Annotated in this window: 83 protein-coding genes and 9 pseudogenes (2 of these 92 cut by a window edge); 51 read left to right on the top strand and 41 right to left on the bottom strand. The window is 41.6% G+C overall.

Going from position 1 to position 115,343, the window contains the following annotated elements:
• The 3 genes in view from AAGA51_RS19440 to AAGA51_RS19430 are tightly spaced (each overlapping or abutting the next) and all read right to left on the bottom strand, a layout consistent with a single transcriptional unit that may run on beyond the window.
• Positions 1 to 578: the 5' portion of a TauD/TfdA family dioxygenase gene (locus AAGA51_RS19440; protein WP_042485924.1), read on the bottom strand. It extends 325 nt beyond the left edge of the window; 578 of the gene's 903 nt are visible here — the first part of the coding sequence; the start codon lies at positions 576 to 578; its stop codon lies beyond the left edge, outside the window.
• Positions 575 to 2,125, bottom strand: a complete 1,551-nt coding sequence (locus AAGA51_RS19435) for an AMP-binding protein (RefSeq protein WP_042485927.1) — start codon at positions 2,123 to 2,125, stop codon at positions 575 to 577. The genes AAGA51_RS19440 and AAGA51_RS19435 overlap by 4 nt, the downstream gene beginning before the upstream one ends.
• The gene (locus AAGA51_RS19430) at positions 2,122 to 2,811 is read right to left on the bottom strand and encodes a thermostable hemolysin (RefSeq protein ID WP_052404601.1); all 690 of its coding nucleotides are present in this window, start codon (positions 2,809 to 2,811) and stop codon (positions 2,122 to 2,124) included. The genes AAGA51_RS19435 and AAGA51_RS19430 overlap by 4 nt, the downstream gene beginning before the upstream one ends.
• Before the next feature lie 287 nt (positions 2,812 to 3,098).
• On the opposite strand from AAGA51_RS19430, the gene AAGA51_RS19425 reads away from it, so the two are divergent.
• Complete coding sequence (locus AAGA51_RS19425; RefSeq protein ID WP_156102039.1) at positions 3,099 to 3,263, top strand: hypothetical protein; 165 nt, start codon at positions 3,099 to 3,101, stop codon at positions 3,261 to 3,263.
• A gap of 100 nt (positions 3,264 to 3,363) precedes the next feature.
• Here AAGA51_RS19425 and AAGA51_RS19420 read toward each other — a convergent pair whose 3' ends face one another.
• The gene (locus tag AAGA51_RS19420) at positions 3,364 to 4,074 is read right to left on the bottom strand and encodes a GntR family transcriptional regulator (protein ID WP_042485930.1); all 711 of its coding nucleotides are present in this window, start codon (positions 4,072 to 4,074) and stop codon (positions 3,364 to 3,366) included.
• Between the two features lie 300 nt (positions 4,075 to 4,374).
• On the opposite strand from AAGA51_RS19420, the pseudogene AAGA51_RS19415 reads away from it, so the two are divergent.
• The 3 genes and pseudogenes from AAGA51_RS19415 to AAGA51_RS19405 form a co-directional block, all read left to right on the top strand.
• A pseudogene (locus AAGA51_RS19415) lies at positions 4,375 to 5,397 on the top strand (PTS transporter subunit EIIC); the annotation flags it as partial.
• Between the two features lie 18 nt (positions 5,398 to 5,415).
• Positions 5,416 to 5,979: a glucose PTS transporter subunit EIIB gene (locus AAGA51_RS19410; RefSeq protein ID WP_342291634.1), complete on the top strand. Its 564-nt coding sequence runs from the start codon at positions 5,416 to 5,418 to the stop codon at positions 5,977 to 5,979.
• A gap of 66 nt (positions 5,980 to 6,045) precedes the next feature.
• On the top strand, positions 6,046 to 7,374 hold the full coding sequence (locus tag AAGA51_RS19405; RefSeq protein WP_042485933.1) for a 6-phospho-alpha-glucosidase: 1,329 nt from the start codon (positions 6,046 to 6,048) through the stop codon (positions 7,372 to 7,374).
• A 110-nt stretch (positions 7,375 to 7,484) separates the two neighbouring features.
• Here AAGA51_RS19405 and AAGA51_RS19400 read toward each other — a convergent pair.
• Positions 7,485 to 9,074 (bottom strand): annotated as a pseudogene (locus tag AAGA51_RS19400) (FAD-dependent oxidoreductase); the annotation flags it as partial.
• Positions 9,075 to 9,117: 43 nt separating this feature from the next.
• Here AAGA51_RS19400 and AAGA51_RS19395 point away from each other — a divergent pair.
• Together AAGA51_RS19395 and AAGA51_RS19390 are read left to right on the top strand one after the other, a co-directional pair.
• Entirely contained in the window at positions 9,118 to 10,743 is a 1,626-nt protein-coding gene (locus AAGA51_RS19395) for a recombinase family protein (RefSeq protein WP_042490435.1), read from the top strand.
• A gap of 540 nt (positions 10,744 to 11,283) precedes the next feature.
• Complete coding sequence (locus AAGA51_RS19390) at positions 11,284 to 11,763, top strand: DUF1456 family protein (protein ID WP_020329986.1); 480 nt, start codon at positions 11,284 to 11,286, stop codon at positions 11,761 to 11,763.
• Between the two features lie 483 nt (positions 11,764 to 12,246).
• On the opposite strand, the gene ltrA is transcribed toward AAGA51_RS19390, so the two are convergent.
• Complete coding sequence (gene ltrA, locus AAGA51_RS19385) at positions 12,247 to 13,716, bottom strand: group II intron reverse transcriptase/maturase (protein ID WP_042490453.1); 1,470 nt, start codon at positions 13,714 to 13,716, stop codon at positions 12,247 to 12,249.
• Positions 13,717 to 14,441: 725 nt separating this feature from the next.
• Positions 14,442 to 14,892, bottom strand: a pseudogene (locus AAGA51_RS19380) (helix-turn-helix domain-containing protein); the annotation flags it as partial.
• Between the two features lie 226 nt (positions 14,893 to 15,118).
• On the opposite strand from AAGA51_RS19380, the gene AAGA51_RS19375 reads away from it, so the two are divergent.
• The 5 genes from AAGA51_RS19375 to AAGA51_RS19350 all read left to right on the top strand — a co-directional run bounded on the left by AAGA51_RS19375 (position 15,119) and on the right by AAGA51_RS19350 (position 26,866).
• Positions 15,119 to 16,708, top strand: coding sequence for a sensor domain-containing diguanylate cyclase (locus tag AAGA51_RS19375; RefSeq protein WP_342291575.1), 1,590 nt, complete (start codon positions 15,119 to 15,121; stop codon positions 16,706 to 16,708).
• 874 nt (positions 16,709 to 17,582) lie between these two features.
• A complete protein-coding gene (locus AAGA51_RS19370; protein ID WP_042490427.1) occupies positions 17,583 to 19,529 on the top strand; it encodes an ATP-dependent nuclease in 1,947 nt (648 codons plus the stop codon).
• Entirely contained in the window at positions 19,529 to 21,286 is a 1,758-nt protein-coding gene (locus tag AAGA51_RS19365) for a UvrD-helicase domain-containing protein (RefSeq protein ID WP_042490429.1), read from the top strand. The genes AAGA51_RS19370 and AAGA51_RS19365 overlap by 1 nt, the downstream gene beginning before the upstream one ends.
• 3,262 nt (positions 21,287 to 24,548) lie before the next feature.
• The gene (locus AAGA51_RS19360; protein WP_042490038.1) at positions 24,549 to 25,661 is read left to right on the top strand and encodes a hypothetical protein; all 1,113 of its coding nucleotides are present in this window, start codon (positions 24,549 to 24,551) and stop codon (positions 25,659 to 25,661) included.
• A 575-nt stretch (positions 25,662 to 26,236) separates the two neighbouring features.
• Entirely contained in the window at positions 26,237 to 26,866 is a 630-nt protein-coding gene (locus tag AAGA51_RS19350) for a recombinase family protein (protein ID WP_042490046.1), read from the top strand.
• A 61-nt stretch (positions 26,867 to 26,927) separates the two neighbouring features.
• Here the strand turns inward: AAGA51_RS19350 and AAGA51_RS19345 are convergent.
• A pseudogene (locus tag AAGA51_RS19345) lies at positions 26,928 to 27,093 on the bottom strand (IS66 family transposase); the annotation flags it as partial.
• A 35-nt stretch (positions 27,094 to 27,128) separates the two neighbouring features.
• Here AAGA51_RS19345 and AAGA51_RS19340 point away from each other — a divergent pair.
• Positions 27,129 to 28,102 (top strand): annotated as a pseudogene (locus tag AAGA51_RS19340) (IS110 family transposase); the annotation flags it as partial.
• A 296-nt stretch (positions 28,103 to 28,398) separates the two neighbouring features.
• Here AAGA51_RS19340 and tnpC read toward each other — a convergent pair.
• From tnpC to tnpA, 3 genes and pseudogenes are all read right to left on the bottom strand, one after another.
• Positions 28,399 to 29,274, bottom strand: a pseudogene (tnpC, locus tag AAGA51_RS19335) (IS66 family transposase); the annotation flags it as partial.
• Positions 29,275 to 29,303: 29 nt separating this feature from the next.
• Positions 29,304 to 29,432, bottom strand: a complete 129-nt coding sequence (locus AAGA51_RS19330; RefSeq protein ID WP_167828623.1) for a transposase — start codon at positions 29,430 to 29,432, stop codon at positions 29,304 to 29,306.
• Positions 29,433 to 29,492: 60 nt separating this feature from the next.
• Positions 29,493 to 29,794 (bottom strand): annotated as a pseudogene (gene tnpA, locus AAGA51_RS19325) (IS66 family insertion sequence element accessory protein TnpA).
• Positions 29,795 to 30,872: 1,078 nt separating this feature from the next.
• Here tnpA and AAGA51_RS19320 point away from each other — a divergent pair.
• On the top strand, positions 30,873 to 31,553 hold the full coding sequence (locus tag AAGA51_RS19320; RefSeq protein ID WP_052404641.1) for an oligogalacturonate-specific porin KdgM family protein: 681 nt from the start codon (positions 30,873 to 30,875) through the stop codon (positions 31,551 to 31,553).
• 64 nt (positions 31,554 to 31,617) lie between these two features.
• Here the strand turns inward: AAGA51_RS19320 and AAGA51_RS19315 are convergent, their stop codons facing one another.
• From AAGA51_RS19315 to AAGA51_RS19305, 3 genes are all read right to left on the bottom strand, one after another.
• Positions 31,618 to 32,334 (bottom strand): 3'-5' exonuclease, encoded by a 717-nt coding sequence (locus AAGA51_RS19315; protein ID WP_042490022.1) that lies wholly within the window; start codon positions 32,332 to 32,334, stop codon positions 31,618 to 31,620.
• Positions 32,331 to 34,196, bottom strand: coding sequence for a DUF294 nucleotidyltransferase-like domain-containing protein (locus AAGA51_RS19310; RefSeq protein WP_042490020.1), 1,866 nt, complete (start codon positions 34,194 to 34,196; stop codon positions 32,331 to 32,333). The genes AAGA51_RS19315 and AAGA51_RS19310 overlap by 4 nt, the downstream gene beginning before the upstream one ends.
• A gap of 159 nt (positions 34,197 to 34,355) precedes the next feature.
• A complete protein-coding gene (locus tag AAGA51_RS19305) occupies positions 34,356 to 35,075 on the bottom strand; it encodes a FadR/GntR family transcriptional regulator (RefSeq protein ID WP_042490015.1) in 720 nt (239 codons plus the stop codon).
• Between the two features lie 273 nt (positions 35,076 to 35,348).
• On the opposite strand from AAGA51_RS19305, the gene AAGA51_RS19300 reads away from it, so the two are divergent.
• The 5 genes from AAGA51_RS19300 to AAGA51_RS19280 all read left to right on the top strand — a co-directional run bounded on the left by AAGA51_RS19300 (position 35,349) and on the right by AAGA51_RS19280 (position 42,065).
• On the top strand, positions 35,349 to 36,065 hold the full coding sequence (locus AAGA51_RS19300; protein WP_042490013.1) for a FadR/GntR family transcriptional regulator: 717 nt from the start codon (positions 35,349 to 35,351) through the stop codon (positions 36,063 to 36,065).
• Positions 36,066 to 36,123: 58 nt separating this feature from the next.
• Positions 36,124 to 37,488 (top strand): MATE family efflux transporter, encoded by a 1,365-nt coding sequence (locus AAGA51_RS19295; protein WP_081878781.1) that lies wholly within the window; start codon positions 36,124 to 36,126, stop codon positions 37,486 to 37,488.
• Between the two features lie 320 nt (positions 37,489 to 37,808).
• Positions 37,809 to 39,584 carry a sodium:solute symporter family transporter gene (locus AAGA51_RS19290; RefSeq protein WP_042490012.1) on the top strand — a complete coding sequence of 592 codons (1,776 nt, stop codon included), beginning with the start codon at positions 37,809 to 37,811 and terminating at the stop codon, positions 39,582 to 39,584.
• Positions 39,585 to 39,669: 85 nt separating this feature from the next.
• A complete protein-coding gene (locus AAGA51_RS19285; RefSeq protein ID WP_042490010.1) occupies positions 39,670 to 41,211 on the top strand; it encodes a polysaccharide lyase family 7 protein in 1,542 nt (513 codons plus the stop codon).
• 86 nt (positions 41,212 to 41,297) lie between these two features.
• Complete coding sequence (locus AAGA51_RS19280) at positions 41,298 to 42,065, top strand: hydratase (protein ID WP_042490007.1); 768 nt, start codon at positions 41,298 to 41,300, stop codon at positions 42,063 to 42,065.
• A gap of 74 nt (positions 42,066 to 42,139) precedes the next feature.
• On the opposite strand, the gene AAGA51_RS19275 is transcribed toward AAGA51_RS19280, so the two are convergent.
• The 9 genes from AAGA51_RS19275 to AAGA51_RS19235 form a co-directional block, all read right to left on the bottom strand.
• Positions 42,140 to 43,444: a TRAP transporter large permease gene (locus AAGA51_RS19275; protein WP_042490005.1), complete on the bottom strand. Its 1,305-nt coding sequence runs from the start codon at positions 43,442 to 43,444 to the stop codon at positions 42,140 to 42,142.
• A 5-nt stretch (positions 43,445 to 43,449) separates the two neighbouring features.
• Entirely contained in the window at positions 43,450 to 43,944 is a 495-nt protein-coding gene (locus AAGA51_RS19270; RefSeq protein WP_042490004.1) for a TRAP transporter small permease, read from the bottom strand.
• Between the two features lie 140 nt (positions 43,945 to 44,084).
• Positions 44,085 to 45,044, bottom strand: a complete 960-nt coding sequence (locus AAGA51_RS19265) for a TRAP transporter substrate-binding protein (protein WP_042490002.1) — start codon at positions 45,042 to 45,044, stop codon at positions 44,085 to 44,087.
• 380 nt (positions 45,045 to 45,424) lie between these two features.
• Positions 45,425 to 46,915 carry a tripartite tricarboxylate transporter permease gene (locus tag AAGA51_RS19260; RefSeq protein WP_042490000.1) on the bottom strand — a complete coding sequence of 497 codons (1,491 nt, stop codon included), beginning with the start codon at positions 46,913 to 46,915 and terminating at the stop codon, positions 45,425 to 45,427.
• 9 nt (positions 46,916 to 46,924) lie between these two features.
• Positions 46,925 to 47,368, bottom strand: coding sequence for a tripartite tricarboxylate transporter TctB family protein (locus AAGA51_RS19255; protein WP_042489999.1), 444 nt, complete (start codon positions 47,366 to 47,368; stop codon positions 46,925 to 46,927).
• A gap of 55 nt (positions 47,369 to 47,423) precedes the next feature.
• The gene (locus AAGA51_RS19250; protein ID WP_042489998.1) at positions 47,424 to 48,350 is read right to left on the bottom strand and encodes a tripartite tricarboxylate transporter substrate binding protein; all 927 of its coding nucleotides are present in this window, start codon (positions 48,348 to 48,350) and stop codon (positions 47,424 to 47,426) included.
• A gap of 27 nt (positions 48,351 to 48,377) precedes the next feature.
• Positions 48,378 to 48,851, bottom strand: a complete 474-nt coding sequence (locus tag AAGA51_RS19245) for a hypothetical protein (RefSeq protein ID WP_042489997.1) — start codon at positions 48,849 to 48,851, stop codon at positions 48,378 to 48,380.
• 298 nt (positions 48,852 to 49,149) lie between these two features.
• Positions 49,150 to 51,300 (bottom strand): heparinase II/III domain-containing protein, encoded by a 2,151-nt coding sequence (locus AAGA51_RS19240; protein WP_042489995.1) that lies wholly within the window; start codon positions 51,298 to 51,300, stop codon positions 49,150 to 49,152.
• Between the two features lie 2 nt (positions 51,301 to 51,302).
• The gene (locus tag AAGA51_RS19235; RefSeq protein ID WP_042490041.1) at positions 51,303 to 53,456 is read right to left on the bottom strand and encodes a heparinase II/III domain-containing protein; all 2,154 of its coding nucleotides are present in this window, start codon (positions 53,454 to 53,456) and stop codon (positions 51,303 to 51,305) included.
• A 363-nt stretch (positions 53,457 to 53,819) separates the two neighbouring features.
• Here AAGA51_RS19235 and AAGA51_RS19230 point away from each other — a divergent pair, with 363 nt between their 5' ends.
• The 5 genes from AAGA51_RS19230 (at position 53,820) to AAGA51_RS19210 (ending at position 60,077) form a co-directional block, all read left to right on the top strand.
• Positions 53,820 to 54,155 carry a cupin domain-containing protein gene (locus tag AAGA51_RS19230; protein WP_042489993.1) on the top strand — a complete coding sequence of 112 codons (336 nt, stop codon included), beginning with the start codon at positions 53,820 to 53,822 and terminating at the stop codon, positions 54,153 to 54,155.
• A gap of 38 nt (positions 54,156 to 54,193) precedes the next feature.
• Positions 54,194 to 55,126, top strand: a complete 933-nt coding sequence (locus AAGA51_RS19225) for a sugar kinase (RefSeq protein ID WP_042489991.1) — start codon at positions 54,194 to 54,196, stop codon at positions 55,124 to 55,126.
• Positions 55,127 to 55,196: 70 nt separating this feature from the next.
• On the top strand, positions 55,197 to 55,826 hold the full coding sequence (locus AAGA51_RS19220) for a bifunctional 4-hydroxy-2-oxoglutarate aldolase/2-dehydro-3-deoxy-phosphogluconate aldolase (protein ID WP_042489989.1): 630 nt from the start codon (positions 55,197 to 55,199) through the stop codon (positions 55,824 to 55,826).
• 125 nt (positions 55,827 to 55,951) lie between these two features.
• A complete protein-coding gene (locus tag AAGA51_RS19215; RefSeq protein ID WP_042489987.1) occupies positions 55,952 to 58,033 on the top strand; it encodes a DUF4962 domain-containing protein in 2,082 nt (693 codons plus the stop codon).
• A 115-nt stretch (positions 58,034 to 58,148) separates the two neighbouring features.
• Positions 58,149 to 60,077 (top strand): methyl-accepting chemotaxis protein, encoded by a 1,929-nt coding sequence (locus tag AAGA51_RS19210; protein ID WP_042489985.1) that lies wholly within the window; start codon positions 58,149 to 58,151, stop codon positions 60,075 to 60,077.
• A gap of 516 nt (positions 60,078 to 60,593) precedes the next feature.
• On the opposite strand, the gene AAGA51_RS19205 is transcribed toward AAGA51_RS19210, so the two are convergent.
• Positions 60,594 to 61,472 carry an NAD(P)-dependent oxidoreductase gene (locus tag AAGA51_RS19205; RefSeq protein WP_042489983.1) on the bottom strand — a complete coding sequence of 293 codons (879 nt, stop codon included), beginning with the start codon at positions 61,470 to 61,472 and terminating at the stop codon, positions 60,594 to 60,596.
• Positions 61,473 to 61,924: 452 nt separating this feature from the next.
• Between AAGA51_RS19205 and AAGA51_RS19200 the strand changes: the two genes are divergently transcribed.
• On the top strand, positions 61,925 to 62,965 hold the full coding sequence (locus AAGA51_RS19200; RefSeq protein WP_042489980.1) for a polysaccharide lyase family 7 protein: 1,041 nt from the start codon (positions 61,925 to 61,927) through the stop codon (positions 62,963 to 62,965).
• 104 nt (positions 62,966 to 63,069) lie between these two features.
• Here AAGA51_RS19200 and AAGA51_RS19195 read toward each other — a convergent pair whose 3' ends face one another.
• The gene (locus AAGA51_RS19195) at positions 63,070 to 63,546 is read right to left on the bottom strand and encodes a hypothetical protein (RefSeq protein ID WP_255209417.1); all 477 of its coding nucleotides are present in this window, start codon (positions 63,544 to 63,546) and stop codon (positions 63,070 to 63,072) included.
• Between the two features lie 249 nt (positions 63,547 to 63,795).
• On the opposite strand from AAGA51_RS19195, the gene AAGA51_RS19190 reads away from it, so the two are divergent.
• Positions 63,796 to 64,134, top strand: a complete 339-nt coding sequence (locus AAGA51_RS19190) for a metalloregulator ArsR/SmtB family transcription factor (protein WP_081878783.1) — start codon at positions 63,796 to 63,798, stop codon at positions 64,132 to 64,134.
• A gap of 36 nt (positions 64,135 to 64,170) precedes the next feature.
• A complete protein-coding gene (gene arsB, locus AAGA51_RS19185) occupies positions 64,171 to 65,235 on the top strand; it encodes an ACR3 family arsenite efflux transporter (protein WP_042489975.1) in 1,065 nt (354 codons plus the stop codon).
• 341 nt (positions 65,236 to 65,576) lie between these two features.
• Here arsB and AAGA51_RS19180 read toward each other — a convergent pair whose 3' ends face one another.
• Positions 65,577 to 65,816 (bottom strand): helix-turn-helix domain-containing protein, encoded by a 240-nt coding sequence (locus tag AAGA51_RS19180; protein WP_042489973.1) that lies wholly within the window; start codon positions 65,814 to 65,816, stop codon positions 65,577 to 65,579.
• Positions 65,817 to 66,379: 563 nt separating this feature from the next.
• Here AAGA51_RS19180 and AAGA51_RS19175 point away from each other — a divergent pair.
• Positions 66,380 to 66,937, top strand: coding sequence for a hypothetical protein (locus AAGA51_RS19175; protein ID WP_042489971.1), 558 nt, complete (start codon positions 66,380 to 66,382; stop codon positions 66,935 to 66,937).
• A gap of 346 nt (positions 66,938 to 67,283) precedes the next feature.
• Here AAGA51_RS19175 and AAGA51_RS19170 read toward each other — a convergent pair.
• Positions 67,284 to 67,424, bottom strand: a pseudogene (locus AAGA51_RS19170) (IS110 family transposase); the annotation flags it as partial.
• Between the two features lie 20 nt (positions 67,425 to 67,444).
• On the bottom strand, positions 67,445 to 68,350 hold the full coding sequence (locus tag AAGA51_RS19165; protein WP_042489969.1) for a LysR family transcriptional regulator: 906 nt from the start codon (positions 68,348 to 68,350) through the stop codon (positions 67,445 to 67,447).
• Positions 68,351 to 68,456: 106 nt separating this feature from the next.
• On the opposite strand from AAGA51_RS19165, the gene AAGA51_RS19160 reads away from it, so the two are divergent.
• Positions 68,457 to 69,620: an alanine racemase gene (locus AAGA51_RS19160; RefSeq protein WP_042489967.1), complete on the top strand. Its 1,164-nt coding sequence runs from the start codon at positions 68,457 to 68,459 to the stop codon at positions 69,618 to 69,620.
• Complete coding sequence (locus AAGA51_RS19155; RefSeq protein ID WP_042489966.1) at positions 69,621 to 70,541, top strand: ornithine cyclodeaminase family protein; 921 nt, start codon at positions 69,621 to 69,623, stop codon at positions 70,539 to 70,541.
• A gap of 138 nt (positions 70,542 to 70,679) precedes the next feature.
• On the opposite strand, the gene AAGA51_RS19150 is transcribed toward AAGA51_RS19155, so the two are convergent.
• The 4 genes and pseudogenes from AAGA51_RS19150 to AAGA51_RS19135 form a co-directional block, all read right to left on the bottom strand.
• Positions 70,680 to 71,168 carry a hypothetical protein gene (locus AAGA51_RS19150; RefSeq protein ID WP_042489964.1) on the bottom strand — a complete coding sequence of 163 codons (489 nt, stop codon included), beginning with the start codon at positions 71,166 to 71,168 and terminating at the stop codon, positions 70,680 to 70,682.
• A 160-nt stretch (positions 71,169 to 71,328) separates the two neighbouring features.
• Positions 71,329 to 73,026 carry an FAD-dependent oxidoreductase gene (locus AAGA51_RS19145; protein WP_342291574.1) on the bottom strand — a complete coding sequence of 566 codons (1,698 nt, stop codon included), beginning with the start codon at positions 73,024 to 73,026 and terminating at the stop codon, positions 71,329 to 71,331.
• A 79-nt stretch (positions 73,027 to 73,105) separates the two neighbouring features.
• Positions 73,106 to 73,222: pseudogene (locus AAGA51_RS19140) on the bottom strand (pyridine nucleotide-disulfide oxidoreductase); the annotation flags it as partial.
• A 68-nt stretch (positions 73,223 to 73,290) separates the two neighbouring features.
• Positions 73,291 to 73,476: a YgaP family membrane protein gene (locus AAGA51_RS19135; RefSeq protein ID WP_042482844.1), complete on the bottom strand. Its 186-nt coding sequence runs from the start codon at positions 73,474 to 73,476 to the stop codon at positions 73,291 to 73,293.
• Positions 73,477 to 73,632: 156 nt separating this feature from the next.
• Between AAGA51_RS19135 and AAGA51_RS19130 the strand changes: the two genes are divergently transcribed.
• From AAGA51_RS19130 to AAGA51_RS19110, 5 genes are all read left to right on the top strand, one after another.
• Complete coding sequence (locus AAGA51_RS19130; RefSeq protein ID WP_042482847.1) at positions 73,633 to 73,935, top strand: ArsR/SmtB family transcription factor; 303 nt, start codon at positions 73,633 to 73,635, stop codon at positions 73,933 to 73,935.
• 37 nt (positions 73,936 to 73,972) lie between these two features.
• The gene (locus tag AAGA51_RS19125; RefSeq protein WP_042482851.1) at positions 73,973 to 74,392 is read left to right on the top strand and encodes a YeeE/YedE family protein; all 420 of its coding nucleotides are present in this window, start codon (positions 73,973 to 73,975) and stop codon (positions 74,390 to 74,392) included.
• A gap of 100 nt (positions 74,393 to 74,492) precedes the next feature.
• Positions 74,493 to 74,951 (top strand): YeeE/YedE family protein, encoded by a 459-nt coding sequence (locus AAGA51_RS19120; RefSeq protein ID WP_042482853.1) that lies wholly within the window; start codon positions 74,493 to 74,495, stop codon positions 74,949 to 74,951.
• Positions 74,952 to 75,065: 114 nt separating this feature from the next.
• Positions 75,066 to 76,070, top strand: coding sequence for an efflux RND transporter periplasmic adaptor subunit (locus tag AAGA51_RS19115; RefSeq protein WP_042482857.1), 1,005 nt, complete (start codon positions 75,066 to 75,068; stop codon positions 76,068 to 76,070).
• A 2-nt stretch (positions 76,071 to 76,072) separates the two neighbouring features.
• Entirely contained in the window at positions 76,073 to 79,240 is a 3,168-nt protein-coding gene (locus AAGA51_RS19110; protein ID WP_042482861.1) for an efflux RND transporter permease subunit, read from the top strand.
• A gap of 135 nt (positions 79,241 to 79,375) precedes the next feature.
• Here AAGA51_RS19110 and AAGA51_RS19105 read toward each other — a convergent pair whose 3' ends face one another.
• Complete coding sequence (locus AAGA51_RS19105; RefSeq protein WP_255209371.1) at positions 79,376 to 80,272, bottom strand: endonuclease/exonuclease/phosphatase family protein; 897 nt, start codon at positions 80,270 to 80,272, stop codon at positions 79,376 to 79,378.
• Positions 80,273 to 80,580: 308 nt separating this feature from the next.
• Here AAGA51_RS19105 and nrdD point away from each other — a divergent pair, with 308 nt between their 5' ends.
• The 4 genes from nrdD (at position 80,581) to AAGA51_RS19085 (ending at position 85,223) form a co-directional block, all read left to right on the top strand.
• The gene (gene nrdD / locus AAGA51_RS19100; RefSeq protein WP_042482864.1) at positions 80,581 to 82,701 is read left to right on the top strand and encodes an anaerobic ribonucleoside-triphosphate reductase; all 2,121 of its coding nucleotides are present in this window, start codon (positions 80,581 to 80,583) and stop codon (positions 82,699 to 82,701) included.
• An 18-nt stretch (positions 82,702 to 82,719) separates the two neighbouring features.
• Positions 82,720 to 83,187: an anaerobic ribonucleoside-triphosphate reductase-activating protein gene (nrdG, locus tag AAGA51_RS19095; RefSeq protein ID WP_042482867.1), complete on the top strand. Its 468-nt coding sequence runs from the start codon at positions 82,720 to 82,722 to the stop codon at positions 83,185 to 83,187.
• A gap of 127 nt (positions 83,188 to 83,314) precedes the next feature.
• Entirely contained in the window at positions 83,315 to 84,496 is a 1,182-nt protein-coding gene (locus tag AAGA51_RS19090) for an aromatic amino acid transaminase (RefSeq protein WP_042482870.1), read from the top strand.
• Positions 84,497 to 84,524: 28 nt separating this feature from the next.
• Positions 84,525 to 85,223 (top strand): ATP-dependent zinc protease family protein, encoded by a 699-nt coding sequence (locus tag AAGA51_RS19085; RefSeq protein ID WP_042482873.1) that lies wholly within the window; start codon positions 84,525 to 84,527, stop codon positions 85,221 to 85,223.
• Positions 85,224 to 85,272: 49 nt separating this feature from the next.
• Here the strand turns inward: AAGA51_RS19085 and AAGA51_RS19080 are convergent, their stop codons facing one another.
• The 4 genes from AAGA51_RS19080 to fruB form a co-directional block, all read right to left on the bottom strand.
• Positions 85,273 to 85,740 carry a 2TM domain-containing protein gene (locus AAGA51_RS19080; protein ID WP_042482876.1) on the bottom strand — a complete coding sequence of 156 codons (468 nt, stop codon included), beginning with the start codon at positions 85,738 to 85,740 and terminating at the stop codon, positions 85,273 to 85,275.
• Positions 85,741 to 86,238: 498 nt separating this feature from the next.
• A complete protein-coding gene (gene fruA, locus AAGA51_RS19075; RefSeq protein ID WP_042482879.1) occupies positions 86,239 to 87,981 on the bottom strand; it encodes a PTS fructose transporter subunit IIBC in 1,743 nt (580 codons plus the stop codon).
• A 17-nt stretch (positions 87,982 to 87,998) separates the two neighbouring features.
• Positions 87,999 to 88,958, bottom strand: coding sequence for a 1-phosphofructokinase (gene pfkB, locus AAGA51_RS19070; protein ID WP_042483396.1), 960 nt, complete (start codon positions 88,956 to 88,958; stop codon positions 87,999 to 88,001).
• A gap of 25 nt (positions 88,959 to 88,983) precedes the next feature.
• Positions 88,984 to 90,123, bottom strand: coding sequence for a fused PTS fructose transporter subunit IIA/HPr protein (fruB, locus tag AAGA51_RS19065; RefSeq protein WP_042482880.1), 1,140 nt, complete (start codon positions 90,121 to 90,123; stop codon positions 88,984 to 88,986).
• 325 nt (positions 90,124 to 90,448) lie between these two features.
• Between fruB and cra the strand changes: the two genes are divergently transcribed.
• The 6 genes from cra to AAGA51_RS19035 all read left to right on the top strand — a co-directional run bounded on the left by cra (position 90,449) and on the right by AAGA51_RS19035 (position 99,517).
• Entirely contained in the window at positions 90,449 to 91,429 is a 981-nt protein-coding gene (cra, locus tag AAGA51_RS19060; RefSeq protein ID WP_042482883.1) for a catabolite repressor/activator, read from the top strand.
• 177 nt (positions 91,430 to 91,606) lie between these two features.
• Positions 91,607 to 92,743: an exonuclease SbcCD subunit D gene (locus AAGA51_RS19055; protein ID WP_042482884.1), complete on the top strand. Its 1,137-nt coding sequence runs from the start codon at positions 91,607 to 91,609 to the stop codon at positions 92,741 to 92,743.
• Between the two features lies 1 nt (position 92,744).
• Complete coding sequence (locus tag AAGA51_RS19050; protein WP_042482885.1) at positions 92,745 to 95,786, top strand: AAA family ATPase; 3,042 nt, start codon at positions 92,745 to 92,747, stop codon at positions 95,784 to 95,786.
• Between the two features lie 189 nt (positions 95,787 to 95,975).
• Positions 95,976 to 98,480 carry a bifunctional diguanylate cyclase/phosphodiesterase gene (locus AAGA51_RS19045; RefSeq protein WP_042482888.1) on the top strand — a complete coding sequence of 835 codons (2,505 nt, stop codon included), beginning with the start codon at positions 95,976 to 95,978 and terminating at the stop codon, positions 98,478 to 98,480.
• Between the two features lie 71 nt (positions 98,481 to 98,551).
• Complete coding sequence (gene arfB, locus AAGA51_RS19040) at positions 98,552 to 98,965, top strand: alternative ribosome rescue aminoacyl-tRNA hydrolase ArfB (protein WP_042482891.1); 414 nt, start codon at positions 98,552 to 98,554, stop codon at positions 98,963 to 98,965.
• Between the two features lie 111 nt (positions 98,966 to 99,076).
• Complete coding sequence (locus AAGA51_RS19035; RefSeq protein WP_042482894.1) at positions 99,077 to 99,517, top strand: universal stress protein; 441 nt, start codon at positions 99,077 to 99,079, stop codon at positions 99,515 to 99,517.
• Between the two features lie 125 nt (positions 99,518 to 99,642).
• Here the strand turns inward: AAGA51_RS19035 and AAGA51_RS19030 are convergent, their stop codons facing one another.
• The gene (locus AAGA51_RS19030; protein WP_042482896.1) at positions 99,643 to 101,238 is read right to left on the bottom strand and encodes a DEAD/DEAH box helicase; all 1,596 of its coding nucleotides are present in this window, start codon (positions 101,236 to 101,238) and stop codon (positions 99,643 to 99,645) included.
• A 236-nt stretch (positions 101,239 to 101,474) separates the two neighbouring features.
• Here AAGA51_RS19030 and AAGA51_RS19025 point away from each other — a divergent pair, with 236 nt between their 5' ends.
• A complete protein-coding gene (locus AAGA51_RS19025; RefSeq protein ID WP_042483399.1) occupies positions 101,475 to 102,437 on the top strand; it encodes a sensor domain-containing diguanylate cyclase in 963 nt (320 codons plus the stop codon).
• Here AAGA51_RS19025 and AAGA51_RS19020 read toward each other — a convergent pair.
• Positions 102,434 to 103,399: a TDT family transporter gene (locus AAGA51_RS19020; RefSeq protein ID WP_042482899.1), complete on the bottom strand. Its 966-nt coding sequence runs from the start codon at positions 103,397 to 103,399 to the stop codon at positions 102,434 to 102,436. The genes AAGA51_RS19025 and AAGA51_RS19020 overlap by 4 nt on opposite strands.
• A 203-nt stretch (positions 103,400 to 103,602) precedes the next feature.
• Positions 103,603 to 105,000, bottom strand: a complete 1,398-nt coding sequence (clcA, locus tag AAGA51_RS19015; RefSeq protein ID WP_042482902.1) for a H(+)/Cl(-) exchange transporter ClcA — start codon at positions 104,998 to 105,000, stop codon at positions 103,603 to 103,605.
• A gap of 604 nt (positions 105,001 to 105,604) precedes the next feature.
• Between clcA and AAGA51_RS19010 the strand changes: the two genes are divergently transcribed.
• Positions 105,605 to 106,591: a CobW family GTP-binding protein gene (locus AAGA51_RS19010; RefSeq protein WP_042482905.1), complete on the top strand. Its 987-nt coding sequence runs from the start codon at positions 105,605 to 105,607 to the stop codon at positions 106,589 to 106,591.
• An 86-nt stretch (positions 106,592 to 106,677) separates the two neighbouring features.
• Here AAGA51_RS19010 and ylqF read toward each other — a convergent pair whose 3' ends face one another.
• Entirely contained in the window at positions 106,678 to 107,622 is a 945-nt protein-coding gene (gene ylqF, locus AAGA51_RS19005; RefSeq protein WP_042482908.1) for a ribosome biogenesis GTPase YlqF, read from the bottom strand.
• 321 nt (positions 107,623 to 107,943) lie between these two features.
• On the opposite strand from ylqF, the gene nirB reads away from it, so the two are divergent.
• The 5 genes from nirB to AAGA51_RS18980 form a co-directional block, all read left to right on the top strand.
• A complete protein-coding gene (gene nirB, locus AAGA51_RS19000; protein WP_042482910.1) occupies positions 107,944 to 110,508 on the top strand; it encodes a nitrite reductase large subunit NirB in 2,565 nt (854 codons plus the stop codon).
• 13 nt (positions 110,509 to 110,521) lie between these two features.
• Entirely contained in the window at positions 110,522 to 110,845 is a 324-nt protein-coding gene (nirD, locus tag AAGA51_RS18995; RefSeq protein WP_042482913.1) for a nitrite reductase small subunit NirD, read from the top strand.
• A 134-nt stretch (positions 110,846 to 110,979) separates the two neighbouring features.
• On the top strand, positions 110,980 to 111,825 hold the full coding sequence (locus AAGA51_RS18990; RefSeq protein ID WP_042482916.1) for a formate/nitrite transporter family protein: 846 nt from the start codon (positions 110,980 to 110,982) through the stop codon (positions 111,823 to 111,825).
• A 129-nt stretch (positions 111,826 to 111,954) separates the two neighbouring features.
• Positions 111,955 to 112,725 carry a uroporphyrinogen-III C-methyltransferase gene (cobA, locus tag AAGA51_RS18985; protein ID WP_102954837.1) on the top strand — a complete coding sequence of 257 codons (771 nt, stop codon included), beginning with the start codon at positions 111,955 to 111,957 and terminating at the stop codon, positions 112,723 to 112,725.
• Between the two features lie 623 nt (positions 112,726 to 113,348).
• Positions 113,349 to 115,343, top strand: partial view of a DUF11 domain-containing protein gene (locus AAGA51_RS18980; RefSeq protein ID WP_255209372.1) — the 5' end (the start) only. Its footprint extends 7,932 nt past the window's final position; 1,995 of the gene's 9,927 nt are visible here — the first part of the coding sequence; its start codon is at positions 113,349 to 113,351; its stop codon lies beyond the right edge, outside the window.

Below are 115,343 nucleotides of genomic sequence, written 5' to 3'. Positions count from 1 at the left end.
AAATGTATTTCAGATGAATTTGGGTCATTTACCAGCTCTTTTAAGTCATCAATGGTTATATCATCAATAGATTCAACCTGTTTACCTCTGGCTAAACTGGCATGTAGGGCATAACGTTGCCATTTGGTTTTATCAACTTTACGTGAATATTTGATTTCTTGTTGAAAAGCGGCTTTTAGTTCATCATCCATTTGCTTATAAACAGCCTGCCCATCACATACAGTTGTTTGTGATCCCCGTTGGGGAGCAACATTGCAATAGAACCAACATAAATCAGGCCAGAATGGGCTATTGCCATTTTCACAATGCAATCCTACCTTGTCAGTACCTGCATCAACCTTTTGCGCTGCATCACCATCAAAACTCCGTGCCGGATCCAAGCTTAAAGATGAACTTAGAGATTTCACCAGGTCGGTGAATATCTCGATGCTGTTTGGGAAACCTCGAAAAAGGACATATCCTTTATCCGCAAGCATTTCTAAGATATATCCAGGATCAATTTCTGTCAGAGGTGTTTCTGAATTTGCTTGTATAACCAAACCTGATTCTGGTGAGTGATTGGTACTGCTAATGTTCATATTGTAAATCCTGCATTTTCAATGAATTTGGTAACATGTTCTCTACGAGGTCGGCCTGTTACTGTAAATAATTCAGCCATTACTGCTTCATTACGCTTTATAAAAATAGGAGTTCTAATGTGCTCAATTTGGTTAAGGTTTTTTTCAGCAAACTGACTAATTAGCCATTCGAGATTGCCAAGGTCAGAGGTACCTTCGTAAATAAAGATGCCTTGGAGAAACTCCTTGTTGTCACCAAAAACGATGACATCAGTTATATATGGTAAAGTTCGGTAGCTTGACTCAAGCCATTCAGGTGATACGTTTCTGCCGTTCGACATGATAATCATCGATTTTTTTCTACCTACGATACTGATGTAACCATCATCATCGATAGTGGCTATATCACCAGTATGAAGCCATCCATCTGAGTCTAAACCGCAACAACTTGGGTCACTGGTGTTGGAGTAGCCAGAAAATAAGGAACTACTTTTAATACAGAGTTCGCCATCTTCGGCCAGTTTTACCTGAACATGGGAAAGGGGTTCTCCGACTGTCCCTATTTTATTTCCATCGCGATAGTTCCAACTTACGACCGACGAATTTTCACTTAAGCCATAGCCTTGATAAACATTAATGCCGAGTGAATGAAGTCTATTTAGTACATCAACGGATACAGGTGCGCCACCAGCTGCAATTAGAGGCTGATCTTTTCGACCGAAAATCGAAAGCAACCGGCTTTCAAAATTGGCTGTAGATTCGGCTTTATCCGCAATTGCTTCAACTAAAGCCGGTGAAAGAGTAAGAGCCGTTGGTTTCGATTTTTCAATTAAATCTAACCTTTGATTAGCGGTTACGGATGGATCCCCTAATGGTGGTAATGATGCTGGAGGCTGAATAATGGAGCCACCTGTAGTTAGAGGCATATAGATAGCCGTTACCTGTTCAATTAATAAACTTAACGGCACGAGATTTAAATATCGCGAATAATCATCAGAGTATGTTCTCTCTTCAAGAGATTCGACTAAATGATCGAGGCCATAACTACGGATGCAAACACCTTTTGGGTGAGATGTTGTGCCTGATGTATGTATGATTTTGATAATCTTATCGTCATCATTTTCCGGGTAATAAAAGGACTCGTATCTCGGAGAGAACAATTCACTTGGGTTGACGTCAAAGATTGCACTAGGAAACGTGAAGTACGTTGTTTCCCAATTCCTGAGAGTCTGTAAACCAGTCTGATCTACGAGTAATAATTGACATTTACTTAAGAGATTAGAAGCTTGTTCAGCTGAGAAAGATAAAGGAACTGGGACTTCTATGATGTTTTCATACATCAGAGCAATATCAGCAATTACCCAAGAAGGGGAGTTACCCATAACAATTCCAACATGCTCACCGGAACCAATGTGTTTCAGTGCTCTATGAACTACATTCATTGAACAGGTAAGTAGGTCACTGTAAGAGAGTACAGACTCTTCTTCACCTAATTCACTTAGTGTAATAATTGCCGGTGAATTAGGGTGGTGATTTACATTATTTATGATTTTTTTAATTATACTCATTGTGCATATTCTTCATGTGCAATGTCAGGTTTGTTCATTTTTTCGATTTCAACTGGAATAAGTTTTCCGCAATATCGATTAAATAAATGACCGCAGCTATCCAGAGATATAAACACTAACTGTGGTGAGTTTTCATAATAACTACCCCAGCTTTCACGTTCTGAATCAGTAAGTACGTCTGGGGTTGATTCACAAATGTATTCAAATGGAATCTTGTAATATTTTAATAAGGTTCTCAGCTGCTTTGTCGCTGTGCAAAGAATAACTCTGAACCCCAAAGACCATGAAAGTAGTGGTAATATTTTGATTATTAGAGATGCGTATTTAGGACAGTCAGATGCAAGAGCTCCGATTTCAACTATTTCAGAACGTCTTATATTTTCATGCCTAGTCATTAATATATCGTGCAGTGATTTTCCTTTTAGGTATCTTTCAGAGAACAAGGCCTTGTCATCTTTTCCCATAGTCACGCCTGCACAGGCCAAGATTTCATTGGGATTTCTCGTTGTCGTATACACGAGAAGGTCAGGTGATGGAGACACATTTGCGTTATAGGTTTCCGAATATATTCTAGATATATAGGATAGTAATTCTGTGTTTTCCCCCTGCTTAGTTCTAATATTTACTTCCACAGCAACATTATTACTAGAGTCCGTTGAGGGTTCTATGTAGATATAATTCCTCATTAGCCAATCTCCGTTTTATTTAAAACTTTCGTTTTTCATATTCTTCAATATTCAAAAAAAATTATTAACGGTAAAAACGGACATTTAAATGAACAAATGAGACATGGTTAGTCAGAAAGTGAATAATCCGTAAAGGAAAGGCTTTTTTGTCGATCAGGACATTCACAAAGGACTTATCATGTGGTTCTAAGGAGGTAGGGGTTGATAGGGCTTTGTTACTTAAATCAATGGAGCTAAATCAAGAAGCAACGATCTGATCGGCTACATCCATTAATCGTCGTAGCCTAATGCCTAAACCTCGTTATAAAACAACCAACTGGAAGCAGTACAATAAAGCCTTAATAAATCGTGGTTCACTGACCTTTACTCAGGTTGGCGAGACTTATGCGATGATCAAAGCATTGAACAAGCTCACGGGGCTAGGTATGCCTGAAACTCAGTATATTGTATAAAACTCGCTCAACTTTAGGCGGTTTGGTTTCTCGTATGAATTACGTAACAAAGCCCTGTGTATCTTGAACTCATGTGAAATAGCTCATTAAGCTGAATCAATCATGATGCTCTGTGTCTTCTGAAGTAGTAGGTGGTCTGATGGTAGTGAGTATTCTCAGTGGTAATAGAATAATCCAGTACTTTTCCATTTCGAGATTGACTAATAGAAGTCACTTGCATTGCTAATGTTCCGGGAGCAATTTCCATATGGGTGGCGATCGCCTCTGGTACTTGATATGGCGTAAAGGTGAAATAGTTGCCTTCTATGACTAGCCCCATCTCTTCTTCGATATATTGAAACTTAGAGTTTTCCATATGAGAAACGGACAATGTCGGGTATAGCTTTACGGGTAAAAATGATTCTTCATAATGCACGGGGTGTTTATCGACATAACGGATTCTGATTATGTAATAGATAGATTCTCCGGGATTAATTTTGAGTCTGCGAGCGACACTGGAAGGGCAAGGAATAACTGAAAAACTGATGACTTTACTGGTTAGTTTTTTTGTTGTTTTTGTAATTTGTTCGGTAAGGCTATTCAACCCTTTATTCTCGAAAGTCACATCCTTGTCTATGATGTAACAGCCGCTGCCATGTTTTCTTTCCAACATCCCCTCATCAACGAGCGTATCAATTGCTCTTCTGACGGTCATCCTGGCTACTCCATATTCTTCAGCGAGTTTCTTTTCACTAGGAAGCGGTTGGTTGAGTTGAAATTCCTCTGAATTAATTCGGTTTCTAATCTGATTAGCAAGAAAAATGTAGATCACTTTTATACCTATTTTTTTGATGGTATCTATTAATTTTTGTCCGTTTTTCTCTTGAATTTATTTTTAATTCAATGAGTTATTTTTATTCATTTATTGCTTTTATGTAAGTTGTCTAATTTCTTCACTGTATGTATACAAAATGTTCAGAGATATAAAAGTGATGAGGTTCACGAAGCATATTCCCCGCGATGTTTTGGCAAAACTAAATTGCCTACTGTTTCCCTGCTGGCTGGCAAATCGGATCAATTTGAATCTTAAAAATTGAGTGAAACAAAAACAAAGATAGATAGAGATATAGATATGTTAAAAGCACTGCAAAGATTCGGGGGTGCAATGTTTACTCCCGTGCTTTTGTTCCCATTTGCGGGGATAGTGGCGGGTATATCAATCCTGTTTACCAATCCAAGCCTGATGGGTTCACTAGCGAATCCAGATACTATTTGGTTCAAACTGTGGATGATTGTTCAGGAAGGAGCCTGGACAGTGTTTCGCAATATGCCAATCCTGTTTGCCATTGGTCTGCCAATTGGTTTGGCTAAAAAGGCACAAGCACGAGCCTGTATGGCTGTCATAGTGTCTTATATGACATTTAACTACTACATCGCTGCAATTCTAACTACTTGGGGTGCAGATTTTGGTGTGGACTTTAGCCAACCGATCGGTGGGCTTAGCGGTTTGACCATGATTGCTGGCGTGAAAACTCTTGATACCAGCATTATTGGCTCTATTTTCATAGCTGGCGTTGTAACTTATATCCACAACCGCTTCTTTGACAAGCAACTGCCTGATTATCTAGGGATCTTTCAGGGGGCTGCATTTGTCACTATGATCGGCTTTATTGCTATGCTGCCGTTGGCGTTTCTGACTGCCATGATTTGACCGCAAGTGCAAATTGGCATTGGTTCCCTGCAAGTGTTCCTAAGCCATGCTGGTGCTTTTGGCGTTTGGCTTTATACCTTTTTGGAACGCATTCTAATCCCTACCGGGTTGCATCACTTTATTTATGGCCCTTTCATTTTCGGACCAGCAGCGGTAGAAGGAGGCATTCAGGCCTACTGGCTACAGCATATTGGCGAGTTCGCTCAATCCACCCAACCTCTTATCGAACAATTTCCACAAGGCGGTTTTGCTCTGCATGGTAACTCAAAGATATTTGGTGCCATCGGTATTGCTGCCGCAATGATTGCTACTGCTGCGCCGGAGAACAAACACAAAGTTCAAGGTCTGTTGATCCCAGCAGCTTTAACTGCCGTCTTGGTGGGTATCACCGAACCTCTTGAGTTCACTTTCTTGTTTATCGCTCCATACCTATTTGGTATCCACGCTTTGCTTGCTGCAACGATGGCAGCAGTGATGTTCATGTTCGGTGTGGTTGGCAATATGGGCGGTGGCGTGTTGGAAATCGCAGCGATGAACTGGTTACCAATGTTTGAGAATCACTCAATGATGATGGTAACGCAATTGTTGATTGGTTGCGGTTTCACAGCCATTTACTTCTTCACCTTTAAGTATCTGATTCTACGCTTTGATATTAAAACTCCAGGCCGGAATGCGAAGGAAGATGAGATCAAACTGTTTTCAAAAGCTGAATATCGCAACCGAAGAAATGACCAATCTAACGGAGTTGAAAGTACTGACGACCCGCGTGACCTTCAGGCTCTCCAGTTACTGGAAGCTCTGGGTGGCATGGACAACATTGAAGAGATCAATAACTGCGCGACCCGTTTACGTATCAGCGTTAGAGACCCAAGCCTGCTGATGACTGACTCGGTATTTTGCCAGTCAGGTGCTCACGCAGTAGTGCGGAATAAAGACGCCATCCAGATCGTTATTGGGTTGTCGGTTTCTCAAGTGCGGGATCGTATGGAAAAACTGATGGAAAGCCCTGTCGCTGTTACAGCTTAAATAAAGTTAATCACTAAAGTCACAAATTTAAAAAACTTAGCTACTGATGTTTTAATGGAGATCAATATGAAAAAGCATTCTGTATTAGTTGCCGGTGGTGGCAGCACATTTACCCCTGGCATTGTATTAATGTTATTGGATAATCTTGACCGTTTCCCTATTAGAAGCCTCAAGTTCTATGATAATGACGGCGCAAGACAGGAAATTGTCGCAGAAGCATGTAAAGTTTTACTGAAAGAAAAAGCACCACAAATAGAATTCACTTATACCACAGAGCCTGAAGTGGCGTTTACAGATGTAGACTTTGTCATGGCACATATCCGTGTTGGCAAATATCCGATGCGCGAGTTGGATGAAAAAATCCCACTTAAATATGGTGTCGTCGGTCAGGAAACCTGTGGTCCGGGTGGTATCGCTTATGGCATGCGCTCTATTGGAGGTGTTCTGGAGTTGGTGAAATATATGGAGAAATATTCACCCAACGCTTGGATGCTGAATTACTCTAACCCTGCTGCCATCGTTGCAGAGGCAACACGAGTACTGTGCCCGAACAGTAAAATTCTGAATATTTGTGATATGCCAATAGGTATCGAGAACCGTATGGCAAATATTCTGGGCATGGAATCCCGTAAAGAATTAGAAGTGATGTACTACGGTTTAAACCACTTTGGCTGGTGGAAGAGTATCACCAATAAAAACGGTGAAGATATGATGCCGGCTCTCAAAGATTACGTCAGCAAGCATGGTTATGTGCCACCGACTGCGGAAGGTGGGCAGCACGTAGAAGCCAGTTGGAATGATACTTTTGCTAAGGCTAAAGATGTCTATGCATTGGATCCAGAGACATTACCAAATACCTATCTGAAGTATTATTTGTTCCCTGATTATGTGGTGGAGCATTCAAATCCGGATTACACCCGTGCAAATGAAGTGATGGATAACCGTGAAAAGCTGGTCTTCAGTGAGTGTCGAAAGATCATTCAGCAGGGGAATAGCAAAGGTTGTGAGCTTGAGGTGGATGAGCACGCTTCCTACATTGTGGATTTGGCCAGAGCAATCGCTTTCAATACCAAAGAGCGCATGCTACTGATTGTGGAAAACAAGGGTGCAATTGAAAACTTTGATTCTACTGCTATGGTGGAAATTCCATGTCTTGTCGGTAGCAATGGCCCAGAGCCGTTGAGAGTCGGAAGCATCCCTCAATTCCAGTTTGGTATGATGAGTCAGCAAGTATCCGTAGAAAAACTGGTTGCGGAAGCCTGGACTGAACAATCGTATCAGAAGTTGTGGCAGGCAATCACATTATCTAAGACAGTGCCAAGTGCAACAGTAGCTAAGCTAATATTGGATGACCTTATTGAAGCAAATAAGGCTTACTGGCCCGAACTTCACTAAATGAGCGTAAACAAAAGGAGTGCCTATGTAGGCACTCCTTTTTTGTCATTGATGTTTCCGCTTATTAATCTGTATTTACGAGTCAATATATTTAGCAGAAACAGACTGTATTACGCTTTCGCAAACAGGTAAGTGCGGTAACCACCAAGTAGGTTACGTGCTTTGTAACCGTTGTTTACTAGCTGACGATACGCCATGTTTCCGCGCAGACCTACCTGACAGTAGATCACAATCTCTTTGTCTTTTGGCAGCTCATTCATGCGTTGACGAAGTTGGTCAACAGGAATGTTAACTGCACCTGGTAGATAACCGTTTTGTAGTTCACCTGGGTTGCGAACGTCCAGCAACAATTGGTCTTCTGTAAGGTTATCAATCTCATCAAAGTGAATCGCAGTTGAATCGCCTTTGATTAGGTTGTTTGCCACGAATGCCGCTTGGTTGATGACGTCTTTCGCACTGCCATATGGTGGCGCGTAGGTCAGCTCTAAGTGCTGTAGCTGCCCTACTGTCATACCAGCACGCTGAGCAACAGCCATCACGTCGATACGTTTGTCGATACCATCTTTACCCACCGCTTGCGCACCGAAGATTTTGCCTGATTTAGGATCGAACAACATTTTGAACGAAACCACTTCAGCGCCTGGGTAGTAGCTCGCGTGGCTGGCAGTGTGTACGTACACTTTTTGGTACTCAACGCCTTCACGTTTTAGCTGCTTCTCGTTCTTACCGGTTGAAGCGACTGCCAAATCGAAGATCTTACAAATCGCAGTACCTTGAGTACCTTGGTAAGTTTCACTTCGGCCAAGCATGTTGTCTGCTGCCATACGACCTTGACGGTTTGCAGGGCCTGCAAGAGGAACCATAGTTTGTTTGCCCGTCACGAAGTCTTTCTCTTCGATAGCATCACCCACAGCGTAGATAGATGGGTCGCTGGTTTGCATATACTCATTGGTATAAATACCACCAAGCTCACCAATTTGAAGACCCGCTTCTGACGCCAGTTTGGTTTCAGGACGAACACCAATCGCCATGATCAGAATATCAGTGGTGAGTGTATCGCCATCGCTTAGCGTCAACTCAAGTTCACCATTAATGTGCTGATGTTCTTTCTGACCTGAGTCCATGCTCGCTAGTGAAGTTGTTGGTTTGAATTCAACCGCTTTTAATGCCGTGCCTAAACGTAAATCGATACCCTTAGCGCGGATCTCTGCGTGAGCAAACCCAGCCATTTCGCGGTCTACAGGCGTCATCACCTGATCTGCCATTTCCAACAACGTGGTTTTAATACCAAGCTGATGGAACGCTTCCATCATTTCCAAGCCGATAAAACCGCCACCGACAACTGTTGCGTGGTCAACTTGGTTGGTATTAATCGTTTGGATAATCTTATCCATATCTGGAATATTGCGCAGTGAATGCGTCAATGGGTTGTCTAACCCCGGAATTGGCGGAACAATCGGACCCGCACCTGGGCTTAGAAGCAGAAAATCATAGCTTTCTGTGTATTCAGTTTGATCGAGAAGATTACGCACAGTAATGGTTTTTTCTGCGCGATTAATGCGGAGCACTTCATTCATTACGCGAACATCAACGTTAAAGCGAGCTAAGAAACTCTCTGGCGTTTGAAGCAGAAGATTGCCGCGTTCTTTGATGTCTCCACCGATGTGATATGGCAATCCGCAGTTGGCGAAAGATAAATGTATGATAGGCTACATTTATAGATCTAGATTAAGGAACACCAAATTGAATCGATATCATTTATATCATCGAGTGAGCAAAGAGATTCAAGCCGTTGAAGGGCATGGTATACAGAGACAAGAACAGGGTAGTGAGCTTTGGATTCAACAGTACAATAAGCAACTTATTGCGATGGGGCAAGCTGGATTCGTCAGGGGGCAAGTGTACGAAGACCGAGGTAAAAGTGCTTATACCGCTGCGAATTTTAACAAGGGACAGCTTGGAGTTTTGATGGATGATATAAAAAACGGGGTGATTGCCAAAGGAGATTTAATTGTCATCGAATTGATAGATAGGTTTAGCCGAGCAGATACAGATTTTGTACGCAAAAAATTTCAAACTATTTTGGATGCAGGAGTAAAAATAGCAATTACTAAGTGGAACTTAGTTTTTGAAGAAAAAATGGCAGGTATCGAAGGTGTATCAGCACGAATGCTTTTAGAAATCGGGATGTATTTAGCGAATCAAGAGTCCTCATTAAAGAGTGCTAGGATCAAAGCTAGTCGAAGATTAATGGAAAATACTGGAAAGAAATCAAATGCTAAAGGACCTTTTTGGTTAGCTCGAACGCCTGACTTAAAGTCGTACACTGTAATTGAAGAGAATGCAGAAATTGTAAGAACAATTTTTGACTTAAAGTTAAGGCATAACTTTGGAGCTAAGAAAATTGTAAAGCATTTTCAAAGTAGACAAATCCAGCGATATAAATATGACGATTCAGGTGTGCTTGTTAAGTCTTCACAGAATAGTGAACTCTCAGAGTCTACAGTGAATTTGCTGATTAGAAACCCGAATGTAATCGGTTTGCTAAACGATGAGCAATACTATCCGGCTATTGTAGATGAAAAAATCTACTACGCGGCACAGAAGAGAATTCATGCTAGTACGGGTGGAAGCGGTGATGTATTTAGAAACGTGTTTGTAAATATTGGCAAATGTGGTTGCTTGCTTAGAAGACAAAACAGCGAAGGACACACTGGTCTTGAAAAATGCGGTTATACGATGGCTTATGCGAGTAGAAAAGCGATTTCACCGTCGGCGGGCCAGTATTTAAAGTGTAATAATAAAAGGAAGACCAATAGATGTACTGCGAAAAACATTAATTACTATCTTGCACAAAATAAAGTTTATAACGTTCTACGAGCACTTAAGTATGATGAAGAACGTGCAATTGATACTGCTCATCTTGAAGAAAAGCTTAATCAAGTGCTAAAGAAATTAACAAAAATTCAAGAACTTATAGTTGAATACCCTAAAGATAGAAGCTGGAGGGAACAGTACGACAAACAGTGGCAGGCAAAAGAAAAAATTGAGTTCGAGATAAGAGACAGTAAATCTCGTATTAGCAGTAAGATATCAAGCCTAGATCTAGACTTTGAGATTGAAAAAGACAGAATTTTGTTTAATCAAATTTTGAAAGATAACAAAGTAACAATAGATTTTTGTGAAGATCATATGACGATAATTATTGGTTCATTAAATAATTTTTATATCAAATGTGGATATGAAGAAAATGAGCGAGATATATCGGAGATAGTTGAAAAAACAGCAAGTGGATATAGATTTGAGGGCATTGAACTGTTGAACAACAATGAATATGTAAGGCCGTATTTACCTATATCTAAATCCTGACCACTCTAAAATCTATTAGGGACAGAAGAGAAGTATTTTGAACTCACTTAACGTAGTGTCTAAAGCTGTTGGTTCGGATCAGTAAAACCAGTTAGGAAGAGGCAGTAATCGAGTGAACTTGTTACAGTGACGTACCTGACTTGACTACAACCCGCAGGTACTAGTTCTTGGATTACACTAAGACCCTTCTTAACTTTACCAAATGCCAACCATCACGCTGCTCGCCCCACTGATAATATTCCGCATTTTTTAGATACTATTGTCAAATACCCTCCTAGAACATAACGTCATATTAAAGTGTATAATCAACGCAATACCAAAGCCGCTGAAGAGCACCTTAAACACTAAACGCAACGCATAGTAAATATTGAATAGCCAACTAGTTCGAATAGGCCGTCTTATTTCTATTTTTTAACCTACCGAAGAAACGTGTTCTCTGTTAGAGTCACCGTCAACTACGCTATTGAATAAAGACACTCACAGATCGCATGTCATTGATGGATTTTTATTCACCCTTAGAACTCATTTTAGGAATCCCTAGTGACTAACAACGAAATTTTACGTCGTATCCAACACGCGTTAAACCTTAAAAACGCGCAGATAATGAAAGCTTTCGGGCAGGCCGAAGTCACTGTGGCTCACGATAAAGTGGCAAACTGGTTAAAAGATGAAAGCGACAAATCTTGCGTTAAGATGAAGGATCAAGAGTTAGCGGTATTCTTAAATGGCTTTATTAACCTCAAGCGAGGAAAAAAAGACGGCGAGCAACCTAAGCCAGAAGTCACGTTGACCAACAACATGATTCTCATGAAGCTGCGCATTGCGCTAGACATGAAAGCAGAAGATGTGTTGGACGTATTAGAAGTGGTTGGTACTAGTTTAAGTAAATACGAAATTGGTGCGTATTTCCGCAAGCCAAACAACAAGAACTACAAACAGTGTGAAGACCAACTGCTGTGCGACTTCTTAAATGGTGTGCAGTTTACCAATCGTCCCGATTCTGAAGAGTTTACTGGGTAATTTTTATCTCGAATCGAACGTGGTAATTGATTAAAAAAGCGAGAACCATTTTATTTGGCTACTCGCTTTTATCATGCTAAAGACCGATATTAGAGCTTCACAATCACGTCTACTCTTTGTCTTTCTTCAGTAGATACCTATCAAATCACGCTGAAATCTGGTCGGCTTTTAGAATCAAGACACACACCGCCCCTATGACCCTACCAAGATAAACCCAAGCTAAAACCTTAAGCCAGTTAGGGGCCACTATTCTGGTCAAGATGTTCCAGACATCTTGTAGTGATTAACTAAAACTGGCCACGTATATAGAGTTTCCCATGCTTTTGGTCATGCGTGCAGAGTCACGACTGACGCCATTGGTAACACGAATTTGTCGAGTAGACGACACCTGTTACCAAGTGTCGTCCCTCTAAGAACCCAGCGTGCAACTTTCACCGCACTAGGCTCAAGCCTTCACAAAGGCACCGATTGGCACCCAGCAACTTATAAAGCAGTGAGAGCAGGCTCATGCCAAGAGTTACGGCATTGCTTCTTTGATTTTCTCTTAGCCAAGTATTCTTGGTATTGAGGATCAAAGGGCGTAGCGGCACTCCTGATTTTCACATGTCTCTCTATTGGCACCTTAGCTATTTGAAACAGATTGAACTGACAATCCATATCCATGATCTTCTGCCAACCGTGAAATTGCCATTGACCCTGACGGTTGATGAAGTATTTAAGCGCGATCCAAGTTCTGGATTTTGTTGGATGACGCCTTTTAGCCCAATGCCATAACGTATGGAATAGCTTGTGACCTACATATCCGAATACCTGTTTAGCCACGCAGTGCCGATAGTAATTCGACCAGCCCCTGAGTTTCGGATTTATCAACTTGATTAAATCGTTAACAGGGATGGTTGCGTGCTTCTTGATGAGTTCGCGCAAGTTGCTCAAGAACAATAGTGTGTTGGATTTGCTCGGTTTAATGAGCAATTTCCCTTTGTACTTCCTATGATTAAAACCTAGGAAGTCAAAACCACGGCTGATATGAGTAATGTGCGTTTTCTCTTCGGAGAGTGTTAAGCCTCTTTCTGCCAAGAAATCAGCAATCAACGGCTTGATATCGTTCTCCAGCACTTCCTTTGAAGCACAGGTGACGACGAAATCGTCGGCGTATCCGATAAAGTTGGCTCTGGCACCCTTTTTGAGTGCGGTAGACTTTATGCGTTGCTCAAGTCCTGCAAGAGTCATTAGCATCAAGGTCGGAGATATGACCCCACCTTGTGGTGTGCCCTCGTCAGTATGGTAGAACAGCCCTTTGTCCATAAAACCAGACTTTAACCATTGTTCCAACATGCGTTTATCTACGGCAATGTTATTCATCAGCCATTGATGCCCGATCTTGTCGAAACAGGCTTTGATGTCTCCCTCAAGAACCCATTGAGCTGATTTCTTTAATGCCAGACACTTGAAGCACTGTGCGACCGCATCGGCAGTGCTACGGTTTGGTCTAAATCCATAACTGTTAGGGTCGGCAAGTGTTTCTGATATTGGCTCCAGAGCAAGAAGATGAAGCGCTTGCTGCGCTCTATCGACCATGCAGGGGATACCCAGTGGTCTGAGCTTGCCGTTTTTCTTGGGGATGTAGATACGCTTGAGCGGTTTGGCTTGATAAGCTTTTCTGCTCAATTGGTTGACTGCTTTCATGCGGCGCGTATCTGTATTCCAGATAACGCCGTCAATTCCAGGCGTTTTACTGCCTTTATTTTGTGATACCCGCTTAACAGCAAGAAGTTTTGCTGAGCGTGAGTGAGTCAGTATCCACTGCAACGCTTTCGCTTTGCCGTGTTTACCTTCTCGTGTTGCCTTTGCAATACGCATCTGAAGCTTTAAAACATGGGATTCAACGGCTTTCCAGTTTATGGATTGCCATTGAGCACTGTCAGGAGAGGCACTAATCTCTTTTGAAATCATCCTTTGCATTTCTCCCTGAATAAAGTTCTTCAAATTATCTTGCAACGAAAGACCAGTCGGAAGTCAGCTCACTTTCGTGATCAGATATGAATCTGTATCTGCATCGTTACAATGCAGCCTTCGCTTTTTCCAACATCCTCTACCTGCATCACTATCGGCCACAAAGGCTTTCCCAGAGGGAGTGATACAGGCTTACCGTGTTCCATATGTCGCGCAATGTCAGTGTAGATGCCCGCTATGGTGCGGAGAGTTCAGCGATCACGAAAGAGCATGGGGCAATCTCTTTCCGACTCTCGTGCCTTTTGGCTACAGCGTATTAACCACTTCCGCTGTTCATCGATTAACGCACCTTACGCGGATTCACTTATGTTCATCATGCTGACTACCTAGCACTTACCCGATTTTGTGGTTATCAGGAGGATCGTCCTCTCACGATTTCAATCCCGATTGGAAAATACCAACCTTCGTTACATTGTCAGAGCCGCTACTTTATTCAGGCTCCTAGGTTCATCTGGTGATACAGATGGTTCACTCGTTGAGCGGTGAACAGCGCTTCATACGACTTCACGTCGCACGCCCCAAAATCATTTAGAGTAAAAAATCATACACATTCTGTTTATCTGGATTTGCCATACTAGAGCTAATTTCGTACTGGCTTGCCATAAAGGAAAGTTGCCAGTTACAACCTTGCTCAGTGCGCATAACGGGTAGTATATGGAATTGGCTTACTTAAGTGGAGTTATATGATTCTTCATAAGACTTAGTGGTGTCTGTCCAGTTTGTTTCTTGAAAAAGACTATGAAAGCACTGTCGGAAGAAAATTCGAGCAAATGGGCAACATCGCTAACTTGCTCTTCTCTAGACAACAACTCAATCGCCTTTAACAAGCGTCATAGCTGTCTACAGTCTTGATAGGACATTCCAGTTTCTGCTTTGAATAGCCTTGTAACAGTTTTGGTACTTGCACCTATGGAATGTACGATGGTGGTAAGAGGCGGCACCAAAAAATATTCTTGCATCACTTGTTGGCAGAATTTTTTAAACCGACGATCTAAAAGGTAAGGGTAATTGGAAAGAATGACGTTTAGCCGCATAAAATTCTTCCCAAAAAAGAGCCGCCGTTTTTCGCATTTCATTTTCAGTTTTACCCCATGCTCACAGTGCCATCTTATCAATCGATTTTGGGGTTTTGGCGACGGGACGCACAACGACGACGACTGAGGAGACTGAGGGACGGAGCAACCCCCGAGTATGTACTACGGGGGTACTTTCTACATAACTATAAGGTTTGTAGGGCATCTTCTTTTTTCAATGCTATCATTACCTTAGCGATTTGATTACTCTATACCCGTATTGCGTATTCTTATTGTAAATGAACTCTAACAAGTGGAAAACTTAACTAATGGATGATGTAGGCGAACCTAAATTGTTAAATGATAAATTGAATTTAAGGCAATTAATCCTGATTCTGAGTGTCTTCAGTGTGTTGATGACGCTTATCAACTCCTTTTACTCAATGTACAGAGTTCAGCAACAACTGATTATTACTAACACTATTGAATCCAACCGTGTTTACGCAGAAAAAATGGCTGAAACAACAGACTTGTTTATTGAGTCAGCGTTTTCCCAGTTGGAGTATAGCGCTGCTTTACTCAGTCAAGGTATGTCTGACACAAAAGTACAACAACAAGAGGTCGATAGATTAAGGACTCAAACAAGGTTTTTTAACTCTGTAGTTATCGTTAACTCTAAAGGGGTTATAGTCTCTATATCACCTGAAAACATACAATTGAAAGGCGTACAGCTAAAAGGTGATCGCTCGCTGCAATCATTAAATGCTAAAGTTCCTCTTATTACAGACCCATTCATACCACCTTCTGGCAATTATTTAACCAGTATTTCATATCCAATTTTCTCTGAAAATAAAGAGTATTTAGGTTATATAGCAGGAACTATTTACCTTGAACAAAAAAATATTTTGAATACGATTCTCGGTAAGCATAGTTATAAAGATGGTTCATATCTTTATGTTGTTGATAGAAACCGCACGATAATTTACCATCCTGACGCCAAAAGAGTTGGAGAGGTAATAGATACAAATGAGGCAATTAACGCTGTAACAAAAGGCGAAAAAGGCGGTAAACCTATCGTTAACTCTCGCGGAGTTGATATGTTAGCAGGTTATGCGCCAGTTGCTCTTTCTGGATGGGGAATCGTTGCTCAAAGGGCGGAGGCACTTACCGTAGCAACGCTTAATGAGCAAATGTGGAAGGTATTCATTAAATCACTTCCAATTGGAGTAATAACGGTTTTAATTATCTGGGTTGCATCTGTATTTATATCTAAACCTTTATGGCAATTGGCTAGTATATTAAAAAACTATGAAAGTCATACATCTACTGGATATGATTTAATTAAAGTAAAGTCGTGGTATTTTGAGGCGTCATATTTAAAGCGTTCTTTTCTTAATACATTAAACATAGTTTCTAATACTATTAATCAACTACATAGTGATTCTTTAACAGATTCGTTGACGGGATTATTAAACCGTAGAGGGCTAGATAAATCTCAAGATAATCTCCGTATACAAAAAATACCATTTTCTGTTTTAGCTGTGGATATAGACCACTTCAAAAAAGTTAATGATGTATTTGGTCATGATGTGGGCGATATAGTATTAAAGAATGTAGCAGAGCATCTAAAGCTACAAGCAAGAGAATTAGATTTAGTATTCCGTTCTGGCGGAGAAGAGTTTTTATTGTTCTTACCAAAAACAGATATATATCATGCTAAGTATGCGGCGGAACGTATTCGAAAATCGATTGAATCTCAAGATTTTGAAACTGTAGGGCATGTGACAGTTTCTATAGGTGTCGCTCATTGGGCTGCTGAAGGTAAACCTATTAGCGCTGTTCTCAAGGAAGCCGACGATGCCCTGTATAAAGCAAAAGATAATGGTAGAAATCGAACAGAGTTGAGTATAAGCAGCTAACGTACAAACTGTTTTTTGGGGCTACTAATCATTCGCCCCAATGTAAGTGATTTATTTACAAAAACTTAGATAGCATGCGTGCATATTTAATAAGTTTGGATTTTGTTTTGATTTCTATTTCTGACTCGATTCCTAGAACACTGATAGCAGTAAGAAGTCGTTGTGATGTGACTTGTTGACTATTGGGAAGGATCAAATAATCTCCTCGCATTTGAAATCCTTCCAAGTCGGGTTTGTTGTGCAGTTCCCTGCCCTTAATCATTCGCATCAGGCTCTTGCATTCCGGTGGAATATCCGTTTTTCCTCCGTCCCACAACTTGATCTGCCTCACAGTTTTAAAACACGGTTTTTCTGTATATTCGACGGTTAAACTGCATATCACTTCCCTGAAAAATAGACTTTAGTGCATCTTGTTGCATTTAATATGATTTCATCATATTAAAAGTTGAAATCATATGAATGTTACACTAGAGAATTACCATTAACGCCTGAAATCTAAATAATTTTATTTACCATGAGGCGAGATGGTGCGCACCTAAACCAATATTATTTGCAATACCTGTGGTTATTGATGGTTTTATAATTTAGTAAAAGCGCTGACTGATAATTGTCCAGCTCCGATTTACGGGACTATCGGCTAAACAAAAAATGCCCCATTGTTATTTATAGTAAAAGATCATTCACATTGCTTTTTCGCTAGCTTGCCTTAGTAAAGGTTATGCAAAGTGACACGTGCATACCTCCTGTTAGAACTATTAAAGTCTGCACGGTACATGAATAGTGTTAGCTAAGTCACTCAAGTAAGTTACATACAGAGTTACCCAACCCATATCAAACAGTTAGAATATGTCTATTCAAGTAGGTAGGGTAAGGCATGTATTTAAGTAACTTAAAAGCTGAAGGTTACCGGTGTTTTGGCAAAGAGTTTAATATCCAACTAACTGATGGGTTAAACGTGATAGTCGGTGAAAACGGAGCGGGAAAAACCGCTGTCATAAGCGCAATTAGGCAACTATTTCATGATTCTGAATCAGGTAGATATAGCGTAACTAGTGATGACTTTTTCAGCCCGTTTTTGGCTGAAGGAAAGACCGCAACATCTTTATCTATTTGTGCTGAATTTGATGGGCTGGATGTAAAAGACAAAGTGGCCTTTCTACCATGGGTAGGAGCTTCCGATACAGCACTATTAAACTTACAAGTTGAAAACAAGGAAATTCGAGGTCGGTTTAAAAAAGTCATATGGGGAGGTATTGCAAAGAGTTCCCAATTTGACCCTGAGCTATTGGACCTAGTCCAATGTATTTACTTACCACCGCTAAGGGATGCTGAGTCAAAATTGTCGAATGGCCGTCAGTCTAGACTATCCAAACTTCTCAAGGCTCTGAATCGTAAGCAACTAAAACAGTGTAGAGAAGATGGGGAGTTACATCCTCTTGAAGCAAGCTTAAAAAACTTTAACGAATCTTTAGCTACTGATGACAAATTGAGTATTAAGGATGCCAATAAGCTCATAACGGATAACCTGACGAAAGCTATCGGGCATCACTTCGGGCAAAAAACCAGTATTCAGTTTGCAGAAAGCGATTTTACAAAAATTGCAGAAAGTCTAACTTTAATGTTCTTTCCTGACCTGTCTGTAGAGGACCAGTTACTGTTTCGTGACCTTAGCCAAAATAGTTTGGGTTATAACAATCTACTTTACATAGCTTCAATTATGGCTGAGCTTACGTTAGATGATGAGGACGAAGAACAACCTCTATTTAAGTTACTGCTTATCGAGGAACCAGAAGCACATTTACATCCACAATTGCAAATTAGGCTGTTAAATCACCTAAAGTCAGTAGCAAAACAAAACGAAAACGTTCAAGTCATTGTAACTACGCACTCAACAGTTTTAGCTTCATCAGTTGATCTTGAGTCGATCATTCATCTGTCGAAATCACCAACTCCGGTAGCGACACCGTTGCGAACCTGCGGGTTACCGGAATCAAGCAGCCAATTCATCAACCGTTGGCTCGATGTAACAAAGTCTAATTTATTATTTTCTAGTGGTGTAATCCTTGTCGAAGGGATTGCTGAACAAATGATTATTCCGACTTTGGCAAAAATAGTTCTAAAAGAACAGAAAGAAGGGCAAAAGAATCTTGAAGACTTAGGGATCTCCACGATTAACCTCAATGGGATCTACTTTAAGCATTTTATGCAACTATATTGTAACGTTTCTAAGTCAGATGATACCGAAGAAGCAGCTTATGCAGAGAGTATTCCGGTTAGGTGTGCCGGAATAACTGACCGAGATCCACCAAAAACTATAAAGAAACAAGTACCTGACCCAGAAAAAGATGGGGAGCAAAAAGAGGTAAGCGAAGATTTCCTTCCTTACGAGGGGAATATGCATAAAGGTACCAACCATGCCATTGATCTCGTAAGTTGTATCAACAAATCAACTAATTCACGCCTTTATGTCAGTAAATACAAGACACTAGAATATGACTTAGCCATGGAGGGCAACAATGCATCTCTAATGTCCGAAATTATTGCTTCTCTATGGCCAGAGCCTACTAAGGGAAAAAGTACAGTAATTACAGAATTTACGGAAATGTCGAAGCAAGATTGGACTAAGAAGCAACCACGTGAGGTTGCCGAGGCCGCTCACAAAATCCTGAAGAAAATTGATGACGACAATATTGGAAAAGGGCTATTTGCCCAAGTGTTGACCAACAGAATCCAGTTAAATGGATATGATTTTTCTGTTCCTGAATATATCAAAAAAGCAATTATGTGGGCTTCATCGGTAGATTTCGAAGAGGAGGAGTGATGGAAGTCGAGTTTAGCGACGAGCAGCTTAATTATGTGAATTCAAGTATTGAAGAGCATACTTTTTTAGAAGCTTGCCCAGGAAGTGGCAAAACCGAAGTGGTTGCAGCGAAAGTAGCCAAGGAAGTCAGCTCTTGGAAGAAGAAACCCGGAGGTCTCGCCGCACTTTCATTTGCCAACAGTGCAACTGATGAATTAACAATCAGGGTATCTAAGTATATGCCCTTTGGCCGAGGTATGTTTCCTCATTTTTTAGGTACATTTGATAGCTTTATCTACAAAAACATCGTTTCTCCTCTATCAACAGAGCTAACAAAGTATGTTGGGGAAGGCGGTGATGCATCTATTCGTATAATCGAGCCTACAACACATATTGGCTATCGAACAAAATACTCATACGCCCAAAGAGGACATATATACGCAAATCGCTATTCGCTTGACTTAAAAAATAATAAGCTAATATTTGATTCAGGCGATTCTATTTTAGATAAAACGCTAGGCGCTCTACCACTAAGTGATTGGCAGGTTGAAGATTTTATTCAAGCCAAAGTTAGAATGCTTCAGGGAGGATTTGCAACCTACAGAGATGTCGAGTGCTTGGCTTTAGAAGTGCTTACAAATAAAAAATATCAGAACTTCGTCGAATTGTTAGTTAGGCGGTACCCACTGTTCATTATAGATGAATGTCAGGACCTATCAGAAGAACAACTTCTAATCTTTCAGACGCTTGCTGATAATGGAGCAAAACTTCACTTTGTAGGAGATCTTCATCAAGCAATCTATGGATTTAGAGATGTTGACCCAGCTAAAGTTAAAGATTTCGTAAAGGATAACAACTTTGCCCGTTTGCAATTGACACGAAATTTTAGAAGTTGTCAAAACATAGTTAGTCTTTGTGGGAAGCTCACTGGTCGTGGGAATATAATTGGAAATATGAGCTGGCTTAAACCAAGGTGCTTGGTGCTTCAGTATAATAATTGCCCTACGGAACTAATAGAAACTTTTGATGAAAAATGTAATGGTTTCAACAATACGGTGGTCGTATCTAGAGGGCACTCTACACTCAATAAATTCCAAACGTCAGTCGACAAACCAACTCACATCCAGAATCTGGCCCTAGCTATTAAGCTATACAATCCACAAGATATGGAAAGGCTCAATCAATCATTATTGAAATTCTCAGAGTTTCTTCGTTTTCATTTAAAAGAAACGTGCAAACCAAACAGCTTCAATTGCCCTCAATCTATTTCTTCAAATCTCTCTTGGCGAAAATTTTTAAATAATTCATTAAGCTTCTTGATTGACAATGGCTTACAAAAGGTTGACGTTGAATGGTCAGGCTGGACAAAGGATGCAAAAATTTTGATTCGCTCTCTCCCAAAGCAGAGTTTTTGTCCTGAAGGTATTGCAAGCATATTAACTCCATTGGAAAGCGTAAACTTAATATCGCCGTCTGGTTCTTCCAAACTTGAAGTCGCTTCGTCATTGGCTGTCACTAACAAGCCATCGTTCCAGTTTGCAAAAAGAACGATTCATGGGGCGAAAGGAGAAACTCACAGTGCCACTATAGTTATATCCTCTTCTCGCTCTGGAGGTGACTCTCATTGGAAAGATTGGCTCAAAGATCCTGAGAGCGAGGCTGCCAGATTTGCTTACGTAGCATCATCAAGGCCAAGAGAACTTCTTATTTGGGCTGTAAAAACTCTGAAGCCGCCAGAAAGGAAGCAATTAGAGTCGCTTGGATTTACTATTGTTTGATGTGTAGTGGATTAGGGCATTTGGCTAGCCACATGTAGACTGGTTGTATGGTTGCACTACTAGAAGTAATCCGAAAAATCAGAATGCGCTATGGGTCGTAACTCACAATTGTCCAAAAATAAGTCAGAACATAACTGAGTATTGTCGATAAAAGGTGTGGTAAGGGGGGACTAGGATCACCCCAAGGATATAAACTTTATTGTTCCTGCACAGTCGGAAGTCACCATTAAGATGAAATCCAGCCTTGAAATCTTGGGTTATTCAACTGAATAATTTGGGCTGGAGAATTAGCTTAGCATTGCTGAACGTCAGTTATTGTTCCTGCACATGAACCACCGAAGTTACGAATACAACAATAACCCCTTCGACAACATAGTAGCCATACTCATTGCTTAATAGTGGGGCTTCTTGGGTTATTCAACTAAATAAAGCGGGACATCTTGTGCGATAAAAATGCATACCTGACTTGAACCACCGAAGTTACGAATACAACAATAACCCCTTCGACAACATAGTAGCCATACTCATTGCTTAATAGTGGGGCTTCTTGGGTTATTCAACTAAATAAAGCGGGACATCTTGTGCGATAAAAATGCATACCTGACTTGAACCACCGAAGTTACGAATACAACAATAACCCCTTCGACAACATAGTAGCCATACTCATTGCTTAATAGTGGGGCTTCTTGGGTTATTCAACTAAATAAAGCGGGACATCTTGTGCGATAAAAATGCATACCTGACTTGAACCACCGAAGTTACGAATACAACAATAACCCCTTCGACAACATAGTAGCCATACTCATTGCTTAATAGTGGGGCTTCTTGGGTTATTCAACTAAATAAAGCGGGACATCTTGTGCGATAAAAATGCATACCTGACTTGAACCACCGAAGTTACGAATACAACAATAACCCCTTCGACAACATAGTAGCCATACTCATTGCTTAATAGTGGGGCTTCTTGGGTTATTCAACTAAATAAAGCGGGACATCTTGTGCGATAAAAATGCATACCTGACTTGAACCACCGAAGTTACGAATACAACAATAACCCCTTCGACAACATAGTAGCCATACTCATTGCTTAATAGTGGGGCTTCTTGGGTTATTCAACTAAATAAAGCGGGACATCTTGTGCGATAAAAATGCATACCTGACTTGAACCACCGAAGTTACGAATACAACAATAACCCCTTCGACAACATAGTAGCCATACTCATTGCTTAATAGTGGGGCTTCTTGGGTTATTCAACTAAATAAAGCGGGACATCTTGTGCGATAAAAATGCATACCTGACTTGAACCACCGAAGTTACGAATACAACAATAACCCCTTCGACAACATAGTAGCCATACTCATTGTTTAATAGTGGGGCTTCTTGGGTTATTCAACTAAATAAAGCGGGACATCTTGTGTGATAAAAATGCATACCTGACTTGAATCACCGAAGTTACGAATACAACAACAACCCCTTCGACAGCATAGTAACCGTACTTATCGTCCAGTAGGGGATGAAGATCTTGTGTGATGAAAATGGATACCTTACCTGAACTACAGAAGTTACGAATACAGCAGCAATTCCTTCGACAGCATAGTATCCATACTCATTGTTTAATAGTGGGGCTTCTTGGGTTATTCAACTGAATAAAACGGGACATCTTGTGCGATAAAAATGCATACCTGACTTGAACCACCGAAGTTACGAATACAGCAACAACCCCTTCGACAGCATAGTAGCCATACTCATTGTTTAATAGTGGGGCTTCTTGGGTTATTCAACTGAATAAAGCGGGGCATCTTGTGTGATGAAGATAGATGTCTTACCTAAACTACAGAAGCTACGAATACAGCAGCAATTCCTTCGACAGCATAGTAGCCATACTCATTGTTTAATAGTGGGGCTTCTTGGGTTATTCAACTAAATAAAGCGGGACATCTTGTGTGATAAAAATGCATACCTGACTTGAACTACAGAAGTTACGAATACAGCAGCAAATCCTTCGACAGCATAGTAGCCATACTCATTGTTTAATAGTGGGGCTTCTTGGGTTATTCAACTGAATAAAACGGGACATCTTGTGTGATAAAAATACATACCTGACTTGAACCACCGAAGTTACGAATACAGCAGCAGTTCCTTCGACAGCATAGTAGCCATACTCATAGTTTAATAGTGGGGCTTCTTGGGTTATTTAGGTGAATAAAGCGGGACATCTTGTGTGATAAAAATGCATACCTGACTTGAACCACCGAAGTTACGAACACAACAGCAATTCCTTAGACAGCATATGTGAAAGAACAATAAGGTTGCCACTAATAACCAGTAAAAATACAAAATAGCTTGCCCGTTAGGGGTGACTTTTATTCAGATCTGCGCAAAGTATCGATTGATAGCTTTCAACATTCAACTTATCGAAACAATGAGGTGTGAGCTACGGGCAATCTTTATTGTTTTAACACAGTTATAGGTGGTTTCATTAAGGTGAAATCCAGCCTTGAAATCTTGGGTTATTCGCCTGAACAATTTGGGCAGATATTGAACTGAGTATTACTGATAAGCTGGTCTGGAAGTCGTCATTAAGATGAAATCTAGCCGTAAAATATTGGGTTATTCACCTGAATAATTTGGTCAGTTTAACTAGGTATTGTCGAGAAAAGGTTTCGAAAGCAATAGTGCTTTCACACAATATAGTTTGTAACCTTGGGGTGATCCTAGTCACTCCTTATTGTTCCAAAATCAGGCAGGCGAGCAATTGCAATGTAATCAGCATGGTCGGGGGCAGATTAAAACTTTAATCTGAAGCCGAAAAATCAGTAACTTTGTGCTAAATATAATTAAATTTAACTAGATCTTATTCAAGTTAATCAACAAGGTATTTAGATACTCATTTTCTTCATTATTTGTCGAAAATCATTAGTATATAAAGTTGAATAGAGAGTTTTCTATGAATTAAATAGTAATAAGTTTGAAAATAAATGAGATTTCGTGGGGGGTACGTCATATTTGAAATTTTTAATTGACTTTTGTTTAAATTTCCACTTAAATAAAATTGAGTTTTACATAGGTACATCTTGTATAGTTCACAAGAGATAGCTTCTCTGCTATATGTCGCAAGCGAAAGCAGCAATATATTAGTTTGTTAAATACAAATTTTGTTTATTTATATTTTTTAACACTAACCGTTATAACCTACCTACTGCGACAAACATAACATTTGGCTTCATAACGTTTGGTGTTAAATTAACATGGATAGACAAAATGCCAAGATCAACGCCTCCGAAATCTACAGAAAATTTAATTGCAACAAATATAGATGAGTTTCGTTCAAAATTTTCAACAGTCATTACAGAAAATTTTAATCAACAAGAGTTAGATCTTTTTGTCGATCACACGAGAGAGTGTTTGACCCGACTTGGTCCTCCTCCAAAGAAACATATAGTTCAGGAAATTGTGGCACAGTTATTGAACTTGAAAAACTTTACTACTTGTCGCTACCACGCATCAGATGAATACAAGCTAATGAATGGAGAGCTGCTTGAGCATTATCTTCAAAATTCAGATTGTTTTCGTAGCCTCACGGTTGAGATTTCGCACAAACAAAAACTTACGTTTAGCTATCCTCTAGCAACATTCTCGGCTGAATTTCTAGGTACAGAAATTAAGTTTTTGATTACGCAAGTATTTGCAACAGCAACAAATGTGGTTACAACTACATTTATCGTTACTCCTGTTAATCTCCCTGAAACAACTCATTTTGATTGTGTATTTAAAAATAAATTGCACTGTAGCCTGCTGCAAACTCTCACGGAGACGTTTACCTCATTTTTATCTAGTAACCTAACCCTACGGGGTGATTTATCAATCGAGCAAAAATTTTTGAATGCAAAAATATTGATAGACCGTGCAGCTAAAGACATGCTTGAATTCAAACAAAATCAATATGCTAATTCGAAGAAAGCTATCTATGCTGCTATCGAACCAAATATTGAATATGCGGATTTTTTTGAATATCTATTAAAGCATTACACCACATTTGAATACAATGAAATACAGGTAAACAAAGAGTACAAATTTGGTTGTTTTAAAGATCATTCGTCCCCTATTTTTGAGAAATCGACGGATTTTGAGGTCATAATTGAAACAGCATTAGATCTTGTAAATACACTGATTTCATTTGCAAAATCTAAAAATTGTTATACAAAACTTTGTGAACTTGCTTTATCTGATCTCAAACCAGATAAAAAGTTTATAAAAAATAATTATATCAAGAGTCGAATGATTAGGAAAAAATATCCAGATAGAATGAAAAAAGATTATACGTTATCAAAAATTGCTTATAGAGTGAAAGAAAGGTCAAAAGGTTATATTTAGCATTAATGATACTTCATATTTAAATTTAAAGATTGTCAGAAAAACTCTTGGCAGTATTGTTCTGTATGCTGCCATATTTATTTCTTGATTACATAATTATTTCCGTAAGGTTTTAATAATAGTAAGCGCATTTTGAAGAGATGCATAATTCAACTGGTGATGGTTGAGTGCTAGAGCGTAATAAAGCGGTTTTGCTTGCGTCTGAAAGCTAGAGCCAGACTATGATTTCTCAAACTAACCATATTGACAAACTGATCGTTGCTCGTCATATCAGTGATTATGCTCTTTCTAAAAAACTTAACCCTAAATTTGGTGGTAGCCAGAGCAAATATCATTTTTGTATTACAAATTTACAGATGGGAAGGCATCTCATTCTTAATACTCTGAATAGTAACTGAGAAAGAACTTTTTGCATTTATTTGCAAACAAGTCTATATCAAAAATTGTAAATTATAACTATAGCTATATTTTACATACTATTTCTATTCTGCAATCAATTATTAGACACTTTTAAATAGACATTATTTAATAGACACCTTAAATTAAACAAATTCTATTAATGTGAGAATATTATGATTATTCGAGCCTACTTGAGAGCTTCAACGACAAAACAAGATGCAAGCCGTGCTAAAAACGAACTAAAGCTCTTCTCTAAGAATCATAATTTTCGAATAGCCACTTTTTATCAAGAGAACTTGTCAGGTACTAGTACTGAGAGACCAGAATTAAATAAATTGTTGAGTGATTCAGATCCTGGAGATGTTCTTTTGATTGAGAATATGGATCGTCTATCAAGGCTACCGTTTTCTCTATGGGAGACACTAAAATCATCCATCAAATCTAGAGGTGTCCATATCGTTGTCGTTGACCAGGTCATGACTCATCAAGTCTTGAATGGAGCCTCTACTGAATCGGTTACAGCAATTCAACAAGCATTAACAAATTTCATGCTCGATCTTTGTGCCGCTATGGCTAGGGATGACTATGAAACACGTCAGAAACGCACACTACAAGGTATTGAAAAAGCGAAATTGGCTGGACGATATAGAGGAAGACCCGCTGATGAACAAACAGCTATTCGATGTAAAACCGTTAAGCTACTTGTTGATAACGGTGAAACTGTCACAGCAGCATGTAAAGCTCAAAATGTAAGCAGGGCTAGTTACTATAACTACCTGAAAGTAGAAGATGGAATGACAAACTGACAGAGGTATACAGCTCTTTGAGCTGTAATTCTGTATGCGATCCATAATCCCACGGGGCTTTTTAGTTTGAGAAGTTCCAGGGAAGCAGTGAGTTGATATCAGGCTCTGGCTTTGCCAGTTCTTTCATACATTTGACCATGTATTAGCCCGTTAGCTTTCGCAGTTTCGATGATGCTGTACAACAGCGCACTGGCATCTGCACCATTGGGATTATTGGCGAACAACCAGATGGTATAACCTTATATACTAAGACTCACCTATGGTACGTTTTTATGGCAAAATTTCGTCAGCTAAAGATTCTGTTATACGTTTGATGAAGAAGCTCCTAAAACTTCACGAATCGATTCTTGTTTGCTATGAAGGCGGGCCAACTGGCTACGGTCTATATCGATTATTGTTATGTATGAATATCGATTGCATCGTTGTTGATCTTTCTAGAATTCCCAAGTTATCAACCAACAAGATCAAAAATGATCACCGAGTGCGGTTGCATTAGCAAGGCTGTATAGAGCTGGAGAGTTGGCGGAGGATGTTTGGGTTCCCGATATTACACATGAAGCAATGCGCGATCTTGTTAGGGCTAGAATTTGTGCAAAAAAGGATACCAAAGTAGCCAAGCAACGAATTCAAAGTATTCTTTCTGAGAACAGGGAAAATATAAGAGAAAAGATGTGGACTGTTCGCCACAGAATATGGATCGCGAATCAATCATTTCCGCTCACTTTACAGCAAATCGCTTATGAACACTATCGACAAAGCTTAGAGCAAATAGAAAGTCGAATAGAGTAACTAGACCAAGAGATTGAACGATTGCTCCCAAATTTGTCATTGTATAATCTCGTCAATCAGCTAAAAGCTTTAAAAGGTGTTGGACGCACTATCGCCATTTCAGCCGTTGCTGAATTAGAAGATTTTTCTCGATTTAGTAATCCTAAACAAATAATGGCATTCCTTGGATTGATAACAGGTGAATACTTGAGCGGCAGCGTAACACGTAAAGTTTGGATCACTAAAGCGGGTAATGTGGAACTGAGACGATTATTGTATGAGGCAGCATGGGCCAATAGAAATAATGCCAAGGTTGGCAACTGGTTAGTCACCTATCGACCGGATAGTGTTTGCCAAGAAGCTAAAGATATCTCTTGGAAAGTTCAATAACGTTTATGTTTCCGTTATCGAAACTTGGTGGAAAAAGGCAAAAACTCGCAGGTGACTATTACGGCTGTTGGGCGATAATTACTTGGATTCATGTGGGATATCGCGGTAATTACTCAGAATCAGAGAGTTTAAAATTTGCTTGGAAGTGAAGAGACTCAAGGTGAGTAATCCTCGTTAAAAATTTAACTCAACCACTGGGTTAGAGACTAGCAGCCAGATGGAGGTAAGCTTATTACGAAAACCATGTTGGGGCTAAAATGTGTATAACCCAAGTATTTGTTGATTCACTCTCAGGCAATTCCAACTCTGAGAATGCGCCTCGTCTCACAGAGAAGAGAGAGGTTTTGTAGAAAAACTTGAAAAGGGTCATAAGAGTTTTTCCTTCCAATGACCAGTGATTTAATTGCACGTTCCGCTAGGTTTTTGTCGATAGATAAATACCCATCTTCAACATGGCGTATCAGCTTAGGCCACTGACCCTGGATGTACTTGATAGCTTTTCCAGAGGACTCGATTCGATGATTTTCTGCGAAGTTAACCAATGATAGAGATCTTCTAACATGGGTTTTGCCTGAACTTGTCTTTTTGCCCATCGTTCTTCAACGGAAGCTGGTTTCAACCGAGCTTCCAGAGCGTACAGCTTTTGGATTTTGGCTAACGCTACGTCTGCTTTGCCGGATTTACCTTTGCTCTGAAGCTTTTTATTCTCTATGAACTTACGGCGTGCGTGAGCGAAGCAACACCAACATTGGTCACTTTCGTTAATTGTCATAAGCGGCGTAACCATCACTTTGTAGATAGCCAGATTAATTGTCTAGGAAGTTCACTGGACAGGCTTTCTCGCGACTGTTTTGATAGTCGAACAAGACGATATTTTTCATGTCAGGGAGTTTAGCTTCGGGGGAGTCGGCTCCCGAGCAGTACAGCCACATATAACATTGCTTGTCTTCCTTGAGCACATTGAGCGGCGTTTCGTTGGTCTGAACCACTACTTGTTTGAGTAACTGAGTCTTCAGTGCCTGATAAAGTGGTTTGAACTTTTCACTCACCTGGATTACCCACCTTGCCACGGTCGTTCTCGATAACTCGATACCTGATTGGGTGAGTAAGGTTTCCTGACGATACAGCGAAAGCGCATACTGATATTTACCTAAAATAGTGTTGGCAAGCAGACTTTCGGCAGCGAAGCTTTTGGGGATGATGCTTATCGGTGCGGGTTGTTTGTGAATGTGGCTTTTTTCAGCCGTTTGTACCACAGGGCAAAGCCCGTTTTATCCCGTTACAACACTTTGACTTTGTCGCGTTGTTTATTGGTAAATAGGAACAGCGCACTTGTGCCTAATGGTAAACCCGTTTCGAACTCGATAATGACCGGATAAGCCATTGATGGATTTTCTAGAATCCACATACTCCCGACACAAGTAAACATTAGGAGCTTTCAGCATCCGTTACTTGACAGTGCTCCGATTTACTCTGCCAAATATGAGGCAGGTGTAACCTGTGGAATGCTGAGTTCAACGTCATTAATAAATAATGTCATGTTGGCGACGGGAGTTTGATCCATCCGGTAGCGTGTCGTTTGTTTGACGACTTCAGCTTTGATAAAGCCACCAGTTTGAGATTGCCCAGCGCACTGCAATTGTTGACGGTTTGCATAAAAGGTCGAAAGACTCAGATTATGGCGCTCCAGAAAACACGCTGGGATAGTTGACTGAATTCTTATTGCTCGAACAGGTTTTTCCATTCTTGGTCGGTACGTCGTTTTGCAATTTCAGATCTCCTGAGATTGGGAGATTTGATCTTAGGACGTACCGATATTGATTAGAATGTGGGGGAATGGGGCGGATACGTATTTCTAGTTTCAGCATTTTATGCAGCTTTTATGAATGATAGAAAAGGCAAATAACCGCACCTGCGCTAAGCGGTATCACAAAATGACCGCTATATCTGTCTGCGGTAGCTTTTTGCCTGAAATTTATGTCAGCAATAGTCTTTTGCCACAGTTCGAAGGCGATTTGCTAATTATGGAAGTTGATCTGCGACTTTTGGAAGACGAAGTTCTGAATGTGGAAGAGGTTTTTTTAAGGTGTTGTAAGGATTATCTGCAACAGCATACCGCTTTTGGCGCTCGCTCCTTATATTAAAATTATAACTCTATAATAGTTATAACAGTTATAATAGTTATAACATAATTTTTTAAATATTGATAGGTCCAGGGTTGATCTTTTTGTTGAGTTGTTTTTTACATTTACGTGTGAAATAGCGTCATTTAGGTTAACTATCAAGTATTTTAGCAGCAATTCTTAGATGCACATTACTGGTTTAAGATCACGGATAAACGCTGAAGTGCTACATAAATATGCACTTTTTGCTGTTAAGAATTAGAAAGCAGCATAGCTGCTTTCCTCTAACCTAAGGTATATTCATACATTCAGCGTTCACCTACATTTTTTATCTGTACCCCAATTTTATCTCTCTAAATCGATTGGAGTGGTATAGCTAGAGGCCACGATTTATTCATGTGCATGATAGGTTTCTTGACTTCCTATTTGGTTGTAGAGATACATCTACAATACATTCATTACTCTTATATTTATAATATTTTATTACATTTATTATGGGGCGAATTCTATAAGTGTCGATTTATGTCATGTTTTTTTAACGAATAGTGATTATGTGAGAGGCTTTAGTCACATAAAGCAATTTATAGCATAGAGTTTTATTTGTATTATTTTATGATTTATTCCGTTAATTTTAGCAAAAGTTAACTATCACAAAAAAAATTACACACTAAACAATAAATACTTAATGCTGTGTATTTCAGTACTTAGGTGAAAAACTGGATAAAATTATGAAGTATAACAATCTCGCTTTGATGATCTCTACAGCCCTTTTAGCAACTAGCGCATCTGCTGCCTCTTTGGATTTTAGACAAGAATACAAACATGAGTCTGAAAGTTATGCGAGTCGTGTGAAAATAGGCGGTAGCGCAGGTAACCACTATTTTGGCGTTGAAGCAAAGCAAAAAGGCAATCCTTTTGACGAAGGTTGGGAGTCCGGAGACAACGAATTTGACTATGGTTATAATCTAAAATTAGACGAACACTGGCTACTGCAACCTGGTATGCCCGTTACTTTTGGTAGCGATAAGGTGACGTTCAAACCGCAAGTTCGCCTCCAATATTCATTTGACTCAGGGTTAAAAGCGAAGCTTCGATACCGCCATGAGATCAAGAAATATACTGATGACGCAGGTACTGATACAGAGCAAAAAAGTAAAGTAACAGCGAATCTTGATTATGGGTTTGAAAATCTAGCTGTGGGTTTGGAAGCCAACTATGAAAAAAGTTTAGATGACGTTATTTTCTTTGATAATAAAGATAGTAACTGGGATGTAAACATGAAGATCAGCTATAAAGAAGCTGACTGGGCATGGAAACCTTATGTAGAGTTCGGTAACGTATCGGTTTCTTCGACGAGTGGAGACCGACAACTAAGAAGTCGTGTCGGTTTAACTTATAGCTTCTAGGTTTAACCTTTCAAAAGTTGTTAATGCCCTTCAATAATCTTGAAGGGCATTTCTATTTATAGACTTAAATACTTAGTCGGTACATTGTACCGATGGTAGAGTTACCTTTGGGTGTCACTCTGGCTTGTTGTGCAAGCAGTAATTCCGCAGTTGCTACTGCATCAGCTAATGCGTTATGGCCGTTGTACTCCGGCAGCCCATACCTTGAACGGGTTGCGGATAGTGTTACATCTATTGGTTCTCCAGAGTTTGCAGTCTTTTCGAGTCGCTTTTCTATTGTTAATGTATCGAGCCACATTAGTGGCGGTGGGCTAATACTGAATACACAGTGTAGATATTGATTTAGAAAATTCTTTTCGATCATACTTCCATGCGCTACCAATAGCTTTCCCTTGGCGCTAGACAAGAAATGTTGAATGGCATCATGAATGGATACCCCACCAAGAAGCATCTGAGGTGTTATGTGATTAATAACTGCCGTCTCAGGTTTTATTTGAGAACCACTATCGATGTACATGTGTTGTGATGTTGATAGATCTACTTGATTACCGATGATTTCTACCCAACCAATAGATAGAATTAGGTCTTCTTCTGAATCTAAGCCAGTTGTTTCGATATCTAAAACTATTAATGATATCTCAGACAAGTATTGATCCACTGAGAAAGCATCGTCCTTAATGAGGTCTTTAATTGGGTCGGGTAAAACGTTTTGTTGCAGATAGTTTGCACGTTGTCGGTTAAGTCGAGCACATGGATGAAAATAGTTGACTAAACACCTCATTGAGTCGCTCCGAATCGTAATTTTGCGGCTTCTTGCAGATCGGCGATGATGCGGAAAGCATCCTTCAAGTGTTTACGTTCAAAACTTCCGAATGTGTTTGGGTCAATATGATTGTCGGGAACTCCGCCACTTTTAAGTGCCTCTAGTTGATGAGCAAAGCGAAATGATGAAATAAACTGGTAGGCGTTAGTTATATTTTTATAAGCGTCATCACTTAACATGCCTTTTTCGTTGGCATTTTTAAATCGTTCATCAGTGCCTGAAGAGTTGCATGCGACTGAAAGACCATAGATTCGAGCTAGATCTATTATTAAATTGATAGCGTATTTCTTAACATTTAGGGTCTTCTTATTCTCTCCTGACTTCTCCAAAACTAAGCTGTTAAATATCCCTAAAGGAGGGTTTACGGAAACAGCGTCATTGACCAGCATAGATAAGAATTCTTTGTTTTCATTGATATCTGAGTGAAGTTCATTTCGTAAAACTTGCTCGAAATTCTTGTTCCCGAAAACTGTCCGTATTTCAAGAAAAACGGTTATGTTCAGTAGGCGTTCATATTCAGGGTTAGCGATCCATTTTTTGTAGTAGCTCTTCCATATGTGTAATGGCTGACACCATTGAGGAGTTACAGCCATAAATTTTCCTGGACACAATGGGTAATCGCAACTTGCCAGACCTTTAGATACCATCATTGCTAGGTGCTTAAAGTAAATCTTATCGTTTGCCGTTGCGTTATCTGCTAGGACTATCGCGCTATCTTGATCAGATAACATATGCACTTCATTTCGTGCATGCGAACCCGCGACTATCCAGGAAAAATCACATGGTGGAGGTCCTAATTTATCAATAGCTATTTGGATTAGTCGACGAGTGTATGCATCCATTATCATTGTCATCACTCTTCCTATGATTTCTGGAGACACTTTGCCTTCAACTAAAGCTTCAAATATAGCCTGACGTTCTGGTGTGTAGCTTGACAGCGATTTAACGCTACCAGCGTATTTAATTTTTTCTATTAAAAATACCGCTTGAACTCGGTGATTTTGTACCAAGTGACTTGTTGTTAAAATTCCAACTACCTTATTGTCTTTTACGACAGGCAGGTTGCGAATGTTGTGTTGCATCATGATAGAAGCAGCATGTAGCACTAAGTCCTCTGGGTGGACAGTGAGAGGGTCTTTGGTTATGACGGTAGATATTGGATTATCAATGCTTACACGTTGTGATATTACTCGCTTTGTCATATCGCGATCTGTAATAACACCTATGATGGTTTCATGGTTATAAACAACCGCGCAGGGAGAACATTTTTTCATCATTTCAGTAGCAACAGCTTGAATCGATTGATTAGCTTGAACGACAGCAACTTGCCGACTTGCGATGTCACTTACTTGCTTTATAAATAGCCCTTTTTCTTTATTCGACCATACAACATCTAAGGCGGATTTTAGGCGAAGTTGAGCTTGAGAAGCGAAATGCTCAGCAAGCTCAGGGTGAACAGAGAAAAGCCTCTGTAAAGCGCTATTAGGTACTACGTATACTAATGAATTTTCAATAGCGATTGCTTTATACTGCTTACTTGGTTCGATATCATTTCCTAGGAAAGTAAATCCAAAAAGATCATCTGCTTCAAGTTTTGCTCTTAGTACACCATTGTGTTTACGTTGTTCAATGGAACCTGTACGAACTATGTAAAGACATTTTTCTTGGTCACAGACGTAAGGTTCAATTACCTCACCTTTTCTCAAGTATCTGATTTTGATGTCTGACGCTAGGCTGCGTAGGGATTTCTTTGGTATTTTGTCGAAAGGGTCTATTTGACTAATGAATTGTAAGATATTTGGTAATAAGGATTCAGTCATCAGGAAATTCTCTCGCTTTATAATTGTATTATTATATGCTCAATTTGGTGAGTTTTCCCTGAAGTAGATTACATTTTTACGATTGGTACATTATTGATATTCTTCATTTGAGCCAAAAAAGCACGTGATGTTCACGTGCTTTTGCAATTTTAAGTCTATTTAACCAACTTCCGCTAATCTGTGTTTTGAATCTAACAGATGGTCGATTGATGCCTGGCGGGCTTTTTCAGCATTGCCTGCCATTATTGCTTCATAGATATTTCGATGCTCATTGATACAAGTGCTGCCTTCTTCAGAGGAATGGGCAATGAAGTTAATGAACATTGTTGTTAATACATGACCAAATGGTAAGAAGAAGTCATTACCTGTTGAGTTAAAGATAATGCTGTGGAATCGAATGTCTACATTCATCCAGCGTTTTTTATCTAGCTCATCCTCATTGGCAACTTCTAACATGTCTTGAAATGCTTCTGATAGCTCAATACGTTGCTCTGCTGTCGCATTTTTTGCGGCCAGTGCGCAGGCTTCTGGTTCAATTGCTCGTCTTAAACCCAGAAATTGGTGACAAAATTGATCTATTTCAGTTAGACCATCCATCCACTCGATGAGCTGTGGGTCAAGAAAATTCCAGTAAGCTCTATCGATAACGCGTGTACCTACTTTAGGACGTGATTCCAATAGTCCTTTTGACGTTAACAGTTTTACCGCTTCACGAAGAGCTGTTCGGCTAATACCAAATTGTTCGCAAAGTACCATTTCACCTGGAAGTATGGAGCCTTGGGCAATTTTGCCAGATAAAATACTACGAGCAATTTCACGCGCAACTTGAACGTGAAGGCTACGTTTTGAACCGGATATAGAGTGGAATTCGCCAGACATAAAATCACTTTTCGCTAAATATGTATTATTTAAGCCGTAATATAGCATTAGTGATAGAAGTCACCAAGCAGATGTTTGTGTTCCATGTAGCAAACAGAACTTAAATCTAGTTGTTGCTTATCAAGGTTGGCTATCCAGTTTAGCTTAGTTACACGGAATACGAGTCTAGATAATATTTAAAACTAATTGTCAAATTCTAGTGTTATTGTATTATTTATTTAAATGACAAAGAACTGATGTTTGAGCTTGAAACAAACATTTGGAGAGCGTTGGATGATCGAGTATTCAAGTTTAAAACAGTCGGGTTGTAAAATTCATGTACAAATAGCCACAGAAATTGCGTGTAAAATCCTTTCTGGTGAGTTAAATCCTAACGAGAAGTTACCAAGTGAAATGGAATTGTGCAGCACCTTTGGTGTAAGCAGAACTGCGTTGCGCGAGTCTTCTAAGTTACTTTCTGCAAAAGGTTTAATTGCAGCTAAGCCTAAGATAGGTACGATCGTGTTACCCAGACACCATTGGCACTTTCTGGATCCTCAGCTCTTAGAATGGATAAAAGGGCTTAACGATAATCAGAGGTTTTTGGCTCAATTTTTAGGACTTCGTAAAGCTATTGAACCAGAAGCCTGTGCGTTGGCAGCAAAGCATGCAACAGTTGAGCATAGAAAAGAACTTTCTGTTATCTTTCAGCAAATGGTTTTGGCTGCTGAAGAAATTAACTATGATGAATGGATTAAAAATGACCATTTATTCCATCAAACTATTTTCTTAGCAACTCAGAATCACTTTTTTCTACCATTTAGTAATATCCTTTCTACTATTTTTAAGTTGTTCATCAATCACTCCTCAGAGGGTGGTCGCTTCTGTTTAGACGAGCATCGAGTTATTTACGATGCAATTATGGCTGGTAACAGTATACAGGCCAGATTAGCGTCACAAGCACTACTTCAAGATGATAATCAAAAGTTGTCCCGGTTAGGTGTCGTGTGACATAGAACGAAACGATACTAGCAGTTCTCAATGTAATCGCTAATAATTCTATAGGAAGATGTCCGTGCTCCTTTCTCCTTATGTGAAACGAAATTTATCTCTAGCTTGGCCACTTGCGTTTAATGCACTATTGATGCAATCCGCTTTAATGATTGATACCTATTTAGTAACTCCTCATGGTGAGATTTCACTTGCTGCTCTCGGAATTGCAACAACGATAATCTCGTTCATTTTGGGTATTCAAATGGCGTTAGCTAATGGTTCTCAATTGGTGCTAAGCCGTTCGGTTGGGGCTGGGACCAAAGGAGTAATAGATAAAGGATTTTGGGCCGCATTGCTTATCAATATGTCTATATCCGGCATGTTCTACTTAGTTTTAATGCAATATAGCGATGTTTTGATTCGTACTTTAACCAGTGAATCCGACATTCTTTCTGAAACGAGAAGCTACCTGAGTGTAGCGAAGTATATAGTCGTTATTAATGCAGCCACGCAAGTAATGATTGCATTGTTTAACGCTCTTGGCAGAACCAAAGTTCCTTTTAAAGGTTACTTATTTGAGCTTCCAATTAATGTTATAACTTCTTACGTGTTAATTAACGGTATAGGTAGCTTCGGTGGGATAGGCGTTACCGGTGCTGCCGTGGGTAGCTTAATAGCCATTGTCATCCGGCTACTTTTTTTAACCACTTGTATTTACTTTGAATCGGCACTGACTCTTCGTTTTACACTTATTAAAAGTGTAATAGGGTCTAATGTTGTTAGTCACTTTAAAGAGATCTTTCCTGTAGCAGCGAATGTAACCATGCTTCAAATAGGAGCGACGGTATATATGTTGTTGTACTCTCAATTAGCTATAACATCTTATATAGCTATGACGATAGTGATGCCATGGATTAAAGTTGGCACGCAGTTCATAACAGCATGGGCGTTAACATCCGCTATTAATATCAGCCAAGCCATAGGCTCTCGTGACATTTCAGACTTAAATAAAAATGTGAATGTAAGTATCAGGATGGCGGTGCTTATATCATGTTTTTCAGCTTTGTTTTTTTTGCTGCTTAGTATTTCGTTACCAAGTATTTACCCAGATCTAGATACTTCTATCTATGACTCTCTTTCTATCATTGCACCTTTGTATATTGTTTTACCGATTGTTCGGGGTTACAACACCGTGCATGGGCATGTTCTCAGAGCTTTAGGTAAAACGACGGAAGTTTTTAAGGTCAATTTCACTGGACAATGGGTTATTTCAATCCCTCTGTGTGCCCTTGTTATCTTATATTTTGAACTATCGATATTTTGGGCGTTTGCTGTTATGCCTTTGGAAGAAATCGTTAAGGTATACCCATTCAGGTACTTAGCTAGGAAAACTCTTAATGGCTTTACTTTAGAACAAGTAGATAACCTTATGTATGATTAATTACTTTTATGGATATGATTTTTCCTACTTTCTAAAATCTATGCACAGATCAAAATGGTTTGTTTTGTATTACAAAATAAACCTTTTTGATTTTACAGTGCGTAAACCTAAAATCTTTTATTGTCATGTTTTTATTGGTTTTATTATTTATTTATCGATTTTTTTGAGTAGATGCTGTGATTTTTTACCTTACTTGTATGATTTTTCGGTTTTAGATAAATTTTACCCATATCACGAAATTGACATATTGTACTACAAATAGATTCTAACCTTGGCTATTATCCATTTCGACATAAAACATATTTAAAAAGGTCGAGGATATGGAACTCAATACATTAGTTGTTGGCATCTATTTTCTATTCTTAATTGCAATAGGATGGATGTTCAGAACATTTACAAGTACAACCAGTGACTACTTCCGAGGCGGCGGTAGCATGCTATGGTGGATGGTCGGTGCTACGGCATTCATGACGCAGTTTAGTGCTTGGACTTTCACCGGTGCAGCCGGTAAGGCATATAGCGATGGTATGGCTGTTGCGATGATCTTTGTAGCGAATGCTTTTGGTTACTTCATGAACTACGCTTACTTCGCTCCTAAATTTCGTCAATTACGTGTTGTGACGGTAATTGAAGCAATCCGTATGCGTTTTGGTAAACAAAATGAGCAGGTATTTACTTGGTCAAGTATGCCAAACAGCATTGTTTCTGCGGGTGTATGGCTAAATGCTCTTGCGATTATTGCTTCTGGCATCTTTGGCTTTGATATGGAAACGACGATTGTCGTAACTGGTCTTGTTGTACTGGTAATGTCTGTAACTGGTGGTTCATGGGCGGTAATTGCATCTGACTTTATGCAGATGGTTATCATCATGGCGGTTACAATTACTTGTGCAGTTGTTGCGATTATTCAAGGTGGTGGTGTTGGTGAAATTGTCAGCAATTTCCCTGTGCAAGAAGGCGCATCTTTTGTTTCAGGGAATGACCTAAACTACGTGAGCATTTTTGGTATCTGGGCATTCTTTATCTTTGTAAAGCAGTTCAGTATCACAAACAACATGCTTAACTCTTATCGCTACCTTGCAGCGAAAGACTCTAAAAATGCGAAGAAAGCTGCTCTGCTAGCATGTGTCTTGATGACAATGGGGCCAATGATTTGGTTTATGCCTTCTTGGTTTATAGCAGGTCAAGGTGTTGATCTCGCGCTTCAATATCCTGAGGCTGGTTCAAAAGCGGGTGATTTTGCGTACTTATACTTTGTTCAAGAGTATATGCCAGCAGGCATGGTGGGCTTACTGATAGCGGCAATGTTTGCAGCAACCATGTCTTCTATGGATTCAGGTCTAAATCGTAACTCAGGTATTTTTGTTAAGAACTTCTATGAACCGATTCTTCGCCCACAGGCGACAGAACAAGAGCTGGTGACAGTTTCTAAAATTACTTCAGCAGTATTCGGTGTGGCAATTATCTTAATTGCACTGTTTATTAACTCGTTAAAAGGTCTAAGCCTGTTTGATACCATGATGTACGTTGGTGCTCTAATCGGCTTCCCTATGACAATTCCAGCTTTCCTTGGTTTCTTTATTAAGAAAACACCTGATTGGGCTGGCTGGGGTACTTTGGTGGTAGGCGGTATTGTTTCATACACAGTAGGTTTTGCCATCAACGCAGATATGGTAACTAGCTGGTTTGATTTAGAAACACTGACCAAGCGTGAATGGGCTGATTTGAAAGTAGCTATTGGTTTAATTGGACACATTGTTTTCACTGGTGGATTCTTCATTGTGTCAACATTGTTCTACAAGCCATTATCAGAAGCACGTCAGAAAGATGTTGATAAATTCTTCGAGAATCTTGATACACCATTGGTCTCAGAGTCTAGTGAACAGAAAAAGCTGGATAACAAACAACGTAAGATGCTAGGCACACTAATTGCTGTTGCTGGTGCAGGTATTATGGCTATGTTCCTATTACCAAATCCATTATGGGGACGTTTTGTGTTTATCCTTTGCGGTGCGATTGTAGCTGGTGTTGGTGTCCTATTGATAAAAGCAGTTGATGAAAAACCTGAAGTAGTACAAACCGCTACTGAAAGTTAATCAAATGTATTAATGATAAGCGGTCATATCGATGACCGCTTTTTTTTTAAGATTTTTAATTTAAATAATAAATAGTGGAACGACCATGAAGAATATAAAAAGGAAAAGTGCGTTATCTTTAGCTATTACATTCGCTTTGTTTAGTGCTGGTTGTTCAAGCACGGCAGAAAACCAAAAGCGATCAGAGATTCTTACCCCTGTAGCTATTGAAGCTAGTGGTCACGATGGTAATGGTCCCGAAAGAATGACTGATCAAAATATCAAGACTCGCTGGTCGGTAAACGGGCTTGGTGAGTGGGTTGTATTTGACTACGGCAAAGTTCAAGAGTTTGACGCGATTCGTGCGGCCTTTCACAAAGGCAATGAACGTAAAACTAAATTTGATCTTCTAGTGAGTACCGACGGAGAAACGTGGACAACAGCTTTAAAAAACCAACAAAGTTCAGGCGCGGTTATTGGGTATGAACGTTTTGAATTTAAGCCATTACAAGCTCGATATATAAAATATGTTGGATTAGGTAATAGTGCTAATAACTGGAACAGCGTGACTGAGCTTGCCGCTTTAAATTGTACCTTAGATGATTGTCCAACAAGCCATGTCATCACCCCTGATGTTATTGCCGCAGAGCAAGTAATGATTGCTCAAATGAAAGCAGAAGCAAAAGCGAAGAAAGATGTAAGGAAGGATCTGCGAAAAGGCAATTTTGGGGTTCCTGCCGTCTATCCTTGTCAAACAAGCATTAAATGCGATACGAACAGCGTGTTACCTAACGCAAGTATTCCCAATGAGCCTTTACCTGGGAACGCACCTAGTCAGAATTTTGATTTAACTACTTGGTATCTATCACAACCATTTGATCATGATAAAAACGGAAAACCTGATGATGTCTTTGAATGGGATTTAGCAAATGGATACCAGCACCCAGACGTTTTCTATACCGCGACTGATGGTGGGCTAGTGTTTAAGTCTTTTGTTAAAGGTGTTCGCACATCTAAGAATACCAAATATGCTCGAACGGAATTACGTGAGATGCTGCGTAAAGGTGACATGTCTATTCCAGTTCAAGGCGTCAATGGAAATAACTGGGTATTCAGTTCTGCACCTCTCGAAGACCAAAAATCCGCTGGGGCAATAGATGGAGTGCTAGAAGCAACATTGAAGATTGATCACACTACATCAACAGGTGAAGCTGGAGAAGTTGGCCGATTTATTATCGGTCAAATCCATGATCAGGATGATGAGCCAATTCGTCTGTATTATCGAAAATTGCCTAACCATGATAAAGGCACGGTTTACTTCGCTCATGAAAATACACTGAAAGGAACCGATACATATTATGACCTTGTGGGTGGTATGACTGGTGAAATTGGTGATGAAGGTATTGCCCTTGGAGAGACGTTTAGTTATCGAATTGAAGTTGTTGGTAATACTATGACCGTTACGCTCATGCGGGATGGTAAAACTGATATTCAACAGATTGTGGATATGAGTGAGAGTGGTTATGACGTAGGCGGTAAGTACATGTACTTTAAAGCGGGTGTTTATAACCAGAATATTACTGGTGATTTAGATGATTATGTTCAGGCAACTTTCTATCAACTAAAAACTTCTCACGATACGTATTAATTTCTTCATTTAACTAATACCCCTTCATATCTTGGAAGGGGTATTAGGCTGTTTAAGCCCGAAATAAAGATAGTAGGTAAATAAATATGACAAATTTAAGTGAACAAGCTGCTTCAGAGTTATTAAACCGTCGTGTAGCAGGTATTAAAGCCTCAAGGCTTGATGAAAAATTTCGTCCAGGCTGTGTCGAAGATGCGGTCAGAATTCAATCTTCAATGATCGATTTACACTCTGATAAAGTTGGAGGATGGAAGTGTTTGCAGCCGCTCGCTGAAGACAAATTTGTACTAGCTCCAATTTTTTCTAATACCGTTCAACGTGGTGATTGTTGTGAATTGTTTAAGGATAATGGTGTAGTAAGAATCGAACCTGAGATTGCATTTGTTCTTGCTAAAACGTTACCAGCTAATGAAGATGGCTATAGTGAAGTCCAAATCAATGAAGCGATCGGTTCTTGTCATATGGCTCTAGAACTAATGCAGTCACGATTTGCAGATGATAGTGGTGCTGAATTTTTTGAAAAACTTGCTGACGGCTTGATGAATCAAGGGTTGTTCATTGGCCCTGAGGTTGCCCGCGACAAAGCGTTCGATGCAAGTACAATTGATATTACCGTCGTACAGGCAGATAATATTCAGAAATTTTCTGGTAAGCACCCTAATAACCTTGCTCAATCACCGATTTATTGGTTCATTAATTACATGACTCGCCGAGGTGTGGATTTTCAAGCTGGGGAAGCGATCATCACAGGTTCATATTGTGGAATCGTTGAAGTTGAATTTGATAAGCCAACCAAGATTACTTATGACGGTATAGGTGAATACACGGTAGAGTTTAAAGAAAAGAACGATTAATAATCTTAATTTAAATTACTAAATAGTAATGCCCACTTAGTCTCTTTCTAAGGTGGGCATTTTTATGAGGTTAACTATTGAATTAAGCCAAAAGCTCTCGGCAAGCTTAAACTGATTTCAGGAATGAAGGTAATAAGTATAAGCGTCACAATAAGTACTGCGCAGAACGGCATAATAGATTTAATTACATTTTCAATTCTCGCACCGCTGACACTGCATCCGACAAATAGTGCTGTACCTACTGGCGGAGTGGCTATGCCTATGCACAGGTTAAAAATCATCATCATTGCGAAATGGATAGGATGCATTCCCAACTGGGTTGCAATCGGCATGAATATTGGTGTGAAGATCAATACTGCCGGTGTTAAGTCCATAAACATACCGACAATCAACAAAATAATATTCATTAGAATTAAGATGATTATTGGGTTATCAGAGATAGAAAGCATCCAGTCACTGATCATGCCGGGTAACCCAGTGAACGCCATTGCCCATGACATGATGGTTGATGCGCCAATTAGAAACAGCATTATTCCTGTTATTTCTGCTGTTTCAACACAAATTTTACGTAATGCAGAGATATCTAATGAACGATAAACTAAGGAAAGAAAGAAGGCATAGAGAACGGCAATACATGCCCCTTCTGTCGCAGTAAATACCCCACCAATAATGCCTCCAATAACTACCACTACTAAACCAAGACTAGGTAAAGCACGCCAAGTCGTTGTTAGCGCTTGTGATAATGTTGTTTTTTCTGTAACGCTTTTATAGCCTTTTTTCTTTGCAATAAAATACGCGACAATCATACAGCTAATGCCCATCAATATGCCAGGTACGTAACCGGCGATAAATAGGGCAGCAATCGAGGTTCCACCACTTACTACGGAAAACACGATGAGTGAGTTACTTGGTGGAATAAGTAGTCCAGCAGGGCAAGAGGCTACGTTGACTGCTGTTGAAAAAGATTTGCTATAACCTTCTTTTTCCAGCTCTGGTTCCAATGTTTTACCCACGGCTGCTGCCGCTGCAACGGCAGAGCCTGAAACTGAGCCAAATAACATATTTGCGATTACATTGACATGAGCTAGTGAGCCTGGAAGACGTCCAACTAATAACTTTGCAAAATCAACCAAACGCTTAGCAATACCACCTCTGTTCATAATATTCCCGGCCAGTATAAAAAACGGTATTGCGAGTAAACTAAAGCTGTCGATACCCGTTACGATTTTTTGACCAGCGGTCATAAGTGCAATATCAAAAGGCATGATGGTGCACATAATTACAAGGGAAGATAAAGCAATGGCGATGGCAATAGGAATACTAAACGCTATTAGAAGCATAAACAGGCATAATAACCAAAAACCGACGGAGATATCCATACAGCTTATCCTCTCTCGTTAGAAGGTGTTGTTAATAAATTAGCGATATTAATGAGAATATAAACGCCCATTAGAGAGCCAGCTAACGGCAATATAAAATAGACATACGACATCGGTATTTGTAGTGCAGGAGAATATTGCATAGTGGTTCTTCCCATTAACTGCATGCCGCCTTTTATCATCGCTAGAAAAACAAACGATAGTGATGTCAGGTGAATTAAAATATAACTAATTTTTTGAAATTTTTTGTTTATTGAGTGTATGAATAACGTAATAGCTAAATGTCCATTCTTACCAAATAAGTAACTAGCGCCGAGTAACCCAAACCAAATCATAAGATAACGAGCCAGTTCATCGGTAAACGAACTTGGATCATTTAGTACATAACGACTGAACACTTGCCACGTAACTGTAATGACAAGGAGAACAAGAGAAATACTACAAAATGTTAGAATTACTTTATCTAATAAACTCTTGAATTTTATTATATTAGCATCCATTTTTTTGCCTTAGATAAACGTATTTATTAAAAGAGCTGAACTTGATAAGCTCTTATTTTTTTTGCTAATGAAATGATATTGCGACTTGATAATGTTAAAGAATCAAGTCGCTATTTTTATTGACGGTGAATAGAGTTTAATTACATGTTCTGTATAGCTTCTACGTAGTAGCTTAATTTTGGATCTTTCTGTGCATCTTCAATCATTGGCTGTACTTTAGCTCGGAATTTTGACTTATCGACCTCGACAAACTTCACGTCAAATTTTTTGGCTATTCCCATATTTTTGCTATCTGTTTCAGCCCAAATCTTAATTTCTTCTTCTCTTGATTCAGCGGCAGCTTCTTTAACGATGGATTTTTGAGCATCAGACAGACTGTTCCAAGTAGACTCTGAAATCATGATTAGATCAGGCGTCATCATATGTTGATCCATAGAGTAAAATTTTGCTACTTCAGAGTGTTTCATTTCGACAAGGCTAGAGACGTTGTTCTCTGCCGCATCAATAACGCCCTGCTGTAATGCCGTGTAAACCTCTGTAAATGGGACAGGGGTAGGCTTCGCGCCAAGTAGGCGAACCATTTCCATCATCGTTGGCGATTCTGGTACACGGACTTTAAGTCCTGCTAAATCCTCAGGTGTCTTGATAGGTTTTGAACTATAAAAACTACGAGATCCAGAGTCGTAGAATGTTACGCCAATAAAGCCTTTACCTTTACTCGAAAGCAATAGTTTTTCAGCCGTTTCACTACGCATGAATTCATGCATGTGGTTTGAGTCTCTGAATAAGAATGGAATTGAGATAGCTTTAAATGTTGGCTCAAAAGATTCTGCAAGAGAGCCGTTGATTTTTGCCATATCGATAGCACCGGTTACAACTTGCTCTGCTTGATCTCTTTCTGAGCCTAATACGCCATTAGGAAATATTTTCACGTTCATTTCGCCCTTCGATTTTTCTTTTACTTTTTCGGCGAAAATTTGCATACCTGCATGTGCTGCACTTTCAACATTCATAGCATGACCTAACGTCAGAGTCTTGGCATTAATAGAAAATGCCATCATCACAGATACCGCTGCCAGCGTAATTAGTTGTTTTTTCATGTTCTTCTCCAGAATCGTTGTCATTTTTCCAAGGTACAAGCAGGATTTAATCATTTATCAATCCTGACTATGAGTTTTACGTCTTGTATATTTGTAATACAATAATTCAATAACTCAAATGTGGAGATCTGCACAGTTTATGCACGGGAACCTATCTATTGTGTGAGTGTGTTCACGACGTGACGTAATCAATGTCAATGGGTTGTCGGAATCAGTGAAACGTATAGAAAATGCAGTCATTACCAGAAGGAGAATGGTAAAATGGATAGACAACAGAAGATGATGAATACCAAGAATAAACAGAGGCTTGTTATGATGTGTCTAAAATAGTGTAAAAGTGGGGATAAAAAAGCCAAGCGATAGGCTTGGCTTTTGAAAGTCTACTTAGTTTGTTTTAATTTCGTTTTCTTCTTCATCTTCATTGTTGAATAAACAGAGAAAATGGCCAGTAGAATAAACCCAAGAGCTATAGGTCTTTCATATAGGAATGACCATGAATTTTCATACATGAGCAAGGATTTTCGTAAATTTGTTTCCGCCATCGGACCAAGAATGACAGCGAGCAAAATCGGTGACGCAGGAATCTCTAGTTTGCCCAATACAAATCCTAAAATACCAAACGTTATTGCGATACCTACATCAAACATAGAGTTATTGATGGCGTAAGCCCCTACAACTGATAGAAAGATGATAATAGGGATCATGAGTAGTTTGGGTACTTCGATAATACGGCAGAAAAAACGAATACCAACCAAGCCTACTATAAGCATTACAACGTTGGCGACTAGCATAGAGCTAAATACGCCATAGACAACTTCTGGATTTTGAGCAAAAAGCAGTGGTCCTGGTGTTAAGCCTTGTACGATCAATGCACCAAGTAAGACAGCAGCAACAGCATCACCGGGAACACCTAATGTGAGCAGAGGTACAAGTGCTCCGCCTGTTACACCATTGTTACCAGATTCAGCAGCAGCTAAGCCGCGAACTGAACCCTTACCAAACTCATCTGGGTTTTTCGAAACGCGCTTTGCCTCGTTGTAACATACGAACGCTGATATATCTGCCCCAGCGCCTGGAACGGAACCTATTGATGTGCCTAAAAGTCCGCTTTTAATTGCTGTAGGCAGCATATCTTTTAAATCTTTTTTGCTTAACAACTTATGGTCGAACTTGGGTATTTCTGTACGCTTTTCTGTCAGTATCTGTTCAATCTGATTGATGGCTTCAGAAAGTGCGAAGAGGCCAATAAGGACTGGTATTACGTTAATACCGCTATAAAGATCCATCACACCGAATGTAAAGCGCGGAACGCTGCTTATTGGGTCTAAACCAACGGTTGAAATCAAAAGACCAATGGTTCCCGCTAGTAGCCCTTTCAGTACGTTTTGCGCTGACACACTAGCTATAATTGTTAAACCGAAAAGAGCGAGTGCAAAGTATTCAGGCGCATTAAAGCGTAAAGCAAAATTTGCCAACAAAGGCGCTATCGCAATAAGTACTATCGTACTTATCATTCCGCCTACAAACGATGCAACAGCAGAAATGCTTAATGCTCGAGCAGCCTGACCTTTTTCTGCTAATGTGTACCCATCAAGAACTGTTGCGGCTGAGGCTGGTGTTCCTGGAGTTTTTAGCAGAATTGCTGCAATTGAACCTCCGTAAATACCGCCAATGTAAACACCAATCAGCATCACGAGTGCTGGAGTGGAACTCATACCAAAGGTGAATGGAAGTAGTATCGCAACACCCATGGTTGCCGTTAAACCGGGTAAAGCACCAAGTATGATGCCACCGATCACCCCGAAGATTAATACAGGCAAAACTTCTGGGCTAAATGCCGTGAGCAAGCCATTAAATAGATACTCGATCATAATGCCTCTCTAAAACAAAGTGCCTTGAGGAAGTGATATGTAGAACACTTCTCCAAAGAGGTAGTAAACAGAAAATACGAATACCCAAGCAACGACGTACATAATCGGCTTTTTAACTTTGAAAAAGAGTAGGTATGAGGTAAATGCAATTAGACTGGCTGGTAAGTAACCTAATGAATTGATTAAAAATGCATAACCGATGAGAAAAGCAACGGCAAACCCAACCATTTTTGAAAAGATGCTTGTTTGTGTTTCGGTCTTTGTTTTTAACTTATTCTGAATGATAAGAGCAATGCAGATTATGATTTGGAAAATCACAATTACTGCGGGAAAAAACTTGGCGTCAACGCTTGCGTCTTGAAAACGTGGTTCCGCAAATTGCGAAATGACAACAAGCGTTAGTGCGCTAAGAACGATAACTATAGATGGAAATACCAAATTTCTATTGAGCATGTTGGTGTCCTATAAAACGATGAGCACCCTAAAAGGGCGCTCAAAAAGAACAGTATTAGTTAATTAATGTACCTAGTGCTTTCGCATCTTTTTCTACGAATTTAGTAAACTCTTCAGCATTCATATTGTGGATTGTCATCGCCCCTTTTTCCATGAAGTCTTTGAATTCGTCTGAAGCCATTGCTTTATCAAAAGCATCACCTAGGATTGTGATGATTTCGTCAGGAGTATTCTTAGGTGCACCAATACCACGCCATGTACCAGTAACTACGTCTACGCCTTGCTCTTTCAATGTAGGAACGTTAGGGATGTAAGCAATTCTTTCTTCAGACATTACACCCAGAGCTTTTAGCTGACCTGAGCGTAACTGAGAAATTGCTTCTCCTGGTGTAACCATAGTGACATCAGTATGGTTGCCAAGAACTGCTGGAATTGCTTCAGATGCACCGTTGTATGGAATTGCATTAAGTTTGATATTTTGGCTTTTTTCTAAAGCCATCAGGTAAAAGTTAGGTGCCGCAGTTGACGCAAATTTTACAACGCCATCGCCTTTTTTCGCTTCGGCAATAAGGTCGTTAATGGTGTTGTATGGGCTGTCCTTGTGAACAAGAACAACTGCTGGGTCTAAGTTAACCATACGAATCAATTTGAAATCACTTGCATTATGTTGCATTAGGCCCATCTGAGGTAGAGATGCTATTTCTCGAGTCACTACGGTTAACGTATAACCGTCAGGTTTTTGCTGAGCACCAAAACTCATGCCTACAGCGCCTGCTCCACCTGTACGGTTCATCACTGAGATGTTTTGGCCCAAAATATCTTTGGCTGAGTTAGCTAGTGTTCGACCAACTGCATCAGTACCGCCACCGGCACCGAATGGCACGACTAGACGAATGTTTTTGCTAGGGTAGTCAGCCGACATCGCTGTTGCTGAAGCCATGATCCCTGCGCTTACAAATAGAGTTTTTAGTAGTTTGTTCATAATGTCGTTGTACCTTTTGTTTCTGATTTATTGTCTGAAAGTTTGTGTTGGATTGTTAAGCTTGTTTCTTTGATATTCGCTCATACATAGCTGTTCAAAGGCGATGGCTATCCAGCCGCTAATAAGCATGTCGAACCATTGTTCCACGCCACTACAAGCGACGACGACATCGCCATAGGTAAATGAACCATAGAACAACAAATCGTCTTCTCTTAGTGATGATGTATGCAGTGATTGGTTTACTAAATTTGGCTGACGGTTACGCCATGCTTGCAGAGCCTTTTTACGAGCGAAATCGTTAAAAGGGATAGTCCATTGTTCGGGGCTGCCAAGTGAGATTTCAAATAGAATGCTTTCCTCGAATGGGCTTTCCCAAGGCTTTAAACGCGGATCCATAATGACGATATGAAGTTCTTGTCGGTTAGTTTGCTCAAACAGCTTATGAATTGATGGTGTTACCAATTCGATTGCTTCTTTCGCGATGTCCAAATGGCTTTTCATTTATTGCTTATCCGTTTATATCTGAATATTTTCAATAAATGATATTGTATGATTTATTATTAACTAGGAAGTAAGGTCTGGAATGTTATGCAGATCACTGTGAACGTATCTTAGCTGTGCGCTGGCTCTTTATTTTATTAGCTTTAGTGTGATTTTTGATACGGTTTTGAAAACTCGGGATTGACTTTATGTATTACAATATGGGGTTAGTTATAGCGTGGATGTTTGTAAGTTAGTCTCCACAAAAAGCCGAAGGCATAAGCGTTCGGCTTTTTGTGAGTTAGGTTTGAAGTATGTACTAAATTAAAGCGAACGGGCCTTTCCAGCGATAAGTGGTGCCGTTGAAAGTAACATCGTGGTCATTTTCCTGTTGTTCTTCATCTAAGTTGCATATCGCTACTTGATAGTTATTGCCAGTCGTTGTTTTGATAGATACAACGGTTCCAACCTCATCACTACCGAGAATATTAACAGATTCTACTAAACCACGCGCTCCTATAGAGGCTTCTATCGACTCATTGAAGTACCCATGTGTTTCTAGCACAGATGCAAATACCTGATTTTTACCGGATTGGCGAACGATGAGTGCGGGTTCACTTTTTAGGTTAAAGTCCGGATCGTTTGCGCCTGTACGCGTAAATATTACTTCGCCACCGTTTTGAGCACTGGTTACTAGAGAATAGTAGCTAGAGTCGTGTAGCCAGCTTACTAATGAACTGCCTGCTACTGTCCCTGAAGCTAAATTCCACAAGTGCTGATATCCGTTGTTTGGACCTAATGGTTTTAACGTGGTTTCCTGCTGGTATTCAAAGTCTGTACGAATAATTTGGCCGGAGTAATGGAAAGGTAAATCGTATTGGTGCTCTTGCTCTGATTCGATTTTGTAAATATCGATAATCAGTGGTTTCTCGAATTCTTCTAGATCAGCAAGAATAATGCTGCGTTGCATATCAACGCCTTCGTAGTAGCCGGAAATTTGGCCACTCATACCTTGTAATTTCTCATTCTCTGCATTGAAAAAGTGCTTTGTGCCGAATTTACTTTCTGCTAATGCGGTATTGAAATTATTCTGTGTTTTTTGATCAACCGTTACCGTATTGTGAGCAACAGTTTGTTTACAGTAGGATTTGTTTTCCGGGATGTAGCGTCCACCAAACTTTGGTTCTACATTAACCCAACGTCCAAAACCGTAATCGTGAAGTACTTCATGCCCACGGTTGAATACACTAAGGTGCAGCCCATCGTAATGTCCATGGTCTAGTGCTGAGTGATATTGGTGATCTGAACCATGTTGTCCGAACCAAATTAGGGCCATTGTGTCATCATCCTGATCATCACGATGACGTAAAATAGTCAGGCCACCTTTTTCACCTTTTGATCCATCAGTAACATACAAACTTCCCCAGTTGAATGGTTTGATGTCATCTGTTTTTTCTACCGCATCAGAAAGCGTTTTCCCTGAAATATGAACCCATACATTTTGTTGGTGGTTTGCCATTCCTAATAATGTTTCTGCTTGCTCATAGCGATGGAAGCATACCGACGTAGCCATAATTACGCCTTCGTCATTGATTGAAATGGTTTTTGAAGAGTCATTTAGTGCGGGTAAAGTGCCATCTGGAAACGCTGTTTTAAACACCGAGTATGACGTTGTTTTAATCACGGAGTCATTGAACTCATAGATTTTCAATTCAGGTTGACGACGCTCGATTGCTTCTGCAAACAGGTAAATAGGGCGTAGTGAGAAACGGTGGTAGTAAGGCCCTTCCATGTAATAGCCATCAGGTGAAAACAGTTGGTCTAATTGCGCTAGGAAGCCACCGCTGACTTTATCTAATTTTAAGCCATAAAGAGCTTTGTCTACGGATTCTTGATCATTAATGGCATAGCCACAAATCCCAACAGCGGCCACAGCCCATAAACCATGATTGTGAACAATATCGAAATCGTGGCCGTAGATGACTACGAACAGTTCGATCATCTGTTTAAACAAGTCATTCTCAATTAGCGATCTTTGTTCTTTCTCTAACGTGTGATAGATACAACTGTAGGCACAAGAAGCATAGAGCATCCACATATTTTCGTTAAGAGTCTGATGGAATATTTTGCCTGGAGGGTTTGAGTCTCTACTGGTGTTACTTTCTAATGTTGGGTACACCTTTGCATAGGCAGTAAGCATTTCAACAATGTAATCACGATATTTTTGCTCGCCAGTGATCAGAAATAGTCTGCCTGCAAGATCCATGTGAATGTAGTTTTGTTTGTGACGATTATGCTCGTAACCACCGCCTTCACCATGGCCCGGAACTTCAATACCGATGTTAGTAATATAGTTGTCCGTTTGTGCAATATCACGAGAGAGAGCTTTTCCCAGTAGGCTATCTGTTCCCAGTGCTGTACTTAACTCTTTCGCCTCATCAAAACTGATTAAAAGTGGTTGATAGCTCATTGTTATTTCTCCTGCCCGTTTGGCTGAATTTCAACAGAATGCGAGCCAGTCCATTGATATGTTTTATCATTAATTTTTATTGTGTTATCCGTTTGATTATCAACACATGGGTTGTTGCTAACCATTACCGTAACGGTCGATTTTTCTGTTTGGATTTCGATAACACTTGCGGTTTCATCGTACCCAATGATTCGGACATCACTTACCAACCCTCTAGCATTGACGGATTGCTCAAACTCTTCATTAAAATAGCCATGTGTTTCAAGTGTTGATACAAATAAGCTTGATTTCCCTTGAGTACGTAAGATGAATGCGGGTTCACTTCGTAGATTGAAACTAGGGTCATTTGCACCAGTTCTGGTGAAGATTATTTCACTGTTGGTATTGGAACTTGTACCTAACCAAGAGTAGTACGAATTATTTTGTAGCCAGCTAACGAGTGCTGTACCTTCGATTTTACCGCTAGCCGTTTTCCATAGGTGTTGATACCCATTTTGTGTACCTAAAGTATTTAGCTCGCTGTCTGTTTTATAGGCGAAGTTCGTACGAATCAGTTGGCCATCATATTGGTGTGAATAGTCGTATTGATGTTCTGATTCACTACTTATTCTGTACAAGTCAAGTAGCAAAGGTGTTTCCAACTCTTCAATGCTCAGCATGAACACGCTTCGCTGCATTTTGATATTCTTTTGGTGATCATTGGTAAAAGCACTCATACCTTTGACTTGAGAATGATCAACCTGGAAGAAGTGTGGGTCACCATGCACTGAATCAGCACGCTCTATATCAAAATTATTCTGACACTGCTCATCAATAGTGATTGCATTGTGGGCAATTGTTTGACGCGCGTATGATTTGTTTTCATCTAAGTAACGTCCGCCAAATTTCGGTTCGACATTAACCCAGCGGCAGTAGCCGTACTCACGCAAAACTTCTTGGCCTCGATTGAAGAAGGTGATGCCTAAAGTATCGAAATGACCGTGATCCATACCATGTTGGCCATAATTCATAACGAGCTGGGAGACATCCCCGTTATTGTCTCGCATTCGAATAAATCCTTGAGCACCTTTGTCACCTTTAGGACCTTCACTGAGTTCAATACTCGGCCAGAAAGGCATACCGATCTCACGACTGTTGGATGCCTTGTCATAGGCATGGGATAGTTCAAGCCCACATGGGTGCATCCAGACAGAATCTTGGATCTTAGCCATACCCATAATATTGTCGTTTAGACCGTAATGCTTGCTGTAAACACTAACCGCTATTTGAACACCCATATCGGTAATGCCCATCGTTTTTGAAGCATCGTTGAGAGCCGGAAATTGTCCGTTTGGATAAGCAGTAGCTAATAGAGCCTGAACAGTGTTACCAATGACCTTGTCTTTGTAGTTAAAAATATCAATTTCAGGCATATGTCGATGCAAGACTTCAGCAAAGATACAGGTCGGCTGAATAGCATAACGATGATAGTAAGGGCCTTCGATGTAGTAACCGGAAGGAGAAAATAGTTGTGACATTTGAGCGAGGAACCCGCCAGTGTCATTACGTTCCTGTCCGTACACTGACATCTCTAAGTACTCGCGTTTACCAACAACGAGGCCACAAATGCCAACCGCAGCCACAGCCCAGATACCATGGTTATGGATACGGTCAAAGTCGTGGCCGTATTTTTCTGTAAACATAGCAAGCATCGGCTCAAATACACCGTCAATCACTGTGTTCCTTTCCTGCTCAGTCATTGTTGAAGCAACGCAAGAGTACGCAAGGCTAGTGAACAATAACCAGCAGTGCTCGTTGAGTATCTGGTGAAATAAACGTCCGGTAGGGTTGGTGTTTTTTTGAACATGAAAGCCGAATGTTAAGTATTTATCTGCATAAATTGCTAATAAGTCCCTAACAAATTTTGCATATTTTTTATCCTGAGTAATTAAAAACAACTGACCAGCGGTATGCATGTATAAGTAGTTTTGTTTGTGGCGATTATGTTCATAGCCGCCAGCCTCACCATGGCCTGGTACATCCAATGGTAAACGCATGAATGCATCTAACTCTTTGATGTTTCGGTCTATCGTTTTGCCCATGAGGCTTGTTGTACCAAATTCCTGTTGTAACTCCGCGATTTCCGCTTCATTCATGAGTATTGGTTTCGTCGTCATTTCAGTCACCAAGATTAAAAATAATGAAAATACCTTATCATAAAGTAATACAATATATTTGTGATTTTGGCATGTATTTGAAGAAAAAATCAAATCAAACTTGGTTGGTGCATCTAGTTCTAATTGAGGTTTTGTATAGGTTTGGCTTGTGTTTGGCAATGTTTTTTTGCCCAGCGCTTTATAAAACTCATGATGATTAAATATGATTTTTATCACACTTATAAAGTTGTATTGTATGACAATTGAGTCGAATTAAGTATTCTAAGGCCATTCAAATAGAAAACAACATCAAGTAAGCGTATTTGCGATACCGTTTTAACGTTGAGCTGTACTTGCGTTTCTTCAATTTATTAGGAGCAAAAAATGAATCCATTCTTTAATGCAGATGAACACCCATGGGAAGAGCTAGGTGATGGCTTAAAACGCAAAATTATCGGCTATACCGATGACTTAATGGTGGTTCATGTTCAATTTGATAAAGGTGCTATAGGTCATCCTCATTCACATGAAATACATGATCAGATTGGCTACGTTGTTCAGGGCAGTTTTGAAGCTGAAGTTGATGGTCAAAAGAAAATCCTAAAGCCTGGTGATGCTTATATCGCTCTTAAGCATTTTGTTCACGGAGCCGTGGCGCTAGAGCAAGATAGTATTTTGCTAGATGTGTTTAACCCTGCGCGTGAAGATTTTTTGAAATAATTTCTAAATGCAGCCGGATTGAAGATTAGGATAACTCTATGAAAACAATCAACATAGCCATTATTGGCGAGTGCATGGTTGAACTGCAAAACAAGAATGGTCAGATTCAGCAGTCATTTGGAGGTGACACTCTAAATACTGCTCTCTACCTTTCACGTTTGACAAAAAACTCGAATGTAAAAACTAGCTACATAACCGCTTTAGGTCATGACCCTTTCAGTCAAGAGATGCTTAATGCTTGGCAAGAAGAGGGTATAGATACTGGACTTGTACTCAAGTTAGATAATAAGCAACCGGGCATTTACTGCATTGAAACTGATAATACCGGTGAGCGCTACTTTCATTATTGGCGTAGTGACTCAGCAGCAAAATACGTATTTGAACAGCCAGAATCGGATTCATTGATTGAAAAACTGTTGTCTTTCGATGTTATCTATTTAAGCGGTATTACCTTAGCAATCTTAACGGAAAGCGGGCGTGCGGAGTTGTTCTCACTGCTAGATAAATTTAAGCAGCAAGGTGGCAAAGTTGCTTTTGATAACAACTATCGTCCTAAGTTATGGGCTGATTCCGAAGCTGCAATGAAGTGCCATCTAAAAGTACTTACATATACTGATATTGCACTTTTAACTTTTGATGATGAACAAATGCTATTTGGCGATGAAAAGCTTGAACAGTGTATTGAGAGAACTTCTTCCGCTGGCGTTAGCGAAATCATTATTAAGCGCGGCAGTGAAGAATGCGTTGTTGTATCTGAAAGTGACATTCAACACGTAGCTCCGAATAAGATCGATAAAGTGGTCGATACGACAGCCGCCGGAGACTCATTCAGTGCTGGCTTCTTAGCTAAGAGGTTAGTTGGTGGAAGTGCTTGCGAAGCTGCACATGCTGGCCACTGTATGGCAGGTGCGGTGATACAGCACAAAGGTGCCATTATTCCTCAAAGTGCAATGCCTTTATTCACAGATTAATGCTTTCCAATCACTCTGGCGGCTTAGTTTAACGCCAGAGTAAACAACCAAATTTTATGAGATTGTATTTATGAAAACGCTTGATGAACAACTCGCCGAATTAAAAGTAATCCCTGTTATTGCAATTAATAGGGCTGAAGATGCGATTCCTCTAGGCAGAGCTTTGATGGAAAACGGCATGCATTGTGCTGAAATTACACTTCGTACTAGCTGCGCTATCGAAGCTATTCGCATTATGCGCAAAGAGTTTCCAGATATGCTTATTGGAGCGGGTACCGTCATAACGAATGAGCAAGTTGATGCTTCTATTGATGCTGGTGTCGATTTTATTGTTAGCCCTGGTTTTAACCCAAGAACAGTTCAATATTGCTTTGAGAAGAACATTCCAATTGTTCCTGGGGTTAATAATCCAAGCTTAGTGGAGCAGGCAATGGAAATGGGTCTTCGTACGCTAAAGTTTTTCCCTGCTGAACCCTCTGGTGGAGTGGGAATGTTAAAAGCATTAACAGCGGTATATCCAGTTAAGTTTATGCCAACTGGTGGTGTAAGTTTAAATAATGTTGATGAATATTTGTCTATTCCATCGGTATTAGCCTGCGGTGGAACCTGGATGGTTCCAACTAAGCTTATTGATGAAGGCTTATGGGAAGAATTAGGGAAACTGGTGCGTGATGCTGTGGAGCATGTAACGAACCTGTAGCGCTAAATTAGTAGTAGGCGAGCATGTGCTCGCTTTATCTCTTTCTATTATGCAATACGTAGCGTCGTTTAAATCAGGAAGAACTAACGGTGTGTCATTTGCTGATTTCAACAAAGTAGAACATTATGCAAAACCAAAAATCTCTTGATGCAATTAAAAAAATCAAGCTGGAGAATGATACTTCAGCAGGTAATTTAGTCGATTTACTGCCAATTAAAGTACAGAAGCGAGACTTTGATTTATCATTTTTGGATAACTTAAGTGTGGAGCGTCCACGCCTTCTAGTTCAAGCACAAGATCTTCAAGAGTTCCAAGGTAAAGTACAGAAAGATGAATCGTTCTGTATGTTTGACGATTTTTATGTCAATTCAACAGCAAAATTTTTAGATGTTGAACCTTATGAAGAACCGCAACCATATCCAGAAGAGACGGTTGGAAAAGCTTCATTATGGAGACCATATTGGCGACAAATGTATGTTGATTGCCAGATGGCTCTTAACGCAACACGCAACCTAGCGATAGCTGGTGTTGTTAAAAAAGATGAATCTCTTATTCTAAAAGCGAAAGCATGGACGTTGAAGCTCGCTTCTTACGATCCAGATGGCGTTACATCTCGTGGTTATAATGATGAGGCCGCTTTCCGTGTTATCGCTGCTATGGCATGGGGTTATGACTGGCTTCATCCATACTTTTCAGAGCATGAGCGTGAGATTGTTCAAACAGCACTAGTTACTCGCTTAGATGAGATTATGCACCACCTGAAGGTAACTGTTGATTTGCTTGCGAATCCTTTAAACAGTCATGGCGTTCGTTCTATCTCATCCGCTGTTATTCCAACATGTATAGCGCTATTCCACGATCATCCTAAAGCTGGTGAATATTTGTCATATGCATTGGAATATTACGCAGAACATTATCCACCATGGGGTGGCGAAGATGGTGGCTGGGCAGAAGGCCCAGACTATTGGAATACTCAAACGGCATTCTTGGGTGAAGCATTCGATTTATTGAAGGCATACACTGGCGTAGATATGTTTAATAAAACTTTCTACGAAAATACGGGCGACTTTCCACTGTACTGCATGCCTGTACACTCAAAGCGTGCAAGCTTCTGTGATCAATCTTCGATTGGTGATTTCCCTGGCCTTAAACTGGCTTACAACATTAAGCATTATGCAGGTGTTAATCAAAAACCAGAGTATGTTTGGTATTACAATCAGCTTAAAAGTCGTGATACAGAAGCACATACAAAATTCTACAATTATGGCTGGTGGGACTTCGGCTATGATGACTTGCGTTTCAACATCTTATGGGATGCTCCGGAAGAAAAAGCACCATCAAACGACCCTTTGTTGAAGGTGTTCCCGATTACCGGATGGGCTGCTTTTCATAATAAGATGACTGAGCGTGATGAACATATTCATATGATCTTCAAGTGTTCACCTTTTGGGTCTATCAGCCATTCTCATGGTGACCAAAACGCTTTTACGTTGCATGCCTTTGGAGAAACGCTTGCCTCTATTACTGGTTATTACGGTGGTTTTGGCGTAGACATGCATACTAAGTGGCGTCGTCATACGTTCTCTAAGAACTTACCGTTGTTCGGTGGAAAAGGCCAATACGGTGAGAACAAAAATACAGGCTACGAAGGTCACCAAGATCGCTTCTGTATAGAGGCAGGTGGCCGTATCGTGGATTTTGATACCGATTCTGAAATCAAAATGGTGGAAGGTGATGCGACCGATTCATATAAGCATTTTGTGCCAGAAATTGAATCATACAAGCGTAAGATTTGGTTCGTAAAAGGGAAGGTATTCGTTATTCAAGACATAGCCTCTCTATCTGAAGAGAAAGACATGACTTGGTTAATGCATACTACTTATACGAATGAAACCGCTGATAGATCATTCACGATTCGTGGTGAAAAAGCACATCTGGATGTGAACTTTATTAATGAAGCACAAGACAATATTGTTTCGGTAGAAAACGTTGAAGGCTTCGGTGATGTTGACCCATATGAATACAAAGATCTAGAGGTTCACCGTCACGTTGAAGTGAAGTTTAAACCTATGAAACTGCATAATGTGTTGACGTTGTTAACCCCAAATAAAAATGTGGGAGAGCAACTGACTGTTACTTATGAAGTTGAAGGTAATACTTTGAAACTTGTTGTTGATGGTGAAGCTGTTCAAATTAAATTGAACTGAGTTTATTAATCATTAAATAAATGCCCAGCTTCGGCTGGGCTTTTTATTACTAATACGAACATAAAGTTTGGTGTAGGCCACTTATGTGGCCAAGCAATAGGGAAATAACAAATCTATGTTTAATATCAAATCGCCACATTTACTCGGGTTGAAGAGCAAGTTAATTCTGGTTGTAACAATTGTAATTTCTTTAATTCTTATCAGTTCAAACTGGTATTCATTCGCTCAGATAAAACAAGTACACAAGCAACGGATTGTAGACAGAATTGAAGCGTCGTTGTCTGTAGAAGCGAAAAAAATTGAGAATGACGTTCGTCGAACTGTAGAAACGGTAAATGCAGTGGCAAACACGTTGAAGTCTCAAAATCTTTCTGTCCCGCAAGAGGAGTTAATGCACTATGGGGCTACTTTTGGTGGTATAGAAAAAATTATAGTCGGCTATGATGATGGACGGAGCTATACATCTCGTCCTTCTGACTCATTTCCTGGTGGAGTAGGAATTCTCGAAAAGTATGATCCAAGAACACGCTCTTGGTATAACCAGGCGAAACAAATTAAGGGGCTTTCTTTTAGTAAATTATTTTTTACCAAAAGTAATCAAACGCCGATGATTGGTGTTATGTATTCGCTTGGAAATAGTGTGGTTTTAGCTGATATTCGATTTGATAAACTGGGTGAACAACTTACTAGTCTTGAAAAAATCTATCAAGCTAGAGGAATAGTAGTCGATGAAAATGGTATGGTAGTTGCGTCCAACTTAGATGCAATACAATCGCAGGTTCAAATAAGTTCATTGTCTCAAGAATACAATATTCCAAATGTAATTGAACACATTGGAGAATTGTTTCCAAGTGAGGTTGGAGGACAACCAATCCTACTAATGGCAAAAGAAATAAGAATTAGCTCAGGTAAACAATGGGCAATGGTTTCGTTTATCGATCCTAAGATCGCATATTTTGAAATGGACGAACTTATTGTTAGTGAAGTACTAAAAATAATATGTACGATTACTGTCGCAATAATCATTATGTTATTAGTGATGAACTATTTATATCAACCTATAAAGTCACTTCGAACCATAGTCGATGAGTTATCAAATGGTGAGGGAGATCTAACTCAAAGGTTAGTTGTAAAAAGCGATGATGATTTGGGAAAGATAGCGGATGGAATCAATATATTCATAGAGCAGATACAATTTTTGATGTTAAAAATCGAAAGCGCCTCTACATCTTTAAAGGAAAATGTACAGCAACTTGAAGTACAAGCTGATGAAACCAGCTACATATTAACTCAGCATTCGAAAGAAACAGAACAAATTGTTGCTGCGATAGAAGAGTTGAATTCTACAGCCGAAACTGTTGCAGAGAATGCAGAAATAACCGCTAATTCAACCAACTCTGCTTCAGAATATGGAAAGCTATCTAAGACGGCTGTATGCAGCACACAGGAACATGTAAGCCAATTGGCTACTGAGATAGAAAATACAGCAGCTAGCTTACAAAATATGAGTAATGAATCTAAAAAAATTAGTAATATTTTGACAGTAATAGGGGAGATTGCAGACCAGACAAATTTATTAGCACTAAATGCTGCCATTGAAGCAGCAAGAGCTGGTGAACAAGGTCGAGGCTTTTCGGTTGTGGCAGATGAGGTACGAACTCTTGCAAGTAGAACACAAGATAGTACGGAAGAAATAAATCAGACACTTAAACGGTTATTATCTATAAATGATGAAGTTGTGCGTTCGATGGAGAATACTAAAACCAAGAGTTTTGAATCTACGAATAATATTGCTAGCGTTGAGGTTAGTCTTGATAATTTAACGGAACAAGTCTCGTGTATTAACGACTTAATGGCTGAAATAGCTACGGTGGCTGAGCAGCAAAGTGGAGTTACCCAAGCAATTTGCTTAAATATGAATGCATTGAGTAGCTTAGTGTGCGAGCTAACCCAAAACGTAGAGAAAACGATGAATCAAGCTGGGTATATATCTCAAATTAATTGCAATTTAGTTCTAGTGGTAAATCAGTTTAAGTTACGTTGAATTTGGTTGGTGTGAATTAAACAAAACAAAATTTGATGGAGTTGTTCGTAACATTCTTCATTATAAAACCCAGTTTAGGCTGGGTTTCTTTTTTACATCTAAACTTTGGGGATAATGACTCTAGTGTTTTAAGAAAGGTGTATAGTTCCATTGATTAATTTCCGATTCACTCTCATTTCGGTAAATCGAAAATTAAGCTTTCCAATTCAGTAAATTGCTCTATATCGAGTTGAATTTCGAAATCTCTATTCATCAATTTCAAGTATATGCTCAATATTGAAGCAATATGCTAGTCCAATGGTACAAATTGAAATATTTTGCAATTTCCTTAGCGGAAATAGACATTTATGAATCGTAGGAAGTTAAAAGCACCTAGCCCTAGAACGTTTATAGGGGGGAGATCCATTAAGGCTAGGTGAAAGAGCCAGTAACTTATCGTTACTGGCTCATAAACTGTCATGCGTTTTACGAGGACGAGACAGCTTAAATTTGATTATCACTTATTAATTGAGTGATTTATTTTTTTAGGTTCAGGAAATAGTCAAAGATTTCTGGTACGTTGCCGTTCCCCATACCAGCTTCGAACGCCGCTTGTAGGTTAGCTGATGAACCTTCTGCAATTTTAGATTCTGTTCCAAGGTCAGAAACCATTTCTAAGAAGTAACCCAAATCTTTATTTGCATTTGCAATTGAGAAGCCTAGATCACTAACACCATCAACAGCGTAATTCTTACAGAAGTGCATAAATGGTGAGTTCGAAGGGCCAGTAGACATGATGTCGAATAGTTGCTGACGATCTACGCCCGCGCGGTCAGCCACTGCGAAAGCTTGAGACATCGCACAAACGGTTGTCATACCCATAAAGTTGTTCACTAGCTTGGTTGTGTGACCAGCGCCTAGTTCACCTAGATGGAATACGTTTTCACCTTGGTCATCAAGAACAGGTTTAACTTTGTTAAATGTTTCGATGTCGCCAGCAGCCATGATATTTAAGAGGCCATCTTTAGCGTGAGCAGGTGTACGACCTAGTGGAGCATCGATCATGCCAGCGCCTTTAGCCGCCAAATCTGCCCCAATCTTACGAGTAGAAGCTGGGATTGAAGTACCGAAGTCGATTAATACTGAACTTTCTTTTATACCTGCCAGAATACCGTCATCAGCATAAACTAATTTTTCTACAACGGCAGAAGTGGTTAGACATAGCATGACAATATCGCTTGATTCTGCTAGCTCTTTAGCTGAACTCATTTTTTTAGCGCCACGGGCAACACAAGTAGCTACTGCTTCAGTGTTGAGATCCATAACGTTTAGCTCGTATCCACGTTTTTGTAGGTTTTCAACCATATTGCCGCCCATTAGACCCAGTCCAATGAAACCAATAACAGGTTTAGTCATATCTTACTCCAAATATACTATTGTATGATTATATGGTTTGATTTTATCGCTATCTAAAGGATTTGGCAATGTCTTAAGGGCAGGGCTATTTCGGGTGGTGTATAAGTGTTAGTTAAGAAAAATACATTTTTATCATATACTTATATTTAATTTCTAGGATTGGTAGATTGATTTGAATATTTTAATTGTATGACAATTATGTGCGAGTGCTCACACAAATATCGCAAGAAGTGATGTTATAGCTAGTCAAATCAAAGCCTGTGGCGAAGGTATCACGAGATTTACTTTTGTTTGGATAGGTCATCGATCACATTAAAGTGTTGATTTTGGGCTGTAGATCAGATTAAAAAGCCAATAAATGTGAGTAATCAAACAATTCTATTAGTTGATAGTACATCTAAAAACAAAATTGCCTTATATGTATGACAATAATACATATAAGGAGTTGTTAGATGAAACAAATATTAGTTCTTACCAGTTCTCTTCTTTTGTCTGCGCCTGCTTTAGCTAACGTTGCTAATAATGGTGTTGATTATCCAGTACCTGCCGACAAATTTGACATGCGTAATTGGAAAATTACCATTCCTTCAGATATCAATGAAGATGGTCGAGTAGATGAAATTGAAGGGGTAGCGATGATGAGCTACTCTCACTCAGATTTTTTTCATTTAGATAAAGACGGCAATATTGTGTTTGAAGTTCACAATAAAGCAATTACGACAAAGAATTCGAAGAACGCCCGTTCAGAGTTGCGTCAGATGGCTCGTGGTGCAGACTTTTCCATTGATACTCACGACAACAAAAACAACTGGGCACTTTCTAGTCACCCTGATGCCGATTCCTTTAGTTCGGTTGGTGGAACTTTAGAAGCAACGCTTAAAGTTAACCACGTATCTTTACACGCTAAGTTTCCAGAGAAGTATCCGGCGCATTCTGTAGTTGTTGGGCAAATTCATGCTGAAAAAGACAATGCTCAAATAAAGGCAAAAACTGGATTTGGTCATGGTAATGAGCCAATTAAGATTTTCTACAAGAAATTCCCAGGTCATAAAATGGGGTCTGTGTTTTGGAACTACGAACGTAATCTTGAAACGAACGATCCAAATAGAGCTGACATTGCTTATCCTGTATGGGGATACACATGGGAGAACTCTGAGGAACCAGGTGACTCTGGAATAGCATTGGGTGAAGAGTTTAGCTACAAGATTGATGTACAAGGTACAATGATGTATCTAACATTTGAGACAGAGCGTCATGACGCGGTGAAATACGAGATTGATTTAAGCAAGGGAATTGACAGTAAAGATTCACCACAGGGATATGAGAAAGATGCATTCTACTTCAAGGCTGGTGCATATGGGCAGTGTAGCGTTCAAGAATCTCACCCAGTCTGGGGACCGGGTTGTGAAGGAACTGGTGACTTTTCCATTGATAAAAAGAATGGAGACTATAACAGTGTGACGTTCTCTGCTTTGAAATTGAATGGACACTAATCAGTCTTAAGCACCTAAGCCTCCAACCGCTAAATGTGATTGGAGGCTTAATTGTTTTGGTTATTTGCTAACTCGGCTATGGAAAATGGATAGGTGCTTCACAGTTAGCGGCTATAACTCGTCAGCATAAAATGACTTTGATAAAAGGGAGCTTCACGATTAGCAAACATATTTAACAGACTTGCTTTATTTGCTATGAACACTGATTGCGTATTGTTAACTTGTCGCGTTGTCAAAATTGTACGCAGAGAGTACGTAACATCGACATATAAAGGCGCGAGTGATTCGCAATTAACAAACCACAACAAAGATTTTTTACTTCCATCTTCGATGGCTGCAAGGAAGTCTGAATTCTCTTTTGCAGACAACGCTGATGATGCAGTGTCGTATTTTGAAAAATCTAAATAGTGAACCTCTATATTTTTTTGCTTGGCTAATAAGGTGACATTTTGAATAAAATCTGTATGAAGTACATCAGAATCAGCAATAGAAATTCTAAAGTCCATTTCCCACGCAAATCGCACGAAGTTATGGGGAGTTATATGCTTCTTAGCTAAGACATTACTTTTACTATTGTTCAATATAAACTCCGTATTGCCTTACAGGACCGTTTCTAACGAAGTAACACCATATCATAATCACCCGATTGTTCAGTTCATTGTGTCGGTTATTTCAAGCTTAAAATATCTAATTTCTTCACGTGGCTGACTTACTTATTGCTAATCAAGCTTGTCTCTCATTAAAGGCCGTTTGTGTTTGGTAATTGATATATACGGAAAAGAAGATATATGATATTTCATATGTATTAATTGTAAATCTTACCCCGTATGATGTATGACCCTCTCTTACTTTACAAAGCACTTTCAGAAGAAACACGCCTCAAATCTTTGCTTTTGATGCAAAGCCAAGGGGAGTTGTGTGTTTGTGACCTGATGGGATCGCTTAGTATTAGTCAGCCTAAAGTTTCTCGGCATCTAGCTGAATTACGAAAGCATGATCTCGTTCTGGATGAGCGTAGAGGCAAATGGGTTTATTACCGAATTAATCCCAATCTCACACCATGGGTTAAGCAAATATTAGATTTGACCTTAAAGCACAATCTACCACTTATTGAGTCGGAATTGAAATGTATCAGTAGTCTGCCACGCGTGAATGGTGTGAGTAGTTAATTTCGTTATCAAAATGGTTTATAAGAAGAGGATAATATGAGTAACACAGCAAGTCACGATGAAGCTAGTGCTTCTCAAAGAATGAGCTTTTTTGACCGGTATTTGACGGTTTGGATTTTCTTGGCGATGGCTGTAGGTGTGGGTATAGGGGTGCTGTTTCCTCAAGTTGCTCAGTGGAACGAAAATTTATCCGTTGGTTCAACGAATATACCTCTAGCTATTGGTTTGATCTTAATGATGTATCCACCGTTAGCAAAAGTAAATTATAGCCTTTTGGGTGAGGTGACTCGTGATAAAAGAGCGATAACGCTTTCATTAGTGATGAACTGGCTGGTAGGGCCGATTTTGATGTTCACATTAGCTATCATTTTCTTACGAGACCAACCTGGCTATATGGTGGTGTTAATACTCATTGGATTAGCCCGTTGCATTGCAATGGTATTAGTCTGGAACGATATCAGTGGGGGGAATAAAGAATACGCGGCAACCTTGGTGGCACTAAATAGTGCTTTTCAAATAGTAACCTACAGTTTTATGGCATGGCTGTTTATTACTATGTTACCGCCTTACTTCGGACTGGGAAGTTTTGTTGTAGATGTCACGATTCTGGATATCGCTCAAAGTGTGTTGATCTATTTAGGAATCCCATTTTTGGCAGGTTTTTTAAGCCGTAAATTCTTGGTGTCAGCAAAAGGAGAGCAATGGTATAACAAAGTTTTCATTCCTCGTATATCGCCAATTACTTTGATTGCTCTCTTGGCAACCATCGTTTTGATGTTTAGTCTAAAAGGTGAAATGATCATTGAGTTACCGATGGATGTTTTCCGTATCGCTATACCACTTATCATTTACTTTATGGTGATGTTCTTTGCTAGTTTCTACATTGGAAAACGCCTGGGTATTCCTTACGATCAAAATGCCTCAATTGCCTTTACATCATCAGGCAATAACTTTGAATTAGCTATCGCTGTGTCAATTGCGGTATTTGGATTAAGTTCTGACCAAGCGTTTGCGGGGGTGATAGGACCTTTGGTTGAGGTTCCAGTCTTAATAGCTTTGGTTAATGTAGCCTTAAGAATGAAACGTAAATACTACGCCTAATAGCGATATCTAGAACTTGATCGTTGGCGTATTTCTAGGTTGGCACTTCTACCTCAGAAGTGCCCTAAAACTTCTTCATTGTAATAAGCAACTTGCGAAACGCATGTTGCGTTATAAACTTAAAACTGTACTGAGATGCTTTAGTCGAACTGACAAGCTTTTGCTTAATTCGGATTAGAGTAGAAACTTCAATTCACGCAACTAATGTGTATTTCGAACTACCTAAACTTATCCAAAGAAGTGTAAAGCCATTTTGTAATCTAATCTCCCAGCCTTTTCTTTTGACCTGTTTGGGTCTAGATTGTTGAAACTCAAAATAAATCAATGTCCTCTGATGCAACTCACCATTCTTCAACGCTCGCTTTAGTTTCAGTAATGTTCGTACCTTTTGTCACAATATGCATTTCTAACCCATTTACAGATAGAAACTTGAAGAGAGTTTCTATTGTGGATTTTCCAGGGTTACTTTCAAAACTAGATACTGTTGCTTGTCTCAGTCCAAGATCTGTCTGCTTTAAGCCGTTTTCCTTTCTGGCTTCGCGTAACGCATTGCCAATGGCCGTCGGTGTGTTAACTAGCACTATGATACCCTTGGTTAGATATGGAGATACTGTGCATTATATACCCTATAGGGTATATCGTGAGAATATACTTCATAGAGTATATTAAGTTTTTATACGCTAAGTAGTATATAAACAAAAGTGAGACAAAAATCTGTCTAGAGCACATGTCATCCAAGATTTTCAAGTATAGTGACTTAGTGAAATTTGCCAGTCTTAAATAGGTCAACTACATTTTTGCGATATCAGGCGTAATTCTAAAACTTAGAGTGCACTATGGGTCACAAATCGTAATCACCTAGAGGTGTGCTGAATTAGACCGCGGCAAACACACCTTTGCCCCATTGTTTGTTATCACCGAAGTTAATTAACTTCTTTTGGATGAAAGTTTCCCTTACCTGTAGTTATCCGAGCGAGCGTCGTCGTGAGCTTTTTAAAATTATGCGTCATTTTGCAATCTAATACCCATTCCCTCTCATTAACCTTTTGATTATAAATTGAACTGTAATTGGAAAGATTGCATGATGGGAGTATGAAAAACGGCTAAAAGCCGTATAGAAAGCGTTAGGCAAAAGGAGTAAAGTTTGGATTGGTTGAATGAAAATTACCTCGCATTGTACGGAGCTGTGGTCGGGACAATCGCGTTGTGTCTTAACTTTGGGCGTTTTTGGATGCTTTATCAAAAAAGTGTTCGTAAGTTGAAAGTTAGCGCAAAGGTAGGGGACGACGCCCAGCGCCATATAAACGAAGCTCAAAAAACGGACGAGTTTAGCGGCAATTTATGTGGCCCTGTATATAAGGTAACAGTAGTAAATCCCAGTCACACTCCAATTCACATTCAAGATGTGGGCTTGTTCATCGATGTTGAAGGGAAAATCGAACGCCTAAAATGTTATGTAAGGTCAAATACTCACAATTTTCTTGAGCATATGGACAACACTAGTGGCGAGGATTTGGCTGCTGGCTCCCGACGAACGTATTCAGTATGGTTATCAAAAGAACAAGCAAAATGTAAGTTACCGAAAGTGGTTGGCTCATATGTAGTCGATCAAATGGGCAAAGAGTACAAAGGTAAATTTGAAGCCACAGCGAATATAGCTATTCCTAGTTCAACTCAGGTAGCGCAGTCCGACTTAGCCTAACAAAGCGCTCAAGAGCGATTCCTCAACGCTTGCCGGTTCACAGTATGGCAAGCGTATCGTCACGCCTTAACGCTGCTACATGGATTCCCCCGGTTGTCAAACATCCGCTAAACTTCAAGTGATGGGTTTTGGACTGCCGCTCTACATTCGGTCTTTATATCGATGGTTCGCAACATCGTGACCCTGATGACTTTGCGCGACTGCGGTGCCTTATTCGTTAGATGACATCTGATGTGTCCGCCGCATTAACAGGCTCTCCGCTAGTGGTCTTAACCTATCTCCATCCATTGCGTCTGCTATGACCCGGTGGGTGTACTCTTGTTACGCTGCTTGGATTAATGGTTTCTTAAGCAGAGTAATTCTCATATTCCGTTTGGTTGTGTAGTGATGACCAGATAATTCGAGCGTTCTTGGCTGCGAGAGCGACAATAGCTCGGTTCATTCCTCGTCGTTCCAACACTCCTCGACACCACTGGCTGAGCCTTTCTACATCCAGTACCAACTATCTTATTTCCATGGCATTGGTGTAATCCGATCTTTCAGTAATGAAATAAAACCTGAAATTCTAGCTGAACGTTCTTTAGATGGACTGCTTAACAATGCAACGATATCAGCATTGGGTAACGAATAAGTCGGTAATAGACGTATTAAATCACCACTATTAATTTGAGGCTGAACATCCCATTCCGATCTCATGATAATGCCAAGTCCTGCTATCGCCCAATCTTTGATGACCCTACCTTCATTGCTCGCAAGAGTTGGGGTAATTCGAATAATATCAGGTTGCCCTTTTTCATCTGTAAATTGCCATAACGTTACGTCTTCATTATTTTCTCGAAGGGCAATACATTCATGTCTGATTAGTTCATTTGGTGTTTGGGGAATACCTTTTCTTTCAATGTATTTTGGGGATGCACAAATAAAGCGTTGATTTTTAGCAAGGGTGATCATTTTGAGAGATGAATCATTTAATTCGCCGATATAGATAATAATGTCCCACTTATGATGCTTGGCCCAATTAGGATTATCAGAGAGTTCAAGTTCAACATCTAATTGCGGATGCATGGCTTTATACTCACCAAGCAAAGGGGCTATGTAGTCGTTACCAAACCCTAGTGGAGCCAGAACTCTTAGCTTGCCACAAACTTGTTCTTTTCTTTCGTTAATCAGCTCTTGTAAGTCGTCTAAGCCTTGGAGGATCAAACGTCCTTTGTTGAGTAAAAGTTGACCTTCCTCGGTCAGGGTAACGATTCTGGATGGTCGCTGAATCAATTTTACCGCCAGTTTCTTTTCAATATGCTGAAGCCGAAGTGTGACTGATGGAGGTGTGATATTCAGTGCTCTGGCTGCTTCAGCCAGTGTCCGGCTTTCGGCAATTGTCACAATAAACTTCAAATCTTCAGTAGTAACCATTTGGTTTAAACCTAATCTATAAGTTAATAGTTGTTAATGTACGACAAAATCTAATTAGTGGATACTAGAACGTGATACTTAGATCGAATCGCTGAGGTAAGAAAACATGTCTAACTTGAATCAAGCTTCTACGTTGATGGCTCAATATGAAAAAATTGACACGCCATTTATGTATGTTGATAAGTGTACATTTCTCAAAAACCTGACCCGAATGAGAAGCAACATAGAATCACAAGGGGCAAGCTTGAGACCGCATTTCAAAACACTTCGTTCACTTGAAGCGGCTCAATATTTATTACCCGATCACACTGCTCCAGTTACCGTTTCGACGGTGAAAGAAGCGGAAGAACTCGCTGCTATCGGGTATAAAAACATCGTTTATGCGGTCGGAATTTCAGCTCAAAAGTTACACAGAATATCTGAACTCATTTCGAAAGGAATTGATATTACAGTACTGCTGGATAGTGTGGAGCAAGCTATCGAACTCAATACGTTTTGTATAGAAAAGCAGTGTTCTATTGCTGCTTTGATCGAGGTGGACTGTGACGGGCATAGAGGTGGCGTTTCTCCTGAAGACCCTAAGTTATTAGATATTGCCCAGTTGTTGTGTGGTGGAAAGGCCCAGTTTGCGGGAGTACTTTGTCACGCAGGGGAGTCATATCACTGTTTTGATCCCCTCTCATTACAAAACAGTGCTGCGAATGAGGTTAAGGCTGCATTAGAAGCTGTTGATATTTTGAAACAGCATGACATCATCTGTGAGATTGTCAGTATAGGCTCAACACCAACGGCACACCACTATCAAGACCTTACGGGTATTACAGAGGTAAGAGCGGGAGTTTATTCCTTTTTTGACTTGGTTATGGCGGGAATCGGTGTTTGTCAGTATAGCGATATTGCTGGCAGCGTGGTTGCAACCGTCATTGGGCATAACAAAGTAAAAGGTTGGGTATTAATTGATGCTGGATGGATGGCGTTATCAGCAGATCGTGGCACGGCTAACCAGCCAACTGATTGCGGATATGGCTTAGTGACAAAAAATAACGGTGCCCCAATTTCTAATGTGCAAGTGACAAATGTCAATCAGGAACACGGTATTATTGAAGCCGTAAATGGTGAAAGCATCGACTTTTCTGATTTTCCAATTGGTAGTCGTATACATGTGTTGCCTAACCACGCCTGCGCCATGGCATCAATGCACAAGCAATACCATGTGTTTGATATTAAAAATGAAACTTATGAAATTTGGAATCGAGTTCAGGGGTGGTAAATGATTTATCTGAATGAGCAACAAACATCACAGCTTATTTCTCATCAACTTGCTTATGATGCGGTAAAAGAAGCATTTATAGCAGCAGTGAGTGATGAAGCAACACTGTTTCCTGTCGTTAATGCTGCTGGTTCGCAAGAAGGCTCCATGTTTTCTTTAAAGTCAGCTTGTACATCCAACTTAGTCGGTTGGAAAACAGGGACATATTGGCCCAATAATCGGGCATTAGATATGCCATGCCATGGAACGACTGTTTTTTTGCTAAAGCCAGACACAGGTGAATTGCAGGCAGTAATTGCAGCAAGTAAGGTAAATGCTTATCGAACTGCGGCTGCTGATGCTGTCGCTGTCGACTACCTAGCCCGAAAAGATTCAAAGGTTCTGACTGTATTTGGCACTGGACACCAAGCTGAATTCGAGGTTTTAGCAATTTGTGACATTCGTAAGATTGAAAAAGTTTTGGTCGTAGGCCGAAGCAACACAGAGGTATTTGTTGAAAAATTAAAGCAACAGGGTATTAATGCGGAAAGTGCCAGTGCACAAACTGCTTGTGAGCAAGCTGATATTATTGTAACTGCGACAACAGCCCAATCGCCTTTATTTAATGCCCAATGGGTGAAGGGTGGAACCCATATTTCTGCTATGGGGGCGGATAAAGTTGGTAAGCAAGAGCTACCACCAGAACTTTATAATACGGCAAGGCTATTTTGCGACTATAGAATACAATCGGTTGCTATAGGGGAGTTTCAACATACGGTAAATTCACTCGTTACTGAGATTGGTCAGGTCATAACGGGAAATGCTCAAGGGAGAAAAACGGATAAAGAAATCACCGTTTTTGATAGCTCTGGCATTGCCATTCAGGATCTATTTGTCGCAGCAAAACTATTAGATTTGGTCGATAGAAAGGCTGCTGAATAATTTAGTCTGTCCAGTTGTGTTCACATACTAAAAGTGACTTTGCCATACCTAAAGTAATTCATGAAAAACTACATTAGCAAAGTCACTAGCAAACTTTTGTCCAAAAATGTTTTAAGTAGATGTTGAGACCTTTAGGTCTCACTTCTCGGTGACATCAAATTTATCCATGAGATTTTGAATTAAATCAGGTGAAACACCTTCAGATCCTGCGTCAATAAAACGATCAGGGAAATGATGTTCGATGAATGCTTTGTCGTATTCATCACTTAAAAAATACCAATCCGCATCAATTACGTGCGCATGCGAAATTTTATGGTTTACTTCATTGGTGTCGCCGTACCTAACCGTATATGAAGCGTCAGGAGCCAAGACCGACTCGTCAAATCCTTGTTTAATCAAAAAGTCTCGTTTAAAGCGTTTCTGGATAGGGTAAAGAAGAACATCAGATTTTTGACTAAATTCAGTTAACAACTCAATCGCTTTTTTGTTTAACGAGATATTGTCAAAGAAAGTTGGACTAGATGGGGTATCGCAATCGAATGCTTGTTGCACGCCTTGTGCATTTTCTCTTGAAGGGGAAGATAGCAGTAGGCTACTGACATCAAAATATAATACGCGATTTCTCATGCTTTCTTCCTCAAGGTTGTCCGTTCAAGATCATTACACATTAAGTGCATATTAGATAAAGCTATTATGGCGTCTACGCAAGATATATCCATCCCTTAGTATAAAAAAGACCAGCACATGTGTGCTGGCCTATATCTAGTTTATAGAAGCTAATGTTCTACTACGCTTTAGCAAACAGGTAAGTACGGTAACCACCAAGTAGGTTACGTGCTTTGTAACCGTTGTTCACTAACTGACGGTATGCCACGTTTCCGCGCAGACCTACCTGACAGTAGATGATGATCTCTTTGTCTTTTGGCAGCTCATTCATGCGTTGACGAAGTTGGTCAACAGGAATGTTAACTGCACCTGGTAGATAACCGTTTTGTAGTTCACCTGGGTTACGAACGTCTAGCAACAATTGATCTTCTGTAAGGTTATCAATCTCATCAAAGTGAATCGCAGTTGAATCGCCTTTGATTAGGTTGTTTGCCACGAATGCCGCTTGGTTAATCACGTCTTTCGCACTGCCGTATGGTGGTGCGTAGGTCAGCTCTAAGTGCTGTAGCTGCTCTACTGTCATACCTGCACGTTGAGCAACAGCCATCACGTCGATACGTTTGTCGATGCCATCTTTACCCACCGCTTGCGCACCGAAGATTTTGCCTGATTTAGGATCGAACAACATTTTGAACGAAACCACTTCAGCTCCTGGGTAGTAGCTCGCGTGGCTGGCAGTGTGTACGTACACTTTTTGGTACTCAACGCCTTCACGTTTTAGCTGCTTCTCGTTCTTACCGGTTGAAGCGACTGCCAAATCGAAGATCTTACAAATCGCAGTACCTTGAGTACCTTGGTAAGTTTCACTTCGGCCAAGCATGTTGTCTGCTGCCATACGACCTTGACGGTTTGCAGGGCCTGCAAGAGGAACCATAGTTTGTTTGCCCGTCACGAAGTCTTTCTCTTCGATAGCATCACCCACAGCGTAGATAGATGGGTCGCTGGTTTGCATATACTCATTGGTATAAATACCACCAAGCTCACCAATTTGCAGACCCGCTTCTGACGCCAGTTTGGTTTCAGGACGCACACCAATCGCCATAATTAAGATATCAGTAGTGAGAGTTTCACCATCGCTTAGCGTCAACTCAAGTTCACCATTAATGTGCTGATGTTCTTTCTGACCTGAGTCCATGCTCGCTAGTGAAGTTGTTGGTTTGAATTCAACCGCTTTCAATGCCGTGCCTAAACGTAAATCGATACCTTTAGCGCGTATTTCTGCGTGAGCAAAACCAGCCATTTCACGGTCTACAGGCGTCATCACCTGATCTGCCATTTCCAATAACGTGGTTTTAATACCAAGCTGATGGAACGCTTCCATCATTTCCAAACCGATAAAACCGCCACCGACAACTGTTGCGTGGTCAACTTGGTTGGTATTAATGGTTTGGATAATCTTATCCATATCTGGAATGTTGCGCAGTGAATGCGTCAATGGGTTATCTAACCCCGGAATTGGCGGAACAATCGGACCCGCACCTGGGCTTAGAAGCAGAAAATCATAGCTTTCTGTGTATTCAGTTTGATCGAGAAGATTACGCACAGTAATGGTTTTTTCTGCGCGATTAATCCGGAGCACTTCATTCATCACACGTACGTCTACATTGAAACGAGCGAGGAAACTCTCTGGGGTTTGAAGCAGAAGATTGCCGCGTTCTTTGATGTCTCCGCCAATATGGTACGGCAACCCGCAATTAGCGAACGAAACGAAGGGACCTCTTTCAAACATAATGATTTCAGCATCTTCACTAAGACGTCTTGCGCGAGCTGCTGCTGATGCGCCACCTGCAACACCGCCAATAATTACGATTTTGGTCATGTTAATCTCCATAAGATCAATGAGATAGATAAATTAAAAAGGAAAAATCAAAAATGTAGTCAATTATCTATTTCACTAATGAAACGAACGGCCCACGTTCAAACATAATAATTTGTGCGTCTTCGCTTAAACGACGAGCACGAGCCGCGGCAGATGCACCACCTGCAACACCACCAATGATCACAATCTTAGTCATAATTTACTCCAAGTTTTGTTCTGGCTCGCAGGGCTAACAAAGCACTTTGTCAGCCTTGTGACGAGCGACTAACGTAAGCCTAATTTTTTCAGAAAATAAACTGCTGGACATATCCCTGTGAAGGCACTTTGAATCAGGTTGGCACCGACAAATACCGTCAACCAAACAAAGTTAGGGTGGACGAATGCAGTCAAAATTACTGAGATCAGTATCATACTGCCCGCTAATAGTCTTACACCGTTTTCGATAGTCATATTATTACCCTCCGTTGGATTAATGAGCTCACTATAGGATCTTTAATTAGAAATGTCTAATGTTAATTTAACTAATTTTATAATTGCTAAATAAGCGTTGACTAATGTTGTTTTATTAGTAAAATCTAATTAATCGAGTTAAATGAGGGTAAGACGATGGAAGCTGTCGACATTAATACAATGAAGCAAAATGCAGCGGAAGTGTCTGAACTGCTAAGAATTATGGCGCATCCAGAGCGTTTAATGGTTTTATGCCAACTGACAAAAGGTGAAGTCGGTGTGGGTATGTTGCAACAAGGCTCAGCATTGAGCCAGTCTGCTTTTTCTCAACACTTAACCGTGTTACGTAAACATGGTCTTATCAAGGCTCGTAAAGAGTCACAACAAGTGTTTTATTCGCTCGCAGACAATCGTGTAACACAACTGATTCAAAGTCTACAAACGACATTTTGTGGATAATAATTTTAAATTAAAACTTTAACTTATAGAGGTAGTTATGGCGTTTTCCATTCCGTGGGAATCTTTGGCAGGAGGCATTCTATTAGGTATTTCAGCGACATTGATGTTGCTAATGAACGGGAAAGTAGCAGGTATCAGCGGTATTATAACTGGCTTGATGACACCAAAAACGAAGGATTTCGCGTGGCGACTATTGTTTGCTTTGGGGATGATTTCTGGTGGTGTACTGGCTGCGTTAATGCTCGGTGGTGAAGCTCCAGTTCAGTTCGAAACAAGTAGTGCGATGCTCGCAATTGCGGGCCTATTAGTTGGCGTTGGTACCCGTTTAGGTAACGGATGTACTAGCGGACATGGTATCTGTGGCATCGGGCGTTTATCTAAACGTTCTATCGTCGCTACCTGCGTATTTATGGCAGTAGCAGCAGTAACGGTGTTTGTCCGTTTCCATGTTCTTTAATTTTAGTTTTTAGAGCTAAAACATAAGCTTAAAACTCAGTGAGTTAAAAACCAGATTGGTTTAAGAATTGGGTTTATTTAAAACTGATAGGTGCATTCAAATGAATAATATGTTGTTTCGATTAACGTCTCTGTTGGCTGGCGTGTTGTTTGGTATTGGTATGATCATTTCTGGCATGGCAGACCCTGCAAAAGTTTTGGGTTTCCTTGATGTGGCTGGAAATTGGGACCCGAGTTTGATGTTTGTCATGGGCGGCGCACTGATGGTGTTTATGCCTGCTTACTTCCTACTGATTAAGCCAAAACAAAAGCCAGTGAATGCTGAAACATTCTGTTTAGCCACGAAGAAAACAGTAGATGGTCGTTTACTTAGCGGTGCGGCGATCTTCGGCTTGGGTTGGGGGATGGCGGGTATTTGCCCGGGACCTGTGGTTTCAAGCCTAGCACTGGGTAATTCAGGTGCTTGGATTTTCTTCGCTTGCATGATGGTTGGTCTAGGTGCAACGAACTTATTGATCTGTATTAATAATAGTAAACATGCTGAATCACAAACTGCTTAGTCGCACTATGCTATTAGTGGTATAGAAATCGAGTATAGGTAACGACTTAGACAAACGAAACTTATATAAATGAAATAGTAGCTAGCGGTATCTAAGCACTAAGGAGAGTGACTTATGAGATGGTTAACTTTGAGTATTGCTGCGGCACTCGCCAGCACTGGCTATGCGAACGCAGAACAAGCCAGTGAACGTTACATCGTAAAGAGTGAGTCACTCGCGCAAGTTGTGCAACTTGATGGCGTGGTTCAGCCCATTAATCAAGGTACTGTAGCTTCACAAACATCGGGCCGTATTGTTGGCTTAAATGTCGATGTTAATGACTACGTGAAAAAAGGAACAGTGTTGTTGGAAATCAGTGCTGTTCAGCAATCCGCTTCTCTAGATGCTGCTCAGGCTCAGTCGGCAAGTGCGATTGCGCAAGACAGAGAAGCCCAAGCGCAAGTGAAACGCTATCGTCAACTTTTCCCCAAAGGCGCGATTTCACAAGATGTGATGGATTCTGCTGAAGCAAGAGCTCGCAGTGCATCTGCAGCGGTGAAGTCTGCTCAAGCAGCGGTTGCTCAGGCCAAAGAATCTCTTGGTTATACCAGTGTGACCGCACCTTATGACGGTGTTGTGACTCAAAGACACGTTGAACTGGGTGAAACCGTTGCTCCGGGAACCCCGCTTGTCAGTGGCTTCTCGATTGATAAACTTCGTGTTGAGACTGAGATACCTCAACGCTACCAACCCTCAGTTTCTGATGTTGCTCAGTTTGAAGTCGTTTCGCCTCAAGGTGAACGTATACTTCCAACGCAGTACAGCTTGTTCAGCTATGCGGACCCGCAATCTCACACCTTTAAAATCCGTCTGAACTTACCTGAAGATATCTCAACTTTTGTTCCGGGCATGTGGGTGAAGACTGAATTCCATTACGGCAACAGATACACGATTCTGATTCCGAACAGTTCAGTGGTTCGCAGAGCCGAGCTGAGTTCTGTATACCGAATTCAGGACGACAGCCGAGTGCTTAATCCAGTGCGATTAGGGCAAACCTATGGCGACTACACCGAAGTGTTGTCTGGCCTTGAAGAAGGCGACGTCATTTCGACTACCGCTCTTAACGCAGAAGGTAAGTAATTATGGACAAACGACTCGGCATTTCGGGTCGCATTGCCGCGGCCTTCCAAAATTCTGCTATGACGCCTTTGCTCGCTTTAGTCGGGCTGTTGATGGGGCTTTTCGCGGTCATTGTGACGCCAAAAGAAGAAGAGCCTCAAATAGATGTGACATTTGCAGACGTTTATATTCCATTCCCCGGCGCTTCTCCTGCTGAGGTTGAAAGCTTAGTAACCACGCCTGCGGAGCAAGTGATCTCTGAAATTCAGGGTATAGATAAGATCTACTCTTTCTCTCAGCCTGACGGCGCGATGATTGTTGCCATATTTGATGTTGGTGTAACGCGCAATGACGCTGTGGTTCGTATCTACAATAAACTGTATTCCAACAAGGACTGGATGCCTCAAGGTGTTGGGGTAGGCGAACCTATTATTAAACCCAAGGGCATTGAAGATGTGCCTATTGTGACCATCACTTTGGCGGATAAGAGCGGTGAGTTTGATCAGCAACAGCTGACTCAAGTCGCTCACGGTTTAGAAACCGAACTGAAGCGCATTGATGGTACTCGCGATATATACACTGTGGGTGGGCACAACACCATCGTCGATGTGCGTCTTGATCCGGTGAAAATGAACAGCTTTGGTATCACGCTTGATCAACTGAATCAGCATCTGCCTTCAGCGAACTCAAGTTCGACCATGCTGTCACTTACTCATGATAACCAACAATTTCCGGTTCAAGTCGGTCAGTTCCTTACTCGTGTGGAAGAAGTCAAACAACTGGTTGTTGGCTTGCACAACAATACGCCCGTCTATCTGGAAGATATCGCGACTGTGAAATTTGGTGTCAACACACCAACGCAAAATGTTTGGACCAGTGATAAGCAGGGTATTTATCCAGCGGTGACGTTGGCGATTGCCAAAAAAGGTGGTGAAAACGCGGTAAATGTAGCGAACGCTATCGAGTCTCGTTTGGTTGAGTTAGAAAACCAGCTTATTCCTCAAGGTATTGATGTTGATATTACCCGTGACTACGGTAAAACCGCCGCGGATAAAAGTAATACTCTGATTGGTAAACTAGCGTTTGCGACCACTGCGGTGGTTATCTTGGTGGTACTAACCATGGGTTGGCGCGAAGCAGCGGTAGTAGGCTTAGCGATTGTGGTTACTTTGATGATCACGCTATTTGCTTCATGGGCATGGGGTTTTACACTCAACCGAGTCTCATTGTTCGCTCTGATATTCTCAATCGGTATTCTGGTTGATGACGCAATTGTGGTGGTGGAAAACATTCACCGACATATGGCAATGGGTAAGCAAAAGCTGAGCGAGTTGATCCCACCAGCGGTTGATGAAGTTGGTGGGCCAACTATTCTCGCGACATTAACGGTCATTGCGGCACTCTTACCTATGGCATTTGTGTCTGGTTTGATGGGGCCGTATATGAGCCCGATTCCGATCAATGCATCTATGGGTATGCTGATTTCATTAGCGGTGGCATTTATTGTTTCGCCATGGCTTGCTGGGCATTTCTTGAAACCCGCGGCGCATGGTCATCAAGAAGGCGGTGCAACGAACACAGTGTTCCATCGCATCATGACTCCGTTTGTGACGGCGAAAAATCAGGGGCGTAATCGTTTTATGCTGCTGTTGGCTATTCTGGCTTTGATTGCTGGATCAATGCTGCTACCTGTGTTTCAAGCGGTTGTATTGAAGATGCTGCCGTTTGATAACAAATCAGAGTTTCAAGTTGTGCTGGATATGCCGGAAGGTACGTCTTTGGAGAGAACTCAGCGCGTGTTGTTCGACATGGGCGCAGAGCTGAACAAAGTGCCAGAGATGGAAAGTTACCAAATCTACGTGGGAACAGCAGCGCCGATTAACTTCAACGGTTTGGTTCGTCACTACTTTATGCGCAATCAGGCGAATCAGGGCGACATTCAGGTTAACCTTGCTGGACGTAAAGAGCGTGATCGAGACAGCCATGAAATCGCCAGCTCCATACGCCCTGTATTAAAAGCTGTCGCAGATAAATTTGGCGGTAAGGTGAAAGTGGTTGAAGTACCACCGGGTCCTCCTGTCTGGTCTCCGATATTGGCGGAAGTTTATGGCCCAACACCGGAGATTCGTAATGCAGCTGCAAGACAAGTCAGAGAAGTGTTCCGCACTACTCAGGATATTGTCGATGTGGACATGTACCTGCCAGAACTGCACCAGAAATGGCAAGTAGTGATCGACAGAAGCAAAGCGTCTCACTACCAAGTGCCTTATGCTTCGATTGTTGATGCCTTAGCAACGTCGATTGGCGGAAAACCTGTGACTTATTTGCACAGTGAGCACAGTAAGTACCCGATTCCAATTCAGATTCAGGCGAGTGAAACAGCAAAAGTGCGTTTAGAACAAGTGCTGAATATGAAAGTGGGCAGCATGACGGGTAGCGCTTATCCACTGTCTGATTTGGTGTCAGTTCGTCAAACGCCTATGGAAGATTACATTGTGCATAAGAACTTAGTGCCTATGGTCATGGTCGTCGGTGATATGGCGGGAAGCGTAGATAGCCCACTGTACGGTATGTTTAATGTGGGCAGTAAACTGGACAAAGCAATGGCAGTTGACCAGTACTACATCAATCAGCCAGATGGTTTAAACGGCATTTCTATACTGTGGGATGGTGAGTGGACAATCACTTATGAAACCTTCCGCGATATGGGTATCGCTTACGCTGTCGGTATGATTCTGATTTACCTATTAGTTGTAGCGCAGTTTAAGTCGTATTTAGTGCCGTTGATCATCATGGCACCAATCCCGCTCACCATTATTGGTGTGATGCCGGGACACGCCCTATTAGGCGCACAGTTCACGGCGACGTCAATGATCGGCATGATTGCCTTAGCTGGTATTATCGTTCGTAACTCGATTTTGCTGGTGGACTTTATCAATCAACAAGTGGAAGAGGGTATTGAGTTCTCAGAAGCGGTGATTCAGTCGGCGGCGGTACGTGCCAAACCTATTATGTTGACAGCACTGGCTGCGATGATAGGCGCGGTATTTATTCTAGATGATCCGATCTTTAACGGTTTGGCTATCAGTTTGATTTTCGGGATATTCGTATCAACAATTTTGACCTTGTTGGTTATCCCTGTCCTATACTACGTAGTGATGAGAAAACGCTTCGAAAAAAGTCCTGTTTAGGTACAGGGATTTGTAGTTAGTTAACTTGTGTTAATGCCTCACAATGTAAGCCAATACAGAGTGAGGCATTTTTGTTTTTGTAACTGTTAAATCAACGTATCGTCTATTACTGTCTCTGACATCACCAGTTATCCATTACCAGTTGAGCTGAGACACAATAGGGCAGTGATCACTTAAGTGGTAGTTGAGAGCATCTTGGTCTTTATAGACCATTTGTTTGGGCGGTGTTGCGTTAAGTTTAGGGCTGACAATCATATGGTCAATCACGGAGCGAAACTGATGCAGCTGTGAAGCATCATTACGTTTGCGAACCTTGCATAAAGCCTGAGTATTGCGGGTTGCCAGTTCAGGTTTCTGTTTCAAACCCTGAGTAAACTCTTGCCACAACCAGTCGCCTTTAAAGCTCAGGTTATGATTGAAATCCCCCATAATCACATATTCCTGCCCCTGTTTTTCACGCTCTTTAATCCAACGGTTAAGACTTTTTCCTTGTGCTAACAGAGTCTGACAAGTCTCTTTCTGAGAATAGAATTTTCCTACACAACCCGCTTTGAGGTGTAATGAAAGTGCGTGGACAGGTGTGGCACTATCAGGGTAGAGAATGACATAAGAAGCAAACCTTAGTTTGTGATTAGCTTTGCCGTACAAGTCGAGGTCTTTGGGATCAGAAAAAGGCACGTTATTACGAATCGCAAAGCCCGTGTATTGATTAATGTCTGAAAACTGGTGGCTAGCATATTTTGGCATCTTTCTGTCCGACAGAACGACAGTGTATTCGGGTTGGCTTACTCGCTTAAAAGCGTCGATGCTATCGACTTCCTGAAAAGCAATCACATCCGCATTGAGTTTCTCAAAATAGCCTTTCAGGGCAGAAAAATCGTCATTGTTTCGCTTCCCTTCATAGACATTATGGTTTTGATTGACGGTGAGCCATTCCATATTCCAAGTGCTCATGGTTAATTTTTCAGCATGCGCAGTGAGTGGCATCACTAAGGAAATCACACTTACAAATAGAGCATAAAATAGGCGCATTTTTTCAATCCTTGTGTCGTGTCTTTTATCGAGATTTCGGCAGCGCTTAATCTATCAGGCTTCCTAAAAAATCAACAACGGATATCACAATTTTTGCGGTTTGCAGCATTTCTTACGAGTTTGAGATCTTGAGCTGTAAGTTTGAATCAATTCTGTCCGGTGGTCCAAATCCATTGATCTATATCAATACTCCAACTTGATGTCGGAGGTTAAATACGCCACAACATATAGTGTCAGTTGGATAATAAAAAGCCCTATATAGTGTGTTTGTGGATAAGTCTGTGAGTATGCTGGGGTAAGGAGAAATTTTGAAACCTATCGTGATCAAACGTGATGGCTCTAAAGCCCCGTTTAACAGGGATCGTATTCAATCTGCAGTTGAAAGTGCCGCAGATCATGTGGATAAAGAGTTGGCTATTTACGCTCTTAATGTCGCACTTGCTGTTGAACTAAAATTGAAAGATTACGAAGAAGTTCACATCGCCGAAATTCAGACGATGGTAGAGAACGAGCTAATGCAAGGTCCGTACAAAGCATTAGCTCGTTCATACATTGAGTATCGCCATGACCGCGATATTTCTCGTGAAAAGCAAAGCGCGTTGACCAGAGAAATTGAAGGCTTAATTCAAGAAAGCAACGCCGATCTGCTAAACGAAAATGCCAACAAAGATGGCAAAGTGATTCCAACGCAGCGTGACTTGTTAGCAGGTATCGTTGCTAAGCACTATGCGAAAACTCGTATTCTGCCTCGTGACATCGTTCAGGCTCATGAAGAAGGTGATATTCACTATCATGACCTTGACTACGCACCATTCTTCCCGATGTTTAACTGCATGCTGATCGACTTACAGGGCATGCTGACACACGGTTTTAAAATGGGTAATGCGGAAATTGATACACCAAAATCAATTTCGACTGCGACAGCGGTAACGGCTCAAATCATCGCTCAGGTTGCAAGCCATATCTACGGTGGTACAACGATCAACCGTATTGATGAAATTCTTGCGCCTTACGTAGCTGCGAGCTACGAGAAACATTTAGAAATCGCTAAAGAGTGGGATATTCACAGCCCTGAAGAGTTTGCTAAAGCACGTACCGAGAAAGAGTGTTATGACGCATTCCAGTCTCTGGAATACGAAGTAAACACACTTCACACGGCGAATGGACAAACACCATTTGTGACGTTTGGTTTTGGTTTAGGTACCTGTTGGGAATCGCGCTTAATTCAGAAGTCTATTTTGAAAAACCGTATAGCGGGCTTGGGTAAAAACCGCAAAACAGCGGTGTTCCCTAAACTGGTATTCGCGATTAAAGATGGCTTGAACCACAAGAAAGCCGATCCAAACTACGACATCAAACAGCTTGCGCTGGAATGTGCCTCTAAACGCATGTACCCAGACATTTTGAACTACGACAAAGTAGTAGAGGTTACGGGCTCATTTAAAACTCCAATGGGCTGCCGTAGCTTCCTGAATACATATGAAGAAAATGGTGAACTTGTTCATGAAGGCCGTAATAATCTTGGTGTAGTAAGCTTGAACCTGCCTCGTATCGCTTTGAAAGCGAATGGTGACTTAGATAAGTTCTACGAACTGTTGGACGGCAAACTGAAACTGGCTCGCCGTGCGCTTGAAACTCGTATCAGCCGTTTAGAGAAAGTGAAAGCGCGTGTTGCTCCAATTCTGTATATGGAAGGCGCGTGTGGTGTTCGTCTAAAAGCTAACGACTCCATTACTGAGATTTTCAAAAACGGTCGCGCGTCTATCTCTCTTGGCTACATCGGTGTGCATGAAACGATTACTGCGCTGTTTGGTGCAGACGGGCATGTGTACGACGATGCAACTTTACGTCAACACGCCATTGATATTATCCAACGCTTGCGTGAAGCCGTTGACCAATGGAAAGAAGAAACTGGTTATGCATTTAGCCTGTACGGTACACCAAGCGAAAACTTATGTAGCCGCTTCTGCCGTATCGATGCAAAAGAGTTTGGTGTTATTGAGGGTGTAACTGATAAAGGTTATTACACCAACAGCTTCCACTTGGATGTGCAAAAAACAGTAAACCCATACGATAAGATCGATTTCGAGATGCCTTATCCAGAAATTTCGAGCGGTGGCTTTATCTGTTACGGTGAGTTCCCGAACATGCAACGCAATATTGAAGCGTTAGAAAACGTCTGGGATTACAGCTACTCTCGAGTGCCTTATTACGGCACAAATACACCGATTGATGAGTGTTACGACTGTGGTTTTACCGGAGAATTTGAATGTACCAGCAAGGGCTTTGTATGTCCGAAGTGCGGCAACCATGATTCGTCTAAAGTATCAGTCACTCGTCGTGTATGCGGTTATTTGGGTAGCCCTGATGCTCGTCCGTTCAACTTCGGTAAACAAGAAGAAGTTAAACGTCGCGTTAAGCACCTTTAAACGAAATACGATTGAGCAATGAACTACCACCAATATCATCCTATTGATGTGGTCAACGGACCGGGGACACGCAGTACACTGTTTGTCTCCGGCTGCGAACACAACTGTAAAGGCTGCTATAACCAGAGCACATGGTCTTTGCGCTCTGGTCATCCCTATACTCAAGATTTAGAAAATCGCATCATTGCGGACTTGAACGATACCCGCATACCGAAACGTGGTTTGTCATTGTCCGGTGGTGATCCACTGCATCCACAAAACGTCTCTGCCATTCTTCATCTGGTGAAACGCGTTAAGCAAGAATGTACCGATAAAGATATCTGGCTATGGACGGGTTATCTGCTCTCGGAACTGAGCGAAGCTCAAAAACAGGTGTTGGAATACATTGATGTGCTGATAGATGGCAAATTTATCAAAGAGCTTGCCGATCCGAGCCTAGACTGGCGAGGCAGCAGTAATCAAGTCATTCACTACCTCAAATCTTAAGCATAATTTTAATTATTAGCTCCGTTTAAGGAGCTAATAACTTGCCAATAAACAAGTATCTTGAGCCGTTTCAGCGATAGTGTTACTTTGAAACTCACCACTTGAATTTCAAAAGGCTGTGACTTTCATGTTCTCTCATTTAACTGCTCCAACTCTTGACCCCATCATTTCCCTGTCGGCGGCTTTCCGCGACGATCCTCGCACTGAAAAAGTCGATTTAGGCATTGGTGTTTATAAAAATAGCTTAGGCGAAACGCCAATCATGCAAGCAATTTTGCAAGCTCAAGATATTGTAGCGAAAACACAGAAGTCAAAGTCGTACGTTGGCCTTGCTGGATGCGAAGAGTTCAACCAATGCATGGCGGACTTAGTGCTAGGTGACACACCTGTGCGTGATCGACTCTCCGTTATTCAGACTCCGGGTGCCAGTGGCGCATTACGTATGCTTGCTGATCTTATGCATTTTGCGCAGCCAGAAACAACGGTTTGGCTAACCGACCCAAGTTATGTCAACCACAAACCGATCATGGAAGCCGCAGGGCTTAAAGTGAAGTTTTACAGTTACTTTAGCCAAAAGACCAAAATGGTGAACGCTGATCGCATGCTTGCGGACTTGGCGCATGCAGGGCCAAAAGATGTGGTCGTTGTTCATGGTTGTTGTCACAACCCGACGGGGGCAGACATAGATTTTGCAGCTTGGCAGGCGATAACGGAATTAGCACAGAAAAATGGTTTTATGCCTTTTGTAGACATTGCCTATCAAGGCTTTGGTGATGGATTACAAGAAGATGCAAAAGGCATTCGCCACATGGCAGAACGTGTAGAAGAGATGCTGATTACTACCTCATGTTCAAAAAACTTCGGCCTATATCGCGAACGTACTGGGGCTGCCATGGTACTGGGAAAAAATGCGACAGAAGCAACGAATGCTAAAGGTAAACTTCTGACATTGGCGCGCACCACGTACACTATGCCGCCTGACCACGGCGCTGCGCTGGTAAAAACAGTATTACAAAGCGATGCATTAACCATAACTTGGAAGAATGAGTTGGTTGAAATGCAACAACGTCTGTTAAGTCTTCGTAAAAGTTTATGTAACCAGTTGAGAAATCAACACAATACTTCACAATTTGATTTCATAGAAAGTCACAAAGGTATGTTTACTATGCTAGGCTTAACAGCAGAGCAAATGTTACGACTACGCGAAGACTTTGGTATCTATGGGGTTGCCGATAGTCGTATTAACATTGCTGGTTTAACAGAAAAAGACATCCCTTATGTGGCGGATGCGATAATGAAAGTTTTATAGATATTTTTCAGTTTGAGTAGGTGAACGAATGAAACAACAGTGGAAATTTTTAATTCCTTTGATGCTGAGTGGCGGTTTAATGGCTTGTTCTACAACGTCTAATGAAGGTGATGCAAAGGATCAAGCTGTTCAAGTTGAAGAACCTAAACAAGAGGTTTCTCAACCAGAAAGAGACCTTAGTAAATATGAAACCATAACCCCAAAGGTTGAGCCTATTGTTGAATCTAAGCCGGAAGTAAGACCTGAACAGCAACCAAAGCCGGATCCTAAGCCACCTATGGTGGCGGACGCTAAGAAAACAGCCGATGGTCGTTTGATTCTTGGAGAACAAGAATGGGTTTATATTACGGGCTTGAAAGAGAACTTCCGTGCGCGTATTGATACAGGTGCGACGACTTCTTCAGTAAGCGCTGTTGACGTTGTTCCATTCGAGCGTGATGGCAAAGACTGGGTAAAATTCAAGATTGCACACGATGATGTGATGAGCAAAGAGTTTGCTTTACCTGTAGAGCGTTGGGTTGATATTCGTCAGTCAAGCGCTGACGGTACACAACGTCGAGCTGTGGTTATGGCATGGATTCAAATCGGTGATTTGAAAGAAAATACCGAGTTCACTCTAACAGACAGAAGTCACCTGACTTTCCCTGTGTTGCTAGGTCGCAGCTTCTTTAAAGATGTTGCACTGGTGGATGTAAGCCGTAAGTACATCCAACCAAAGCATAAGTAAGCTTGAAATGGATAATCAAAAAGCCAGCAGAAGCTGGCTTTTTCTATTTTTACATCTTCCTACCAAGGCGTTTTTCAATTTGACGCTTTTCCCATTTTGGACCGAAGAGATTGAACACTTCGAAGGCATTTAAACCATGGTTCAAAATACCAATGCCCCAGCCTAAAGCTGGCCACCAAGCCCAAATATAGTGAGAACTGGTAAATAGGTTGATGGCGAAAAGTAGGCTGATCACCATAACGTATGTCATCAGGTGTGAGTAAAAACCCTTGATGGCTCTTACTTGGTCGATCACCGTTTGTTCTTCTTCAGTATACTTTGTGTCACTGGTCATTTCTGGCTCCTGCTGAAGTTCTTCGATACTGGTTTCAAAGACAGCAGCTAGGGATTTTAGTGACTCCAAACCAGGCTTTCGACCACGTTCAATTCTCTGAATAGTACGGATGCTTAAGCCACTAAGATCGGCCAATTGCTCCTGAGACCAACCATGTTTTAGTCTGAGTTTTCTAATAATCATTTAAAATTTCCTTCTACTGCTGTGAAACAGAGCTTACCAATTGTGTATCCAGCATATAACGTCATATAGACGACATAGTTATGACACTTCTATAAATTCAATAAGTTAGCGAATCAGGTTTTAAAGTTGAACAATCACAATATTGTGATGAATTTTGTGAAGGGTCGCTATAATCACAGCTCTCATCAAGCTGCCATGCTTCGATCCTAGACAAATTTCGACATTCTTCGCGATATTCAATCATGTTAATCAGGTTAGATGTCATTAGTGAAAGGACTGTGCGTTGAGTTAGTTGGCTAGGGTAAGGGAAGCGTAGGGGAAAACAGTCACGTCATATAGTAGCCAAGTATGCCGAACTTTGTGTTCTTTGGCATTTGTATCATTGGCCAAAATAAAAAAGCCAGTGAACAATGTCACTGGCAACAGCCTTCGGGGGGCAAAGACTTGGATACTTATAAGAAGCTAAGCTTAGAGCTTAGCTTCTAGTTTTCGCTTAACTTAAGAAGCAGTTACCGCAGATTTGTCAGTAGCACGAGCTTTGAAAAATGCGTAGCCAAAGCCAGTTACTGCTGTACCCGCTGCGATTGCTACTAGGTACATAAACACAGGAGTAATAGCACCAGGAATTGCTAGTACGAATAAACCGCCGTGTGGAGCCATCAGTTTTGCACCGAACAGCATTGATAGAGCGCCAGTTAACGCGCCACCTGCCATACATGCTGGGATAACACGCATTGGGTCTTTCGCTGCGAATGGGATAGCACCTTCAGAGATGAAACATAGGCCAAGTACGAATGATGCTTTACCTGCTTCCCGCTCGCTAGGTTCAAATTTGTTTTTAGCAAGGAAAGTCGCTAAACCCATACCTAGAGCCGGAACCATACCAGCTGCCATGATAGCTGCCATTGGTGCGTAAGTTTGTGAAGCCAACAGACCAACACCAAATGTGTAAGCCGCTTTGTTGACAGGGCCACCAAGGTCGAAACACATCATTGCGCCAAGAATAATACCAAGCAGTACTGCGTTAGCTGAACCCATGTCGTTAAGGAACGTCGTCATCGCAGTCATGATGCCCGATACTGGTCCACCAACGATGTAGATCATAACCAACCCAGTTACTAAGCTAGCAATAAATGGAATGATAAGAATCGGTTTCAATGCTTCCATTGACTGAGGAAGAGAAACTTTATCAGCAATGAACTTCGCAGAGTAACCCGCGATGAAACCAGCAGCGATACCACCTAGGAAACCTGCGCCAGTAGAGCTTGCTAATATACCGCCAATCAAGCCCGGTGCAAGTCCAGGACGGTCAGCAATTGAAAACGCGATGAAACCAGCAAGAACAGGGATCATAAGTGCAAATGCTGAACCACCACCGATAGTCATCAATGCCGCTGCTAGAGTACCTTCTTCTTTAAACGCTTCGATACCGAATACGAAAGACAGTGCGATGATCAAACCACCCGCTACTACCACTGGTAGCATGTGAGAAACACCTGTCATTAAGTGTTTGTACACACCTTTCTTCTCACCAGTGCTTTCAGCACTTTTTGAAGCTTCAGCTTGGGTGTAAACCGTTGCTTTTTCGAATGCGTTATTGATCTCTTGTTCTGTTTTCTTCAGCGCAAGACCCGTACTGGTTTTGTAAAGTTTTTTGCCGTTGAAGCGGTCAAGCGGAACGTCGATGTCTGCAGCAATGATAACAAGATCAGCTTCAGCAATCTCTTGAGCAGTCAGTTGGTTTTTCGCACCAACAGAACCGCGTGTTTCTACTTTGACTTTGTGGCCAAGACGAGAACCAGTCTCTTCCAACGCTTCAGCAGCCATGAAAGTGTGTGCAACACCAGTAGGGCATGCAGTGATAGCAACAATCTTCTTCGCGCTTGCTGCAGGAGCTGCAGGTGCTTGGTAAGTTGTTGCAGCGCTTGCGCTAAGCTCAGACGCTTGCTCAACCGCTGTTTTTAAGTAAGCCGTTGGGTTACTTGTGCATGCAGAGATATCACTTTGGTAGACTTTTTTACCAACAAAGCGAGTAGTATCAACAGGTGTATTGGCTGCGATAATAACGACTTCAGCGTTGTTGATGTCTGAATCGGTAAGCTTGTAGCCTTCAATCACAGAAGAGTGACATTCCACAACGGAAGTCCAGTTTAGTGATTTTGCGGCTTGTTCAAGCAGTCCTGCAGCAATAATGCTGTTTGCAACGCCGCTAGGGCATGCAGTGATAATAGCAATATTCATAGTACGACCTTCTGTCCTTATTTGTTAGATACTTCAAAAGTACCAACTGGTTGTAATTGGATTTCTTTTTGTAGGGTGATTAGTTGAGTTTCTGAAGTCACACCCACACCTACCTGCGTAACTGCAAGGGCAGATAATGCTGTAGCGAATGTGATTAAAGATTCTTTGTCCATATTTTGCATATGACCCCAGCAAAGACCGGCAACGAGAGTGTCTCCTGCACCAACAGTGCTGACAACGCTCATACGTGGTGGTTTTGCATGAAGCCATTGGCCTTGGTTTAGCCACATGGTTCCGTTGGCTCCCATTGAGACAACAATGTTTTCAATACCTTTTTCTGCAAGTTCAGCCGCCGCTGTACGGCACTCTTCAGGAGTCACCAACTCACGACCAACAAACTGAGACAGCTCTTCATCGTTTGGTTTAATCAGCCAAGGGTGAGCGTTCAAGCCTGCTGCCAAAGCATCACGACTGCTATCGAACAGAACGCGCTTGCCTAGTGAGTGCAGTTTTTCAATCCAAGACGCACATAAGCTTGGAGAAACACCGGTAGGCAGACTGCCGGCAAGAACGAAATAATCATGGTCTTGCGCAAGTCGAAGTAGAGTCGCTTCGAAAGCTGCGATATCTTCGTTGGTTACGTTTATGCCTGGGAAGTTGATGTCGCTGACTTCACCGCTCGCTTCAACGAGTTTAACGTTGATACGAGTTGAGCCCTGAATGCGGATGAATTCGTCATGTGCACCCATCTCTTCAAACAGCTGACAGAACATCTCTTGATTGTCTTTGCCTAGAAAGCCAGTCACAGTAACGTCTGCACCAAGGTCACTCAGCACTTTCGCTACGTTCACCCCTTTACCTGCTGCGTGTAGTGAACCTTGCTTAACAAGGCTCACAGTGCCCACGTTGAGCGTGTCCAAGCTACCAGTAAGATCCAGCGCTGGGTTTAGGGTGATGGTGACGACTTTCGTTGTCATGGCGTTATTTAGCATAAGTCGCCCCTTAACCTTCACCTAGGCCAGCGTTAATAGCAGCACCGATAGACTCCAGCGCTTTAGCTGCATCTGGACCTTCAGCAGTGAACTGAAGTTGGTGACCGTGTTTAACACCCAGAGCAATCACTTTCATTAAGCTCTTAGCATTAACAACTTTGCCGTCACCGTCTAAGTTAGACACTTTGATTGCAGATTCGAATTTCTTCGCTTCAGCAACCAGCATCGCGCCCGGACGAGCATGAAGGCCGTGTGAGTTCTTAATCTTAAATACAGCAACATTGTCGCCAGTCGCTTCTGTTGCCTTTTCTTCTTCCGCATCGTTGCTAAAAAGAGCCAGTAGTTGCTCAGAGTTTGCTTTCAAGAACACGTCTTGTTCGCCAGCAAAGACTTTTTGCGACAGTATTTTCAGCATATTTTCATGTGCGCTATTGCATGCAGCGAACGCGACAAGTGCTTTAACTGGTAAACCGTCACATTCACAAAGATTGGCAGTAGAAACGAAAGACATACCTGTGCGTTTTACGGCTTTGTCACTGCTCACAACCCATAGACCTTTACCAAGGTGAGTTGGTTTCTTAGTCACTAGGTCAGCAACGAACTCAGAGTCTGCACAGCCGCTATTTTTTAACAAACCGCCAGCCACAGCGCTCATTTGCACCATGTCACTTGCAGGGAAAAGAAGTTGAATCAGTGAAGCGTCGAAATCGGCTTCGAACTGAACTTCACCATTTAGCAGAGCAATGATGTCATTTGCAGATTTTGCATTTTTCAGTTTTTCTTCCACGCCGTCAGCAGAAAGCACTTTGGTTAACTGTTTTAGAATACCCAAGTGTTCATCTGACTTCGCAGCGATACCGATAGCAACATAAACCGTATTGTCGTCGCCCCAGTTCACACCGTTAGGGAAGTGGTGAACAGCAACACCGGTTTGTTTCACTAAATCGCGTGTGTCAGTTGTACCGTGAGGAATCGCAATACCGTTACCCAGGAACGTAGAGTTCTGAGCTTCACGGTTTAACATGCCTTCAACGTAGCCATTGTCGACTAAACCTTTCTGGGTGAGGTCGGCAGCGATAGCGCGAATTGCGTCCAACTTGTTAGCGTGAGCTTGACTAAGTTGGATATTTTGAGTGGTTAATTGCAGCATTGTTTGCCCCTTCTTCTGTCGTAGTTAGACAGGATGATTTTTTAATTCTTTTTTATTGTAGTAACTTTTGCTTAACCTTGGCTGAAACGATTCAGCATTTGGTCCAAAAAAATTCAGCAAAGTTGCCAAGATACTTTCTTTACAATCGGGTGGTGCATCTACCGATTGTTGAGAATTTTACCGTAAACATTGACACCGTTATCAATTCCCAACTTTGCTGAATCCTTTCAGCTTTTATACTGAATCGATTCAGCGTATAATTCAACACCAATGAGGATCAAAAAATTGTTTCTATGATCCGCCGCACATAAATAGAGCAGTTGATATGACACTAGATGAAATCGCAAAATTAGCTGGAGTTTCGAAAACGACTGCAAGCTATGTGATCAATGGAAAAGCCCAGAAGTACCGCATTAGTGAAAAGACACAGCAAAAAGTGATGGCTGTGGTTAATGAATACAATTACCGCCCTGACCACGCGGCATCCTCTTTGCGAGCGGGTAACAGCCGCTCATTCGGTTTGATTATTCCGGATCTAGAGAACACCAGTTACGCAAGACTGGCAAAACTGATTGAGCAAAACTCTCGTCAAGCGGGCTACCAGATTTTGATAGCTTGTTCTGATGATGATCCTGAAACTGAAATCAGTGCAGCAGAGGCTTTGGTATCAAGACGAATAGATGCTCTTTTTGTGGCAAGTTCAATTCCAAACGCCAGTGACTACTACTTAAAAATGCAAAACATGGGTACGCCAGTTATTGCGATTGACCGTCCGTTGGATGACGAATACTTCGCCTGTGTGATCAGTGAAGATTACGGTGCCGCTTACGACTTAACATCTTCGCTTTTGACAGACAATGTAAAAACTGTCGGTTTAATTGGTGCGTTACCCGAGCTGAACATTTCTCAGGAGCGTCAGCTTGGTTTTGAGTCTGCTGTTAAATCAAACCAGCGCGAATTTATGCTGGGTTATGGCGAACACTTTAACCGTGAAGAAGGGCGCAGAGTGTTTGAACAATGGGTAAAGAAAGAGCGCTTGCCTGATGCGATAGTGACGACCTCTTATACTCTGCTGGAAGGCATATTAGATGTGTTGATGGAGCATCCTGACTTGCTGAAAAAAATTCGTTTAGCAACGTTTGGTGACAACCGCTTATTGGATTTTCTTCCGGTGAAAATCAATTCGCTACCGCAACAGTTTGAAGTGATTGCCGACAGTGCGTTGGCGCTTGCGCTAAATGCTTCAGCAAAACGCTATCAATCCGGTGTTGAGTTGGTTCCACGTCGTTTGAAAGTCAGAGCGTAAGATAAGCGCTCAATTAAATCTCGATCCTGATTGCCCTTTGATTTCGTTGATGAAATACAAAGGGTAATCATTCCTGCATCATCACTCACTCTTTGCCTTTTCAGCGTCGCATTTGCTCGCAAAACGGGTATCATATTCGGCAACTATTTTAAAAAGTGTTCGTTGCACAGGAAAGGCATGAAGTTTCTTCACACCTCAGATTGGCACTTAGGCCGTCAGTTTCATAACGTGTCGCTACTTGAAGATCAAAGGCACGTATTATCTCAAATCGTTGATTACATAAAACACAACTCGGTTGATGCCTTAGTCCTCGCCGGTGATGTGTATGATCGCTCCGTTCCTCCAACACATGCAATTGAGTTGCTGGATGACGTCGTCACCAAAATTTGTGGAGAGCTTGGCGTTCCTATGCTTGTCATACCGGGCAACCATGACGGAGCAAAGCGATTAGGCTTTGCGGCGAAACAGATGAAGCAATCCGGTTTGCACATCATTGCAGACTTCGAACATATGCTTGAGCCAGTAGTTCTTATTAGTGAACAAGCCGGTGAAGTCGCTTTTTACGGTATGCCTTATAACGATCCTGAGCTGGTACGTCACTACTATCAAACTGCGGTTAGCACTCATGACGAAGCGCATCAGCATCTTTGCGGATTAATTGCCGAGCAGTTTAAACCTTCTCAGAAAAACGTATTGATCAGCCACTGTTTTGTTGATGGCGCTATTGAGTCTGAATCAGAACGACCACTCTCCATCGGTGGTTCGGACAGAGTCAGTCACGAACACTTTTTAGCCTTTGATTATGTGGCTCTTGGTCATTTGCATCAGCCGCAAATGAAAGGCACTGACTATATTCGTTATTCCGGTTCACTGATGAAGTACAGCTTCAGTGAGCAGCACCACAAGAAAGCGATGACTTTGGTTGAGATTAATAAAGAAGGTTTTGTCTCTGCCAACCAAATTCCACTCAATGCGCCTCATAACATGCGAATTGTTGAAGGCGAGTTAGACCAGATTTTAGAGCAAGGCCGAACGGACCCGAATAGCCATGACTACCTGCTGGTGCGTCTGCAAGACAAGCATGCGATTCTCGACCCAATGGAAAAACTGCGTAAGGTCTACCCAAATGTATTGCACCTTGAAAAGCCGGGTATGTTGATTGGTGTCGATCAGGAAATGGGCAAAGCTCGTCTCGCTCGCGGAGAAATGGAGATGTTTAAAGACTTCTTCTTAGAAGCCAAGCAGGAAGCATTAACAGAAGCTCAAGAGCAAGCTGTTAGCGCTGTTATCCAGTCATTGAAGCAAGGGGAATAGAATGCGTCCATTAAGATTATCGATTCAAGCATTTGGTCCTTTTGCTGGCAAAGAGGTGGTGGATTTCACTAGCCTTGGTGCATCTCCGCTGTTTCTGATAAATGGTCCTACAGGGGCAGGCAAAAGCTCAATCTTAGATGCGATCTGTTTTGCGCTTTATGGTGAAACCACTGGCAGCGAACGCACCGGCGATCAGATGCGCTGTGATTATGCAGACGCCGAACTTGTAACGGAAATTGAGTTTGAGTTTGAACTAGCAGGTCGAGTGTACCTTGTGACTCGTAGCCCAGATCAGGAAACACCGAAAAAGCGGGGCGAGGGCACAACCAAGAAAGCTCACTCCGCTACCTTGGTCGAAATCGTAGGCGGTGAACATAAGCTACTGGCAAACCGTCCGAATCCTGTTGCAAAAGCGATGGTGGATTTAATCGGCCTAGATGTGAAGCAGTTCCGTCAGGTGATGGTGATTCCGCAAGGTAAGTTTCGTGAGCTTTTAGTGGCTAATTCAAAAGAGCGTGAACAAATCTTTGGTCAGTTGTTTCAAACGCAAATTTATACTCAGATAGAACGCGCTCTGTTTGAAAAAGCAGCGGGAATTCGCAAAGAAAAAGATGAGTTCGATAACCAGATCAAAGGTGCGCTGAATGTAGTGTCTGTGGCTTCGGAAGAAGAGTTGAAAGAAGAACAGGAAAAACTTCAACCTGAACTAAAGCAAAGCGAACAGAACTATCAATCACTGCAACAGCAACTGGATGAAGCGAAGAAACAACGCAACTCAGCTCAGGAGCTGAAACAGAAATTTGTACAAAAGGCTGAGATTGAGAAAGCGGTAACCGAGCATCAATCTGAGTTGCCGAATATTGAACAACTGCGCCAGAAAAGAACCAAAGCAAGGCAGGCGCTTACGCTCGATTTGCCGTTTAACCAATGGATTAGTGCAACGAAGCAATTTGAACAGGCAGAAAAAAGCGTTACCGAGAAACAACAGCTGGTAGTGCAAACTAAAGCCAAAGTTGAACAAGAGGAATCTTTGTGGCAGCAAGCGGTTAAGAACGTGCAAGTGGTTCCTGAGTTGTCACAACAGCTTTATCAGCTCGAAGAAATCGGTAAAAAATACCGCATACTTGATGACAAGCAAAAAGCGCTTGAGACGGCTAAGCAAGCCTTCGTCAAAGCGAAAGCGGAAGAAGAGTCGTTTGAGAAACAGCTGAAAGAGCTGGATACAGAAATTCAAAGCAAACGAGCGGAATACGAACAAACTACTCATGCAGTATCGAGTCTAGATGCAAAGCGCTTGTCGCTCGCGAATGTGGTTGAACAGATCAAAGTTCGTCAAAGCAGCGAGCAGCTAACTGAACAACAAAGCAAACTTAAGCAAGCTGTGGTTCAGGCGGAGAGAAGATATGTTGAAGCACAAACCGCCACCGCTAATGCTAAGAAGGATGCTGATAGACTGGAAATGATTTGGCACACCAACCAAGCGGCTGAATTGGCGAAGTCGTTAAGCGAGGGTGATGCTTGTCCTGTCTGTGGCAGTTTGGAACATCCTCAGTTAGCAAGTTTTACCGGTGACGTGGTTACGCGTGCGGAAGTGAAAGTTGCCCGAGATGCGCAGCAGTTGTGCGCGTCAATCGAGCTCGAAGCGCTGAAAAATCATCAGTCTGCGGTATCAAATCTTGGTCAAATTGAACGTGAACTGAACCAATTGTTAGCGAAAATTTCAGAGCAATCGATAGCCGAACTCGCTGCGCTTGGGCAAAGCAAAGAAACGTTAGAGAAAGAGATTCAAACTCTGGCATCAATGCAGCCTCAAGCATTGAAAGCTCAGTTGGAAGCTCTGGAAGGTCGTCATTTACAAACCAAGGCTAATCTTGAAAAGTCTATTGCAGGCACAGCGGACAGCAAACATGCAATGACGGTTTTAGAAACGGAAGTGGCTTCACTATTCGAAGGTGTTTCATCTGGTTTCGATAATGTTGAGCAGGTAAGAGCCCAATATGTAGCAGTTAAAAAGCAGATCGAAGAGCTGCAAAAAGCCGAGCAGCAAATGCAGCAACAGTTTGCTGAAACGCAGAAGCAGCTTTCCGCAATTGAATCATCATTAAATGATGCTCTGGCGCTACAAAAGCAGTGGTCTGATGAAAAGCAGAACACGGAAAAAGCTTGGTTAGAAGCGCTGTCTGCAAGTTCGTTTGAAAACCAAGACGCCTATTTAAGCGCCAAACTGGCAGAAGCGGCGATAGCTGAACTGGAATCGTCAATTCGCCAATACGAAGATAAAGGGGCATCACTGAAAACTCAGCTTGAATCGATTAATGGTGAGTTGAAAGACAAACAGCAACCTGAGTTAGAGCCTTTAGAACAAGCGTTGACGGCAAAACAGCAACAAGTCGAACAAGCGTTGCAAAGCTATACGCAACTTCGCTCACGGATGGATAGCCTTAATCAGGTTCAACAGAAACTCAGCGCGCTTTATGCGAAGAATGAAGAGTTGGAAAAAGCCTATCAGGTGTTTGGGACATTAAGTGATATTGCTACGGGTAAAACCGGAGCCAGAGTGAGCCTGCATCGTTTTGTACTTGGCGTTTTGCTGGATGATGTCTTGATTCAGGCATCCCAGCGTTTGCAATTAATGAGCAAAGGTCGTTATCTGCTGAAACGTAAAGAAGATCGTGCAAAAGGTAACAGTGGTTCAGGCTTAGATTTGATGGTTGAAGACGGCTACACAGGAAAATGGCGCGATGTTGCGACCCTTTCCGGTGGTGAATCGTTTATGGCTGCGCTTTCGCTGGCGCTTGGCTTGTCGGATGTGGTGCAGTCGTACAGCGGTGGTATCCGTCTCGATACTCTGTTTATTGATGAAGGTTTTGGTAGTCTTGATCCTGAATCGCTCGATTTGGCGATTCAAACCTTAATTGATTTACAGCAGGGTGGCAGAACAATAGGGATTATTTCACACGTCAGTGAGCTCAAAGAACAAATTTCTTTAAGGCTGGATGTCGAAGCTGCAAGAACGGGCAGTTCAATTAAACTGGTTGCTTAACAATCTGAAAATTATATTTAAAGCGAGCGGTTTTATAAACGGCTCGCTTTTTTTGTTGCGTCTAAAAATCTTCAAAATCATTAAACTGTTCTCTATCTTGCTCGAATTATCAGTTTAGATCTTTCATTACTTGTAACTAGTTAAAATTGACTATTCTTAATGAGTAACCACGTCCTTAAGTAGGCAGCGATGACTCCACTAAATGATAGAAAATTGCTGAATATTATTCGATATGCACCAGCAGTGTTCATCACTCTATTTGCTATCGTGGTTAATCTCATCCTAATTCAAAGTAATCGGGTTGAATCGGAAGAAAAGATAGACTTCATTCGCGAAAACCTTATCGAACAACAAAAGCAGGCTGTTCAAGAACAAATTCAGCAAGTCTCCAATCAAATCGAAAGACAAAAGAGCCTCACCGTTAAAACCCTAGAAGATCAGTTGCGAAGCCGTGTGTATGAAGCGTACAACATAGCAACTAATATTTATCAGCAGCATAGAGACAAACCGAAAGAAGATGTTGTCCGTATGATAAGAGAAGCTCTCCGCCCCATTCGCTTCAACTCTGGGCGTGGCTACTTCTTTATTTTCGATCGTGAAGGCATGAATGTCTTGCACAGTTATATCCCACAGTTAGAAGGGCAGTCTGTCTGGGAAACCAAAGATGTTAAAGGTACCTTGATTGTTCAGGAGCACATTGACAAAGTGAACAACTCAGGTGGTGAAGCTTTTTATCGCTGGTGGTACAGCAAGCCAGATGAAGCTCCTGATAAACATTTCGAAAAAATAGGCTTTGGTAAGTATTTTGAGCCATATGGCTGGTATATCGGGACGGGGGAGTACATTGTTGATGTACAAGCAGATATACAAGAACAAGTTATAGATTGGTTGAGTGATTACCGATATGGCAACAACGATTATGTCTTTGCGATTGATAACCAAGGGATAATTCTCTCACACCCTGAAGCGGCAATGGTTAACACTGCCGTTTCTGACGAGCTCGGCGTTCAGATAGATGAGATTCGCGCTAAAGATACAGATCGTTCCGGCTTTACTCACTACATGGCCAAATATATGCCCGGTGCGCTTAACGGTGGAGAAAAAATTAGCTATCTCAAAATGATTGATGGGTGGGACTGGACAATCGGCACTGGCTTTTATGTGCAGCGTTTTGAAGCTTATCTGGCCGAAAATATTCGTGCTCTAGAGGCCAGTAACAATGACGAATTGAAACGCATCTTGTATGCAAGTTTGATTTCCACGCTAATTATCATTGCGCTTTCACTGAAACTTGGGCGAGTGATTGGTGATCGTTTTAATCGTTTTCAGGAGCGTATAGCTAAAGATTTCAATGAGCTCAACCAAGTCAAAGATAAGCTTAAATATCTGGCGGAGCATGACTCTTTAACAGACTTACCCAATCGACTTCTTCTCAACGGCATTATCCACACTGGGATTGATTACGCTCATCACAACCAGTGTTGCGGGGCTGTAATGTTGCTGGATGTGGATGATTTTAAGAAGATTAATGATCTTCACGGGCACTCTTCAGGGGATAAACTTCTCAAAACCATCAGCCGAAAATTCGAGAGCATTCTTGGCCCTCACGATACCGTGTCACGTTTTGGTGGCGATGAGTTTATTTTCTGTTTCCCGGATCTGACGGATGACTTGGCTGCCCAAGAGAAAGTGTTGCTGATACAAAAAGTGTTTGAAGATAAGTTCATCATTGACGGCAAAGTATTGACTACCAATTGTAGTATCGGTGTGGCGATGTTCCCGCGTGATGACACCGAACCAGAAGCCTTGATTCGTAAGGCGGATGTCGTTTTGTATAAATCAAAAGCACAGCGTAAAGGCAGCGCCATGTTTTATAACTCTGACATCAATGAAGAAATACAGCTTGATTACATGATAGAGGAAGAGCTGCGAAAAGCCCTCAAAGGCGATGAGTTCAAAGTGCTTTATCAGCCACAAGTTAACGTAGAGAGTGGCAAGATCATGGGGGTTGAAGCGCTGGCGCGTTGGAACAGTGCTCGACTAGGCCCAATATCGCCAGTGAAATTTATTGCATTGGCAGAAGACATTGGGGTGATACATGAGCTTGGTAGTTTTGTTTTCCGTAAAGCTTGTGAAGATATTCTCTCGATCAGCCCTAATGGAGCCGAGGCTATGTGCGTTTCAATCAACATATCGCCCAAACAACTGATGGAACCAATCTTTCCTGAAACCTTGGTTGGAATTACTCATGAAGTGGGAATTGATATCTCTCGCGTGACTCTGGAAATCACAGAGAACGTTTTATTGGAGGATTTAGATACGGTTGCCGAACGTCTCAATAGCATGAAGAGTTTTGGTTTTGGTCTCTCGTTAGACGACTTCGGTACTGGGTATTCTTCAATGAGCTATCTCAATACGTTGCCGATTACAGAAATTAAAATCGACCGCTCTTTTATTGAGAAGTTGTTAATTAGTGAGCAGACCAAGACTTTGGTAAAAGCCATTATTGCCATCGGTGAATCGTGTCAAATGACCGTGGTCGCTGAAGGGGTGGAGACGATGGAACAGTACAATGAACTGGCTGAATATGGTTGTGATGTCGTACAGGGCTACTATTTCGCACCGCCTTTGACAATAGAATCCATCGGTGAACTTTTGTGTTCTAAGCTTCAGTCGGGTTCAGAGTCGATCTAGTCTTAGGCATAGAATTCACAGTGGAAGTTCTCTAAAATAGCACCTCACTCTTTACCTTCGTACATATTCTCATGCTTAAAATATCAAACACTGTAGAACTGGCGGACTGGGAAATCGAGTTGTCAGCCATTCGGGCTATGGGCAGTGGCGGGCAGAATGTAAATAAAGTATCGAGTGCGATTCATCTGCGATTTGATGTTCAACGCTCTACCTTACCTCAAGTCTATAAAGAGAAATTACTTGCGCTTTCAGACAGCAGAATCACCAAGGAAGGGGTGATCATCATTAAAGCGCAAACATATCGAACTCAAGAGCAAAACCGAGAAGATGCGTTGAATCGTCTGCGAGAGATGATTGTCGCTGCCATGGTGGTAGTGAAAAAGCGCCGACCAACCAAGCCTACAAAAGCATCGCAACACCGCCGTGTTGAGGCTAAGAAGCGAAATGGCACGAACAAATCTTTACGTGGGAAAGTGGTCTATTAAGCTTTTGAAGTTTCACGATTAACTGTTCTTTTCATCATGTGATCTCAGTGACACCTTTTTTCTGCATAAAGGCTATGCTCTCAACAGTCATATTGGCATGAGGGCAGAGTGATGAAATACCAACATATTTTGGTCGCGTTAGAGCTGACCGAAGAGAACAAAGTTTTGATCAATAAAGCGATCGCAATGGCGAACACTTTTAACGCGGATGTCTCATTCATCCATGTTGATGGTGCGGTTGGTGAGGTTTATAGCCAGTTAATTGATATTCAGCAGGACCCAACACAAAAGCCGCTCAATCAGCATGCCAATGATCTTCTCCACAAGTTTCAGAATTACACCAAAGAACAGTTTCCTGATTTTCCGATCAAACATTTCTGGGTTGGGACGGGCAGTTTGGGGAGCAAACTTAAAAAAGTTATTGAGCAGCATGAATACGACCTGCTTATCTGCGGGCATCATCATGACTTCTGGAGCAATATGGTTTCCTACTCTCGAGATCTGATTAACAAGTCACCGATTGATATTTTGGTTGTGCCCATGGAATCCTAACGGTTTAAGCTAGCCTTAACTTAAGTAGTAAGTTGAAAACGGAAAGATCGGATTGAAGAGAAAGGATATGGAATAAAAAAAGAGTGTGGCTTTTGGGGCCACACTCTTTTTTATTGCGTTCGAGATTATACCGATTGAGTTGGTTTACTATTGTTTTGATTACGGTTTTGGTTTGAACCGCGATTCGGCTTTCTGTTTCCGCTTGGTTTGCCGTTTGCACTTGGCTTACCGCTTGTAGCAGGTTTGCCATTTGAGCTAGGTTTACCATTTTTGTTTGGTTTACCGCTGCCACTCGGTTTGTTGGCATTTGGCTTGTTATCCGAACTTGGTTTGTCCCCAAATCTCTTGCTGCGATGTTTGTTCTCGCCATTTGCTTTTGGCTGAGCATTTTGATTGCCATCACGATGACCTTCGCCACTTGGTTTAGGGCGCTTAGGCTTAGAGGTGCTTTTAGCCGCAGGTTTGTCATCTTTGGAAGCCCCTCGAGCCGATTGGTTACCTTCTGCGTTATGCATTTTAGGCTGTTTCGGTTTTTTAGGCTTCTTCGCTTTAATAGGGCGAGTATCTAAAACAGACTCAGGAACTTTGTTGCTTGGCGCAAATCCTTGCAGTTCGATACGTGGAAGCACTTGTTGAATAAGACGCTCAATAGCAAAAAGTTCTGGTGCCTCAATCGCTGAAACCAAAGTAATCGCTTTACCCACTTCGCCAGCACGACCTGTACGACCAATACGGTGCACATAATCTTCAGCGACTTTAGGCAGTTCAAAGTTCACCACTTGCGGTAGCTGAGGGATATCAATACCTCGAGCCGCAATATCCGTTGCAACGAGTACGCGAACTTCGCCAGATTTAAAATCGGCCAACGCTTTGGTTCGAGCGCCTTGGCTCTTGTTGCCATGAATCGGTGCTGAGCTGATACCTTCCTCATTCAGAAACGCTGAAAGCTTGTTTGCACCGTGTTTAGTTTTGGTGAAAACCAACACTTGCTGCCAGTTACCATCTTTGATCAGCTTCACCAGCATCGGTGCTTTCTTTTTCACATCCGCTGGATAAATGCATTGCTCTACAGTTCTTGCTGTTGAGTTCGCTGGGCTTACTGATATCTCAACTGGGTTGTTGACCATTGTTTTGGCTAAGGAACGAATTTCGTCAGAAAACGTTGCTGAGAACAGCAGGTTCTGGCGTTTCTTCGGTAACAAATCAAGGATCTTACGGATGTCACGAATGAAGCCCATATCGAGCATGCGGTCTGCTTCATCAAGAACCAGAACTTCCAGTTGGTCAAACTTAACGGCATTTTGGTTGTATAGATCCAACAGACGGCCCGGTGTGGCTACCAGCACGTCCGCGCCTTTACGTAAACGCAGCATTTGCGGGTTAATCTTCACACCACCAAAAACTACAGCACTTGTCAGAGGTAGGTGACTGCCATAGGTGTTGACGTTGTCTTCAACCTGAGCGGCAAGCTCACGGGTTGGAGTGAGGACCAGAGCACGAACCTGATTGCCACGAACTTTTGGACCGCGTGATAGAAGCTCTAAAATAGGCAGAGTAAAGCCAGCAGTTTTACCTGTACCAGTCTGTGCCGCTGCCATTACATCTTTTCCTTCTAATACAGCTGGAATCGCCTGTATCTGAATCGGTGAAGGAGTGGTATATCCTTTTTCTTCAATAGCTTTAAGGATTGGAGCAGATAGACCTAACGAGGTAAAACCCATATTTAATTCTCAATATTGTACTTAATTAATACTCACCACAGATAAATGATTATTGATGGCGAAAAGTGCGACATTCTGAGGCTTTCGCCCCATAGTAGCAATAGATAATTTCTTTTCGGCGCTTTTGATTGATGGATTGAAGTTGCGTTTTGCAAGGGAATTATAATTTAAGCCTATTGATATAGTGCTAAACTATTAGCTCTCAAATGTTAGGCGCACTACAAGTACTGAAGTTGATGGACGAATATCTAAAGCGAATTAATCAGCTAGAACAGCAGGTTGAAAAACTGACACGTGATAACCAGCGCTTGGAAGAAAAGCTTAATGTCGCACTCGATGGTAACGGTTTGTGTTTGTGGGAAAATCATTTACCCACTGGCAAACTCACCATATTTAATATGGAGTGGGGCAAAATGCTGGGCTTTCAGCCTCATGAGCTGGAAGCGACCGTTGAGATCTGGAAAAGCCGGCTTCATCCCGATGATTATGATTTGGCAGTGGGTGCATTCGAAGATCACATCAATGGCAAAGTAGACACTTATCAGGTGATTCATCGCATGATCCACAATGACGGCAGTACGAGTTGGGTATCTGATCGGGGCCGGATTGTCGAATACGATCAAGATGGTAAACCGCTACGAATGATGGGTACTCACATCGATATCACTAAAGAAAAGCGATATGAACTCGAACTGTCGAGATTAGCAACGTTAGATCCACTTACTAATTTGCTTAACCGCAAGGTGTTGGTTGAAAAATGCGATGAAATTTGTCGTGGCTTATTGGACCAACCCGCCTCTCTTATATTTATCGACCTTGATAATTTCAAAACAGTGAATGATCACTCGGGTCATAAAGCGGGTGACTCAGTGCTGATAAAGGTCGCAGAATGGCTCAATCAGTACGCCCCGAGCGAGTCGATTATTGCGCGCTTAGGCGGTGACGAATTTGTCGTGCTGTGCGTGGACCATCCGAGAGAAGTGATCAGCCGTTATATCGATCAGTTGCTGACGAATGTCAGTGAACCGATGAAAGTGGATAACGGGTCGGCTCAGATCGGTTTTAGTATTGGCGTGTGTGAGTTCACCACTTCCAATTACACGTTCGAAGAGCTGTATGAACTCGCGGATAAGGCAATGTACCAAGTAAAACACAGCGGCAAAAACGGTGTGGCGTACATAAAAGCCGAGGAAAATTAGCCGCTACAGCTCTTGTTTGGGAAAAACTCTGGCCAGTACATTCTGATATAACCAGCGGAAACCCACACCACCAATACGGTTGCAATGGTGAGTTCAAGAAATCCGAAATTGTGTAGCCAGTGCCAGTGTGGAAAATCTGACTCAAAGAAAGTTGTCAGCCTGTGCATTGCGATGGCGCTGATCACGGATGGGAAAGTGACTGCAGCTATTGAAGGCTGAAACTTCAAACGTAACAATCGTAAATAGCACAGGTAGATCAGCAGCGTCATGGTGATGGCAATACCTGCCAACGCTCCGGTTAGTATCGGGTCTGGGTCAGGGAAATTGACCAGATAGGTGGCGAGAGTTAAGTTAATCGGTGCCGCCATAATAGCCAGCGTTGGTCTTGCCCTGCGTGGCAACGAACCAAAGAACACCAAGCGATACAAAACCACAGGCAACATAATAAAGTAGATAGCGACACATACCTGTACGAGTGTTTCTGAAAATACGTTGTGTCCAAACTGTGTTCCCGCCAACGAGCTACTGATCATTCCCACCGGATATAAGAACCAACTAGGTACGATGTTCGACATCTTGAAATTCATGAGCTGAAAGCCGAAGAACAATATCATCATTGTAAAATGCAGCATAAGCGCTAAGGCCCACAGTGGGTAAGCTATCAGTGGCGAGATAACAACTAGGTAATCGCACAGAATTAGCAGTGCCATGCTCATCGGTGCCATAAGGCTACCAGAGAGAGGGTGTTTAATATCAGCGATAAAGGTTTTGTAGCTGGTTAGATACCTTGCTAACACAGGCAACAGCAGTATGGCGCCCATCGTAACCAGATAAGGGCGTACAGCAAGGCCGAACGTTGGCAGATACAGCGCCCACGCTTGACCTAAGCCAATCATGCCTAATGCAAGGGCTGCTTGAGAAGGGGGAACAGCTTGTACTTGAAGAAACCTTTTCCAGTTCAACGAAAACTCCGCATTCCATCGCCATACAGTGGTGTTATGCAGTTTTGGTGTCTGAGATTAAGGCAACACCGCTACCACTCGCTTTAGGGTGGCGATATTAACAAGTTTCGTCACTTTCTGTACGACAATAATGTGTGCGATTGTCACAAAATACGCAGCAAATTCATAACATTTAGGCGGAAGACTAAATATTAATCCTCTTTTTATTCCTGTTGTGGCAGATCTTGCTGGCGCAGTTTCTCGTTCTTCAACGTACGGTTTAGAAGTTGACTGTAGATAGGTTGTCCGCCAAACATCTGCGCAAATATCACTGCGCCTAAGCCAGTGATGATCAGTGGCAGAATCAGGTTGTAGTTGCCCGTCATTTCAATAACCAGCAAGATGCCAGTAATCGGCGCTCGTACGGTGGCACAAAACAGAGCGCCCATTCCCGCAATCGCAAACATACCCGGTTCGATATCCAGCTCTGGCAATAGGCTTTTTGCGATCAGACCAAAGGCATAGCCAAACAGTGTGCCCAGAGCCAGCATTGGAGCGAAGATACCGCCCGGAGCACCCGAGCCAAAACAGATCACAGTGGTAAAGATGCGCCCAATAAACAACAGCAGCAATATCGTAGCGCTATAGCCGCCATTTGTGACGTCTGGAATAAAGTTGATACCACCACCCGTCAGTTCAGGAACATAAAGCAGGGTCAAACCAAAAAAGCCACCAAGCAATGAGCCGGTGATCAGATAGCGTTTACGTTGGTTCTTGTGAATACGAACAAAGATGTCCTGAGACAGCGTAATGAGTCGGTTAAATATCACGCCGAAAATGCCGAATAACATACCCAGAAAAAGAAATAGACCAAGCGCTTTTAACTCAGGTGCATCATATTCCGGCATGGTAATAACGGCTTCCTGACCATTAATCATACGGAACACGATATTGGCGGATACCGCAGAAATAATAACCGCACGAATGGAGATCAATGAGTAACGAAACTGAGGGCGCATTTCCTCTACGACAAACATGATGCCAGCAAGAGGCGCATTAAAAGCCGCTGCCAAACCACCTGCTGCACCGGATGCAAGCAGAGAGTGACGAGTGTCCTCATTCTTAACTCGAAACACATCTGAAATCATACGGCCGATAGCACCGCCCATTTGTACTGTTGGTCCTTCACGCCCTAGCACCATACCAGAACCCAATGCACCCATGCCGCCAAAGAACTTAACTGGAATAACGCGCCACCAACGAACCGGACGTATTCCGTCCATGGCACCTTCAATTTCAGGAATACCAGAGCCTGCGGCTTCCGGTGCAAAACGGTGAACAAGGTAATAACCCACAAACGCCAATGCCGCACTGATAATAAATGCCGCTAACCACAATGGGAGCAGGTTACCAATCTCACTTTTCAGCCATTCGGTACGGGTTTCTGAGACGAAATGAACGGCTTTTTCAAAGTAAGTACCGACAATGCCAGCCAATATACCCACAGCAAGAGAGAGAAAGAGAACAGAGATGGGGGTTTTATCTTTAGAGAGAAATTGGTTGATAGCATCTTTTGGAACTTTTGCTAGAAGACTGTGCGTAAACTTCTCTCTGTTGGTCATTTAAAACGGGTCTCATGGTTGGCGTTATGTGAGGAATGTCAGATTATACTTACCATTACCATCAACTATAGCTGCAAAGATGCAAATTAGATTTTCATATATGACTTTGATATGAAAACAGATGTGTTTTTACCACTTTTCAAAAAGGTGATTTAGCTAAAAATTTTGCTTATAAAATTGGCTGAGAAACTTGTATTTCAAGGGATATGAGCCATATTTAAATCGTAAGGCGTTTATCGATATTTCTTACGGAGGATGTGAAAAGAGCCTTACTTACAATTTGGAAGGAATCAAAATTCTATTCGATTGACCTCGTATTTGATTCTATAACATCTATCTACAGATGACTGAATCCGCACACTCACGATTGAGTAACGAGGAATAAGGCGCGCTCCCGCAGTGCGCCTTTATACTGTCTGCTTTCTGCTTTCTGCTATTCTGCATACTCTTTGTTTCCTGTTCCCAGCTATCAGCCGAACTGCTGAGTACTGAGGTTATAGGGCAATCTATGTTTGCTCGCTTACCTGCTAATCGCTTTGTAGAAAGCGAATATATAGAAAGCTTTTAGCCTCCTATGTATACTCCTTGGAAAAGGAGTATGACGATGACGAATAAAGTCCCAACCAATATCATCACGGGTTTCCTCGGGGTAGGGAAAACAACAACGATATTGAATCTGTTAAAGAACAAGCCTGAAAACGAAAAGTGGGCGGTGCTAGTCAATGAGTTCGGTGAAATTGGTATTGATGGCGCGATGATGACTGAACAAGGGGCTTTGATTAAAGAAGTTCCGGGCGGTTGTATGTGTTGTACGGCAGGCGTGCCTATGTCTGTGGGTATTAATGCGCTGCTACGCCAGAAACCTGACCGTTTGATCATTGAACCAACAGGGCTTGGACATCCTAAACAAGTAATTGCCACTTTAACTTCTGACCAATACACGCCATATGTCAATCTTAAAGCGACGATTGGTCTGGTTGATCCGCGAAACTTGAGTAATGAAAAATACACCAGCAACCAAAATTTCAACGACCAATTGCAAACGGCAGATGTGATCATTGGCAACAAGGTGGATGAGTGTACCGCTCATGATATCGATGTATTCAACGATTGGGTAACGGACCAAACGCCAGCAAAAGTGTTCCATAAACTGGTCACACGCGGTCAACTACCGATTGAAGTATTGGATATTGAACGTGTCCACGGTGGTGCGTCGTCGCATATTGAATCTCACCATCATCACCATGCGGAGATGGAACCTGAGTTTCAGTTAAATCCAAACCAAGCTTTTGCTCGTAAAGAGAACAAAGGGCAGGGTTATTACAGTTGTGGTTGGTTATTTGGTGCCGAGTACCGTTTTAACTTTGAGGAGCTTTTCTCAATGATCAGCGATTTAACCGCAGAGCGTGTAAAAGCGGTAGTGAACACAGACCGTGGCTGCTATGCGTTTAACTCAGCCAATGGTGTGGTTTCCGTTAATGAGTTGAGTCTTGAAGGCTTTGAGTCGCGCCTTGAAGTGATTGATTCTCAGCTAATGCCATGGGATCAGCTGGAAAGCATTCTGTTAAAACTGGCTGGAATTTCCAAGTAACTTATAAGTTGCTGAAGAAGTCTTAAACAGTGGATACGACAAGGGCGACATGAGTCGCCCTTAATTTTATATCTATAACGAAAAGATTAACGCTTGTTACGCAGGTAGCGCTTACGGCGTTCTTCTTTGTTTTTCGCTTTTTCTTCCGCTTTACGCGCTTCTTCGATTTCCACTTCAATCAGTTCCTGAGTAATCATCTCAGGGTGCTCAAGGGTAATTTGACCTAGAATACCTTGACGCAATTCATGCAGTAGAATCTCAGACGCTTTGTGTAAATCAACACGACCACCCGCACGCAGCGCCCCACGTTTGCGACCAATCTCTTCCATCCACTCAAGGTCAGATTCAGGTGATTCGTCGATGTTGTAACGTGCTTTCAATAGGTCTGGGTAACGCTCTGCGAGGTATTCCACGGTATAGAATGCCACTTCCTCATATTCCATTGCCGTATCTTTGATAGCGCCTGTTGCCGCTAAACGGAAACCACTGTGCGGGTTTTCCACTTTCGGCCATAAGATCCCCGGCGTATCGGAAAGCACAATACCATTTTGTAGGTTGATACGTTGCTGACGGCGAGTAACCGCAGGCTGGTTGCCCGTCTGAGCAATCGCACGACCCGCTAAACAGTTGATAATGGTTGACTTCCCAACGTTTGGAATACCCATGATCATGGTACGAACGTTCTTGCCCAAAGCTTCGCGGTTTGGCGCTAACTTGCGGCATAACTCCATGATTTGCATCACTTCATTCTGGTTAGAAGTAGTAATCGCAATCGCCTTTACGCCTTGCTCTTTCTCTAAGTGCTCAATCCAAAGCTGAGTCATTTCAGGATCAGCCAGATCGCGCTTGTTCAGCACTTTTACACAAGGCTTTTCTTTGCGAAGTTTCGAAATAATCGGGTTTTCACTACTGAAAGGAATACGCGCATCCAACACCTCGATGATCACATCAACTTGTGGGATGACTTCTTCGATCTCCTTGCGCGCTTTATGCATATGCCCAGGAAACCACTGAATATTGTTGTTAACCATTTGAATTTATTGCCTTAGTCTTCATCTGTTTTAGAGCTTACTTAGCAAGTGCACTAAACCAGAAGAGTATTGGTTAATTTGATTGGCGGTATTGTACGCGAGATTGTTCGATGTATCCAACTCACCATTCAAGGTCTGACTGGGTACAGATGTAGTCGTTTAGTAAAACACAATTGCTAATGAATAAATTCCACTCAATTTATTCATAAATCTCATACCACTTTAGGGTAGTTTAAAAACTCAATTGACCTACATCATGTATTAATTTACGCAGAAAAATAAAACTTCGCTTAGTTAAGAACCTAACCCTTAGGAATTACAATGAGCAAGTTGAAGCTAGTCGTTATCGGTAACGGGATGGTAGGTCACCGTTACATCGAAGATTTAGTCGAGAAAACCGATGTCTCTCAGATGGATATCACGGTTTTCTGTGAAGAACCTCGCGCCGCATACGACCGTGTGCATTTGTCCTCGTACTTTTCTCATCACACTGCGGATGAGCTTTCTTTAGTTAAAGAAGGTTTTTATGAAAAGCACGGCATCAACATCCTTCTTGGCGAACGTGCGATTAACGTTAACCGTGAAAACCGCATTGTCTATTCAAGCACAGGTCGTGAAATTCAATACGACAAGCTGATCCTTGCTACTGGCTCATTCCCATTTGTTCCTCCTATTAAAGGTCATGAAAGCAAAGACTGCTTTGTTTACCGCACAATTGAAGATTTAAAAGCAATCGAAGCTTGCGCGAAGAAAAGTAAGTCAGGTGTTGTTATCGGTGGCGGCTTGCTAGGTCTTGAAGCTGCGGGCGCTCTAAAGGCGTTGGGTGTTCAAACTCACGTAGTAGAGTTCGCACCTAAATTGATGGCAGAACAATTAGATTTGGCTGGTGGTAATCAGCTACGTCAGAAAATCGAACGCATGGGCGTGAATGTTCACACCAGCAAAAACACCCTTGAGATTGTTCCAGAAGGGACAACTGCTCGCAACGTGATGCGTTTTGCTGACGGTACAGAGCTAGAAACCGACTTCATTGTGTTCTCTGCGGGGATTCGCCCACAGGACAAACTTGCTCGTCAAATGAATCTTGAAATCGCCCCACGTGGTGGTGTAGCGATTAACGACCACTGTCAAACTTCAGATGAGAACATTTACGCGATTGGTGAATGTGCTTCTTGGAATGAAATGTTCTTTGGTCTTGTGGCTCCGGGTTACAAGATGGCAACTGTGGCGGTTGATCACCTGCTTGGTAAAACGGAAAGCAAATTCGAAGGTGCAGACATGTCTGCAAAACTGAAATTGCTTGGCGTGAAAGTGGGCTCTATCGGTGATGCAAATGGTCGCACTGAAGGTTGTAAGAGCTACGTTTACCAAAACGAAGAGCAAGAAGTTTACAAACGTCTGATTGTATCGAGTGACAACAAGAAACTGCTTGGCGCAGTGCTTGTGGGAGATACCTCTGACTACGGTGATCTTCTTCAGTTAATGCTCAATGAAATTGATTTGCCTGAACATCCAGACGCACTGATTCTGCCTGCGCATGCCGGCGCAGAAAAACCGGCTCTTGGTGCCGATGCTCTGCCTGAAAGCGCAGTGATCTGTTCATGTTTTGATGTGACTAAAGGCAAGATCGCACAAGCGGTTGCTGATGGTCATCATACGCTTGCAGATATCAAAGCGGTAACAGGAGCGGGTACAGGCTGTGGTGGTTGTGTTCCATTAGTGACATCGGTTCTGAATGCGGAACTTGCTAAGTCTGGTATCGAAGTGAAGAGTGATGTGTGTGAGCACTTTGCATACTCTCGCCAAGAGCTGTTCCATTTGATTCGTATTGAAGAAATTAAAACCTTCGATGAGCTATTAGCAAAATACGGCAAAGGCTACGGCTGTGAAGTGTGTAAACCGCTGGCAGGCTCTATTTTGGCGTCTTGCTGGGGCGAACATATTCTGAAACCTCAGTTAGTGAAACTGCATGACACCAATGACAACTTCCTAGGCAATATCCAGAAAGACGGTACTTACTCCGTTATTCCGCGTATGGCGGGCGGTGAAGTAACACCTCAAGCGTTAGGCGCTCTGGCTGCGGTCGCTGAAGAATATAAGCTATACACCAAAGTGACCGGTGCGCAACGTATTGGTCTGTTTGGTGCGCAAAAAGATGACCTACCTGAAATCTGGCGCAAGCTGATTAACGCTGGTTTTGAAACCGGTCAAGCGTACGCCAAAGCACTGCGCATGGCGAAGACTTGTGTAGGCTCTACTTGGTGTCGTTACGGTGTTCAGGATTCTGTTGGTTTAGGTTCATTGATTGAAAACCGTTACAAAGGCATTCGTACTCCTCACAAGATGAAGTTTGGCGTATCTGGCTGTACGCGTGAATGTGCAGAAGCTCAAGGTAAAGACTTAGGCATCATCGCAACAGACGCTGGCTGGAACATGTACGTGTGTGGTAACGGGGGTATGAAGCCTCGCCATGCGGACCTTCTAGCAAGCGATTTAGATAAAGAAACACTGCTTAAATACATCGACCGTTTCATGATGTTCTACATCCGTACTGCTGCGCCACTGCAACGCACATCGGTTTGGTTGGATAACATGGAAGGCGGTGTGGACTACCTACGTAAAGTGATTGTTGAAGACAAGCTAGGCATCAATGCTCAACTTGAAGCTGACTTAGCGAAGTTAGTGGATGAGTATGAGTGTGAATGGACTGCGACCATCAACGACGAATCACAACTGAGTCGTTTTGCTCATTTCATTAACTCAGACAAACGTGATGAAAACGTCGTGTTTGTATCTGAGCGAGCACAACACCGCCCAGCAACTTTCACGGAAAAACATCCTGAAGCGAAAGGCGACATTTTGCACGTAGCTGCGACAGAAGCATAAGGGAAGGTTAGATATGTCATTTGAAAAGATTTGCCAAATCAGCGACATCATTCCAGGTACTGGCGTTTGTGCGCTGGTGAACGGTGAGCAAGTTGCGGTGTTTCGTCCTACTGATGCGGAAGAAGTGTTTGCTATCAGCAATACCGACCCGTTTTACCAATCGAACGTGCTGTCTCGCGGTTTGATTTGCGAACATAAAGGCGAGCTTTGGGTAGCAAGCCCACTGAAAAAGCAGCGCTTCAACTTGGCGACAGGTATGTGCATGGAAGATGAACGTTTTAGCGTGAAGTCTTACCACGCGCGAGTCACCAAAGGCGAAGTTGAAATCGCAGCCTAACTGATTGATGCCCCTCTCAACGGGAGGGGCAGATTCAATAGGCAAAGGCTTTAGTCGCGAATCCGTTTGAAAGCCTTTCTCTATTTAATCTTCCGTTTTACACATTTTTATATTTTAAATTTTAGGAGATCCACATGTCTGCATTAAAACCTGTAGAGTTTGTCCAAACCATGATCGACATTGGTGAGGCAAAAGTAAAAACCAGCACTCGTGATCTAGTATTGCGCGGTATGATGGCTGGTGTGATTTTGTCGTTAGCCGTAGTAGTGGCGATTACGACTATAGTTCAAACAGGCATGGGCGTTGTCGGCGCACTCGTGTTCCCTGTAGGCTTCTGTATTCTGAGCTTAATGGGTTATGACCTAGTCACCGGTGTGTTTGGTATTGCACCACTGGCTAAATTTGAAAACCGTCCGGGTATCACTTGGGGTCGTGTACTTCGTTGTTGGGGGCTTGTCGGTTTCGGTAACCTTGTTGGCTCATTGATTGTGGCTGGTTTGATCGCTCTCTCTTTAACTATGAACTTTAGTGTAGAACCAAATGCCGTTGGTCAAAAATTCATTGCTGTTGCAACAGCACGTACTGTGGGTTTCGAAAACCTAGGTGCTGACGGTTGGATTACCTGTTTCGTTCGCGGCATTCTATGTAACCTAATGGTGTGTCTAGGTGTCATCGGCAATATGACCGCTCGTTCTGTTGCAGGCAAAATCGCAGCAATGTGGTTACCAATCTTCATCTTCTTCGCATTGGTATTTGAACACGCAGTAGTAAACATGTTCCTATTCCCACTAGGTATGATGCTAGGTGCGGATTTCGGCGTTGCAACTTGGTTGAACTTCAACCTAATCCCAACCATTCTTGGCAACATCGTTGGTGGTCTAGTATTTACTTGTATTCCTCTATACCTAACTCACGCGAAAACAGCGCCAGCGTTAAGTGCAGAAACTGAAGTAAATGCAGAAGTAGCACTAAGCAAATAAGGTTTATGGGCTCCGTCATTAAAGTGATGGAGCCGTTTTAATACAGATGTTTTTGGCTATAAAAAGCAGTGACTTAATGCCCCATGAGAACTCCTTTTTATATCCAAATTTTAAATTGCAGGCGTTGCTATGAACACTGATATCACTGTAAACAATCTTGATTTAAAAACGGGCTTTGTCTCTCTTGTTGGTGCAGGCCCGGGTGACCCTGATTTGTTGACTATGAAAGGGTACCGAGTCATACAACAGGCGGAAGTCGTCGTGTATGACCGTTTGGTATCAGAGCAAATTCTAGCGTTAGCGGATGAAAGCGCTGAGCTAATCTACGTCGGAAAAAAGCTCGACTATCACTGTGTCCCTCAAGATCAAATCAATCAAATTCTGGTGCAGAAAGCGCAAGAAGGTAAGCGTGTTGTACGTTTAAAAGGCGGTGACTCGTTTATCTTTGGTCGTGGTGGTGAAGAGTTAGAAGAGCTTGCCGAGTATGGCATTGCTTATGAGGTGGTTCCGGGCATTACCGCAGCGGCTGGCGCAACGGCTTATGCAGGCATTCCGCTCACTCACAGAGACCATGCGCAAAGTGTTCAGTTTATTACTGGTCATGTGCAAAAAGATGGACGTGAAATTGAGTGGCAATCTCTGGCGCAATCAAATAACACACTCGTGTTCTACATGGGCTTGAAGCAAAGTGGTCACATCATGGATAACCTAATTAGCCATGGTTTAGACCCTCAGATCTCGTGCGCAATTATTGAAAATGGTACACGACCTGAACAACGTGTATTTCAGGGCAAACTTAATCAATTATCACAGTTAGCAGATCAAGCTCAAAGCCCTGCACTGATTGTGGTGGGTAGTGTTACTGAGCTGCACAATAAATTGGATTGGTTTAACAAATAAATAATCCTTTCATGTTTTATATCCAGAGAAGCCTAAATATTCTCGACACTTTTGCTTAATAATTTCACTTTTACCTGTAAGAAAGCTTTTTAAATTCTTACAGGTACAAATACCCATCATCCTGCATTATTTCCCGTCTATTTAGTTCACATTTCGTAAAATAGGAAAACCTATTTTCGCACTAAAATCGTCGCGCACTACTGCAGCTTTTTACGCCTATTGATGATTTGTTTCCTAACTAAATTTGAGAAGCAATTCAAATGAATGTGAACTTCGGATAATTAACGACTTGTTACACTGTTTTCAATTCCTTGTTTTGTAGCAAGTTTTAGACTTGAGATTGAGCTATAGGCTAAACAAAGCAGAGCTGTTCATCGCTTGAACGCGATTTTTCGCTGGTTTAGAAAACAACGCCTGTAGGTAGTTGTGAAATGACTCGTAGGAATAGTCTTAATTTTATTCGTATTGGCATGTTCATACGAATTGAAGATCTGGTTAATGATAAATTCTCCCACCATCAGAAATTCTTCATTAACCAGAGTTTAAATATCCGGATGAGATATTATTTCACTTTATTATTCTTAACATTATTTTCTTTTAAAGTTATTGCTGCGGATATATCGGTGCAATTAGAGGCTGATAAATCGGTTTATGAAAATAATGGTTTTGTTACTTATGCCGTGACGGTATCTAACTTGACCGATAGTGTTATTGATATCTCATCGGTTTCTGCAGATTTCTCTGCCTATTCCACAACACAGATAAGTGCCTCATCCAGTTTTTTATCTGAGAGCGGAGATTTTAGCTCAAGCGGAAATCTGCAAGTCACTGGCGCAAGAATCCGTGCCGGTGGACACATTAAATATGTAGTTCAAGCTTTGGTTGCAAATGACACAACCGCAGACATTACCATTCAGGCTTCAGCTCTTGCTAGTTCTAGCCCAGATGCTGTGACTTCGGAGTTAGTTACCGTTACTCCAGCCCCTTATAAGTACTCTTTAACACTCTCTTCAGATACGAGTGAGTATCCAGTAACTGGTCTTCTGACATACACATTAGTGGCAGAAAACACAGGTGCTTACCGAGTTCAAAACCTCGATATCGAGCAGATATTTAGCACGTTATTGGTTGAAAATATTGATGGAACAAATACCGCGCCTTTCACTCAGATCGCCAACAGTGCGGTAAAAGAAGGTACTGAAAGTGATGTCGGCACCTTTGAACTTCTTGGGGATTTAAAGGTCACAGGCGCAAGCATTGCTGTGGGTGGCAAGCTCACGTATACAATGCAAGCCACTCTAGCGGATCGGCTCGCCGGAGATATTGTTGTATCTGCTACTTCACAAACGAAAGATGGAATCGTTGCAAGTGATGAGTTAACTACGCCTCCGATGGCTGGCACGTTAGAGATCATCAGACATGAGTTTGTTAACAGTTCTCCTTATTTAGTCAATGGTGAAATGCAACTTCATCTGGCGGTAGAAAATACTGGGAAAGGTATCGTCCATAATTTTAGGGTTCAGCATAATATCAAAGATATTTTGACGACCTTAGGGAATAACTTAGTTGATTCCACCGTCACCTTCGACCATACCGATGTCAGTGGGCACCCTTATAAAACGTGGTCGATTGCTATAGACAGTATTGGAGGCAACTCTGTTTCCAAATTGGGTAGCAGTACGGTGACGGATGATTCTCTTGATGACGTTGTCTCTGTTTATCCGGGTGAAACGATTGATTATCTGATTACTACAGCCATCTCTCCAGTCGCTATTGGTGACATCAAAAACTTAACTGCGAGAGTCATCAATGATGAAGGTTCATTGGCGTCAGCGGCGAATACGATTTCGACACCGATTGCAACGGAGCGAGTATTACAAGTCGGTGACCCTGAAATTCATATAAGCAAGATAACGTCTCAGTCTCAATACAGCCCGGGTCAAAGTGTTGAATATAACATTAGCGTTGAGAACTCATCAGATAAGTATTTTGCTAATAACCTTATCATTGTCGATAAGTTGTCTTGTATTCAGACTGAGCAAGCTGCTGGGTACGGTGGGGGGGCTGCTTTTCAGTCTTGGAAGCTGGAAGTTGTTAGTGGCTCAGACAGTGAAGGTACAGATGCAGGTAAGTTTGATTATGGTGCGACTAAAACTGGTGATTTAACGATTTCTCCGGACATCGCTCCGGGTAAAAAAGTGGAATATAAACTTACCGCAACAACAACGGATAGCAGTATTGGCCTTATTCTTGATGATGCGAGTTGTGCTGATGATGTGGTAGAAAGTGGCACTGGTATTGAGATGCCTGCCAACGCTTTATCAGTGACCAAAGATGTCGATACATCAAAATACTCTGCTGGTCAGGAGATGACGTATACCATCAAGGTTGCCAACACCAGTGATGCTATTGCGAATATGGTTCCCGTCGTTGACGATCTGGCTTCTATTATGGTGACGGACGTTTATGGCAACTCTATTCCCGCTTTCTCTTCTTGGGAAATTACCGCCGACTATGGAAAAGATATTAGTGGCGTGGATGGGACGATCACTTCACCAGACATATTAGATGTTAAAGCTACGATTCCCCCTCATACCGTTGTTACTTACACTGTAAAA

Origin of the sequence: Vibrio diazotrophicus (assembly GCF_038452265.1) — a bacterium.
GTDB lineage: Bacteria > Pseudomonadota > Gammaproteobacteria > Enterobacterales > Vibrionaceae > Vibrio > Vibrio diazotrophicus.
The sequence above is the reverse complement of the archived record's forward strand: the minus strand, read 5'-3'. Positions and strand labels throughout refer to the sequence as shown.

Bases quoted from the DNA above. Each gene is read 5' to 3' on its own strand.
- AAGA51_RS19435 (WP_042485927.1), bottom strand. From the start codon at position 2,125: ATGAGTATAATTAAAAAAATCATAAATAATGTAAATCACCACCCTAAT.
- AAGA51_RS19430 (WP_052404601.1), bottom strand. From the start codon at position 2,811: ATGAGGAATTATATCTACATAGAACCCTCAACGGACTCTAGTAATAAT.
- AAGA51_RS19425 (WP_156102039.1), top strand. From the start codon at position 3,099: ATGCCTAAACCTCGTTATAAAACAACCAACTGGAAGCAGTACAATAAA.
- AAGA51_RS19410 (WP_342291634.1), top strand. From the start codon at position 5,416: ATGGCAGCAGTGATGTTCATGTTCGGTGTGGTTGGCAATATGGGCGGT.
- AAGA51_RS19405 (WP_042485933.1), top strand. From the start codon at position 6,046: ATGAAAAAGCATTCTGTATTAGTTGCCGGTGGTGGCAGCACATTTACC.
- ltrA (WP_042490453.1), bottom strand. From the start codon at position 13,716: ATGATTTCAAAAGAGATTAGTGCCTCTCCTGACAGTGCTCAATGGCAA.
- AAGA51_RS19375 (WP_342291575.1), top strand. From the start codon at position 15,119: ATGGATGATGTAGGCGAACCTAAATTGTTAAATGATAAATTGAATTTA.
- AAGA51_RS19370 (WP_042490427.1), top strand. From the start codon at position 17,583: ATGTATTTAAGTAACTTAAAAGCTGAAGGTTACCGGTGTTTTGGCAAA.
- AAGA51_RS19365 (WP_042490429.1), top strand. From the start codon at position 19,529: ATGGAAGTCGAGTTTAGCGACGAGCAGCTTAATTATGTGAATTCAAGT.
- AAGA51_RS19360 (WP_042490038.1), top strand. From the start codon at position 24,549: ATGCCAAGATCAACGCCTCCGAAATCTACAGAAAATTTAATTGCAACA.
- AAGA51_RS19330 (WP_167828623.1), bottom strand. From the start codon at position 29,432: ATGTGGATTCTAGAAAATCCATCAATGGCTTATCCGGTCATTATCGAG.
- AAGA51_RS19315 (WP_042490022.1), bottom strand. From the start codon at position 32,334: ATGAGGTGTTTAGTCAACTATTTTCATCCATGTGCTCGACTTAACCGA.
- AAGA51_RS19310 (WP_042490020.1), bottom strand. From the start codon at position 34,196: ATGACTGAATCCTTATTACCAAATATCTTACAATTCATTAGTCAAATA.
- AAGA51_RS19305 (WP_042490015.1), bottom strand. From the start codon at position 35,075: ATGTCTGGCGAATTCCACTCTATATCCGGTTCAAAACGTAGCCTTCAC.
- AAGA51_RS19300 (WP_042490013.1), top strand. From the start codon at position 35,349: ATGATCGAGTATTCAAGTTTAAAACAGTCGGGTTGTAAAATTCATGTA.
- AAGA51_RS19295 (WP_081878781.1), top strand. From the start codon at position 36,124: ATGTCCGTGCTCCTTTCTCCTTATGTGAAACGAAATTTATCTCTAGCT.
- AAGA51_RS19290 (WP_042490012.1), top strand. From the start codon at position 37,809: ATGGAACTCAATACATTAGTTGTTGGCATCTATTTTCTATTCTTAATT.
- AAGA51_RS19285 (WP_042490010.1), top strand. From the start codon at position 39,670: ATGAAGAATATAAAAAGGAAAAGTGCGTTATCTTTAGCTATTACATTC.
- AAGA51_RS19280 (WP_042490007.1), top strand. From the start codon at position 41,298: ATGACAAATTTAAGTGAACAAGCTGCTTCAGAGTTATTAAACCGTCGT.
- AAGA51_RS19275 (WP_042490005.1), bottom strand. From the start codon at position 43,444: ATGGATATCTCCGTCGGTTTTTGGTTATTATGCCTGTTTATGCTTCTA.
- AAGA51_RS19270 (WP_042490004.1), bottom strand. From the start codon at position 43,944: ATGGATGCTAATATAATAAAATTCAAGAGTTTATTAGATAAAGTAATT.
- AAGA51_RS19265 (WP_042490002.1), bottom strand. From the start codon at position 45,044: ATGAAAAAACAACTAATTACGCTGGCAGCGGTATCTGTGATGATGGCA.
- AAGA51_RS19260 (WP_042490000.1), bottom strand. From the start codon at position 46,915: ATGATCGAGTATCTATTTAATGGCTTGCTCACGGCATTTAGCCCAGAA.
- AAGA51_RS19255 (WP_042489999.1), bottom strand. From the start codon at position 47,368: ATGCTCAATAGAAATTTGGTATTTCCATCTATAGTTATCGTTCTTAGC.
- AAGA51_RS19250 (WP_042489998.1), bottom strand. From the start codon at position 48,350: ATGAACAAACTACTAAAAACTCTATTTGTAAGCGCAGGGATCATGGCT.
- AAGA51_RS19245 (WP_042489997.1), bottom strand. From the start codon at position 48,851: ATGAAAAGCCATTTGGACATCGCGAAAGAAGCAATCGAATTGGTAACA.
- AAGA51_RS19240 (WP_042489995.1), bottom strand. From the start codon at position 51,300: ATGAGCTATCAACCACTTTTAATCAGTTTTGATGAGGCGAAAGAGTTA.
- AAGA51_RS19235 (WP_042490041.1), bottom strand. From the start codon at position 53,456: ATGACGACGAAACCAATACTCATGAATGAAGCGGAAATCGCGGAGTTA.
- AAGA51_RS19230 (WP_042489993.1), top strand. From the start codon at position 53,820: ATGAATCCATTCTTTAATGCAGATGAACACCCATGGGAAGAGCTAGGT.
- AAGA51_RS19225 (WP_042489991.1), top strand. From the start codon at position 54,194: ATGAAAACAATCAACATAGCCATTATTGGCGAGTGCATGGTTGAACTG.
- AAGA51_RS19220 (WP_042489989.1), top strand. From the start codon at position 55,197: ATGAAAACGCTTGATGAACAACTCGCCGAATTAAAAGTAATCCCTGTT.
- AAGA51_RS19215 (WP_042489987.1), top strand. From the start codon at position 55,952: ATGCAAAACCAAAAATCTCTTGATGCAATTAAAAAAATCAAGCTGGAG.
- AAGA51_RS19210 (WP_042489985.1), top strand. From the start codon at position 58,149: ATGTTTAATATCAAATCGCCACATTTACTCGGGTTGAAGAGCAAGTTA.
- AAGA51_RS19205 (WP_042489983.1), bottom strand. From the start codon at position 61,472: ATGACTAAACCTGTTATTGGTTTCATTGGACTGGGTCTAATGGGCGGC.
- AAGA51_RS19200 (WP_042489980.1), top strand. From the start codon at position 61,925: ATGAAACAAATATTAGTTCTTACCAGTTCTCTTCTTTTGTCTGCGCCT.
- AAGA51_RS19190 (WP_081878783.1), top strand. From the start codon at position 63,796: ATGTATGACCCTCTCTTACTTTACAAAGCACTTTCAGAAGAAACACGC.
- arsB (WP_042489975.1), top strand. From the start codon at position 64,171: ATGAGTAACACAGCAAGTCACGATGAAGCTAGTGCTTCTCAAAGAATG.
- AAGA51_RS19165 (WP_042489969.1), bottom strand. From the start codon at position 68,350: ATGGTTACTACTGAAGATTTGAAGTTTATTGTGACAATTGCCGAAAGC.
- AAGA51_RS19160 (WP_042489967.1), top strand. From the start codon at position 68,457: ATGTCTAACTTGAATCAAGCTTCTACGTTGATGGCTCAATATGAAAAA.
- AAGA51_RS19155 (WP_042489966.1), top strand. From the start codon at position 69,621: ATGATTTATCTGAATGAGCAACAAACATCACAGCTTATTTCTCATCAA.
- AAGA51_RS19150 (WP_042489964.1), bottom strand. From the start codon at position 71,168: ATGAGAAATCGCGTATTATATTTTGATGTCAGTAGCCTACTGCTATCT.
- AAGA51_RS19145 (WP_342291574.1), bottom strand. From the start codon at position 73,026: ATGACCAAAATCGTAATTATTGGCGGTGTTGCAGGTGGCGCATCAGCA.
- AAGA51_RS19135 (WP_042482844.1), bottom strand. From the start codon at position 73,476: ATGACTATCGAAAACGGTGTAAGACTATTAGCGGGCAGTATGATACTG.
- AAGA51_RS19130 (WP_042482847.1), top strand. From the start codon at position 73,633: ATGGAAGCTGTCGACATTAATACAATGAAGCAAAATGCAGCGGAAGTG.
- AAGA51_RS19125 (WP_042482851.1), top strand. From the start codon at position 73,973: ATGGCGTTTTCCATTCCGTGGGAATCTTTGGCAGGAGGCATTCTATTA.
- AAGA51_RS19120 (WP_042482853.1), top strand. From the start codon at position 74,493: ATGAATAATATGTTGTTTCGATTAACGTCTCTGTTGGCTGGCGTGTTG.
- AAGA51_RS19115 (WP_042482857.1), top strand. From the start codon at position 75,066: ATGAGATGGTTAACTTTGAGTATTGCTGCGGCACTCGCCAGCACTGGC.
- AAGA51_RS19110 (WP_042482861.1), top strand. From the start codon at position 76,073: ATGGACAAACGACTCGGCATTTCGGGTCGCATTGCCGCGGCCTTCCAA.
- AAGA51_RS19105 (WP_255209371.1), bottom strand. From the start codon at position 80,272: ATGCGCCTATTTTATGCTCTATTTGTAAGTGTGATTTCCTTAGTGATG.
- nrdG (WP_042482867.1), top strand. From the start codon at position 82,720: ATGAACTACCACCAATATCATCCTATTGATGTGGTCAACGGACCGGGG.
- AAGA51_RS19090 (WP_042482870.1), top strand. From the start codon at position 83,315: ATGTTCTCTCATTTAACTGCTCCAACTCTTGACCCCATCATTTCCCTG.
- AAGA51_RS19085 (WP_042482873.1), top strand. From the start codon at position 84,525: ATGAAACAACAGTGGAAATTTTTAATTCCTTTGATGCTGAGTGGCGGT.
- AAGA51_RS19080 (WP_042482876.1), bottom strand. From the start codon at position 85,740: ATGATTATTAGAAAACTCAGACTAAAACATGGTTGGTCTCAGGAGCAA.
- fruA (WP_042482879.1), bottom strand. From the start codon at position 87,981: ATGAATATTGCTATTATCACTGCATGCCCTAGCGGCGTTGCAAACAGC.
- pfkB (WP_042483396.1), bottom strand. From the start codon at position 88,958: ATGACAACGAAAGTCGTCACCATCACCCTAAACCCAGCGCTGGATCTT.
- fruB (WP_042482880.1), bottom strand. From the start codon at position 90,123: ATGCTGCAATTAACCACTCAAAATATCCAACTTAGTCAAGCTCACGCT.
- cra (WP_042482883.1), top strand. From the start codon at position 90,449: ATGACACTAGATGAAATCGCAAAATTAGCTGGAGTTTCGAAAACGACT.
- AAGA51_RS19055 (WP_042482884.1), top strand. From the start codon at position 91,607: ATGAAGTTTCTTCACACCTCAGATTGGCACTTAGGCCGTCAGTTTCAT.
- AAGA51_RS19050 (WP_042482885.1), top strand. From the start codon at position 92,745: ATGCGTCCATTAAGATTATCGATTCAAGCATTTGGTCCTTTTGCTGGC.
- AAGA51_RS19045 (WP_042482888.1), top strand. From the start codon at position 95,976: ATGACTCCACTAAATGATAGAAAATTGCTGAATATTATTCGATATGCA.
- arfB (WP_042482891.1), top strand. From the start codon at position 98,552: ATGCTTAAAATATCAAACACTGTAGAACTGGCGGACTGGGAAATCGAG.
- AAGA51_RS19035 (WP_042482894.1), top strand. From the start codon at position 99,077: ATGAAATACCAACATATTTTGGTCGCGTTAGAGCTGACCGAAGAGAAC.
- AAGA51_RS19030 (WP_042482896.1), bottom strand. From the start codon at position 101,238: ATGGGTTTTACCTCGTTAGGTCTATCTGCTCCAATCCTTAAAGCTATT.
- AAGA51_RS19025 (WP_042483399.1), top strand. From the start codon at position 101,475: ATGGACGAATATCTAAAGCGAATTAATCAGCTAGAACAGCAGGTTGAA.
- clcA (WP_042482902.1), bottom strand. From the start codon at position 105,000: ATGACCAACAGAGAGAAGTTTACGCACAGTCTTCTAGCAAAAGTTCCA.
- AAGA51_RS19010 (WP_042482905.1), top strand. From the start codon at position 105,605: ATGACGAATAAAGTCCCAACCAATATCATCACGGGTTTCCTCGGGGTA.
- ylqF (WP_042482908.1), bottom strand. From the start codon at position 107,622: ATGGTTAACAACAATATTCAGTGGTTTCCTGGGCATATGCATAAAGCG.
- nirB (WP_042482910.1), top strand. From the start codon at position 107,944: ATGAGCAAGTTGAAGCTAGTCGTTATCGGTAACGGGATGGTAGGTCAC.
- nirD (WP_042482913.1), top strand. From the start codon at position 110,522: ATGTCATTTGAAAAGATTTGCCAAATCAGCGACATCATTCCAGGTACT.
- AAGA51_RS18990 (WP_042482916.1), top strand. From the start codon at position 110,980: ATGTCTGCATTAAAACCTGTAGAGTTTGTCCAAACCATGATCGACATT.
- cobA (WP_102954837.1), top strand. From the start codon at position 111,955: ATGAACACTGATATCACTGTAAACAATCTTGATTTAAAAACGGGCTTT.